Source organism: Cytobacillus sp. T106 (assembly GCF_040492155.1).
Taxonomy (GTDB): Bacteria; Bacillota; Bacilli; order Bacillales; family Cytobacillaceae; genus Bacillus_AB; species Bacillus_AB infantis.
Genome location: NZ_JBEUMK010000003.1, coordinates 1 through 115,343, shown reverse-complemented (window position 1 = coordinate 115,343; position 115,343 = coordinate 1). Strand labels below are relative to the sequence as shown.

115 protein-coding genes, 3 pseudogenes and 2 riboswitches (1 of these 120 running past the window's edge) are annotated in these 115,343 nt (G+C 44.0%); of the genes and pseudogenes, 95 read left to right on the top strand and 23 right to left on the bottom strand.

Annotated elements, in window-relative coordinates; all coding sequences use genetic code 11:
* Positions 1–501: the 5' portion of a restriction endonuclease gene (locus tag ABU165_RS08220; protein ID WP_318060067.1), read on the bottom strand. It extends 708 nt beyond the left edge of the window; only the first 501 of its 1,209 coding nucleotides appear in the window; its start codon is at positions 499–501; its stop codon lies off the left edge, out of view.
* A 242-nt stretch (positions 502–743) separates the two neighbouring features.
* Here ABU165_RS08220 and ABU165_RS08215 point away from each other — a divergent pair, with 242 nt between their 5' ends.
* On the top strand, positions 744–1,178 hold the full coding sequence (locus ABU165_RS08215) for a hypothetical protein (protein WP_318060066.1): 435 nt from the start codon (positions 744–746) through the stop codon (positions 1,176–1,178).
* A 365-nt stretch (positions 1,179–1,543) separates the two neighbouring features.
* On the opposite strand, the gene ABU165_RS08210 is transcribed toward ABU165_RS08215, so the two are convergent.
* On the bottom strand, positions 1,544–2,794 hold the full coding sequence (locus ABU165_RS08210; RefSeq protein WP_101547537.1) for an MFS transporter: 1,251 nt from the start codon (positions 2,792–2,794) through the stop codon (positions 1,544–1,546).
* A 579-nt stretch (positions 2,795–3,373) separates the two neighbouring features.
* Here ABU165_RS08210 and ABU165_RS08205 point away from each other — a divergent pair.
* The 5 genes and pseudogenes from ABU165_RS08205 to ABU165_RS25190 form a co-directional block, all read left to right on the top strand.
* The gene (locus tag ABU165_RS08205; RefSeq protein WP_318060065.1) at positions 3,374–4,252 is read left to right on the top strand and encodes a peptide ABC transporter permease; all 879 of its coding nucleotides are present in this window, start codon (positions 3,374–3,376) and stop codon (positions 4,250–4,252) included.
* Positions 4,245–5,171: a peptide ABC transporter permease gene (locus ABU165_RS08200; protein ID WP_318060064.1), complete on the top strand. Its 927-nt coding sequence runs from the start codon at positions 4,245–4,247 to the stop codon at positions 5,169–5,171. Before ABU165_RS08205 ends, ABU165_RS08200 begins: the two co-directional genes overlap by 8 nt.
* Before the next feature lie 248 nt (positions 5,172–5,419).
* Positions 5,420–5,692 carry a CD3324 family protein gene (locus ABU165_RS08195; RefSeq protein WP_248137994.1) on the top strand — a complete coding sequence of 91 codons (273 nt, stop codon included), beginning with the start codon at positions 5,420–5,422 and terminating at the stop codon, positions 5,690–5,692.
* 203 nt (positions 5,693–5,895) lie between these two features.
* On the top strand, positions 5,896–6,432 hold the full coding sequence (locus ABU165_RS08190; RefSeq protein WP_318060063.1) for a cysteine hydrolase family protein: 537 nt from the start codon (positions 5,896–5,898) through the stop codon (positions 6,430–6,432).
* Positions 6,433–6,695: 263 nt separating this feature from the next.
* A pseudogene (locus ABU165_RS25190) lies at positions 6,696–6,860 on the top strand (GNAT family N-acetyltransferase); the annotation flags it as partial.
* A 53-nt stretch (positions 6,861–6,913) separates the two neighbouring features.
* On the opposite strand, the pseudogene ABU165_RS08185 reads toward ABU165_RS25190, so the two are convergent.
* Together ABU165_RS08185 and ABU165_RS08180 are read right to left on the bottom strand one after the other, a co-directional pair.
* A pseudogene (locus ABU165_RS08185) lies at positions 6,914–7,039 on the bottom strand (IS1595 family transposase); the annotation flags it as partial.
* The gene (locus ABU165_RS08180) at positions 7,035–7,220 is read right to left on the bottom strand and encodes a hypothetical protein (protein ID WP_101547542.1); all 186 of its coding nucleotides are present in this window, start codon (positions 7,218–7,220) and stop codon (positions 7,035–7,037) included. The pseudogene ABU165_RS08185 and the gene ABU165_RS08180, both read right to left, overlap by 5 nt.
* A gap of 473 nt (positions 7,221–7,693) precedes the next feature.
* On the opposite strand from ABU165_RS08180, the gene ABU165_RS08175 reads away from it, so the two are divergent.
* From ABU165_RS08175 to ABU165_RS08155, 5 genes are all read left to right on the top strand, one after another.
* Positions 7,694–8,788: an L-dopachrome tautomerase-related protein gene (locus ABU165_RS08175; RefSeq protein ID WP_318060062.1), complete on the top strand. Its 1,095-nt coding sequence runs from the start codon at positions 7,694–7,696 to the stop codon at positions 8,786–8,788.
* A gap of 419 nt (positions 8,789–9,207) precedes the next feature.
* A complete protein-coding gene (locus tag ABU165_RS08170) occupies positions 9,208–9,459 on the top strand; it encodes an ArsR/SmtB family transcription factor (RefSeq protein ID WP_249276775.1) in 252 nt (83 codons plus the stop codon).
* A gap of 11 nt (positions 9,460–9,470) precedes the next feature.
* The gene (locus ABU165_RS08165) at positions 9,471–10,436 is read left to right on the top strand and encodes a TIGR03571 family LLM class oxidoreductase (protein ID WP_318060061.1); all 966 of its coding nucleotides are present in this window, start codon (positions 9,471–9,473) and stop codon (positions 10,434–10,436) included.
* Positions 10,437–10,473: 37 nt separating this feature from the next.
* Positions 10,474–11,496 carry an LLM class flavin-dependent oxidoreductase gene (locus tag ABU165_RS08160; protein WP_094767380.1) on the top strand — a complete coding sequence of 341 codons (1,023 nt, stop codon included), beginning with the start codon at positions 10,474–10,476 and terminating at the stop codon, positions 11,494–11,496.
* 80 nt (positions 11,497–11,576) lie between these two features.
* Positions 11,577–11,912, top strand: a complete 336-nt coding sequence (locus ABU165_RS08155; RefSeq protein WP_094767376.1) for an IDEAL domain-containing protein — start codon at positions 11,577–11,579, stop codon at positions 11,910–11,912.
* 213 nt (positions 11,913–12,125) lie between these two features.
* On the opposite strand, the gene ABU165_RS08150 is transcribed toward ABU165_RS08155, so the two are convergent.
* Positions 12,126–12,563: an Rrf2 family transcriptional regulator gene (locus ABU165_RS08150; protein ID WP_101547548.1), complete on the bottom strand. Its 438-nt coding sequence runs from the start codon at positions 12,561–12,563 to the stop codon at positions 12,126–12,128.
* A gap of 173 nt (positions 12,564–12,736) precedes the next feature.
* Between ABU165_RS08150 and ABU165_RS08145 the strand changes: the two genes are divergently transcribed.
* The gene (locus tag ABU165_RS08145) at positions 12,737–13,609 is read left to right on the top strand and encodes an SDR family oxidoreductase (protein WP_311224474.1); all 873 of its coding nucleotides are present in this window, start codon (positions 12,737–12,739) and stop codon (positions 13,607–13,609) included.
* Between the two features lie 164 nt (positions 13,610–13,773).
* Here the strand turns inward: ABU165_RS08145 and ABU165_RS08140 are convergent, their stop codons facing one another.
* The 5 genes from ABU165_RS08140 to ABU165_RS08120 are packed head-to-tail and all read right to left on the bottom strand — an operon-like array spanning position 13,774 to position 16,089.
* A complete protein-coding gene (locus ABU165_RS08140; RefSeq protein WP_094767373.1) occupies positions 13,774–14,073 on the bottom strand; it encodes a spore coat protein in 300 nt (99 codons plus the stop codon).
* 18 nt (positions 14,074–14,091) lie between these two features.
* Positions 14,092–14,286 carry a hypothetical protein gene (locus ABU165_RS08135; protein WP_094767372.1) on the bottom strand — a complete coding sequence of 65 codons (195 nt, stop codon included), beginning with the start codon at positions 14,284–14,286 and terminating at the stop codon, positions 14,092–14,094.
* Between the two features lie 17 nt (positions 14,287–14,303).
* A complete protein-coding gene (locus tag ABU165_RS08130; protein ID WP_094767371.1) occupies positions 14,304–15,440 on the bottom strand; it encodes a zinc-dependent alcohol dehydrogenase in 1,137 nt (378 codons plus the stop codon).
* Between the two features lie 18 nt (positions 15,441–15,458).
* Positions 15,459–15,827 (bottom strand): spore coat protein, encoded by a 369-nt coding sequence (locus ABU165_RS08125; RefSeq protein ID WP_094767370.1) that lies wholly within the window; start codon positions 15,825–15,827, stop codon positions 15,459–15,461.
* A 16-nt stretch (positions 15,828–15,843) separates the two neighbouring features.
* Positions 15,844–16,089, bottom strand: coding sequence for a spore gernimation protein GerQ (locus ABU165_RS08120; protein WP_094767369.1), 246 nt, complete (start codon positions 16,087–16,089; stop codon positions 15,844–15,846).
* 1,081 nt (positions 16,090–17,170) lie between these two features.
* On the opposite strand from ABU165_RS08120, the gene ABU165_RS08115 reads away from it, so the two are divergent.
* The gene (locus ABU165_RS08115; protein WP_371931607.1) at positions 17,171–18,151 is read left to right on the top strand and encodes an SDR family oxidoreductase; all 981 of its coding nucleotides are present in this window, start codon (positions 17,171–17,173) and stop codon (positions 18,149–18,151) included.
* Positions 18,152–19,200: 1,049 nt separating this feature from the next.
* On the opposite strand, the gene ABU165_RS08110 is transcribed toward ABU165_RS08115, so the two are convergent.
* Both ABU165_RS08110 and ABU165_RS08105 read right to left on the bottom strand, forming a co-directional pair.
* Positions 19,201–19,359, bottom strand: a complete 159-nt coding sequence (locus tag ABU165_RS08110) for a YjcZ family sporulation protein (protein WP_148950342.1) — start codon at positions 19,357–19,359, stop codon at positions 19,201–19,203.
* A 189-nt stretch (positions 19,360–19,548) separates the two neighbouring features.
* Complete coding sequence (locus ABU165_RS08105) at positions 19,549–20,379, bottom strand: protein-glutamine gamma-glutamyltransferase (RefSeq protein WP_318060060.1); 831 nt, start codon at positions 20,377–20,379, stop codon at positions 19,549–19,551.
* A gap of 424 nt (positions 20,380–20,803) precedes the next feature.
* Here ABU165_RS08105 and ABU165_RS08100 point away from each other — a divergent pair, with 424 nt between their 5' ends.
* The 6 genes from ABU165_RS08100 (at position 20,804) to ABU165_RS08075 (ending at position 27,410) form a co-directional block, all read left to right on the top strand.
* Positions 20,804–22,498, top strand: a complete 1,695-nt coding sequence (locus ABU165_RS08100; RefSeq protein ID WP_318060059.1) for a M3 family oligoendopeptidase — start codon at positions 20,804–20,806, stop codon at positions 22,496–22,498.
* 208 nt (positions 22,499–22,706) lie between these two features.
* Entirely contained in the window at positions 22,707–23,675 is a 969-nt protein-coding gene (locus ABU165_RS08095) for a tRNA dihydrouridine synthase (RefSeq protein WP_318060058.1), read from the top strand.
* Positions 23,676–23,895: 220 nt separating this feature from the next.
* On the top strand, positions 23,896–24,153 hold the full coding sequence (locus ABU165_RS08090) for a hypothetical protein (protein WP_009790976.1): 258 nt from the start codon (positions 23,896–23,898) through the stop codon (positions 24,151–24,153).
* A 311-nt stretch (positions 24,154–24,464) separates the two neighbouring features.
* Positions 24,465–25,439 carry an SIS domain-containing protein gene (locus ABU165_RS08085; protein WP_318060057.1) on the top strand — a complete coding sequence of 325 codons (975 nt, stop codon included), beginning with the start codon at positions 24,465–24,467 and terminating at the stop codon, positions 25,437–25,439.
* A gap of 56 nt (positions 25,440–25,495) precedes the next feature.
* Positions 25,496–26,776: an ABC transporter substrate-binding protein gene (locus tag ABU165_RS08080; protein ID WP_318060056.1), complete on the top strand. Its 1,281-nt coding sequence runs from the start codon at positions 25,496–25,498 to the stop codon at positions 26,774–26,776.
* A gap of 64 nt (positions 26,777–26,840) precedes the next feature.
* Positions 26,841–27,410, top strand: a complete 570-nt coding sequence (locus ABU165_RS08075) for a carbohydrate ABC transporter permease (protein ID WP_318060055.1) — start codon at positions 26,841–26,843, stop codon at positions 27,408–27,410.
* Here ABU165_RS08075 and ABU165_RS08070 read toward each other — a convergent pair.
* A pseudogene (locus ABU165_RS08070) lies at positions 27,357–27,506 on the bottom strand (helix-turn-helix domain-containing protein); the annotation flags it as partial. The gene ABU165_RS08075 and the pseudogene ABU165_RS08070 overlap by 54 nt on opposite strands.
* An 18-nt stretch (positions 27,507–27,524) precedes the next feature.
* Between ABU165_RS08070 and ABU165_RS08065 the strand changes: the two are divergent.
* From ABU165_RS08065 to ABU165_RS07970, 20 genes are all read left to right on the top strand, one after another.
* The gene (locus tag ABU165_RS08065) at positions 27,525–27,821 is read left to right on the top strand and encodes a carbohydrate ABC transporter permease (protein WP_318060179.1); all 297 of its coding nucleotides are present in this window, start codon (positions 27,525–27,527) and stop codon (positions 27,819–27,821) included.
* A 2-nt stretch (positions 27,822–27,823) separates the two neighbouring features.
* The gene (locus ABU165_RS08060) at positions 27,824–28,711 is read left to right on the top strand and encodes a carbohydrate ABC transporter permease (protein WP_353762656.1); all 888 of its coding nucleotides are present in this window, start codon (positions 27,824–27,826) and stop codon (positions 28,709–28,711) included.
* Complete coding sequence (locus ABU165_RS08055) at positions 28,711–29,532, top strand: PfkB family carbohydrate kinase (RefSeq protein ID WP_311224466.1); 822 nt, start codon at positions 28,711–28,713, stop codon at positions 29,530–29,532. Before ABU165_RS08060 ends, ABU165_RS08055 begins: the two co-directional genes overlap by 1 nt.
* 65 nt (positions 29,533–29,597) lie before the next feature.
* Positions 29,598–30,338 carry a GntR family transcriptional regulator gene (locus ABU165_RS08050; protein WP_094767352.1) on the top strand — a complete coding sequence of 247 codons (741 nt, stop codon included), beginning with the start codon at positions 29,598–29,600 and terminating at the stop codon, positions 30,336–30,338.
* Positions 30,339–30,433: 95 nt separating this feature from the next.
* Entirely contained in the window at positions 30,434–30,712 is a 279-nt protein-coding gene (locus ABU165_RS08045) for a hypothetical protein (protein ID WP_148975577.1), read from the top strand.
* 304 nt (positions 30,713–31,016) lie between these two features.
* Complete coding sequence (locus ABU165_RS08040; RefSeq protein WP_318060054.1) at positions 31,017–32,957, top strand: BglG family transcription antiterminator; 1,941 nt, start codon at positions 31,017–31,019, stop codon at positions 32,955–32,957.
* Between the two features lie 240 nt (positions 32,958–33,197).
* Entirely contained in the window at positions 33,198–33,503 is a 306-nt protein-coding gene (locus ABU165_RS08035; RefSeq protein WP_022543755.1) for a PTS sugar transporter subunit IIB, read from the top strand.
* A 14-nt stretch (positions 33,504–33,517) separates the two neighbouring features.
* Positions 33,518–34,867, top strand: a complete 1,350-nt coding sequence (gene celB, locus ABU165_RS08030) for a PTS cellobiose transporter subunit IIC (RefSeq protein WP_318060053.1) — start codon at positions 33,518–33,520, stop codon at positions 34,865–34,867.
* A 12-nt stretch (positions 34,868–34,879) separates the two neighbouring features.
* On the top strand, positions 34,880–35,623 hold the full coding sequence (gene chbG / locus ABU165_RS08025; RefSeq protein WP_318060052.1) for a chitin disaccharide deacetylase: 744 nt from the start codon (positions 34,880–34,882) through the stop codon (positions 35,621–35,623).
* 132 nt (positions 35,624–35,755) lie between these two features.
* Complete coding sequence (locus ABU165_RS08020) at positions 35,756–36,070, top strand: PTS sugar transporter subunit IIB (protein WP_022543756.1); 315 nt, start codon at positions 35,756–35,758, stop codon at positions 36,068–36,070.
* Between the two features lie 83 nt (positions 36,071–36,153).
* Positions 36,154–36,483 (top strand): PTS sugar transporter subunit IIA, encoded by a 330-nt coding sequence (locus tag ABU165_RS08015; RefSeq protein ID WP_009790990.1) that lies wholly within the window; start codon positions 36,154–36,156, stop codon positions 36,481–36,483.
* A complete protein-coding gene (locus ABU165_RS08010; RefSeq protein WP_318060051.1) occupies positions 36,480–37,808 on the top strand; it encodes a 6-phospho-beta-glucosidase in 1,329 nt (442 codons plus the stop codon). Before ABU165_RS08015 ends, ABU165_RS08010 begins: the two co-directional genes overlap by 4 nt.
* A 212-nt stretch (positions 37,809–38,020) precedes the next feature.
* The gene (locus tag ABU165_RS08005; RefSeq protein WP_009790992.1) at positions 38,021–38,938 is read left to right on the top strand and encodes a LysR family transcriptional regulator; all 918 of its coding nucleotides are present in this window, start codon (positions 38,021–38,023) and stop codon (positions 38,936–38,938) included.
* Positions 38,939–39,078: 140 nt separating this feature from the next.
* Positions 39,079–40,182 (top strand): 5-methyltetrahydropteroyltriglutamate--homocysteine S-methyltransferase, encoded by a 1,104-nt coding sequence (locus ABU165_RS08000; protein ID WP_318060050.1) that lies wholly within the window; start codon positions 39,079–39,081, stop codon positions 40,180–40,182.
* A gap of 131 nt (positions 40,183–40,313) precedes the next feature.
* Positions 40,314–40,754, top strand: a complete 441-nt coding sequence (locus ABU165_RS07995; RefSeq protein ID WP_022543758.1) for a cell wall hydrolase — start codon at positions 40,314–40,316, stop codon at positions 40,752–40,754.
* A 299-nt stretch (positions 40,755–41,053) separates the two neighbouring features.
* Entirely contained in the window at positions 41,054–42,643 is a 1,590-nt protein-coding gene (locus tag ABU165_RS07990; protein ID WP_263625680.1) for a malate:quinone oxidoreductase, read from the top strand.
* Positions 42,644–42,743: 100 nt separating this feature from the next.
* Positions 42,744–43,208 carry an NUDIX hydrolase gene (locus ABU165_RS07985; protein ID WP_187445454.1) on the top strand — a complete coding sequence of 155 codons (465 nt, stop codon included), beginning with the start codon at positions 42,744–42,746 and terminating at the stop codon, positions 43,206–43,208.
* A 217-nt stretch (positions 43,209–43,425) separates the two neighbouring features.
* Positions 43,426–44,028, top strand: coding sequence for a VanZ family protein (locus tag ABU165_RS07980; protein WP_224951762.1), 603 nt, complete (start codon positions 43,426–43,428; stop codon positions 44,026–44,028).
* Positions 44,006–44,689 (top strand): response regulator transcription factor, encoded by a 684-nt coding sequence (locus ABU165_RS07975; RefSeq protein ID WP_318060049.1) that lies wholly within the window; start codon positions 44,006–44,008, stop codon positions 44,687–44,689. Before ABU165_RS07980 ends, ABU165_RS07975 begins: the two co-directional genes overlap by 23 nt.
* Positions 44,679–45,809: a sensor histidine kinase gene (locus tag ABU165_RS07970; protein WP_318060048.1), complete on the top strand. Its 1,131-nt coding sequence runs from the start codon at positions 44,679–44,681 to the stop codon at positions 45,807–45,809. The genes ABU165_RS07975 and ABU165_RS07970 overlap by 11 nt, the downstream gene beginning before the upstream one ends.
* Positions 45,810–45,980: 171 nt before the next feature.
* Here ABU165_RS07970 and ABU165_RS07965 read toward each other — a convergent pair whose 3' ends face one another.
* Entirely contained in the window at positions 45,981–46,541 is a 561-nt protein-coding gene (locus ABU165_RS07965) for a CBO0543 family protein (RefSeq protein WP_318060047.1), read from the bottom strand.
* A gap of 231 nt (positions 46,542–46,772) precedes the next feature.
* Here ABU165_RS07965 and ABU165_RS07960 point away from each other — a divergent pair, with 231 nt between their 5' ends.
* The 4 genes from ABU165_RS07960 (at position 46,773) to ABU165_RS07945 (ending at position 50,572) form a co-directional block, all read left to right on the top strand.
* Positions 46,773–47,174 (top strand): Rrf2 family transcriptional regulator, encoded by a 402-nt coding sequence (locus ABU165_RS07960; RefSeq protein WP_009791002.1) that lies wholly within the window; start codon positions 46,773–46,775, stop codon positions 47,172–47,174.
* 34 nt (positions 47,175–47,208) lie between these two features.
* Entirely contained in the window at positions 47,209–48,120 is a 912-nt protein-coding gene (locus ABU165_RS07955; RefSeq protein WP_318060046.1) for an NAD(P)/FAD-dependent oxidoreductase, read from the top strand.
* Positions 48,121–48,143: 23 nt separating this feature from the next.
* The gene (locus ABU165_RS07950; RefSeq protein WP_318060045.1) at positions 48,144–48,719 is read left to right on the top strand and encodes a class I SAM-dependent methyltransferase; all 576 of its coding nucleotides are present in this window, start codon (positions 48,144–48,146) and stop codon (positions 48,717–48,719) included.
* 647 nt (positions 48,720–49,366) lie between these two features.
* Complete coding sequence (locus ABU165_RS07945; protein WP_009791006.1) at positions 49,367–50,572, top strand: YecA family protein; 1,206 nt, start codon at positions 49,367–49,369, stop codon at positions 50,570–50,572.
* An 80-nt stretch (positions 50,573–50,652) separates the two neighbouring features.
* On the opposite strand, the gene ABU165_RS07940 is transcribed toward ABU165_RS07945, so the two are convergent.
* A complete protein-coding gene (locus ABU165_RS07940; protein ID WP_318060044.1) occupies positions 50,653–51,648 on the bottom strand; it encodes a linear amide C-N hydrolase in 996 nt (331 codons plus the stop codon).
* 217 nt (positions 51,649–51,865) lie between these two features.
* On the opposite strand from ABU165_RS07940, the gene ABU165_RS07935 reads away from it, so the two are divergent.
* From ABU165_RS07935 to ABU165_RS07910, 6 genes are all read left to right on the top strand, one after another.
* Positions 51,866–53,212 (top strand): PepSY-associated TM helix domain-containing protein, encoded by a 1,347-nt coding sequence (locus ABU165_RS07935; protein ID WP_318060043.1) that lies wholly within the window; start codon positions 51,866–51,868, stop codon positions 53,210–53,212.
* A gap of 12 nt (positions 53,213–53,224) precedes the next feature.
* Positions 53,225–53,686, top strand: a complete 462-nt coding sequence (locus ABU165_RS07930; RefSeq protein WP_318060042.1) for a FixH family protein — start codon at positions 53,225–53,227, stop codon at positions 53,684–53,686.
* Between the two features lie 121 nt (positions 53,687–53,807).
* Positions 53,808–55,250 (top strand): YcdB/YcdC domain-containing protein, encoded by a 1,443-nt coding sequence (locus ABU165_RS07925; RefSeq protein ID WP_148950325.1) that lies wholly within the window; start codon positions 53,808–53,810, stop codon positions 55,248–55,250.
* Positions 55,251–55,368: 118 nt separating this feature from the next.
* Positions 55,369–55,665, top strand: coding sequence for an SDR family oxidoreductase (locus ABU165_RS07920; protein ID WP_396349970.1), 297 nt, complete (start codon positions 55,369–55,371; stop codon positions 55,663–55,665).
* Between the two features lie 332 nt (positions 55,666–55,997).
* Positions 55,998–56,801, top strand: coding sequence for a zinc-dependent metalloprotease (locus tag ABU165_RS07915; protein WP_022543762.1), 804 nt, complete (start codon positions 55,998–56,000; stop codon positions 56,799–56,801).
* 323 nt (positions 56,802–57,124) lie between these two features.
* The gene (locus ABU165_RS07910) at positions 57,125–58,810 is read left to right on the top strand and encodes a methyl-accepting chemotaxis protein (RefSeq protein WP_318060041.1); all 1,686 of its coding nucleotides are present in this window, start codon (positions 57,125–57,127) and stop codon (positions 58,808–58,810) included.
* A 42-nt stretch (positions 58,811–58,852) separates the two neighbouring features.
* Here ABU165_RS07910 and pdxR read toward each other — a convergent pair whose 3' ends face one another.
* Positions 58,853–60,256, bottom strand: a complete 1,404-nt coding sequence (gene pdxR, locus ABU165_RS07905) for a MocR-like pyridoxine biosynthesis transcription factor PdxR (RefSeq protein WP_396349973.1) — start codon at positions 60,254–60,256, stop codon at positions 58,853–58,855.
* A 107-nt stretch (positions 60,257–60,363) separates the two neighbouring features.
* On the opposite strand from pdxR, the gene ABU165_RS07900 reads away from it, so the two are divergent.
* The 19 genes from ABU165_RS07900 to ABU165_RS07810 all read left to right on the top strand — a co-directional run bounded on the left by ABU165_RS07900 (position 60,364) and on the right by ABU165_RS07810 (position 77,325).
* Positions 60,364–61,077 (top strand): aspartate/glutamate racemase family protein, encoded by a 714-nt coding sequence (locus ABU165_RS07900; protein ID WP_318060039.1) that lies wholly within the window; start codon positions 60,364–60,366, stop codon positions 61,075–61,077.
* Positions 61,078–61,193: 116 nt separating this feature from the next.
* A riboswitch (cobalamin riboswitch) is annotated at positions 61,194–61,378 on the top strand.
* Positions 61,379–61,499: 121 nt separating this feature from the next.
* Positions 61,500–61,692: riboswitch (cobalamin riboswitch) on the top strand.
* A gap of 131 nt (positions 61,693–61,823) precedes the next feature.
* Positions 61,824–62,210 (top strand): (2Fe-2S) ferredoxin domain-containing protein, encoded by a 387-nt coding sequence (locus ABU165_RS07895; RefSeq protein ID WP_318060176.1) that lies wholly within the window; start codon positions 61,824–61,826, stop codon positions 62,208–62,210.
* Positions 62,211–62,251: 41 nt separating this feature from the next.
* Positions 62,252–63,889, top strand: a complete 1,638-nt coding sequence (gene cobJ / locus ABU165_RS07890; protein WP_318060038.1) for a precorrin-3B C(17)-methyltransferase — start codon at positions 62,252–62,254, stop codon at positions 63,887–63,889.
* A gap of 22 nt (positions 63,890–63,911) precedes the next feature.
* A complete protein-coding gene (locus ABU165_RS07885; protein ID WP_318060037.1) occupies positions 63,912–64,841 on the top strand; it encodes a sirohydrochlorin chelatase in 930 nt (309 codons plus the stop codon).
* The gene (gene cobK / locus ABU165_RS07880; RefSeq protein WP_318060036.1) at positions 64,838–65,632 is read left to right on the top strand and encodes a precorrin-6A reductase; all 795 of its coding nucleotides are present in this window, start codon (positions 64,838–64,840) and stop codon (positions 65,630–65,632) included. The genes ABU165_RS07885 and cobK overlap by 4 nt, the downstream gene beginning before the upstream one ends.
* Positions 65,622–66,269, top strand: a complete 648-nt coding sequence (locus tag ABU165_RS07875) for a precorrin-8X methylmutase (RefSeq protein WP_318060035.1) — start codon at positions 65,622–65,624, stop codon at positions 66,267–66,269. The genes cobK and ABU165_RS07875 overlap by 11 nt, the downstream gene beginning before the upstream one ends.
* A gap of 3 nt (positions 66,270–66,272) precedes the next feature.
* On the top strand, positions 66,273–67,376 hold the full coding sequence (locus tag ABU165_RS07870) for a cobalt-precorrin-5B (C(1))-methyltransferase (protein ID WP_318060034.1): 1,104 nt from the start codon (positions 66,273–66,275) through the stop codon (positions 67,374–67,376).
* Positions 67,360–68,568 carry a precorrin-6y C5,15-methyltransferase (decarboxylating) subunit CbiE gene (gene cbiE, locus ABU165_RS07865; RefSeq protein ID WP_318060033.1) on the top strand — a complete coding sequence of 403 codons (1,209 nt, stop codon included), beginning with the start codon at positions 67,360–67,362 and terminating at the stop codon, positions 68,566–68,568. Before ABU165_RS07870 ends, cbiE begins: the two co-directional genes overlap by 17 nt.
* Entirely contained in the window at positions 68,568–69,269 is a 702-nt protein-coding gene (gene cobI / locus ABU165_RS07860; protein ID WP_318060175.1) for a precorrin-2 C(20)-methyltransferase, read from the top strand. The genes cbiE and cobI overlap by 1 nt, the downstream gene beginning before the upstream one ends.
* Positions 69,269–70,042 (top strand): precorrin-4 C(11)-methyltransferase, encoded by a 774-nt coding sequence (gene cobM, locus ABU165_RS07855; RefSeq protein WP_318060032.1) that lies wholly within the window; start codon positions 69,269–69,271, stop codon positions 70,040–70,042. The genes cobI and cobM overlap by 1 nt, the downstream gene beginning before the upstream one ends.
* A complete protein-coding gene (locus ABU165_RS07850; protein ID WP_318060031.1) occupies positions 70,042–71,193 on the top strand; it encodes a cobalt-precorrin 5A hydrolase in 1,152 nt (383 codons plus the stop codon). The genes cobM and ABU165_RS07850 overlap by 1 nt, the downstream gene beginning before the upstream one ends.
* Positions 71,190–72,578, top strand: coding sequence for a cobyrinic acid a,c-diamide synthase CobB (locus ABU165_RS07845; RefSeq protein ID WP_318060030.1), 1,389 nt, complete (start codon positions 71,190–71,192; stop codon positions 72,576–72,578). The genes ABU165_RS07850 and ABU165_RS07845 overlap by 4 nt, the downstream gene beginning before the upstream one ends.
* Before the next feature lie 21 nt (positions 72,579–72,599).
* Positions 72,600–73,241: a precorrin-2 dehydrogenase/sirohydrochlorin ferrochelatase family protein gene (locus ABU165_RS07840; RefSeq protein ID WP_318060029.1), complete on the top strand. Its 642-nt coding sequence runs from the start codon at positions 72,600–72,602 to the stop codon at positions 73,239–73,241.
* Positions 73,234–74,004, top strand: coding sequence for a uroporphyrinogen-III C-methyltransferase (gene cobA, locus ABU165_RS07835; RefSeq protein WP_318060028.1), 771 nt, complete (start codon positions 73,234–73,236; stop codon positions 74,002–74,004). The genes ABU165_RS07840 and cobA overlap by 8 nt, the downstream gene beginning before the upstream one ends.
* An 18-nt stretch (positions 74,005–74,022) precedes the next feature.
* The gene (locus ABU165_RS07830; protein WP_318060027.1) at positions 74,023–74,592 is read left to right on the top strand and encodes a nitroreductase family protein; all 570 of its coding nucleotides are present in this window, start codon (positions 74,023–74,025) and stop codon (positions 74,590–74,592) included.
* Positions 74,593–74,668: 76 nt separating this feature from the next.
* Entirely contained in the window at positions 74,669–75,397 is a 729-nt protein-coding gene (locus tag ABU165_RS07825; RefSeq protein WP_318060174.1) for an energy-coupling factor ABC transporter permease, read from the top strand.
* On the top strand, positions 75,397–75,669 hold the full coding sequence (locus ABU165_RS07820) for an energy-coupling factor ABC transporter substrate-binding protein (protein WP_318060026.1): 273 nt from the start codon (positions 75,397–75,399) through the stop codon (positions 75,667–75,669). The genes ABU165_RS07825 and ABU165_RS07820 overlap by 1 nt, the downstream gene beginning before the upstream one ends.
* Positions 75,670–75,675: 6 nt before the next feature.
* Positions 75,676–76,446, top strand: a complete 771-nt coding sequence (gene cbiQ / locus ABU165_RS07815; RefSeq protein WP_318060025.1) for a cobalt ECF transporter T component CbiQ — start codon at positions 75,676–75,678, stop codon at positions 76,444–76,446.
* Positions 76,447–76,461: 15 nt separating this feature from the next.
* The gene (locus ABU165_RS07810) at positions 76,462–77,325 is read left to right on the top strand and encodes an energy-coupling factor ABC transporter ATP-binding protein (RefSeq protein WP_318060024.1); all 864 of its coding nucleotides are present in this window, start codon (positions 76,462–76,464) and stop codon (positions 77,323–77,325) included.
* 599 nt (positions 77,326–77,924) lie between these two features.
* Here ABU165_RS07810 and ABU165_RS07805 read toward each other — a convergent pair.
* Complete coding sequence (locus ABU165_RS07805) at positions 77,925–79,688, bottom strand: ABC transporter ATP-binding protein (RefSeq protein ID WP_318060023.1); 1,764 nt, start codon at positions 79,686–79,688, stop codon at positions 77,925–77,927.
* A gap of 32 nt (positions 79,689–79,720) precedes the next feature.
* Positions 79,721–80,407: a rhamnogalacturonan acetylesterase gene (locus ABU165_RS07800; protein ID WP_318060022.1), complete on the bottom strand. Its 687-nt coding sequence runs from the start codon at positions 80,405–80,407 to the stop codon at positions 79,721–79,723.
* Between the two features lie 295 nt (positions 80,408–80,702).
* Here ABU165_RS07800 and ABU165_RS07795 point away from each other — a divergent pair, with 295 nt between their 5' ends.
* From ABU165_RS07795 to ABU165_RS07775, 5 genes are all read left to right on the top strand, one after another.
* Entirely contained in the window at positions 80,703–82,925 is a 2,223-nt protein-coding gene (locus ABU165_RS07795; RefSeq protein WP_318060021.1) for a helix-turn-helix domain-containing protein, read from the top strand.
* Between the two features lie 478 nt (positions 82,926–83,403).
* Entirely contained in the window at positions 83,404–84,552 is a 1,149-nt protein-coding gene (locus ABU165_RS07790) for a glycoside hydrolase family 88/105 protein (protein WP_318060020.1), read from the top strand.
* Positions 84,533–85,864 carry a glycoside hydrolase family 28 protein gene (locus ABU165_RS07785; RefSeq protein WP_318060019.1) on the top strand — a complete coding sequence of 444 codons (1,332 nt, stop codon included), beginning with the start codon at positions 84,533–84,535 and terminating at the stop codon, positions 85,862–85,864. The genes ABU165_RS07790 and ABU165_RS07785 overlap by 20 nt, the downstream gene beginning before the upstream one ends.
* Positions 85,861–86,763: a dienelactone hydrolase family protein gene (locus ABU165_RS07780; protein WP_224951783.1), complete on the top strand. Its 903-nt coding sequence runs from the start codon at positions 85,861–85,863 to the stop codon at positions 86,761–86,763. The genes ABU165_RS07785 and ABU165_RS07780 overlap by 4 nt, the downstream gene beginning before the upstream one ends.
* A gap of 303 nt (positions 86,764–87,066) precedes the next feature.
* Positions 87,067–87,834 carry an NAD-dependent epimerase/dehydratase family protein gene (locus tag ABU165_RS07775; RefSeq protein ID WP_318060018.1) on the top strand — a complete coding sequence of 256 codons (768 nt, stop codon included), beginning with the start codon at positions 87,067–87,069 and terminating at the stop codon, positions 87,832–87,834.
* 251 nt (positions 87,835–88,085) lie between these two features.
* Here the strand turns inward: ABU165_RS07775 and ABU165_RS25185 are convergent, their stop codons facing one another.
* Entirely contained in the window at positions 88,086–88,373 is a 288-nt protein-coding gene (locus ABU165_RS25185; RefSeq protein ID WP_396349969.1) for a 2-acyl-glycerophospho-ethanolamine acyltransferase, read from the bottom strand.
* A gap of 322 nt (positions 88,374–88,695) precedes the next feature.
* On the bottom strand, positions 88,696–89,565 hold the full coding sequence (locus tag ABU165_RS07770; protein WP_009791026.1) for a carbohydrate ABC transporter permease: 870 nt from the start codon (positions 89,563–89,565) through the stop codon (positions 88,696–88,698).
* A 448-nt stretch (positions 89,566–90,013) separates the two neighbouring features.
* On the opposite strand from ABU165_RS07770, the gene ABU165_RS07765 reads away from it, so the two are divergent.
* The 5 genes from ABU165_RS07765 (at position 90,014) to ABU165_RS07745 (ending at position 95,489) form a co-directional block, all read left to right on the top strand.
* Complete coding sequence (locus ABU165_RS07765; protein WP_318060173.1) at positions 90,014–90,898, top strand: ABC transporter permease; 885 nt, start codon at positions 90,014–90,016, stop codon at positions 90,896–90,898.
* A gap of 37 nt (positions 90,899–90,935) precedes the next feature.
* Entirely contained in the window at positions 90,936–91,607 is a 672-nt protein-coding gene (locus ABU165_RS07760; protein WP_318060017.1) for a YesL family protein, read from the top strand.
* A 51-nt stretch (positions 91,608–91,658) separates the two neighbouring features.
* A complete protein-coding gene (locus ABU165_RS07755) occupies positions 91,659–93,179 on the top strand; it encodes an extracellular solute-binding protein (RefSeq protein WP_318060016.1) in 1,521 nt (506 codons plus the stop codon).
* A gap of 100 nt (positions 93,180–93,279) precedes the next feature.
* Entirely contained in the window at positions 93,280–94,272 is a 993-nt protein-coding gene (locus tag ABU165_RS07750; protein WP_318060015.1) for a pectinesterase family protein, read from the top strand.
* Between the two features lie 275 nt (positions 94,273–94,547).
* Positions 94,548–95,489: a pectinesterase family protein gene (locus ABU165_RS07745; protein WP_318060014.1), complete on the top strand. Its 942-nt coding sequence runs from the start codon at positions 94,548–94,550 to the stop codon at positions 95,487–95,489.
* Positions 95,490–95,614: 125 nt separating this feature from the next.
* Here the strand turns inward: ABU165_RS07745 and ABU165_RS07740 are convergent, their stop codons facing one another.
* Positions 95,615–96,412 (bottom strand): alpha/beta hydrolase, encoded by a 798-nt coding sequence (locus ABU165_RS07740; RefSeq protein ID WP_318060013.1) that lies wholly within the window; start codon positions 96,410–96,412, stop codon positions 95,615–95,617.
* Positions 96,413–96,715: 303 nt separating this feature from the next.
* Here ABU165_RS07740 and ABU165_RS07735 point away from each other — a divergent pair, with 303 nt between their 5' ends.
* From ABU165_RS07735 to ABU165_RS07675, 13 genes are all read left to right on the top strand, one after another.
* Positions 96,716–97,480 (top strand): Nif3-like dinuclear metal center hexameric protein, encoded by a 765-nt coding sequence (locus ABU165_RS07735; protein ID WP_318060012.1) that lies wholly within the window; start codon positions 96,716–96,718, stop codon positions 97,478–97,480.
* A 108-nt stretch (positions 97,481–97,588) separates the two neighbouring features.
* A complete protein-coding gene (locus tag ABU165_RS07730) occupies positions 97,589–98,539 on the top strand; it encodes an aldo/keto reductase family protein (protein WP_022543771.1) in 951 nt (316 codons plus the stop codon).
* Positions 98,540–98,893: 354 nt separating this feature from the next.
* Positions 98,894–100,330 carry a glucuronate isomerase gene (uxaC, locus tag ABU165_RS07725; RefSeq protein WP_318060011.1) on the top strand — a complete coding sequence of 479 codons (1,437 nt, stop codon included), beginning with the start codon at positions 98,894–98,896 and terminating at the stop codon, positions 100,328–100,330.
* A gap of 93 nt (positions 100,331–100,423) precedes the next feature.
* Positions 100,424–101,419, top strand: a complete 996-nt coding sequence (locus ABU165_RS07720) for a LacI family DNA-binding transcriptional regulator (protein WP_318060010.1) — start codon at positions 100,424–100,426, stop codon at positions 101,417–101,419.
* 72 nt (positions 101,420–101,491) lie between these two features.
* Positions 101,492–102,955 (top strand): tagaturonate reductase, encoded by a 1,464-nt coding sequence (locus tag ABU165_RS07715; RefSeq protein WP_318060009.1) that lies wholly within the window; start codon positions 101,492–101,494, stop codon positions 102,953–102,955.
* Positions 102,952–104,445: a UxaA family hydrolase gene (locus tag ABU165_RS07710; protein WP_318060008.1), complete on the top strand. Its 1,494-nt coding sequence runs from the start codon at positions 102,952–102,954 to the stop codon at positions 104,443–104,445. Before ABU165_RS07715 ends, ABU165_RS07710 begins: the two co-directional genes overlap by 4 nt.
* Before the next feature lie 38 nt (positions 104,446–104,483).
* A complete protein-coding gene (locus ABU165_RS07705; protein ID WP_318060007.1) occupies positions 104,484–105,140 on the top strand; it encodes a bifunctional 4-hydroxy-2-oxoglutarate aldolase/2-dehydro-3-deoxy-phosphogluconate aldolase in 657 nt (218 codons plus the stop codon).
* Positions 105,137–106,150, top strand: a complete 1,014-nt coding sequence (locus ABU165_RS07700; RefSeq protein ID WP_318060006.1) for a sugar kinase — start codon at positions 105,137–105,139, stop codon at positions 106,148–106,150. Before ABU165_RS07705 ends, ABU165_RS07700 begins: the two co-directional genes overlap by 4 nt.
* A gap of 28 nt (positions 106,151–106,178) precedes the next feature.
* Complete coding sequence (kduI, locus tag ABU165_RS07695; RefSeq protein WP_318060005.1) at positions 106,179–107,009, top strand: 5-dehydro-4-deoxy-D-glucuronate isomerase; 831 nt, start codon at positions 106,179–106,181, stop codon at positions 107,007–107,009.
* Between the two features lie 27 nt (positions 107,010–107,036).
* Positions 107,037–107,819, top strand: coding sequence for a 2-dehydro-3-deoxy-D-gluconate 5-dehydrogenase KduD (gene kduD, locus ABU165_RS07690; RefSeq protein ID WP_022543774.1), 783 nt, complete (start codon positions 107,037–107,039; stop codon positions 107,817–107,819).
* A 58-nt stretch (positions 107,820–107,877) separates the two neighbouring features.
* A complete protein-coding gene (locus ABU165_RS07685; protein ID WP_318060004.1) occupies positions 107,878–108,738 on the top strand; it encodes a sugar phosphate isomerase/epimerase family protein in 861 nt (286 codons plus the stop codon).
* Between the two features lie 226 nt (positions 108,739–108,964).
* A complete protein-coding gene (locus ABU165_RS07680; protein ID WP_318060003.1) occupies positions 108,965–109,975 on the top strand; it encodes a VanW family protein in 1,011 nt (336 codons plus the stop codon).
* 341 nt (positions 109,976–110,316) lie between these two features.
* Complete coding sequence (locus ABU165_RS07675) at positions 110,317–110,622, top strand: DUF3219 family protein (protein WP_094767329.1); 306 nt, start codon at positions 110,317–110,319, stop codon at positions 110,620–110,622.
* Between the two features lie 54 nt (positions 110,623–110,676).
* Here ABU165_RS07675 and ABU165_RS07670 read toward each other — a convergent pair whose 3' ends face one another.
* Both ABU165_RS07670 and ABU165_RS07665 read right to left on the bottom strand, forming a co-directional pair.
* Positions 110,677–110,919, bottom strand: coding sequence for a hypothetical protein (locus tag ABU165_RS07670; RefSeq protein WP_094767328.1), 243 nt, complete (start codon positions 110,917–110,919; stop codon positions 110,677–110,679).
* 322 nt (positions 110,920–111,241) lie between these two features.
* On the bottom strand, positions 111,242–111,535 hold the full coding sequence (locus tag ABU165_RS07665; protein WP_371931605.1) for a phage holin family protein: 294 nt from the start codon (positions 111,533–111,535) through the stop codon (positions 111,242–111,244).
* 204 nt (positions 111,536–111,739) lie between these two features.
* On the opposite strand from ABU165_RS07665, the gene ABU165_RS07660 reads away from it, so the two are divergent.
* From ABU165_RS07660 to ABU165_RS07645, 4 genes are all read left to right on the top strand, one after another.
* The gene (locus ABU165_RS07660) at positions 111,740–113,485 is read left to right on the top strand and encodes a carbon starvation CstA family protein (RefSeq protein ID WP_009791052.1); all 1,746 of its coding nucleotides are present in this window, start codon (positions 111,740–111,742) and stop codon (positions 113,483–113,485) included.
* A gap of 55 nt (positions 113,486–113,540) precedes the next feature.
* Positions 113,541–113,804: a cory-CC-star protein gene (locus ABU165_RS07655; protein WP_318060001.1), complete on the top strand. Its 264-nt coding sequence runs from the start codon at positions 113,541–113,543 to the stop codon at positions 113,802–113,804.
* Positions 113,805–113,814: 10 nt separating this feature from the next.
* On the top strand, positions 113,815–114,768 hold the full coding sequence (locus ABU165_RS07650; RefSeq protein ID WP_253616775.1) for an ArsA family ATPase: 954 nt from the start codon (positions 113,815–113,817) through the stop codon (positions 114,766–114,768).
* Positions 114,769–114,864: 96 nt separating this feature from the next.
* The gene (locus ABU165_RS07645; RefSeq protein ID WP_022543779.1) at positions 114,865–115,158 is read left to right on the top strand and encodes a DUF3817 domain-containing protein; all 294 of its coding nucleotides are present in this window, start codon (positions 114,865–114,867) and stop codon (positions 115,156–115,158) included.
* The last annotated feature ends 185 nt before the right edge of the window (positions 115,159–115,343 follow it).

Here is a 115,343-nt window from a genome sequence, read left to right as displayed (position 1 = left end):
TTCAAGGAGTCCAGCAACTTGCAATTCTCGTCTTGCATATCTTGCTCTTATCTTAAACTTTGAATCGCCACTATGTAAGTAAATTTCCTTTTGTTGACCTTGAATAGAGAAAAAGTCGGCTAATGCTTCATTTATCTCGGATACGTGACGAATTTTTCTATCACTAAGGATGTTCAAATAGGGTATTGTAAATTCACTTGGGGTGGGAGGATGGGTGCCTTTATGCTTGAAATGTTTGCTAAGTCTAATGTCGATCTCTTTTTCGCTTAGAGGTTGTGAATATTCTTTAAGAAAATTTATCATATTGTTCTTACGAATCTTTCTATCTCTTAATTTTTTTATATAATGGATGATTTCAACAGATTCATCATCATAAAATATAACTCCACTTTCATCCTTATGATGCGGAATAAAGTCATGAAATAAAGCAATCCAATCTCTTACTGTTGTAGGTGCATACCCACACTTTCCTGCCAACTCTCTTACAGTATATTTCATCATCTATTTTCCTCCATTCATGCAGTATATAATTACTATTATTTTACAGTAAAGTAACCACTTGGTTAATATAAATTTTAATCTTATTAATTTTTCAGCCAAGGGGACAAGCCCCCTTGGCTCATTTTTTAGACGGTGCCAAGGAACCTATCCCTGTGGCTCATGAAAAATTCTCCTTACCCCATGTCCATTTCCTATTCAAATCCATATATAAGAGATAAACAAACATATAGGAGTGATTAGAAATGCATATGCAGATCAAAGGGTGGACTCAGTTTAAAAGTCTGGTTCGGTGGAGTGTTGTGTTTCATCATTTGGAGGGATTGTGTTTATTTTTGCTGCTGAAGAGCGATGCGATGTTGAAGGATGAAGTGCCTTGTGGAGGGACCATACTGAATTTGGAGCAGTATGTCTGTTCTACCCATCTTTTGCGGGAGGACCTATGGTTTTATAACCTGAAGAAGAGGGATTTTTATAGTGATTCGCGGATTCAGCGTCCAATTAAGCGGCTGGAAAAGCTCGGTCTGATTATGGCGGAGCTGTTTTCGCATGGTATTTTGTTTACGGTTTTTGGGGTGGATAAGTCTATTATGGTCGAAAGCTGGCTGAAATGGAAAAGGCAAGTGCTGCCGAGGTACAGCCTAAAACAGACCAGAATCTTTTTTTTCGCCCGAAAGTGAATCGGTCATGAAGGACTCGTGAATCGAACCTGAATACACAATAGAGAAAAGAAATAAAGAAAGAATAGAAAGAATAAAAACAACAACAACAGCATCTCTGAAGAAGTCTTGAGAGCAAAAATCGCTAGTTCTGCTGACCACCTCATGGGTGAAGGCTTTTCTCTGACAACCATGGATGACAGCGATAAAACGTAATCTGTAAGCCGCTATATTCGATTGAGCAGCTGACGGCATTTATGGACCAGCAGAGACGGAACAGAGCGAGATACGTCCCGGTGCAACATTTTCCTTTTACAAATAAATAGTGCTCAATCTTGATGTAATTGATATGTCCTTTACTAATACAATCAAAAAAATAAACCCGCCTACGCTGAAGGCGAGTTCACTTTCTGTATGACAGGCTCAGAACGATCTTGCGATTGCATTTGCTGCAGTCTTAACCTCCACCATCCGATTGAAACCGCAATGATGGAAAATGCGCATGTGATTGTGAGTACAGTGGCTCCATCAAGTTTTAATAAAAGAACACCTCCCAATAAAACACCAATTGGCTGCGCTATAGTGGCTCCTGAAGATAATACCCCCATTGCGCTTCCTAAAATGTTAACTGGTATAGCTTCCTGCAGAGTTGTTTGAAAAATGATCGTTATTGGCGCAGCGAGCAATCCGAATAGGCCGAAAGCTATTAAACTGAATACGATTGAATCTAAGAAATTGCCGCCCATGACGGCTGCTAATGCTGATCCAATGTATAAAAATATAGAGGTATTAAAATTTATCTGTTTGAATTTGTATGTGAAAGCTGCCCCTATTAAGGTGCCAGCGCCAATGGCAGTGAAGCACAATCCTAGAGCAGCTGAGCCATTAATTTTCAAATCAGAAAATAGAGTTGGCAAAAGAACATCCATGATCATAACGAATGACATATTGGTAAATACAGCTGAAGAAATAGCAATGAAAATCCATTTTTGCTCTTTCAGATCTCTGACAGTTGTCTTAAAGGCAGTCATCACACTCTTATTTTGATTAGAAGTGTGAGGTATTTTGACTTTAACTAACAGAACGATATAGCAAAGGACAGAAAAAAATGACAGGATAACAGCCACAATCATGGATAGGGAAAAACCGCCTGTCAGCAGAAGTATCCCGGCCGCGCTGGTTCCCAATAAATTGGACACTTGTGTGACAACAGTTATCACACTATTAACGGACTTTAATTCTCCAGGATTGCATAATATCGGTACCAGAGTTCTTTCTAGGGGAGTGAGAACAGCGGATGAGATCCCTATGAATATGACGACTCCTGCATATATCCAATAATTAGCCCCGGATGGATCAATTTTTAACCATCCCACCACCAGCAAAAGCAAAAGAGAAAAAAGGTGCCAGATGCTTGACCACAGTCCTAAAGGTATCTTGTTCATACGATCAATGGCAATTCCGCTTAAAGTAGTTAATAATATGCCCGGTATGTAACGGAAAGCCATGAGTGATCCGAATACCAAAGGAGAATTCGTTATATTAGTGAAATACCAAGCCAGTGTTAAGAAAACAATGCTCGATTGCAAGGACTGAGTCCCTAAAGCAATTACTATTATGCTTACTCTCTTATTCATACGTCTTTACACCTTGTTTCATATACTCCATTAAGCTCCAACGTTGAGTTGGATAATTCATTGAACTTATATTGCTCTCCCAAATACAATCACCAGCCTAGTTGAAATTCTCCATTATTATGTGGATTTTTTTTCCTACTAACCAATCTTACTTTATATTTACTATTTTTGGTATTGGGAAAATGATTAAGTAGTTCATTCCTCCCGTATGAAGCGTTATAATCTTAATCAACAAGTGATTTACATAACCGAATTTAAACTCACACAAAGTATAAAAAACCCTGTTTATTGGAGTGCAAGGCACGCAGACTCCAGCGGGAAAGCAGCGGCAATGCTGAGACCCCGCAGCGCGCAGCGGGAGGAGGCTCAGCGTCGCCCCGCGGAAAGCGAAGTGCCTGGAACGGAAATGAACAGCCCATATTTAAGCCACTCTTGTGAATTTTCATAAATCTCAGTTGAAAAAGAAGATTATTAGGGTACCCTCAAAGGGTCTTATCTTTCATACTAATAAGAAATTAATCGGCACTGACCGCCGTTAACTCACCTGCAAAATTAAGCAAGCTAAAGGAAGGATAATCCATGTATTATATTAGAAGCATACTAACACAAACTGCAGGATTCCTTGTTCTGTTGCTGGTTGCTGCGCTGCCATTATATTTATATAACTTGGATGGGAAGGTCATTTTTCTTCCTTCAAAGATTCCAGGCGAGGTACTTGCTTTTATAAAAGGTCTATTTACAGGTGAGTCCTACTATTACATGCAAGGGGACCGAAGAAGATTTTTGCTATTTGACCTATTGAGCTTTTTTAGTGTCTCCTATGTCTATGTCTCAGTCTCATTATCTATTGTTATTGTATTATCCTTTATTTTTGGTATATGGCTATGGAAAAAAAGTGAGAAGTGGGTAAACTCCATATTAGGATTTGTGGGATTTATCCCGGATTTCATTTTAGTTTTATTGCTTCAGCTTTTTGTTACCTATATTTATAAACAAACTGGTATGCGCGTTGCAAAGGTTGCTTCGCTATCGCTCGAGGAACCGGCCATTTTACTGCCAGTTTTGACGTTAACGATCCTGCCCCTTTTGTATTTAGTCCGTTCCTTAAACGACCGCACTTTTGAGGTGGCTTCTGAAGATTACATACTAACAGCTGTTTCCAAGGGACTTACGAAAAGGCAGATTTATCTCTACCATGTGACCAGCAATGTACTTCCTTTTTTAAAGGCTGATATCTATAAGATCGTAGGGATCACGACAGCTAATCTATTTATTATCGAGCATCTTTATAATACAAGGGGGTTAACTGAAATCCTATTCGAATATCCGGTGAACTTTGGCTACCAGTATAACCTCGTAGTCATTTCCCTGCTTTCTTTCTTTATCCTTTATATCGCTGTGCTATTTACGATGAAGCTCTTTATTTTCGGAATAGAGAAGGTGTTATTGCGTGGGTAAATGGAATCTAAAATTAAAAGCAGGCATACTGCTGCTCATCTTCTTTTTCTTCATTTCAATAATAGGTCCTTATATTGCCCCTTATGCAGCAGATGAGCTGTCCGATGTTCAGTACGTAACAACAGAATCAGGAAATAAATTAATAGCCCCTCCATATCCTCCATCCGAAAAACACCATTTTGGCACCGATCAATGGGGCTATGACATTTTATCTCTCCTATTATATGGAGCCAGGTATACTTTTTTCACTGTGTTTATCTGTGCTTTTTTGCGATCCCTAATAGGTGGTGCGCTTGGGCTTTATTTTGCTGTCAGCAACAGGTCGTTAGCTATAAGGAAAGAAAGGAAAAAGCTTCCCAATCTATTAAGCGGATTTCCTGTCTTTATATTTGTTTATTTTGTTCTCTTCCGATTGAATTTTGTCCCGGTATGGGGTGAAAATGCCTTAATCCTCCTCACTGGGACCCTTATGGTGATTCTTGGGATTAATGGAGTGTACAATGTCGTATTTGCCAAAACAGCAGAATTAAAAACCAGCCTCTATGTTTTAGCTTCTCAAACGATAGGAGGGAGCCGCTCGCACATTGCTAAAACTCATATTCTCCCTGCATTGAAAGGCCAGTTCATGATTATTTTTGTGAATGAAGTTATACTGGTCCTTCATTTAATTGGGCAACTGGGCATATTCAGTATATTTCTCGGCGGAACATTTGTCAGGATGGATCCAGTTATCTATATCTCAATGACCAAAGAATGGGCCGGTCTCATTGGCCAATTCCGATCCGCTTTCTATTATTCTCCCTGGGTCATCCTATTTCCGCTTGCTGCATACCTCTTACTGCTGTTTTCATTTTACTTAATTCTCCAGGGGTTTGTTCAGAAGGAAAGAGTTAAGCATAGGAAGAGTCCTCTAATATAGCGTGTCTCGGTAAATTTTGTGAAAATCTTAAAAGAAGGGAAATCAGGAAACATGATTCTAAAGTTTCAACTAGCATTTTATGGTAATATACATTAAAGAGAATAAGGAGGGATACCAGTGATAAAAACTGTTTCGAAATTCACTTTCTAAATAGCAAAGGCTGCTCTTAAAATGAGCGATGGTAGATTGCCTTAAATGATTCTTTTTTTGCAGTCTTTGCTGATCTTAATTATAAGGAGAGCAAAGATATGGGATATGTTAAAGCCACACAGGTATTACCCTCTGAGCTTTTACTCGCCATTCAAGAATATGTTGAGGGTGATTACCTCTACATTCCAAGAAAAAAAGGCAATGAAAAATCTTGGGGAGAAAAAAGCGGGACAAAATATACGTTAAGAATTCGGAATAGAGAAATCTATCAAAAATATAAGGAAGGAAAATCTAAACAAGATTTAGCGACAGAATACTTTCTTTCCATTAAAAGCATTGAAAGAATTATTTCCAAAGAATATACGCATTGAATTAAACGAAGGAAGTCTCCTGGCGACTATTTATTCAGTCAAGGAGGGTTCCTTTTTTCGCTTAAAAATAATACAGAACAGTTTATTAGGTACAGTGAGTTATTGGAGTGTTTTAAGATATAAGATATAAGATATAAGATATGAACCACATTACTAGGAAGAGTTTTTATTGCTTAATATTCTAACAATTGAAGGAGAACATTATGACAAAGAAGGCATTATTAGTAATTGACGTACAAAACGGAATTGTAGATATCGGAGATTTTCAACATGAGTTATCACTAATGGAAAAGGTGATAAAGGATTTCAAGGATAATGGAATGCCAGTTATATTTATGAGGCATATGGATGATCTTATAGAAAGTCCGCTATATAAGGATTCACTTGGGTCAAAAGTACATGCTTCCCTAAAAGAGTATGCCGATTATGTAATAGAGAAACAAAGTCCAAGTTCCTTTTTTAACACGAAATTGGCTGATATATTAGAAGAGCTTGGGGTAAATCACCTATTTATAACCGGGTTCAATACTGAGTTCTGCTGTATGTTTACAGCTATTTCTGCTTATGATAGAGGGTTTCATGTAACTTTTATTGAGGATGCAACCGGAACTGTTAACTCCGAAGAGACTTATGAAATGAAAGGTCTTGATATAAAAGATTTTATCGGAACTGTCTTACACTGGTCACAGGCTATTGAAGTATTGGATTATGAAGACTATGTGATGGAATATAAGAAATAGAGCCAAGGGGACAGACCCCATATCCATCAAGCTAACTAGAAAGTGAAGAGGAATGTGCTAATGCTTTGAGGCTAATCTAAAAATCTGCATACCTAAATAAGAATTGTTAATTGATTTTTTAAAAGTACCATGCTTAGGCTGCTGAATCCTTGGCAGCCTTCCCAACAGTCCTTTCATAGGAGACTTTCAATATATGAAACAGTCAGCTTCTTTTTCCAAGGCTCTTTTCGTAAACATTGTTGCTTTTGAAACAGACAAGGAACCAAGAAGCACTCTCTTTTGAGCGATGTGACCTTCAAGGAACTAAAATTAGCAACAGTAATCTAATAAACCTGCAAATAACGGATAGTGACATATCAGGAATGACGATAGATAATATACCAGTAGAAAAACTACTTGAAGTGTATTACCAAGAGTTAAAAAAGTAAATATTCCTTACAGAGAGCAGCCGCATTCATAGGGATGGCTGTTTTTCTATACCTCACAAAAATTTCACCGTAAAACAATTTGAGTTTTGGCAGGCACTGAGTAGCATCTGATTTATCTGCTCTTTGTCCACCATCTTCTTACTTTGCTGAAGGAAACTGAACCAATATATGTAATCATCTATTAATCGTCTGACGGATTTGAACAATCTGCCTCATGCTGTCAAACTCAGAACGCAGCTCATTGATTTCTTTCATTACGGCGTCTTGGACTTCAAAGGACTCAGCAGATAGAAACATCTTGTATTTAAAATATGGCATCAAGCATGGAGCTTTAGCCAATAAAAAAACCGACTCCCCCACAAGACGTTTCTCCTGATGAGCTGAAGGAAATGCAGGAAGAAAACAAAAAATAGGTGATTTACATAACCGAATTTAACTACACACAAAGTATAAAAAACCCTGTTAATTGGAGTGCAAGGCACGCAGACTCCAGCGGGAAAGCAGCGGCAATGCTGAGACCCCGCAGCGCGCAGCGGGAGGAGGCTCAGCGTCGCCCCGCGGAAAGCGAAGTGCCTGGAACGGAAATGAACAGCCCCATATTACCGCCACCCTTGTGAATTTTCATAAATCTCAGTTGAAAAAGAAGATTATCAGGCTGTGCTTAATGTGTCTTATTAAACAAACTAAATGAAATCTATTTGCCCCGAAGCCGGAAATATTTAATTCAATCAAGTAAACCGTCTTACATATAGAAACTTACCAAGAAACATGCACTAGAATAAAATTACATCATATACAGGAAATATCCCGGTTGAATGCTTGAGGAGGATATTATGAAACCTGTATTACCCAGTGAAAAATATTTCGGTAATTTAGAATTGGTGTTTTCATTTTATGGGCCTATGCCTACAGGTGTTACTGTTTCAGAAAATGGCCGTATTTTCGTTTGCTTTCCGAAATGGGGAGACGATGTTGAATTTACGGTGGCTGAAATTGTTGGGGATCAATTGCAGCCTTATCCTAATTTACAAACCAATTTGGTTAACCCCGGGAATGTCACAATGACTTTCATCAGTGTCCAAAGTGTAGTTGCGGATGGTTTGGGCACACTTTGGGTACTGGATACAGGAGCACCTAATTTTTCTGTACCCATTAAAGGCGGGGCAAAATTAGTGGCTGTTGATTTAAAAACCAATACGATTAGAAGGGTATATACCTTTACAGATGATGTTGTCCTGCCAACGACTTATCTGAATGATGTACGATTTGATTTTCGTGTTGGAAAAGCAGGTTATGCCTATATAACGGATTCTTCATCAAGAGGGCCAGGAGCTATTATCGTCGTAGATTTAGCAAATGGAAACGCATTTAGACGGTTAAATGGAGCCCATTCAACTTCGCCTGATCCCTATTTTATACCGAAAGTAGAAGGCCAAATCTTAATGAACCGAAACAAAGACGGTTCAACTTCACCATTTAGATTGGCGTCTGATAGTCTTGCGATTTCTCCCGATGGAAAGATAGTATATTTTGCTCCTCTAAGCAGCCGTCATTTGTTCTCGATCTCAACAGAAGCCCTCAGGGACAGAACGCTGCCGGACACGGATTTACCTTATCATGTGGAATATTTGGGTGAAAAAGGGGCATCTGATGGAATGATTACCGATGCAAAAGGAATCGTTTATGCCGGGGACTATGAAAATAACAGTATCCGTAAGATATTTCCGAATGGAGCAATAGAAACCATCGCACATGATCCAAGAATATTATGGCCGGATACTTTTTCAATTGGCCCTGATGGATACTTATATGTCATTGTAAACCAATTGCATCGGCAGGCCAGATTTCATTATGGAAGAGATTTACGGGAAAAACCTTATAGTTTACTTCGGATGTATATTGGGGAATTATCTGCTCCAGCCTTTTAACCATGAGGGTCTACTTCTTTCACAGGCAGCAGGTCATTTAGATGCTATTCAGCATTATTAGGAATACAGGAACCATATTTTAGACCTGTATCAACTAAGATGGAGTGGCGAAACCGTCGGAAAAACCTGTTATTTGCAGGTTTTTTTGTTGTCTTATTTTAAGATAGGAGATTTTTTCCGTAGCTCCTTCGAAACAAATCTTTTGCTTTGCGCAGAACAGATAGGTAATATATGAATATCGCGAATTGCCGATTTGGCGTGACGCTTTCAGATCTCTATCCAGCTTCCATTGAGATAGTGATAATCAATATAGAAAGAGGCAAATGACATTGAAGCAGGAATTGGAACGCTTAAATGATGAACAAGCCGTTGAAATTTTTAAGGCATTGTCAAACCAGACGAGGGTGAGCATTCTTCAAATGTTAAAAGATCCCGAGAGTCATTTTTCACTGCAAGCCCATATTATTGCTGATGAAGGATTTAAAGGCGGGGTTTGCGTAGGGGATATCAGAAGTAAGGCCGGGATTTCGCAATCCACAACTTCACAGTATTTATCGATTCTGCTGCAAAGCGGACTGGTTGAAATGAAGCGAATTGGACAATGGACATATTATCGCCGTAATGAGGAGACAATTAAAAAGTTCGAAAAATACATTGGTACAAAAATTTAAGGAGAATTGAAGTGAGTTTATTACAGCATCGAGCATTTAACAGATTGTACCAGCAGGATAAAATGACGCTTGGTTTCACGATTCCGACGGCAAGGATGTCGAAATATCCGATTATGGAAAATCAGCTGCCGCTTGCCCGCAAAATTGAAAACCATGGTTTTGCGGCATTGTGGCTTCGGGACGTTACGATTCAGAATTTGAATATTGATGATAATGGGCAAATGTATGATATATGGATTTATTTGACCTATCTTGCGGCCCATACCAGGAATATTGCACTTGGGACGGCGAGTGTGGTCCTCCCGCTGCGCCATCCTGTCCGGGTGGCAAAGGAAGCATCATCTATTGACCGGCTGTTTCCCGAACGCCTGATCATGGGAGTGGCCTCAGGAGACAGGGATAAAGATTTCACAGCCCTAGGAATCTCCAAGCTCGAAAGTGGAAATCTGTTTAAAAAGAATTATGCATTCCTTGAACGGCTGTTAAAGGAGGAGAATCCGACCATTAGCAGTGATTCAGGCATGATCGATGGAACCGATATGAGAATGTTTCCCAAACCTTTTTCAGCGATTCCGACCATGGTGACAGGATTCACAAATCAATCGATTGAATGGATCGCACAAAATGGGGACGGCTGGATCCAATACCCGAGGAACATGCCACAGCAAACTCAATTGATTAAAGATTATCGCGAGTTGTCGGAAATTCACGCCCCTGGAGTGTTTAAGCCCTTCACCCAGACTTTATTCATCGATTTATCGGAAAATCCCGATTCATCTCCTGTTCCGATTTCGTTAGGATTTCGTGCAGGGCGCAAGCACTTATTGGAAATTCTGTATCAATTTCAATCCATTGGTGTCAATCACCTGGCTTTTGTATTGTATTTTTCAAGGCGCCCTCCCGAGGAAGTCATCCAGGAGCTTGGAGAGTTTGTGCTGCCTTACTTTCCGACTCATGAAATTCCAGTAATAGATTAGCTTTTAAAAATATTTGATAAGGAAAGAAGATGAACTTATGTCTAAACATGCAAATAAACTAAACGAAATTCCATTCTCTGTGCTTGATCTTTCGCCGATAACAGCCGGAAGTACTCCTGCTGACTCTTTCCGCCATACATTGGAACTCGCACAGCTAGCTGAGAAACTTGGCTACAACCGTTTTTGGCTGGCAGAACACCATAATATGCCGTTTATAGCCAGCTCCGCCACTTCTGTTGTGATGTCCCATGTGGCAGCCGGTACATCAAAAATCAGGATTGGTTCAGGTGGAATCATGCTTCCGAATCATGCCCCGCTGGTAATTGCTGAGCAGTTTGGCACTCTTGAATCATTATACCCGGGGCGAATTGACCTTGGTCTGGGACGGGCACCTGGTACAGATCAGGGGACCGCTCGCGCATTGAGACGCGACTTGAGAAGCACAGGAGATGACTTTCCTGAGCAATTAGCGGAACTCCGAGGTTACTTTGATCCATCCCTGGCACAAGGGAACCCTATAAAAGCTATTCCTGGTGAAGGTTTGAATATTCCAATCTGGCTGCTGGGTTCAAGCGGCTTCAGTGCGCAGCTGGCCGGAGAACTGGGTTTGCCATTCGCGTTTGCCGCCCATTTTTCGCCGCTTAATACTCTGGGTGCACTGCAGATCTATCGCAAAGCGTTTAAGCCTTCGAATGTTCTCGATAAGCCGTATGCGATAGTGGCATTGAATATCATTACAGCAGAAACCGATAAAGAGGCAAAGCGCCTTTTTACCACCATACAGCAGCAATTTTTGAATCTGATGAGCGGCAGCCTTATCCCGCTTCAACCACCGGTAGATGACATATCCGAAGTTGCCGGCAGCTACCAGTTAAAGGCACTCGAGCAGCAATTAGGCTCATCAATTGTCGGCAGCAGGGAGACGGTAAAGGAAAAGCTGCATACATTTTTGGAAGAGAGCCAGGCAGATGAAATCATGACCATTGCCCAAGTGTACGATCACAAAGCCCGCCTGCGATCATACGAGCTTCTGGCAGAAATCACAAATAGCGAACGGTAAAAAGGAGGACATCAGCAATCAAGCCTAAAAGTTATAGTTACTCGCGGTTTAGCCGAAAAATTTAGAGAGGTGAATAAAGAATGACTGCACATAAAGATCCCATTTTAAAAGCAGGGGATTGGGTAAAGGGAAAGTCAATCGATGGGGAGCTGCTAATGGGTTATATAGAATCTCTAGCTGCCCAGGGTGGGGCTCTGAAAGTAACAGCCGTTACATCTGATAATGATATGGCTGTTGGGAAAACTATTCTAATGCAGAGCAAAGATGTGAAGAAATTGCCGGAAACGAAAGTATCAAACAAAGAGCAAATTCGTTTTCTGATTGATTTGGCGCTTTCTACAGGAGACGAGGAATGGTTTATAGAACTTTCTTCCCAGATAAACTCCATGAGGCAGCTTGTTGATTCCATTAGATAACGCAAAAGAAGAAATGTCGATTCGGCAGGATGAGTGTCTGTAAGTTCCTTGCAAGGCTGGGAAGCGGCAGGCACTTTTTTTCTCCTATCTGCCATTCTCCCTTAACTTAGTGAGGAGTGATTCAGCTGCAGGACCAAATGGACAAAGTGCTTCACTTACTTTCGGCCAAACTTGGGAAAAAATTAAAAGACATTCTATATGAATGCCTTTATATTAACAGTCGATATTTGATTTTTCACCAATATCCTTAACAACATCCTCGAGCAGCACGTTACCCAATACTTTCTCCATTGCTAACTGTGCAGCTGAAAATATCGGCTCAATTGTGTTTTGGATGTGCCTTCCCACCGGACAGTCGGGATTAGGATTTTCATGCATTCCAAACAACTCATTATCTTGTACAACATTAACAGCCTTGTATACGTCAAGGAGTGTAATTTCCGACATTTCCCTGGCAAGCTTGGCTCCTGCGATTCCTGGGTGCACCTCTACCAATCCTGCTTTCTTTAACATCCCCATAAGTTTCCTGATTACAGCAGGGTTCGTGTTAACGCTAGAGGCCAGAAAATCGGAAGAGCTAATCCCGTCCTTATTAAACTCAATCAACGACAATATATGAATTCCTACAGAAAATCTACTGCTGATGGACATAAAGCATCCCTTCCGTTTGTAATTAATTCGATTACAGGTTTATTATACCTTAAAATCATGAAGAATAACAAAGGGCAAACCGTTTATGTTGACTTGACACTCTCTTGTAATTATAATGATTACAGGTAATTGAATTGGTTACAACCGTAAAGTGAAACTAGGAGGACTTTATTATGAAATTATTAGTGACAGGCGCCACAGGAAAACTTGGAACAAAAATTGTGGATTCTTTATTAAAAACTGTTCCAGCTGAGCAAGTGGCTGTCAGTGTCCGTAATCCTGAAAAAGCTGCAGGATTAGAAGCTCGCGGAGTAGACGTCCGTAAGGGTGATTTTGACAGCCCGGAAACATTGGATACAGCTTTTGCCGGCATTGACCGCTTGTTAATCATTTCTGCTGATGGGGACAATGAAACAAGAATCCGCCAGCATGGAAACGCGGTCGCTGCTGCGGAGCGCGCCGGTGTTAAATTTATTGCTTATACAAGTATAGCCAAAGCTTCTGAAAGCACCAATCTAATGGCTCCGCCTCATGTTGCCACTGAAGCAGCCATCAAGAAAACAGGGATCCCTTATTCATTTCTCCGCAATAACTGGTACCTCGAGAATGAAATTCCAACCATCCAGGCTGTTTTGGCTGGGGCACCATGGGTTACATCAGCAGGTAATGGCAGAGTAGGCTGGGCAACGCAGCAGGATTATGCAGAAGCTGCTGCTGCAGTCCTCTCTGGTAGTGGTCACGAAAACACAATCTACGAACTGTCAGGGAAATTATTGACCCAGGAAGAACTTGTATCCGAACTGGGGAATGTCCTGGGGAAAGATGTCAATGTGCAGCAGGTGGATGACACTGCCTATGCGGCTATCATGAAAGATGCAGGTCTCCCTGAGTTCATCATCCCGCTCCTGGTAGGCATTCAGGAAAGCATTCGCAGCGGCTCTCTGGAAGTTGAAAGCAACGATTTCGAAAAGGTTCTGGGACGTCCTGCCACACCTGTCAAAGAGGCATTAACTGAAATGGTCAATGAAATCTCCCAGACAAGATAAACAAAATTAAACCGGCCTTTCTTCGATAGAAATGGCCGGTTTTTATGTTCGTTGATGTTTTAAAAGCAGGAAGGCTTCTTCTATAGATACTCTTATGATGACACCAGGCAAATGGTTTCTAAAATACTTTGCCTGCAGTAGTTTTAAACTGTTCCCTGAATATTTTATAATGTCGGTAAGTTCAATGCAGTATCAATATTAGTTAAATCCAAACTGATCTGTTCGTTTGTATCATAAGCATGATACCATCCTTTTGCTGCCATATAAGTGGATATTTGTTCATGCATATCAAGAGCTTCCACTAAATGGCGGGTGAGTATTTCTTTAATTTCCGGTGTTCCTGACTCCGTAACTGCCATGGCATAATTTCTCACTCCGCTTTTAGCTGAAATGAGCAGATCCATTGCAACCACTTGATCTGATAATGCATTCATGCCAGTTAAATTTTCAATGATTGGATTCATTTTCATCCACCTCCTAATTTACTGCTTAGCATTCGAAAGGATAGAAGCATATTCTTGTAATTGTCTCGTAGATACATCAATGTCCTGCAGCATAATATCTTTTAATTGAGGGTCTGTAACCAACGCTTTCATCGTTTTGGACTTTGTTAGGCAATTGGTCTTAAATGCAGCCATCTCATGAACCTCAAGAACTTCATGCAAGGCGTAGTTCATTTTTTATTCCTCCTCCCTTAAGGTTTCAGCACAACTTTAATACATTCATCCATTTTTGTGTCAAATATCTCATATCCATGTTTTGCTTCGCTGAGAGGAAGGACATGACTTACTACATCACTTGGGTCAATCTTGCCAGTCGATACCAATTCAAACATGTATGGCATATAATGGATGACAGGGGCCTGTCCGGAGCGGATATTGATATTCCGCTGCATAATATCTCCAAAAGGGAAACCATTATATCTGCCGCCGTAAACGCCCGTAACTTGAATGGTCCCGCCTTTACGCACTGCTTGTGAAGCCATGATAAACGCACTTAATGCTCCCCCTTGAAGCTTCATTCCACTCGCAAGGAATTCCATATCAGTCATTTTACCGTCCATACCAACTGCATCAATGACAACATCAGCGCCGCCCTTTGTCATTTCTTTCAAATGCATTCCCGCATTTTCAAATTGTTCAAAATTAACAATTTCAACTTTGTTGGTACGTTTGGCATGCTGCAGACGGTAGTCGACATAATCTACCGCAATGACACGCTTTGCACCTTTTAACCAGCAGAATTTTTGAGCAAAAAGACCAACCGGACCGCATCCTAATACAATAACTGTATCTCCACTTTTTACGCCTGCATTGTCAACGCTCCAAAAACCAGTAGTCATCGCATCGGCAATAACGGATAACTTTTCATCTGGTTCTTCACAAGTCTCAGGAATTTTGAAATGAGTAAAGTTGGCAAACGGCACTCTTAAATACTCTGCTTGTCCGCCTGGATAGCCGCCAGTCGTACCAGAATATCCGAAATATGCACCCATATCGCCATTATCATTAGAATTATCACATTGGCTTTCCAAATGGTTTTTACAATACATACATTCCCCGCAGGCAATGTTAAAAGGAATAATAACACGATCCCCTTTTTTTACTTTCGTTACATTTGGTCCAACCTCTTCAACAATCCCCATCGGTTCATGACCGATAATATAGTCTTCCTGCATGTTTGGAATCATTCCATGAATCAAATGTAAATCAGATCCGCATATTGCTGTACTCGTTACTTTAATTATCATATCATCTGGTTTTTCGATCTTTGGATCTGGAACTTCTTTGACTACAACATTTTTAATGCCCTGATATGTTACTGCCTTCATGTTATACAGCCTCCAGTGTTATTGTTCATCAGGTGTCCGGTCAAACATACCTTTTCTATTGGTTTCAACAGGGAACAGATTCATTTTGCCAATCATCAGTGTATTGTTGGCAGAGAGCTGATCTAGTTTATACTGTTCACTTAGTTCGTGTGGGTGGAACCATTTTTTGCTGACCATCAGGTCTGTAATTTCCTGATGCATGGTAATACCTTGCATTAATTGGTTTCGTAAGAGGGTTCTAACATCAGGTGATGCCGACTCCGTTAATGCGACAGCAATATTACGCACACCTTCTTTAGCACGAAGGAGGAAGTCCATGGCAAATGTGGTATCAGCCAGTTCAGGTACATGTAATGAGTTTATAGGGTCTAAATAGTCATTATTCAATGAAGTTGCCTCCTTTTCAATTTACTATTGGTGTAGGGCGGTTTTGAGGAACAGGAGCTTCAAAAGGTGCACGCTGATAAATCGCCTGTAATTCTCCAAGCGATTGGATAGATTGTTCAACATCTTTTTTCATTAATTCTCTCAAATCCTGATCAAATACCAGACCTTGCATTAGTTTTGATTTCGCCAGGCAAAGGGTTTTAAAGTTAATAACTTCATGCAGATCCAATGACTCATGATCGGCTAATTTTTGAACGTCCATTCTGGTGACCTCCTTATTGACTTGTACAAAGATATAGTTTCAAAATTTACAGCAAATTATCCCGATTTTTTTAGGGTATTTTTTAGTTAAAACTGCAGGAGGAAAAAAGAAGATTTAAGGAGAAATGAAATGTACAGTATTTATTAGAATAAGCAAAAAAGCGAGGGGGGCAATGATGAATTCACTGTATTTATTTGAATATTCCCAGTGATGAATATATTGTATTTTTCTTCAGTTTTATGTAGTGAAGTAAAAAGTCTGTTTTCAGTAAATAGAAAAGAAAAAATAGCTATTAAAAAAAGCCTGTATCCATGAATCTAATTGAAGATACAGGCATTTTCTTTTACTCGAAACTTTATGACGCCCAAATTTGAATATTAGATAATAGAGTAGTTAAAACCATACCTGGGATTAGTATAATAAGGCGGTCTCCAACCAATTTCCGGCATTGGCCAGGAATGGTTGATATAATCCATCCTTACTTTTTGATCTGAATGATTGACCAGCAATAATTTTACTTCAGGACTAAACTCGAAATTCAAATGGCTGCCTCCTTAACATTTTTTCTTACTTTTTACCTTATTCATACTAATTGGATATGGAGCATGTACCACTTTCTTAAAACGGTCATGAACAAACATCTGAGCCGATAGAAAGAGGATTTTACTTTATTGGAAAACAGGCACTTCGTTCAGACGCCCAACATAGGTTAAACATAAAGTTTTAAACCTGGAGGTTTCCTATGAGTCAAGAAAATCAGAATCGCGAAATGCCGCAAGTGGATCAGATGCAAGACATCGAATTCACGGATCAAATGGATATGATGGATCAAATGCCGGAAATGAATCAATCGCAATTGTATCAAACTCAAATGTATCAGATGCAGCAAGCCAATCAGATTCCCCATTATCATATGCCCCAAATGCAGCAAGCCAATCAGATGCCACAGTACCCAATGCCTCAAATGCAGCAAACCAATCAAATGCCCCAATATGTTATGCCGCAAATGGGCCAGCATGCTGGTAATGGGATAGGGCAATATCAATACGGAGATATGATGGGGAAATATCAGCAGAGTAACATGATGGGCCTGAAGGAGCAAAAGAAGCTGCAGGAGATCCAGCAGCTGCAGCAAGCATTTGATGCCAATAAAGTGGAACACCCATACCCGATGTATCCTAATTATGGAAAAATCATTCAATATGAGGAAATACCATTAAATTTACCTGAACAACGCCAGCTTTTCCATCCTGGTGTGGAAGGGTTAATGGTGCCCCGGCCGATCATTGAAAATCCCAATTATAAAGGAAGCGGAAAATTAAAGGGAAAGGTTGCGCTCATTACAGGCGGTGACAGCGGTATTGGGGCTGCGGTAGCGATTGCGTTTGCCAAGGAAGGCGCTGACGTAGCCATTGCTTATTTAAATGAACATGAGGATGCAAACCGCACCAGAATGAGGGTTGAACAACTTGGCCAGCGCTGTTTATTAATGCCTGGCGACTTGCGGGATAAACGGCAATGTGTCGCCATTGTAGAACAAACGGTAAGGACATTCGGCCGCCTGGATATACTCTGTAACCATGTGGGGATCCAGTTCCAGCAGAAGAGCTTGACGGACATTACGGATCAGCAATTCGATGACACCTTTAAGGTAAATATCTATTCTCACTTCTATACAACAAGAGCAGCGCTTCCATATATGAAACCGGGAAGCTCGATCATCCAAACCTCATCTGTTGTGACTTATGTTGGCGAAAAACAAATGATTGATTATACTGCTACAAAAGGCGCCAACGTAGGATTTACCCGTGCACTGGCCAAAAACGTAGTGAAAAAGGGAATCCGAGTTAATGCAGTAGCGCCCGGACGGATCTGGACGCCGCTTATCGCTGCGAGCTTTTCGTCAGACCAAGTGGCGGTATACGGAGCCTTTAATCCTATGCAGCGTGTGGCCCATCCATTTGAATTAGCTCCAACCTATGTATATTTGGCATCCGATGATTCACGCTTTGTCACCGGCCAAGTGCTGCATGTGGACGGCGGAGAATCTACTCATTCATAAAAGAAAGCTAAATTTCCGAAATCTAGTAAAGCGCAGCCGATTTCCAATTATTGTGGGGGAATCGGTTTTTTTATTGGTTAAAGTTCCATGCTTAGTGCCATTTTTTAAAATACAAGATGTTTCAATTTGCTGAGTCCTTTGAATTCCAAGACGCCGTAATGAAAGAAATCAATGAGCTGCGTTTTGAGTTTGACAGCATGAGGCAAATTGTTCAAATCCGTCAGACGATTGATACAACGGATGAGTTTTATTAGAAAGTAAGGGGATTTTTCAATGAAGTGAGGCCAGCCTACAAGGGTCTAATCACAAACTTTTATGAGGCCCTTACAGCTTCTAAATTTCTCTCTCAGTTGGAGGATAAGTGGGGAAACAGATTTTCTTATTGGCGGACAGTCAATTAAAGACGTTTTCTCCTGATGTCCTGTAGGAAATGCAGGAAGAAAACAAAAAATAGGTGCCTGACCCCACATCAACATAACCCATGTTAAACTCACACAAAGTTTAAAAAAACCTGTTAATTGGAGGCAAGGCACGTAGACTCCTGTGGGAAAGCAGCGGCAATGCTGAGACCCCGCAGCGCACAGCGGGAGGAGGCTCAGCGTCGCCCCGCGGAAAGCGAAGTGCCTGGAACGGAAATTAACAGCCCCATATTACCGGCAGAATAGTAAAAAGAAGGATTAAACTTGAGATTGCTCAAATTCAATAAGAATTAAATGTTGAATTACCAGAAGAATTAACTGCCTTATTTAATGAAACAAATGGTGTGTTTGACAACTGGAATTGTCCTTTGGTTTGGCCAGCTTCCCAAATGATTAAGGACAGTCTATTTTATAGAAATTTTAAAGATTATAGAGATATTTATATGCCATTTGATAATCTTTCAGACGCAGGCAATGGCGATTTATTTTGTTATTTTGATAGGAAGAACGATGAACGCCTAATAGAATATGAGTTTAATGTTTTTCTTATATAAAAATAAGGCTTGAGGAGTTCCCCAAGTCCCTAGGTTGATCATTATTTTCACTTATTCTTTGCAATAAGCACTGAAGTTAGCATTTTTTATCGCAGTAAAAGCTTGCCCCCACAATGATAAGTAAAATAAACAGAACTACAATTAAGAAAAAATCGTTCCGGTGACTAGGGCAGCTGTAACTATATGCAGGATATGGAGCTCCATAATCATATGCTGGGGATGTATAGGCAGGCATTGGAGCGGCATTAGGAGCAACGTTTGGAGGAACATTTGCACTAAGAGTCGGCGGAGCGTTTAGATTTGAATACATGTATCATACCTCCCTCGAGTAATGAATTTCTCTATATAGTACTCTCGAAGGTGAGTTTGGAGCCCGTCTATAAAAAAATGGGCGAATGTCCGGGTGATTTGATCTGACCGGCTATTAGATTGAATAATAGAGATAGTGTACATATGAAATGGAGCTTTTGTTATGGTGCACGATTGGACGCTGGGGTTTGTATGCTGCACTGTTCCTTTGCCAGCCTGCCGCTCTTAATAAATACTTGAAAGAAGGCCTGGTCACCAATTTTGTTATATATGCTGATTGCTGACTGTCCGGTTTTCTCGTCTCATTAAGGAGCCGAATCATTTCTTCTGATGTTCTAATATTAAATCCGTGTCCAAACAGCCTGCCATCCTCAAGGAGCACAGCATTAACACCCCTGAAATGTGGTGTTTTTCGATCAAAGTCAGGATTATTTACGTACAGGACGTCTCCAGATATAAAATGATCAGAGTAAAAGGTGATGATGCCCAGGTCTGTATCTGTATGCCAGCTGTAAAGATAAAGATTCTGAAACAGTGAATTAAACCCATTGCTGCCGATACTATTCAATATGGCATGGTAATAGATGATTGGAATTGCTGTCGCGCATTCAAATGCATAGTATGAACCGTTCCGATAAATATCTATAATTGCATCAGCCGGCCGCACATCTGGCCTTAAAAGGAATCCGCCTGCTCTTGTTAATTGCCAGTACCTGGGATTGCAGCGGGCATATTCAAAGCTTGTAAACACAGCCTGACTTTTGTCCATTTCTTTCGCGCTTTGAATAATGTTCTTTCGCACTGTAAGTTCAAAAAGTAATTCATACTCGGAATTATAAGAATACAAAACTGGTGCAGTCTGCATCTGCTGCATGATCGTTTTCTCAACACTTCCAAGCTGCCCATTTTCTTGGTTTTGAAAAGGTACCCCTGATATCTGGATCATACAATCCCCCAATTCCTATTTCGCTTTTCTTTGCGCTCATATCTATCGTATTCTCTTATTTATGAATCATGTTAAAAAGAGCCAAGGGGTCAGGTCCCTTGGCTCAACAAACAAATTCGCTAAGGTAAATGTTGTTCAGCTTAAGGAGTCTGAGAAGAATTAAGAAGATACAGCTGATTATGTTTATACTGGAGAACTTTTGCTCGGTGAAGGTTAGAAGAGGCAAAAAATAATAATGGCAAAAGTACGCATTTCTTCTGAAGATGCTTAAATGCCGCTTCCTTAGCCATTCTTGATGGTTTGGAACAACAGCAGCGAAATTATATTTCGAAAAACGAAATTTTTCTTCAAAACTAAAAGGAATTTGTCTCATTCTGCCGAAATATGTACGTATGATATTTTTACTGCATAAGGAGGATCTTTGATGAATTTTAATGACTACCCATACACAAGACCTAATATGGAAGAGGCAGAAAGAAATTTTAATCAATTATTAGAGAAGTTCCAATCTGCGGAGTCCTTTGAAGTCCAGGACGCCGTAATGAAAGAAATCAATGAGCTGCGTTCTGAGTTTGACAGCATGAGGCAGATTGTGCAGATCCGTCAGACGATTGATACAACAGATGAGTTTTATAAGAAAGAAAAGGATTTTTTCAATGAAGTGGGACCAGCCTACAAGGGTCTAATCACAAATTTTTATGAGGCCCTTACAGCTTCAAAATTCCGCTCTCAGCTGGAGGATAAGTGGGGGAAACAGTTATTCCTATTGGCGGACAGTCAGTTAAAGACGTTTTCTCCTGATGTGCTGAAGGAGATGCAGGAAGAAAACAGGCTGGTTAGTGAGTATGTGGATCTGCTTGCTTCGGCTAAGATTCCGTTTGATGGGGAAGTGAAAAATCTTGCCCAGTTAGTTCCTTACCACCAGTCACCTGACCGCAGCGTGAGGAAGGAATCCAATGAAGCGAAGTACAGCTTCTTCATTGAGCATGCCGATCAGTTGGATGGTTTATACGACAAGCTTGTAAAAGTGCGTACCCGTATTGCCAAGAAGCTGGGTTTTTCTTCTTTTACAGAGTTAGCTTATGCCAGGCTTTCCCGTACTGATTATGATGCTGAAATGGTGGCAAAGTTCCGTGACCAGGTGAAAGAGTATATCGTTCCATTAGCCACCAAACTCAAACAAAGGCAGCAGGAACGTATCGGCGTCGATACATTCAGGTATTACGATGACAGCTTCAGCTTTAAGACAGGAAATCCTGATCCTAAGGGAGATGCGGAGTGGATTGTCGATCAGGCGAAGAAAATGTACGAGGAAATGTCCCCGGAAACGAACGAATTTTACACTTATATGGTGGAAAACAACCTGATGGACCTGTTAAGCAAAGCTGGTAAAGCTGGCGGCGGATACTGCACCTATATCAGCCAGCATAAGTCACCATACATTTTCGCGAACTTTAACGGAACCAAAGGCGATGTTCGTGTATTAAAGCATGAAGTGGGGCATGCTTTCCAGGTATTTGAAAGCCGTGGATTTGAAGTGCCTGAGTACGGGTTCCCTACGCTGGAAGCATGTGAAATCCACTCCATGAGCATGGAATTCTTTGCCTGGCCATGGATGGACCTCTTCTTCGGGGAAGATACGGATAAATACAAGTTCTCTCATTTAAGCGAAGCGGTTCTGTTTATTCCTTATGGTGTAGCAGTCGATGAATTCCAGCATTTTGTGTATGCTAACCCGGAAGCAACTCCAGCCAAGCGAAAGCACGCTTGGAGAGATATCGAGAAGAAGTACCTCCCGCATCGCGATTATGAAGGAAATGATTTCTTGGAAAATGGCGGCTTCTGGCAGCAGCAGGGACATATTTACAAAGTTCCTTTCTATTATATTGATTACACACTGGCCCAAATCTGTGCGCTGCAATTCTGGAAGCGTACGCAGGAAAATACTGAAGAAGCCTGGAAGGATTACCTGCACTTATGCAAGCAGGGCGGAAGCCAGTCATTCACAGGACTTGTCAAAGAAGCGAATTTGATTTCTCCGTTTGAAGATGGGTGTGTGAAATCGGTGATTGGTGAGATTGAGGCTTATTTGGATACGGTTGATGATGAGGCTCTTTAAAAAGTAATAATTTGGGGATTGGCCAATATAAGGGGCCAATCTCCTTTTTTGCTTCAACTTAGCCTAGTTGGAAATATTCAAAATTTACTTTAGTTTGATAAAAACCGTCTACTCGTGCTATAAGTGTATATGGAGCAAAAACTTTTGCCTAAGTTCTGGGATGAAAGTATGATAGAATATCCCATAATGAAAGGATTTGAATATCAACATGACCAACAATTTCTGGCGTGAATTGCCACGGCCATTTTTTATACTTGCACCAATGGAAGATGTGACGGATGTTGTGTTCCGGCATGTCGTGAGCGAAGCCGCTCGGCCTGATGTGTTTTTTACCGAGTTTACGAATACAGAAAGCTATTGCCACCCGGAGGGAAACCAGAGCGTGCGCGGGCGGTTGACTTTTACCGAAGATGAGCAGCCGATGGTTGCCCATATATGGGGAGACAAGCCAGAGTTTTTCCGGCAGACGAGTATCGGTGTGGCGGAGCAGGGTTTCCGCGGCATTGATATCAACATGGGATGTCCGGTCCCGAATGTAGCCCAGAGAGGAAAGGGCAGCGGCCTGATTCTCCGTCCTGAAGTGGCTGCAGAGATTGTGCAGGCAGCAAAAGCGGGCGGCTTGCCTGTCAGTGTGAAGACAAGGCTTGGCTACACAGAGGTGGACGAGTGGCAGGACTGGCTCACACACATACTGGAACAGGATATCGCTAATCTTTCGATCCATCTTCGAACTCGCAAGGAAATGAGTGAAGTAGATGCTCACTGGGAGCTGATCCCGGAAATCAAGAAGCTTCGTGACCGTGTGGCTCCGGATACTCTTTTGACCATCAACGGGGATATTCTTGACCGTCAAGCCGGCCAGCAGCTGGTTGATCAATATGGTGTGGATGGAGTGATGATTGGGCGCGGTATTTTTAAAAATCCATTTGCCTTTGAAAAAGAGCCGAAAGATCATACTCCTAAGGAACTGCTTGATCTCTTGAGATTGCACCTGGATCTTCATGATAAATATTCGAAAGAACTGGAAGCACGTCCGTTCAGGGCTCTTCACCGCTTTTTCAAGATTTATGTGAAAGGTTTCCGGGGTGCTGGTGAATTAAGGAATCAATTGATGAACACAGATACTACGGAAGATGTGCGAACGCTGCTTGATGGGTTTGAGGGGACGATAGAGTAAAAGATTTAAGCATATGAAACAAAGTGACTGGGGAGTACAGGTTCATTTCATCAGCAGCACCTAAACAGGCTGAGACTTCAACTGATGTTGAGGTCTGGTTTTTTTCCGGTGGAGCTCAGCAGTCATCACGTGAAATTTACTGAGATGAATCCAGATGAAAATTTTCGACGGATGAAAAAGAAATGACATCTCTAGAAATGCGCAGAGAAGGGTTTAAAGGATGCAAAAAAATCTCGTCTTGATGCTGGTTTTCCTGGCTTTAATCGGGCTAGGCACAAAAATATATTATTATTTCTTCTGGGAACAGGAAACTGAAGAGGAATATAGGAACAGAATGTTAGAGACACTTGATGAATGTCCCAGCCGTAACGGAAAATCAGGGTATTTTTCCAGAGGCACAAGAGTTGGGAAATATGATGGCGATTCAATTGAATGTGAAGAAGCATATGAATTCATGGATAAGCTATTAGAAGAATAGCTATAGAACCTCATGACATGGTGTCTGCCGCTTCCCGTTTTGTCGACTAAGACAAAAGGGAAGAGGCAGGCATCTTTTTTTCAATCAATGACAGAATCAATAAAAATCCTACAATATAATATAAAGCTTGTCGGAATTTGCATATTAAAATATACAGAAAATTTCAAATATACCGTTGACGTATAACATCATATGACGTACTATAATTATCAATATGATGTTATAGGACATCATAAAAAACCGGAGGTGCTAGTATGACACAATCAGTTTCTAAATCGCCAATCAAAAACAATAGTAAGGAGGGGGGAGTAATGAAACAGGAACATACTAATCAAATCCAATTAGCCATTGAAGCCATTGAGAACAAAAATATTCAGAATGTATTTTTCATAGCCTGCGGCGGATCGATGGCGTCTCTATCTTTTGGAGATTATTTCATTACAAAAGATACGGGGAAACCGAGCTTTGTTTATACTTCTAATGAATTTGTCCATTTAAATCCTAAAGCACTAAATGAAAACAGCCTGGTTATCCTGCGCTCACATTCAGGGACTACGCCAGAAACAGTTAAAGCAGCTACATATGCCCGGGGTAAAGGCGCACTGACTGTCGCCATCTCTATGGAAGTTGAATCTCCGCTCTGCAAAGAAGCAGAATATGTCCTTCACTACAATTACAAAGATGGATCAGATGCCATTGACGGTGAAATCGGTATTTATTACACATTTATTTTCAAGCTGTTAAAGACATTTACTGGTGACGAAAAGTATGATAGAGGAATTGAACAGTTAAGCAATCTGGGAGATTTGATCGAGAAGAACCAGCAGCTGTTTAAAGAAGCCGCTTTTGAATTCGGCAAACGCAATAAGAGGGAGAAGACCATCTATACGATGGCAAGCGGGGCTTATATCCACCATGCCTATTCCTTCACCAGCTGCCTGCTGATGGAAATGCTGTGGATTCATTCAAATGCTATTCATTCCGGAGAGTATTTCCATGGCCCATTTGAAATTACAGACTTTGATGTTCCATTCCTTCTGATCGCGGGTGAAGGCCCAAGCAGGCCACTGGATGAGCGGGCACTGGATTTCGTAACTAAGTACAGTGAGAAAGTAGAAGTAGTAGATGCTTCTAAATTTGATTACAGCGGAGTCGATGAGGATTTGAAGGAGTACTTTGGCCCGGCCTTAACAGGTCCCGTCATGAGGCTTTATGCTGATGGCCTGGCAGAACATACAGGACATCCTCTTTCAGTAAGAAGATACATGTGGAAAATGGAGTATTAATTCTATTGGAATTGGTGTAAAATCTTTAAAAATAACTATATCAATGAGGCGATCATATGAAAAAAATGTTCAGCATTCTTTTAGTCGGCATTATCGCGGCCGGTATTATGGCAGGATGTAACTCATCTGTTGACTCAGGCTCAAAATCGAATGGCGATGATGTAGTTATTGATTTCTTCCACCGCTGGCCAAATGAACCAAGAAAATCATTCTATGATCAAAAAATCAAAGAGTTTGAGGAATCACATCCTGGTATCACTATTAATGTAGATTCTGTCTTGAATGATTCTTATAAAGAAAAGATACGGGTTTTAGTATCAAATGATGGCCTTCCGGATATTTTCTCTTCCTGGTCAGACTCTTTCGCTGAAAATCTGGTAAGTTCCGGCCGGATTAAGGAACTTAATGACATCATGAATGAAGACACAGAGTGGAGCGGCAGTATTCTTGAGTCCCAATATGCCGGATTTACTTTTGATGACAGCACATACGGCATTCCTTTTACAGTAGATGGAAAAGCCTTCTTCTACAATAAGGAGATCTTTGAGGAAAATAATATTAAGGTTCCAAAAACATACGATGAACTGGTGGATGTATTAGAGCAATTAAAGTCTGCGGGTTATGAAACGCCTGTTGTCGAAGGGCTGACGAATGCCTGGGCTATCTCACACTACTTGGGTACCATTTTTGATAGAGTAGTAGATCCTGAAGTGCGGGAGGCAGACTATAATCTGGAAAGTGATACACCATACACAGATGAAGGATATATCCGCGGTTTAGAAATATTCCAGGAGCTGACTGGTTTTATGGGAGATGTATCTACCGCTATTGACCATGAAGCTGCCAGAAATATGTTTGCTGCTGGAGAAGTGCCAATTTTGTATATGCAATTTGCTGAAGTAGGATTGGTTCAGGACATTGGCGATGTAGACATTGGATTTTTCAACTTTCCGGAAGTTACGGGTGGGGCAGGACGAGCTGATTCGCTGACTGGTGCGCCAGAAGGCTGGATGCTTAGCAAGGATGCTCCTAAAGAAGCGGTTGAATTTTTGAAATTCCTGACTTCCGAGGAAACGGCTCAGGAATTTACGAAAACAGATGGCCAGCTGAATGCTGTAAAGAATGGCGTGACTGAGGAAAACACAAGTCCTACCAGCTATGAAGCCTATCAAATAGTGCTGGATGCAGCATCGACAGCACCATGGTTTGACAATGCCGTTGATATTACGATTGCCGACATCTTTATGCGCGGAGGCCAGGAGCTGGCTACGAAACAAAAAACGCCGGAAGATATTATGAAAGAGGTTCAAAAAGAAGCAGCGAAAAAGAGCGAGTAACAGAGGATGGCCCTGACATTCGGGTGTCAGGGCTTTCTAATTATCGGGAAAGTGGGTAATAAGTATGAAATTAAGAAAAATGTCTTTGACGCCAATTCTCTTTCTTTTGCCAACTGTACTATTCCTGGGCATTTTCATCTACATACCACTCATTCAGAACTTTTATAACAGCTTCTTTGATTTCAACGTATTTTCAGATTCAAAATCCTTTGTGGGCATGAGTCATATAAAGCAATTATTTGAAGATGAAGTAGTCGGAATCGCATTATGGAACAATGTGAAATATGGAGTTATTTCAGTGATTTTTCAAATATTCTTTGCCTTAATCCTGGCAAGTATTCTTGAAGATAAGTTGTTTCGCAGAGTCGCTCCAGCCCTCAGAATCATCTACTTTATCCCTGTGATGATCTCCATTTCTGTTATCGCCCTGCTGTTTGGTTTTGTATATAATCCGCAAATTGGATTGTTAAATAGCTTCCTCGAGTTAATTGGACTCGGCGATCTTGGAAAACCATGGCTTGGCAATTCGACAACGGCTATCTATAGCGTTATTGCCATGTCCCAATGGCAGAGTATCGGTTTAATTACAATGCTGTTCATTGTAGCCATTCAAAAGATCCCTCATGAGCTTTGAAATCTTCTCATGAGCATGGATCACAGTTGTATGGTCGCGCCCGCCAAATTCCTCGCCAATTTTAGGCAGGGAAAAATCAGTCAGCTCCCTGGAGGCCGGAAGGCTTTTTCGATCATGGAAAACGGAATACGCCAGTTTTTTCACATTACTCTTCCCCAGGTTAAGGAAACGATGTTTGTCAATCTGCTGATTACCGTTACTGGCTCCATCCTGGTCTTTAATGAGCCCTATATCCTGACTAATGGGGGGCCAGGGAACAGCTCGATGACATTGGCGGTTCATATGTATCAGAATGGATTCTTCAAAGACAATATGGGCTATGCTTCTTCAATCGCCACAACCATGTTTCTGCTGTCGGCAATCTTTGCTTTAATTCAGATTAAAGTGTCTAAAACAGGAAAGGAAGATTGATGATGAAAATAGAAAATCTTCAAACCCAAGAGTTAACTTTCCCGGCCGTAAAAAAAAGGCAGCTGACTCGTAAAACGCGGCTTTCCAGAAATTTAGTTTTCCTGGGATTACTCATTTTCGCCATCATGATCCTCTACCCGCTTTTTTGGATGGTGATCTCTTCATTTAAAAGCTATAAGGAGATTTATTCAAATGTTTGGGCGCTTCCAAGCGAATGGCACTTTGAAAATTATGCATTAGCATGGGAAAAAGGGATTCAAAATTACTTTTTGAACAGTGCTTATGTTACTGGCTTTTCCATTCTGCTTACAGTTATGACAGGTACAATGGCAGCCTTTGTTCTGGCCAGATACCGCAGCCGCTGGATAGATGCAGCTCTTCTATTCATCATTGGCGGTTTAATGATGAATCCACAGGTGGCTCTCATTCCTTTATTTGAGATTTTATCCCTGTTTAATCTAATCGATACAAGATGGGCTTTAATCCTGACGTATGTCGCTTATCGATTGCCCCTTACCATTATACTGATCCGCGCTTTCTTCATTACCATACCTCATGAGCTGTCAGAATCTGCCTTGATCGATGGCTGCAGTGAGGTTGGAATCTATTGGAGGATATACTTGCCGCTGTCCATTCCGATTGTGATAACTTCTGTTATTATTAACGCCTTTTATGCTTGGAACGAGTTCTTATTTGCAACAGTATTTATTAATTCTAGCGAACTGAAGACGATTCCATCAGGGCTGATGGTCTTCCGTGATGCATTGCGAACGGATTGGGGTGTCCTGTTATCAGGCATGGTCATAGCATCAGTCCCAATGGTTTTATTATTGATTGCTCTCCAAAAATATTTAGTACGAGGCCTTGCAGAAGGCTCGGTGAAAGGATAATGACGATGAAATTAATGGCTGTGGGTGACAATGTTGTAGACTGCTATTTGGACCGGAACGAATATTTTCCTGGCGGCAATTGTGTGAATGTCGCTGTAAATGCCAAGCGGAACGGTGCTAGCCGTGTCGGCTATATTGGGATATTTGCAACAGATGAACCTGCCCGGCATATAAAGCATGCACTTCAGCAGGAGGGGGTCGACTTTCAGTTTTCCAGGGATGCTATTGGCATCACAGGCCAGCCCAAAGTCGCGCTGACGGAGGACAATGACCGGGTGTTTGTGGGAGGGCCTAAAGACACTGTCCAGCACCGGTTCAAAATTCAGCTGATTCCGGAGGAAATTGATTATATCAAGCAATTTGATGTTTGCCATGTGAGCTGCTATTCGTCGATGGAAAGCGAACTGGCAAAGATCGCTAAAGAGATTAAAGTTTCGTATGATTTTTCAAACCGGAAAGACCTGGAATATATATCATCAATAGCTCCATCTATCACTTATGCCTTTTTCTCAGCTGCAGAATTATCTGAAGCAGAACTAAATGGATTTATTGCAGAACTTGCCCCTTTCGGTTTTGAGATTATAGGTCTGACGCGGGGAGGAGAGCCGGCTGTATTCGTCCATCAAGAGAATATTTATAAGCAGAAACTGAGGAAAATTAATGTTGTTGATACAATGGGGGCAGGAGACAGCTTGATTGCAGGCTTTCTGACTGAATATGCCACGAGCGGCGATGTAGAAAAGGCTCTTGAAAAAGGAACCCTTTCTGCTGAAAAGACATGCCAGGAATATGGGGGATTTGGGTATCCCGCAAACATGTGATTCTTTTTATTTACGGGCGGATTCATGTATAATTATTGTAAAATTGAGATATTGAGGCGTTGACAATGGAAAAAGACAATCTAAATCGAGATCAGCTTTATTTATACGAAGAGATCATGACCGGACTCATGCACTATATTAAAAGCCATGGACTAAAAGAGGGAGATCGAATCCCCACAGAGAAAGAATTGGGAGATTTATTCAAAGCCAGCCGCATATCTATCAGACGCGCCATCAAGGAATTAGTTGACGAAGGTACTCTTACAATTGTCAGAGGCAAGGGCACTTTTGTAAGTGCCCCAAGAAAAGAAATTCATTTATTGGACCTGCAGGGTTTTACAGAAGGATTAACAACCGAAAATGACACGATAACGAAAGATATCATTTCCATCCAGAAAATCAAAAGCAATCCGGATTTAGACAAGATTTTTAACAGCCGGTATAAGGAGTATATTGAACTTGTGCGAAAAGTCTACCGCAATGACCAGGCGCTAAGCGTAGATTACGCCTATTTGCCTGTTGATCTTTATCCAGGCATCGAAGAAAAAATAACGCCAGAAAGTTCTACTTTTGCTATTATTCATGATGAGTATGCTGTTAAGTTTAAAAGAGTCCGCAAAAACCTGGAATTTGTCTATCCAGACGAAGAATTGCAAACACACTTAAAAGTGAATAATTTCAATTTACTTGTCCTGGTGGATAAAGTGATTTATGGTGAACAGGATCTGCCTGTCCACTATTCAAAGTACTATCTGATTGCTGAACGTGTACAGTTGAGGTTAGAGCATATTATTAATCCTGAATGATCTATAACTATACTTCCGGACTGAAAACCCCTTAGAAACGAACGTTACTGGAAGTTATGGGTAAAAGTACTTCTTCAGGGGGGCGGATGAGATAAGTGGAGTTTGAAATAGCAAATTACAATATCACAAGATCATCTGGTTTTAAGGGATTTGAAATCAATTTTGAAGTGGATGGCAAGGATTTTGTTTTCCTGCTTGGCAATGATAGCCATCCTTTCCCAGTAGGAGTAAAACATCAATTTAGACTAAAAGGCAATTGCCCACTTTGCGGGAAAGTTATTTTTCCATCACCAATTGGGCAGCAGCCGTGTACATATTTTGCTTATAATAAGCAACAGGATTTATTGGTGTATTTTGCGCCATTTTTGCCATAATATTAAAATTGTTTTGATTGATTGCACTTATAGGGAGACTGCTCTGAGCAGCTCCCTATTTATTTTGCCGGGTGATGGGTTAATGGTCTATTTACCCCAATTTTTTTTGTGAAAGTGCCCAAATTAAACTTTTTTCTATTAAAATGGTATTAACTTAACATATTTCTGATAATTTAGATAACTAAGCATTTTTAATGACAAGTATTTGGATCCTGGAAAATAACTTCCAGATGTTTACTTATAACAATAGTTCTAAAGAATTACAAAATAGATAAAAAATACTGTTGGTGGGGGGAAGATTAGAATGCTGAATACCCGAATGAGCAGTATTCTAAAAGCTTTAATAGAAACAGATGATGTAATCACAAGCGAGTACTTGGCAAATATCATACAGGTTACTTCCCGTACAATCAGGAATTCCATAAAAGAGTTAAATATGCTGCTTGCTGAAAATGGCGCTGAAATTAAATCGGTTCGCGGAACTGGATATAAATTGACTGTTGGGGAAGATGCCAAATTTCAAAATTTGCTGGCTCAAGTTGCAGGAGAAGATTCATTAAAAAGCGGGCATATACCGAACCTTCCGGAAGATCGTGTCCAGTTTCTGATCAAGCGCCTTCTTTTTGCTGATAAATATGTGAAACTGGATGACCTGGCTGAAGAATTATTCATTAGCAAATCTTCCATTCAAAATGATTTAAGAGAGGCTAAAAGGATTTTACAGCAGTATGCTATTACAGTTGAGAAGCGGCCGAATTATGGTCTCAAGTTAAAGGGAGATGAAGTTAAACTTCGCTTTTGCATGTCCCAGTATATTTACAATCGGGAAAAAACGGTCCTTGACCTATTTGAAAGCCGCATGTCCATTCTTCCAAAAGAAGAAGTCCAGCTGATCCGAAAAATTATTCTTGATCAAGTCAGGGTAAGCGGTATATCACTTTCCGACATGGGCCTGAATAATTTGATCACTCATATTGCCATTGCCTGCTGCAGAATACGATGTGAAAAATATGTAATGATATTCCCGAAAGACATGCATGAAATCATAAACCAAAAGGAGTATATAGTAGCTTCTGAAATAGTCCAGGAAATAAATAAACATCTTTTCGTAGAGTTTCCAGAGTCGGAAATTGCCTATATAGCCATTCATTTAATGGGGATCAGAATGATTGCTCATTTTCATTTGAATGAAACAGAAATACGCAGTCTTGTTGATGAGGAAGTCTTTAATCTGGCAAAAAAAATCCTGAGTATGATTGAACAAAAGCTAAAGCTGGGCATTAAAAATGATAAAGAATTGTTTGTTAGCATGTGTTTGCATCTTAAGCCCGCATTAAATCGGTTCCGATTCGGCATGAATATCCGGAACCCGATGCTCGATGCGATAAAAGCTAACTATCCGGTAGCCTTTCAGGCAGGCGTCCTGGCTGGAATTTGTATCAAAGAAGAATATGGATACCAAATTGGTGAAAGCGAGGTCGCCTATCTGGCTCTTCACTTTGGTGCGGCGATGGAGAGAGTCAAAGCAAACCATTCAGTCAAACGCTGTCTGATTGTCTGTGCTTCAGGAGTCGGCAGTGCCCGGCTTTTATACCACAAGCTGGAGTCCCAATTTGGTTCCAGGCTGGAGCTGGCAGGAACAACAGAATATTATAAAATAAATGAAATCCCGCTGGATACGATCGATTTTATTGTCAGTACAGTTCCCATTGCCTCTGAGCTTCCAGTCCCGGTCATTCAGGTGAACACCATACTTGGGGGAACAGATTTATTAAAGATTGAAAGAGTACTGGATGATTATACCGGACAGTCTTTCGCTTATACAAGAAAAGAGCTGGTTTTCCTGCAGAAGGAATTTGAAACAAAGGAAGAAGTTTTAAAGTTTCTGGCACGTGAATTAACAGATCTAGGTTTGACTGATGAACACTTCTTGCCTGCTGTTTTGGAAAGGGAGGAAGTTTCTCCAACTTGCTTTGGAAACCTGGTTGCCATACCTCATCCGATTATGCCGCGAACGGATGAAACATTCTGGGCTATATGCACACTTCAGAAACCTGTCGACTGGGATGATAAGCGGGTTCAATTTGTTTGTTTGCTATGTGTAAGAAAAAACAGTAAAGAAGACTTGGTCAATATGTACAAGCTCCTGATAGAAGTGGTAGAGGACAGCACTCTGGTACATCATTTATTGAAATGTAAAACCTATAAAGAGTTTATCTCTGTTTTTCTAAGCAAAAAAAAATAAATGCAGTTCCACCATGCCAGTCAACTTGGCATGGTGTTTTTAAGTTTGTAAACAAACGAAATGACGAAGAAGATAAGGTTTAAAAAATTTACTTCAGCTGAAGGAAAAATAAAAGAGTCAGAATTGTCTAATAAAAAATTTCCGTTGCTCAACGGAAAAAGTGTATGTGTTAATGGAAGCGTTTTCAATTTAGTATTAAGTTACGAGCAAGGAGATTCCACTTAAAAGAGGGGTGATAAAGTGAACATATTGCTGTGCTGTTCAGCCGGGATGTCTACAAGTCTGTTAGTTACAAAGATGGAGAAAAGTGCAAGAGAACAAGATAAAGAATATACCATTTGGGCTGTTTCAAGTGATGCGGTGCACCACCATATTGACAGGGCGGATGTGCTGCTTCTAGGCCCTCAAGTGCGTTTTATGCTTCCTCAATTGAAGAAGCTGGGTGAAGAAAAAAAGATCCCGGTTGACGTAATTAATATCGTTCACTATGGCACATGCAATGGGACTGAAGTATTAAGCTTTGCAGAAAAATTAGTAAATAAATAGGGGGAGTGAGTTTAATGAGCAAAATGAATGATTTCCTTGAAAATAAGGTGATGCCTGTTGCAGGCAGGGTAGCGGGCCAGCGCCATCTTCAGGCACTCCGTGATGGAATTATCCTGACGATGCCGCTGATTATTGTCGGTTCATTATTCCTGATTCTTGGTTTCTTGCCTATTCCCGGCTATGACGACTTCATGGCAAATACATTCGGTGATCAATGGCTGACAAAGCTGATGTATCCAGTGGGTGCGACCTTCGATATTATGGCCTTGATTGCCGCCTTTGGCATAGCTTACCGCCTTGCTGAAAAATATGGAGTGGATGCGCTGTCTGCAGGTGCAATTTCTGTTGCGGCATTTCTTTTGGCAACTCCGTACCAGGTCTCCTTTATACCAGACGGAGCATCAGAAGCAGTACTTGTAGGAGGAGCGATCCCGGCCGCTTTAATGGGAAGCAAGGGACTTTTTGTAGCGATGCTTATTGCCATGCTCTCAACGGAAATATACCGATTTATCATCCAAAAAAATATCATTATAAAAATGCCTGATGGCGTACCGCCTGCTGTCAGCAAATCATTCGTTGCACTCATTCCAGGTTTTATTGTTATCACGGTCATTTGGGTTCTTCGCCTGCTGGTAGAGCAGACGGATTTTCAGAGCTTGCATAATATCATTGGCGAAGTGCTTGGAAAACCACTTGGCATTCTGGGCGGAAGTTTGATTGGCAGCCTGGTTGCAGTATTTCTTGTACAGCTGTTATGGTCCTGTGGATTACATGGAGCTTCCATTGTTGGAGGAGTAATGGGGCCAATTTGGCTCTCAGCAATGGATGCCAACCGCCTTGCGTTCCAGGGGGGCGAAACTTTGCCGAATATATTCACACAGCAATTTTTCGATATCTTTGTATATATAGGAGGAAGCGGCGCAACGTTAGCATTGGTGCTTGCGATGATTTTGAGGGCACGAAGCAAGCAAATGAAGCAATTAGGCCGTTTAGCTATCGGGCCGGGACTATTCAATATTAACGAACCTGTCGTATTTGGAATGCCAATTGTGATGAACCCTATTTTGATCGTTCCGTTTGTACTTACACCGCTTGTAATGGTCTTAACCACCTATATTGGCATGAGTACAGGGCTGGTCGCAAAACCTGCAGGAATTGCGGTTCCATGGACAATGCCTCCGATTATCGGGGGATATTTGGCAGCAGGAGGAAAAATGTCAGGTGCTGTCCTGCAATTAATAAACTTTGCCTTAGCTTTTACCATCTATTATCCTTTCTTCCGCATCTGGGATAAACAAAAGCTCGTTGAAGAAGGCGGTTTTCAGCCTCCAGTCGATGCCAATAAAAAAGTTGCAAGCATGTAAGGAGCTGAAGTAATGACTAAGTTAATCATCAATGCCGATGATTTCGGCTATTCAAAAGGAGTTAATCTGGGAATCATTGAAGCCTTTCAAAATGGTGTGGTTACCTCAACCACATTAATGGCAAATATGCCTGGAGCAGAACATGCTGCCGGACTGGCGAAGAATAACCCTGGCCTTGGAGTGGGAATCCATTTCGTGTTGACCTGCGGAAGGCCGGTAAGCAATGAAGCGGCCTCGCTTGTAAATAGCCAAGGAGAATTTAACAGGATATCGGCAATAGAGGAGGATGGAATTCCAGAGGAAATTGAACTTGAATTAAGAAGCCAATTTGAAAAGTTCATTTCTTTTGGCATAATACCGACTCATATCGACAGCCATCATCATGTGCATTCACTTCCCAATGTTTATCCCGCTGTAGAAAAAATAGCCTGGGAAAATCAATTGCCTATTAGAAAAGTAAGTTCAGATCCAAACCCATTGCAGCCTGTCCAATATTTTAATCATGAATTTTATGGAGATCAGCTGACGACAGAGTATTTGCTCGAACTGCTTGATAAAGCACGTCCTTATGAAACTGCAGAGTTAATGACACATCCTGCTTTTGTTGATGAACAGGTCTATGCTGGCAGTTCATATGCTTTGCAGCGTGTCAGAGAACTAACCATATTAACCGACCCTGCTGTTCAAACGGCCATTACTGACAAGGGCATAGACCTTATAACCTTTAGGGAGGTTTCTATTAAGTCCGTGGTTTGAAAGGGATGAACAGGTTCCTGGACTGGCATGGTCCGGAACCTGTTTAGATGAATTTCAGTGATAAAAAAAGAATTAATGAATTTTATGGAGGACATTTTTTGCAAGATAAACAAATCAGGGAGGAATAAGAGGATGAATATTTTGCTATGCTGCGCAGCTGGAATGTCTACAAGCTTATTGGTGACTAAAATGGAAACAGCAGCTAAAAGCCAGGGCATTGAGGCAAAGATTTGGGCGGAAGGGGCAGATGCAGTTAAACGGCATATTGATAATGCAGATGTATTGCTCCTTGGTCCTCAGGTGCGTTACTTGATGCCTCAAATGAAAAAGCTATGCGAGGAAAAAAATATACCAGTAGATTCTATCAATCCTGTTCATTATGGAATGTGCAATGGACCGGAAGTTTTAAAGGCTGCTATTGATCTGATTAACGGTCAAAAGGGATAGCTTCATAGGTTCCCTTCTTGCACATGAAATAGGTAGAACGTGTCTTTTATAAATAAATCATAGAAGGAAGGGATGTTTTCTTTATGGCTGGCATCGAAGAGACAATCTTTCAAATCATCCTTCACGGCGGCAATGGGAAAAGCTCTGCCATGGAAGCAATTGCTGCTGCCAAGAGCGGGGACATACCAGGGGCAAGAAAGAAAATAGAGGAAGCTGCTAATGAACTGAATAGCGCGCATCTTATCCAAACGTCTCTGATCCAAAGGGAAGTGAGAGGAGAAAGTACAGAGATTACTTTGTTAATGGTGCATGCTCAGGACCATCTTATGAATGCGATTACGATAAAAGACATGGCAGGCGAATTTGTAGACTTGTATGAGCACGTAAATCTATCCGGAGGTGTGAATGCATGAAAAAAGGAATAAAAATAGCTACCATTGGCGGGGGATCAAGTTATACTCCTGAATTAGTCGAAGGCTTTATTAAGAGGTTTCATGAGCTGCCGGTAAGTGAACTTTGGCTGGTTGATGTGGAAGCCGGGAAAGAAAAGCTTGAGATAGTAGGGAATCTCGCTAAACGGATGGTTCAGAAGGCAGGGCTTCCCATTGAAGTGCATCTGACTCTTGACCGTAAGGAAGCATTGAAGAATGCCGATTTTGTCACAACGCAATTTCGGGTAGGTTTATTGGATGCACGTGCAAAGGATGAAAGAATTCCTTTAAAATATGGAGTGCTGGGACAAGAAACAAACGGTCCTGGTGGATTATTCAAAGGCTTGCGGACTATACCGGTTATTTTGGATATTTGCAGAGATATGGAGGAATTGTGTCCTGATGCCTGGCTGATTAACTTTACAAATCCTGCTGGAATGGTAACGGAAGCGGTGCTCCGCTATTCTCATATCAAAAAGGTAGTCGGCCTCTGCAATGTACCTATAGGAATGGAAATGGGAATCGCTAAACTGCTTGATGTGGAACATTCCCGTATCCGTATCGATTTTGCCGGATTGAATCACATGGTATATGGCCTTGATGTATACCTGGATGGGGAGAGTGTAAAAGGAAAAGTAATAGACCTTCTCACTGATCCGCAGAATAGCAGCTTTGTAAAGAATGTTCAGGGAATTGGATGGGAACCATCTTTTCTCAAAGCCTTAAACGTTCTTCCATGCCCGTACCATTTGTATTATTATAAAACGAGAGAAATGGTTGAAAAGGACTTGAAAAATTCAGAAATGGAAGGTACTCGCGCAGAAGTGGTTCAAAAACTCGAAAATGAGCTTTTTGAGCTTTATAAGAATCCCAACCTGGACATTAAGCCGCCGCAGCTTGAGAAACGCGGAGGCGCATACTATTCTGATGCAGCTGTCCGTTTGATTTCATCTATGTACAATGATAAACGCGATATCCAGCCTGTGAATACTGTGAATAACGGAGCGATAGCGAGCATTCCGGATGATTCAGCAGTCGAGGTAAGCTGTATTATTACAAAGGACGGCCCTAGACCTATTGTCATGGGTGACCTCCCTGTGCCGGTCCGCGGATTGGTCCAGCAGATCAAATCTTTTGAACGAGTCGCTGCAGAAGCTGCTGTCACAGGAGATTATGATAAAGCTGTCCTGGCACTGACAATCAATCCTTTAGTTGCATCTGACAAGCTGGCAAAGCAAATTGTCGACGAAATGCTTGAAGCCCACAAAGAACATTTGCCGCAGTTTTTTAATAAGGTAGAGGCATAGGATACATAAGAATCTGGCTGCTGGGGCTGGATTCTTTCTTTTTGCTTCAACACCTGGATCAGAAGTGTGTAAGCGCCAGAAGGATTTAATGGATTATTGCTGTAGATTGCCTTATAATCTTCTCAAAACCAGATAGAAATAATGGAGAATTGTGCACCACATATACTATTTAGCAGCTTTAAAGCAAAAAACTCTTCGTAAAGGAAGTAGCCATGACACTACAACAGCTAAAATACGTAATCGAAGTAGCCAGAAGCCGCTCGATCAACAAAGCGGCACAAAGGCTGTTTATCAGCCAGCCCAGCCTTTCGAATGCACTGAAAGAGCTGGAGGAGGAAGTGGGAATCACGATTTTTTCGCGGTCCAATAAGGGGATTATCATCACTCCTGAAGGATCAGAGTTTCTTGGCTATGCCAGGCAGGTGGTTGAGCAGGCGGAGCTTCTTGAAAACCGTTATACGAATGCACGGTCCCCGCAGCAGCACTTTTCTGTTTCTGCCCAGCACTATGCCTTTGCGGTCAGTGCGTTTGTCCGCCTGTTAAAAGAATATGATCCGGAGGAATATGAATTCAGCCTGCGGGAAACGAAGACCTATGAAATCATTGATGATGTGAAGAACCTGCGCAGTGAGATCGGGATTTTGTATGTGAATGAATTCAATAAAAATGTCATTTATAAGTTTCTGAGGGAAGGAAGTCTGGAGTTTCATGAGCTGTTTGAGGCAGATCCCCATATATTTATCAGCTCCACAAATCCGCTTGCGGAAAGGGATTATGTCACTTTATCTGATTTGGATCCGTATCCATATCTCTCTTATGAGCAGGGAGACTATAATTCCTTCTATTTTTCCGAGGAGATTCTCAGCACCCTTTCCAGGCCGAAGAATATCCGGGTGACGGATCGGGCCACTCTGTTTAATCTGCTGATCGGGCTGGACGGCTATACCATTTCAACAGGTGTTATCAGCCATAAATTAAACAGCAAGGATATCATAGCCATTCCCTTAAAGGTGGATGAGAAGATTAATGTGGGTTATATCACGCATAAAAATGTGACCAACAGCCCGCTTGCGAATATCTATATTCAATATTTAAAAGAAAGCATAAAAGAAGAGCTTGGCGGGTTATAGCTTTAAGCTATAACAAGGCATAGTAACATTGTGTTACGTTATAAGAAAATCCCTGTGCTACACTTACTTTAATGAAAACAAGCCAAGTTCCAGGGCAGCATTTTTATAAGCCTTGGATATATGGGGAGAGGGAGTTCATTATGACTAAGACACTTGTTAAAGCACCATTCAGAGCAGATCATGTAGGAAGCTTATTGCGCCCGGAGAGAATCCATAAGAGCAGGAAGGAGTTCCAGGAAGGCACGATTACAGCCCAGGAGCTGCATGCTATTGAGACAGAAGAAATCAAGAAGATTGTAAACAAGCAAATTGAGGTCGGCCTTCAGGCTGTCACCGATGGGGAATTCCGCCGCCGGTTCTGGCATACCGATTTCCTTGAACATTTGAATGGGGTGGAGGGCTACGTGCCGGATCATGGCTTTGCCTTCAAAGGGGAAGAAACGGAAAGATATGATGTGAGGGTCACAGGAAAAATTACGTTTAACCAAGATCATCCGCATATTAAAGACTTTATCGAATTTAAAGAAATTGTCGGTGACCGTGCGGTTGCAAAGCAGACCATCCCAAGCCCTAACCAATTATTTAACGCAGGCATCCGCAACCTTGATATCTATCCGGACGTTGAAGATTATGCGAATGATATCATCCAGACTTACAAGGATAGCATCAAAGCCTTCTATGATGCAGGCTGCCGCTACCTTCAATTTGATGATGTGTACATCGCCGGCCTGAATGCACCGGAAATTCCATTCAATGACAGCGGCTATTCACGTGAGGAATTAATCAGCCTGGCATTAAGAGTTGTGAACGGTGTGCTGGAGGATAAGCCGGAGGATCTGACTGTAACCACTCACCTTTGCCGCGGGAATTACCGCTCTAAATGGGCATTCGAAGGCAGCTATGCCAAGATTGCGCCTGTATTGTTTGCAAAAGAGAAGGTGAACGGATTTTTCCTGGAATACGATGATGACCGTTCCGGCGATTTCGGTCCTCTGGAGTTCGTTCCAAATGGCGGACCGTTGGTGGTGCTTGGTGTATTCACGTCCAAGCATGGCACTTTGGAAGACAAGGAGAACATTAAAGCACGTGTAGAAGAAGCAACCAAATATCTGCCGCTTGAGCAATTATGCATCAGCCCTCAATGCGGATTCGCTTCTACCCATCACGGCAATATCCTGACAGAGGAAGAGCAGTGGGCTAAGCTGAAGTATATTGTAGATATTTCTAAGGAAATTTGGGGATAAAATATTTAGCGAACAGCTTATGGATGCTGTTCGCTTTTTTTCGTACCGATTATAAAAAGGACATCCCCATTCCACAATCACTAACATTCAAACAGGCCTCCCCATCATATACTGTCATGGAGGTGAGATATATGCCACGAGTGAATTACCGAAGTGCCGACGTGGATCTGATGGCCAGGATGATGCGGGCAGAGGCTGAAGGGGAAGGCAAGCAGGGGATGCTGTATGTGGGAAATGTGATTGTGAACCGTCTTTTAGCCAATTGTTTGGATTTTAAGGATTTGAGATCTGTTCGGGATGTCATCTTTCAGGTGCAGGGCGGAAATTATTCTTTTGAAGCCGTTCAAAAGGGCAATGTGTTTTATCAAAGGGCAAGGGAAGCGGAGAGAAGATTAGCCAAGCAGAACCTTGATTATTGGAGACAGCATCCGGGGAAGTATGCTCTCTGGTATTTTAATCCGTATGCCCCTTGTCCTCCCACTTGGTATGATCAGCCTTTTGCCGGCCAGTTCAAGAATCATTGTTATTATGAACCGAAGGCAGGGACTTGTGAGGCTGTTTATTCCGGGTAAGCTTACTCTCTTTGAGTAGGCTTTTTTATTTTCACGGCAGCAGAAAGGGTGAAGATTAATATGCCAGTTTTTGAAAAAAATGCTGAGCCCTGAAATGCCAGACTTGTTAACGCTTACTTTTTATTTTAATATAGGAATATAATATATATAAATTTCCAATCCTGATATAATGATAAAAGTACAGAATTTTTGATTTTTCCAGTATAAAGTGAACCTTTGCACTTTTTTCCAAACGAAAAATAATATATAATTATCAGATAATAGTAGATAAATTACCCAATAAATCATTATAATAGAATATGAAAGGGTTTTATTTGAAACGGAAAAGTGAATTTCTAGGTGAAATAGCGCACAATCTTTTTTCACATATAGGAGGCAAAGAACGTATTATGAGCAGCGTACAGAAAGCAACAGACGTAATCTTAATTGGTGCCGGGATCATGAGCGCAACATTGGGTTCTTTTCTGAAGGAGCTTGCTCCTGAGTGGGAGATCAAGGTTTTTGAGAAGCTTGCGGGTGCAGGGGAAGAAAGCTCGAATGAGTGGAATAATGCGGGTACAGGCCATGCTGCCTTGTGCGAGCTGAATTATACGCCAGAGAAGCCGGATGGCTCTATCGATATAAAGAAAGCGATTAATATTAACGAACAATTCCAGCTGTCGCGCCAGTTTTGGTCTTATTTAGTCAAAAAGGACCTTATCCACAATCCTCAGGAATTCATCATGCCTATACCGCATATGAGCCTTGTGGAAGGTGAGAAAAATGTAGAATTCCTGCAAAAACGATTTAAAGCGCTTTCAGGTGTCCCGCTGTTTCAGGGCATGGAATTCTCAAGTGATCCAAGGAAATTGAAGGAATGGATTCCTCTTATCATGGAGGACCGGAAATCAACCGAACCGATCGCCGCCACGAAAATTGATTCCGGTACTGATGTGAACTTCGGTGCTTTGACAAGGATGCTGTTCGACTATTTAAAAAAGCAAAATGTAAAAATGAATTACAAGCATACGGTAAAGGATATCAAGCGCAACAGCCAGGGCTTGTGGGACGTGAAGGTAAAGAATCTTGAGAGCGGTGCTGTGGAACACCATACTGCCAAGTTCGTGTTCATCGGTGGCGGGGGCGGCAGTCTGCCGCTGCTGCAGAAAACCGGGATTCCTGAGTCGAAGCGTATTGGCGGCTTCCCTGTCAGCGGACTTTTCCTTGTCTGCAATAACCCGGAGGTCATTGCCAGGCACCATGCCAAGGTATACGGGAAAGCAAAGGTCGGAGCGCCGCCAATGTCGGTTCCGCATCTTGATACAAGGTATATTGATAACAAGAAGTCCCTGCTGTTCGGGCCTTTTGCCGGATTCTCGCCTAAGTTCCTGAAAACTGGTTCCAATTTCGATCTAATTGGTTCTGTTAAACCGAATAATGTCTTTACCATGCTGGCAGCAGGAATGAAGGAATTCCCTTTGACGAAGTATTTGATCGAGCAGGTACTGCTGTCGCATGAAAAGCGGATCCAGGAACTGCGCGAGTTCATCCCGAATGCCAAGAGCGGTGATTGGGATACAGTAGTTGCCGGCCAGCGTGTTCAGGTCATCAAGGACACAGAAGCAGGCGGCAAAGGAACGCTGCAATTTGGTACAGAGGTTGTAAGTGCCTCTGATGGCTCGGTTGCTGCCTTGCTCGGCGCATCTCCAGGTGCATCAACTGCCGTACAGGTCATGCTTGAAGTGCTAGAGAAATGCTTCCCTGAGCATATGCAGAAATGGCAGCCGAAAATCAAAGAAATGATTCCGTCATTCGGTGTGTCGCTGGCCAGCAATCCAGCACTTTTCCATGAGATCCAGACTTCAACAGCCGAGACACTTGGCTTAAGGAAAAAAGAACTGGTTTCCTAGAAAATTATTATGTCAACTTCAAAATCAACTAGAACCTTTAATCATGATAAGATTAGAGGTTCTTTTTTCTATTTAAATGAGAAGGAAAGTGGGAAGGGAAATGGATTATATAAAAACAATGCGAAAATGGATTGGACACGAAACGCTGTTCACTGTCGGCTGCGGCATGATCATTGAGAACGAGGGAAAAATCCTCCTTCAGCACCGTACAGACGAAGATAATTGGTGCATACCCGGCGGAGTGATGGAGCTGGGCGAAACATTTGAGAAGACAGCTAAAAGAGAAACCTTTGAAGAAACAGGACTTGAGGTTCAGGAGCTTGAGCTGTTCGGGATTTACTCAGGGGAAAAATGCTTTGTTGAATATCCCAATAAAGACAGGGTATTCAGTGTCCAGATTATATTCAAAACCAGCTCTTTCAGCGGGACCTTAAAGCAAACGGGAGACGAAAGCAGGGAGCATCGGTATTTTGAGAAGAACGGCCTGCCAGGCAATTTAAATCCAAGGCAGAAAGAGTTTATTCAAGATTGGGCGGAGGGGAAGAAGACGCCTGTACTGGATTAAAATGAAAGAGTAATCTGTATACAGGCATCCAACTGAAGGAGTATCTGATTTTTAAAAACCCTGCAAAATTGCGGGGCTTTTCTATATGTGCAAGCAATCCGCAGACAGACCCATTAAATCCTGAATAATTTAGTCATCCTTAATTCTTTCTTTAAAATTTCTTTAACATTTCCTCCTATACTGAGTTTTGTTAAGAGAATGATTAGGAGGAAAGATAATGGAAAAATCGATTATGTTCGCTATTGAATCATGGTATGTGCTTGGCCCGCTCTATTTAATGGGGCTTCTGGTCCTGGCGGTCTGGGGAAAGCGTAAAGAAAGGAAGGTGACCATAGCTCAATACGTTGTTTTATTGTCATTTGGAATATACTTGCTTTGCGTGATCCATCTTGTGTTTTTCCCGATAGAGGTGAATATAGGAAAGTATGCGAATCAGACAAAGTGGTATCAGACTGTGAACTTTATACCTGTGCTGACAATTGATATAACGACTTTTATGCTGAATGTACTTATGCTTGTGCCATTCGGGATGTACCTTCCGTTCCTGAACAGGAGAATGGTTTCCTTAAAAGACGCTGCAAAGTTTGGCTTTGCATTGAGTCTTGCTTTTGAATTGGTTCAGCTGCTGATCAGGGTTACGCTTGGAAGCGGCAGAAGCACGGATGTAAATGATCTGCTGGCAAATACAGCAGGAGCAATAGTTGGATTTTTCATAGTGAAAAGCTTGTTCAAGATAAATTTTATTGGCGGTCTGCTGAAGCAGTTTCAGCTGCATGAAAAGAAGGGAGAGTCAGTCATTGACGAGAATATTGATTGTTGATGATGATCAGCATATTACTGAGCTGATTGAGGTGCACTTAAAGAATGAAGGGTATGAGGTCAGTAAAGCTGGCAATGGGGTTGAGGCATTGAACAGCTTCGGCAAAAGCCAGCCGGATTTGATCATTCTGGATATTATGATGCCTGAGATGGACGGGCTGTCTTTTTGCACGCAGGTGAGGAAGAGCAGCCAGGTGCCTATTCTGATGGTGAGTGCAAAGGTAGAGGATATGGACAAAATCGTGGGTCTGATGACTGGTGCCGATGACTATATGAGTAAGCCATTTAATCCGCTTGAGCTCACAGCAAGAGTGAAGGCTCTTCTCAGGAGAGCAAACTACTCCCAGCCAGAAAAGGGCAATGCTGTTCTGCAAATCGGCCCGCTTGCAATCGATAAACAAAAGCATCATGTGCTGGCGGAAGGAAATAGCATAAAACTGACTTCCATTGAGTTTGAGATCCTTTATCTGCTGGCAAGAAACCAGGGCCGTGTTTTTTCTTCTGAAGAAATATTTGAAAGTGTATGGAATGAACCAGGTGAAGGGTCCAATAAGACAGTTATGGTCCATATAAGCAATCTGCGCGAAAAGCTTGAAGCAGCTTTACCAGGCGAAAAAATCATTCACACGGTATGGGGAGTGGGGTATAAAATTGAAAGATAATCTTAAGCATATCCTCAGGTTCATTCCAAAATGGAAGATTGCGATCTATATCATCCTCTCTTTCTTCCTTGCACTGGCTGTTGCCGCCCTCCTATTGCCGGCTGTCTGGTATATCGAGGACAATTCGAGATTTGCTGAAAGCCTGCTGTTCCTTTTATCTTACGGAAGGTCATTGGTGCTTCTCGTTTTTTATGCAATCCTCATGATAGGGTTCCTGCTGCTTTTTTACCTGTACGAAAGAAAAAGGTACCTCAGCTATTATGTGAAAAAGCTGACAGAAGAGGTGCAGCAGCTGGCTTTTGAAAAGGGCTCAGCTGTATTATCCGGCAATGGCGAATTCAGCAGGCTGGCTGAAGGGATTCAGGAGATCTTCACTAAGTCGGAGCAGGCTATTGTAGAAGTAAGAAAAGCAGAACAGCTGAAAAATGAGCTGGTGACAAATGTGGCCCATGATCTGCGCTCTCCGCTCACTTCAATCATCGGCTATTTAAATTTAATCAATGAAGACCGGTATCAGGATGAGGTGGAGCTGCGCCATTATATTCAAGTCATCACTGATAAGACAGCAGGTTTGCATTCCTTGATAGAAGACATTTTCGAATACACATACATGCAGAACCAGCAGGCACTCTCTGAAAAGCATCCGATCGATTTGGAGGAATTGATGAATCAGCTTGCGGTTCAATCCCGTGTGCAGCTGGAGGGCGCCGGGATGGAGTGGAGGCAGTTCCTTGAAGGAGATGAAACCCCTATTGTACTAGGGGATGGAGGGAAGCTGATCCGGGTCTTTGAGAACCTGATCCAAAACGCTGTCCGGTATGGCAGAGAAGGAAAGTATCTGGATATCATCCTTGGAGGCACAGGCCATAATGTCGAGATACAGGTTGCCAATTATGGGCCTGCCATCCCGGGGGCTGACCTGCCTCATATTTTTGAGAGGTTTTTCCGGGTAGAAAAATCCAGATCGCATTTTACTGGAGGGTCCGGGCTCGGTTTGGCTATAGCAAAGAGTATCATTGAACTGCATGGAGGAACAATTAAAGCAAAGAGCAGTCCGGGAAGGACAGCTTTTATCATCAGACTGCCAAGAGGATATAGTGATGAACGGCAAAGAACCTAATTAATTTCGGCTCCCGGCCAGTATAAAGTAGTTGGTAGGGAGAAAAATTTGAAGGGCCATATTACTTGACAGACCAAATCGCTTATGATTTGGTCTTCCTGTATTTTGAGGACTTAAAATATTCTTATAGTAAGGGATAAGAAGTGATAAGAAACAGTTTTAGCTAATAACTCATTCTTTTATCTTCTCAAAGCTATCCAGTTTTATAATGCTGTGTGCGGCATAATAAAGAAAAAGAAAAATAAAAAAGTCATACAAAGTTGACCAATTTTTGGGGTTATAGAAGTTAATGGCATTGAAAAGATTCATCCCTCCAAATGCAGCAAGCGCAGAAAAAATTACACCTTTTAAAAACGAGTTCATATTTGGCTTAATCTGCAATGTAAACATAATACCTACAGGTGCTAAAGAAAAGTGATAGGGTAAAAATAAAAAGGGAGCTAATGGGATGATGACCATCGGATAAGACCAAAGCCCAGTTGATAAAGCAGCGAGGTCGATTGTAAGTGACAAAATGACCGTCAATAATCCGCCTAAAAGCAGACGTCCACTGCTTTCCCTTTTTCTTAGTAAAAACCAAAGTATCCATGGGATTATAAAGAGTCCGATACCAACCCACCATTGCCAAGTAAATAGTAAATCCTCCAGCAAAATCTCCGCAAAAAGGGAATTGGTATCAGTAAATTGATTGTAAGCTTTTTCTGACTGGGTCAGTCCTTCCTTGAATGACATATATCTTTCACCTCAAAATGTTAGTTCTAATATTTTTCAACACTTTATGTAATTTATGTATGGTTAGCACGCAGGTTAGTAAAGAATGCGCCCGGCAACTATAGATATGACCAGGTTAAATTTTAGGATTTTTAAAAACAACTCGTTGACTTCCTTTACCTCAAGTGATAAACTCGACTTAATTACAGACATTAAGAGTCTTTAATATCTTTTTTGTTCAAGGAGGTTATTATGAAATATTCAAACGCGACAAACTATGCTCTTCATACGATGGTCCATCTAATGCTGGAGCCTGGGGAGGGCACAGTGGGAGTACAGGAATTAGCAGAAATGCAGCACCTCTCCCCGACGTACCTTTCTAAGGTTTTAACCAAACTTGCGAAAGCGGGCTTGATCGAATCAACTCCTGGTGCAAAGGGAGGCTATAAAATTTCCAGAAAAAAACATGAAATATCCTTTTTGGATGTCATCCACGCGATTGAAGGGGAGACTAGCTTATTCGATTGCTCCATTCACCATGAAGGCTGCTTGATTGAGAACGTCATGAGACAGGCAGAGGAAAATATGAAAAGTGAACTGGCATCAAAGCTTCTAATAGATATCGCTAAAGAGGCAGAATCACAACGGAAATAAGAAAATATCTAAATTCATTGAGGGAGTGAACAAAATGGTATTAGACTGCGCGGTGATTGGCGGAGGCCCGGCTGGGTTGAATGCTGCTTTAGTGCTCGGAAGATCAAGACGTAAAACGATCCTGTTTGATGACAACAAACCGAGAAATGCGGTAACTTCTAAGTCCCATGGGTTTATCACAAGGGATGGTATACATCCGCAGGAATTCAAAAAGATTGCTCAAGGAGAATTAAGCAAGTACCCGAACGTGAGGCTTGAACGGCAGCGGGTGCATCGTATAAATAAAGAAAACAATTTGTTTCAAATAGAGACAGAAAACGCGGAAGTACATAGTGCCAAAAAAATTATAATCGCCACAGGCTTCAAGGAAATTCTTCCGGATATTCCAAAGGCGAAAGAGTTCTATGGCAAGAGCCTGTTCGGCTGTCCTTACTGTAATGGCTGGGAATTAAGAGATCGGCCGCTGGCGGTGATCGCTGAAGAGCAGCAGGCGGCGTTTCATATGGCGAAGGTGGTGTCTAACTGGACGAATGATTTAATTATTTTTACGAACGGCAGGAAAGTCCTTTCGCTCGAAGAAAAAGCATTGCTCAAAAATAATGGCATCGGTATTAACGAAAAGAAGATTTCCTCACTCATTGGAAAAGAGGGGCTGCTGGAAAAAATCCAGCTTGATGATGGAACCTCAGTGCTTCGTGAAGGAGGGTTTATTGCCTCGGAATGGAAACAAGCTGCTTCTTTTGATTCACTCGGCTACACACTGAATGAGCAGGGAGGGATTACAACTGACAGTTGGCAGCGCACGAACACAGAAGGGCTGTATGCGTGCGGGGATACGCGAATTGCCGGTGCTTCCCAGTTAATCATTGCGGCAGCGGAAGGCAGTATGGCTGCCATAGCTGTGAATGCAGCTCTTATAGAAGAGAAATATAGCCAGGATAAATAGAAGTCATAAATAGGAGGATTTAAATGAACCATCATTCTCATGGCAAGCACGATAAAGGAAAAGTATCATATTTGGAAAGCCCCGAGCGAAGAAAGGTATTATCTCCCGAACAATTACTGAACATGATTCCTTTAAAGGAAAATGATAGCATGCTGGATTTTGGCGCTGGGACCGGTTATTTTTCCATCCCTGCAGCGAAAAGGATCAATGGCAGCGTATATGCGCTGGATATCGATGCGGCTATGCTGGAAATCATAAAAGAGAAAGCATTGGAGGAACAGGTGACAAATATTGTCCCAGTGCTGGGGAGTATGGAGGCCCTTCCTTTAACAGACAGTTCTATTGATATCATTATGGCTTCTCTGGTCCTGCATGAAATTCAGCCACTCGCACCGCTATTACAGCAAATGAAAAATGTCCTGAAAAAAGAAGGTTATCTAATTTGTCTGGAACTTGAACCAAAGAAAAGTTCTGGGAAAGCGCCGAGAATTTCCATGGAAGGGATGGAGCGTGAAATGAAAGAAGCAGGATTTACAGTAACTGAGAAATCCTTTCCAGCATCATCTTTATACATGCTAATTGCGCAGGCAACGGAATAAGCAGATATTTTTTTATCTAATTAAGGATATTAAGTGTCTTTAAAGTATTTAATTTAAAAAGTTACGTGGTCTTTCCTTAAATAGAGGAGAGACCCTTTTTCTTATGTCACAAACACGGCAAGTCAGTATGTCATATACATCAAACCTGGGAGCGAAATTATGGAAGACCGACCCAAAACAGCAAGCCTTAAAATAAGCGGAGATTTTCCGGTTAGGCTGCTGAATATGGCACGGGAGGGTATAAATAAGCGGAAAATTTTCGGTGAAGCGGACGAAGTTGCCCTTTTTCCTGTTTTTGGAGTCGATAGCCGGAATTTCTCCGTCTATTTTGGCTATATTTATAGTTTTATTGAAATTAGAGGGAATTTCTCCGCTTATTTTTCAGCCTGCCACTGATTCCCTCATTCAGGTGCGGAAAGGACTGGTACTACATACTGACTATAGGAGACGTTAATTTTTGACAGCATAATCCTTTAAATCCCTTCAAATCAAGGAATATCCTTATTGACGGACTATTTTCTATTTTGATTTATTTTATCCAGGCAGGCTCTTGTGTGTATAATAGTAGATTGGAAATGTACATGTATTCATGAATGAAAAATCGATGATTGATTGTGAATGAATAAGAGAGAAAGGAGTACATATACATGAGCGGAAATGCAGTACTTGAAAAACAGAAAAATAATATCCTGGACGGATTGAAAGATTTGAAGAAAAGCCAGGAAGTGAAGCAGTTCAAAAAGCACTGGAGTGAATTGAGTGTTCCTTTTACACTGAATGAAGGGCTGAGTCGTTTCACGAAAGGTGAACTTGATACAATAAGAAAAAATCTGGCCATTAAAAATGCGAGCAGCCTGAAAAAGGCGGAGCTGATCATCCTGCTACAGGAGAAAATTGCTGAAAATCTTGAAAGCATTCCTCTTAACTGGGACAGTGAAAGATTCCAGCTGCTGCTGGATATTGCCGAAAGCGGCGGACTGATGCCTGCACCACATATAGAGGCGCAGCAGATCGAATACTTCCGCGGAACCGGGATTATTTACAGCGGTATTATTGAAGGGGAGCCAGTTCTCGCTGTACCAAACGAACTGATTGATAAAGTAAAAGAACTAAAGAACAGTATACATATCAGATCTGCCGTCAATAAAAACACAGAATGGATCAGGCTTACAGGCGGGCTTCTGTATTATTATGGAACCCTGTCAATTGTTCAGCTGGCTGAATTTCTGGAAAAATATCTAAAACATCCAGTACACCTAAGGGAATATCTTAATGTAATCCGTGATGCCAACTCATTCCGTACGGAGCTGCAGATTAATGGGGATGGCTATTCTAATCGCAGGGTATTTGATGCTAAACGAGTGATCCAGGAGCATCAGGCAAGGAAGAGCCTATCATACTATCCTTTTACCAAACAGCAGCTGCTGGCGGCTGGTGAGCCTGGTTTTGTGGAAAGAAATAAAAGCTATATGCAGCTCGTCCAATTCCTGTCGCAGCATTTTGAAATTTCTAAAGAAGATGCAGACCAGGTCGCCGAAGAGTGTATTTTTGCAACAAGGGTAGGCGATACACCTGAAGATCTGATGAAATACTTAACAAGCATGTTTAAGTTCGACAGTGTTGAGAAACTGCAGGCACTGATGGACATAGTGGTGGAACTGATGAACAGCACAAGGGAATGGTTCCTCAAAGGCTATACCTCCCTGGAGCTTAGCAGCATGGAGAAAAAGCAGTTAAAGCCGCTGCCGGCTGCCGATAAAGACACTAATGCCGACGCAAAAGTGCGCAGAAATGACCCCTGTCCTTGCGGAAGCGGGAAAAAGTACAAAAAATGCTGCGGCAGATCAATATAACTCTATCAACATAAATGAAGAGGCTGCCCTGGACTGATTTTTTCACAGCAGGGGCTGCCTCTTTTTTTCATAACGAAAAATCAGCAGAGCTTCCCTGAAAGGTCCTGATGCCAGTCGGGCTGGCGGATATCAATCTGTTTTAGCTCTTGTAAATTCAGGTCCAGCTCGTTTAAATGGATAGCATATAGATTACTGTTGAAATCTGTGTAAAAATAATAGCTTCTGTTCGTATGGTCTCGTATCACACTCCATTGGGTCCAGCTGTAGATGCCGGGATATTCTCTCAGGTAAACAGCCCCTGCTGGTACTGATAAAGTCTGTAAGATTTGCCTGGCTTCTCCAATACTCTGCTGGGTATTCCTTGGATAAAACCTCGTTTTGCTGAAGAATTCTGCCCGGACAAAACGGGATTGCGGGGTAGGGTCACCCGGGATTCCAAGCTGGCCGCTCCCGCCCAGTTCGACGCCGCAGAGAGAATTCTGCTTATCCGTCAGACTCAGTTGCTCATACAAACTTAAATTGGCAAGATGCCACTCATACGGAGGGTCATTCGTCAAAACGCCCAGACTTGTTGTATAGGTTTTCATCTTTCCATCAATAAATTCGACAACTAAATGGCTGCCTGAAGCGTCACTGATGATATAGTGAAGGTTTCTTGATACATCAGGGACTGCTCTTGTGATGCTTAGCTGTGAGAGTCCGTTTTCAGCTTCCTCTACTGTTCTGAAGCTGCTTAGTACATAGGAAACCAGATTGTTATTATAAAGCAGCGGTTTGCCAGGGTCCGGATCTGGATATTCACTGCAAAATAGCGATAAACCTGAAGCTGAAAGGCCAGCCTCATTTATTCCATCATAAAATATGCGTATCCGGCCATCGGCAGGCTGATAGCTCACCCCGACAAAAGCAAGCTCGTTTTCCCATTTTATTTCTTCAGGCCTTTCTATTGCAGGAAAAGATTGGCCTCTGGGGACAAAGGTTACCTTTGTGGGATACCGTTCAGCCCAATCCCAGGTCCTGCCTGAAATCAGAGAGCAATTTTTTCCTGACCGTGGAAATGATATATTCGTGCACATGCTATCTCTCCTAAATCAATGTCTTATGAATATGTTATTCGCTCTTTTAAAAACTGCTTGTACCAATTCAGCAGGCGAAAGGCGGAAATGTTCACATTTCATTGGCCAATTTAATTCTTTCACTGCAAAAACTTCATTCATCCCTCACATTTGCCCTTTATAGTATTTTTCGAGCAGCAGATTAAGAGATTTTCAAGATGAAAGGAATACAGCTTCTATGGAGAAAAAAATGAAACCGGAGGGCTCCCTCTATAAAACGGTTTGGCGATGGCATTTTTATGCCGGCATTATTTTTGCACCGTTCCTGATCATTCTGGCAGTGACAGGATCGGTCTACCTGTTCAAGCCGCAGATTGAACAGGTGATCTACAAGGAATATTATGAAGTCCAGCCGCAGGGGGATCGCATTCTTCCTTCAGAACAGCTTGAAGAAGTTAAGAGGCTGTATCCTGATGCTTTTATATCGAAATACCGGCCAGGGGAGGGAGACGCCCGTTCTACTGAAGTAAGCATCATGAATGGGGAAGAGTCACTTACCGTATTTATTGATCCTTATACAGGAAAGTCATTGGGAACATTGAACAATGAGGACCGGATCATGGATAAAATTGAGGAAATCCATGGAGAATTGATGACAGGAACCCTTGGCGACCGGGTTGTCGAATTGGCTGCCTGCTGGGCGGTTGTCCTGATTGTTACGGGCCTATATTTATGGTTTCCGAGGAAAACAAAAGGGCTGGCAGGCGTGCTGCTTCTCCGTTTGAATAAGGGAAAAAGAGTTTTCAGAAGAGATCTGCACGCTGTGCCTGCATTTTGGGTGACAGCAGGAATGCTTTTCTTAATCATGACCGGCCTGCCCTGGTCAGGCTTCTGGGGAGTGAACTTCCAGAACTGGGCCACGAACACAGGGGAAGGATACCCGCCTTCCGTCTGGACCGGGAGTGCTCCTGAATCGGAAATATTGACAAAAGACATTGCAGAAGTACCTTGGGCCGCCGAGAACCTCGAGGTGCCAAAATCGGAAGTGGAAGGCTTAATCCCGCTTTCTATTAATGATGCAGTCACGATTGCCCAGTATGAAGGCATGGATCCGGGCTATACAATCATTTTCCCTTCAACGAAGGAAGGCGTTTTTACACTTTCTGCTTTTCCGGCAAAGGCCCAGGATGAAGCCACCATCCATCTGGATCAGTATTCGGGTGCGGTGCTTGCCGATTACCGTTATGACAATTATGGCTTTATCGGGAAGCTGGTTGCCTGGGGAATCACCCTTCATAAAGGAACCCAGTTTGGACTGATCAATCAATTGATAAGCCTGTTCATTTGTCTGGGCATCATTCTTGTCGCCGCAAGCGGGCTGTATCTCTGGCTGAAGCGGAAGCCGAAAAAAGGGATGGGCGCCCCTGCAGGTCCTTCAGCATTAAAAATGAAGATGTTCCTGCTTATATTGATTGCACTGGGGATCATTTTTCCGCTTGTCGGCCTGTCGCTCATTGCGGTCTGGCTTGTGGACTGGCTCATCATCAGGCGGATTCCAGCTGTCAAAAAATTTATGAATGCATAAGGGAGTCTTATTGTGAAAAGAGTTTTATATTTAATCGTAATGGGAGTGCTGCTTGGCGGCTGCTCCCTTGATGATAATGCAGAGGAATTATATAAAATAGAGCAGCCGCTTCAGGCAGAAATCATGCTCCCTGACTCATTTGCTGCAGGTGAAGATGTGCCAATCCGGGCAGTGCTTACACAGAACGGAGAAAAAGTGGCAGGTGCAGATTATGTCCATTTTGAAATCTGGAAGCGGGACGGCAGCGTTCATTATCCAATGGAAGAAGCCGCTGATGAAGGTGAAGGTGTTTATCAGCTTACCAAAAAGTTTGATCAGGATGGCGTCTATATAATTAAAGTGCATGCCAGCAGCGCCGGCTCGCTCATCATGCCGCAAAAGCAATTTGTTGTCGGGGAGCTTACCGAAGCCGGGCTGGAGGAGCTGATGAGAGAAGGGGAGGCGCCTTCCGGCAGTCATGAGGGACATCATTAAGGTGTAAAATAGCAGGATCCATTGACAAATCCAATGGGTCTTTTTCCTATTCTGCCACATTTTTGAAGGTTATTAGATGGTATGATATTTGAAGATAAATAGCGTGAAAGGTGGGTTAAGGGTGAGTGAAGTATGGGAAAAACTGCTGACATTTGTTCCGCCGGGCATAATCAATAGGTTGGCGGAAAATGAGGAACAGATTTATGATCTTCTGGATTCAGCTACTTCAGAAATAATTGGGAGCTATTCACTGGGTGAAAACGGCAAGCTTATCCATTTTGAAATAGAGGGGGAACCTCGTGCAGGGAATCTTTCCAAAGAAGAGATTGCAGATATTGCAGAAGGGTTCATTGGAGCCATTTATCAGGATCAGAAGGAGTTTGAGCTTTCTGCAGTCCTCGATCTGGGAAATCCTTATTGGGCTGTTTATGAAAAAAGAGATGAAAAGTACGGGTTATTTTTACATAGTACAGGATTTACTGTTTCCGTTTCGACTGCCGGCCAGGTGATGCGTTTTCACTGCAGCGGGGAGGAGTATGAAGTCAAGTACTCAGAAGAAGCAGTTTCCGAGAAAGAGGCATTGGAGAAATATCTCCAGGGAGTAACTTTTGAGCTTTGTATTGCGCATTTTGACAAAGAGATTTTCAAGAATGGGGATCATCTATACCATCTTGCCTATGAGATTATTGAGCCGTTCACGGAGCTCCCGATTGATGGATCTGATTATAATCCCATCTGGGCGGAGCCTGCTGCTGATATGGCGATCTCTAGTGTTGAGCACAGTAATGAAACCATTTATGGTTTGTTCGGGATTAACCAGGATTACAAGCTCATGGAAACAAGGGAGAATGAAGGCAAGAAGGTCGAGGTTTGGACTAAGGAAGATGCCGGGTCGTATTCTTTTGAAATGGAAGAGGCAGATCACCATGTTCTGAAGCTATCCTTTGAACAAATGTCTGGTATGCTTCTGAGTGCTGTAAGCGGGGAGCTGCATGCCGGCGGCGGGGAAGAGATCGGGCAGGAAGCTGCCAGGAAAAAGGCAGTTGAGCTTATGTTCAAGCTGTATCCTGATGCCCATGAAAGATTCCGGCTGGAGGTTAACATAGACGAGGAAGAGGATCAGCCGGAGAACCTTGAAGAAGAGAGAGAAGAAACAGACCTGGATGGCCGGGATAAGGATTTTATTGAACAGGAGCCTGCCTACACCTTTTATTTTCACCTGTATTACAAGGGAATTAGGGCGGGGCAGCATGCGACGGTAATTGAAGTCGGGAAGTTTTCCGGGAAAGTCACTCATTTTCATCTTGATAGTCTGCCTGATGAGCTATATAGGCATTTGCCGGCCGAACCTGCCATCAGCCTTCAGGAAGCAAAAGATATATACCGAGAATTTGTCAAGATGGAAAAGATGTTCACGAGGGATTATGATGAAACCGGGAAATCTGTCTATTCCCTCTCTTACACGCCTTCATTCCCAGAAACAGTGGGCCATATCCGTTCAATAGATGCTGTTACAGGGAAAGCAATGTATGTGGATGTCGGTGATGCATTGTTTCTGGATTAAGGGAAGGTTTTCATTTCTCCGCCATCAAAAAACAAACCTGTTAAAGCCATATCAGGTCTCTTGGAGAAAAAGTCAGGCGTCATCATCAATGTAGCCTCAGCAGGCGGCCTGTGGGAAATTGCAGCCTATACTGCATGCAGTCATTGGCATCACAAAAAATACAGGCATTATGTATGCGAATGAAGGCATCCGCTGCAATGCGGTTGCACCGGGCAGCGTTGAAACCAATATCAGCAGCTCCATGACCAATGTCAGTCCGTTCGGAATGAGCCGGATTTATCCCGGATTGGCTGTCAATCCGCGTGTAGGCAAGCCTGATGAAATGGCTCAAATTGCTCTGTTCCTGACATGGGAAGATTCCAGCTTTGTGAATAGGACTGTCAATACTGGTGATGCCGGGTGGACGGCATTTTAAGGAAGAGGTCTTTGGAGGAAGAATTTCTTCCTTCCGGAGGCCAATTTTTATTTCAGTGAAAAAGTCCTCCTTCTTATTCTCAAGTAATTTATCTTTGACCAAAAAAGCCTCAAAAAAAGGAGTTTTCCCAACTTTTTAATGACACCTTTCATAAAATTAGTAAAATCCTAATATTTTTTGTTTCTCTTTTTTTAGAAACCGATTCTTTCCACTATAAAACTGCAGGTATTCTTTCCATTGTCCTATCATTGATTTCCCAATTCAATAATGAGAGGAAACTGGAAGAAATAGAAGAATATCTCCTTTGTATTAAAATTCAAGGAGGTATATCTATGAAAAAACAGTTGAAGGTCTTATCATTATCATTGCTCAGCACCCTTGTAATCAGCTCTAGTGCTTATGCCGGTTCCGGGGAGCACCATCATGAGCATCCGACAGACGCCTTACAATACATGGGCGATTCCTTGCCGAAAGCAGCGGATTTCAAGGATCTTGAAGATGAAGCCGTTGTTGAAAGAGATACTTCAGTCAGCATCCTCAATGAAAAGGGGACTGTGACTGGTATTATGAAGTCTAACAAAAATACACAGAACGGAAAGGCCTCGCCTCAGGATACGGGAGCCAGGAAAGTGACGGTCCTTGCGGTGGCAGATGAAGAATACCGGAGCGCCTATAGCGATTGGCAGACCCGGATCCAAAATATTATAGAAACCGCGGATAATGCTTTTAATAGGGACCACGGCGTTGATTTTGTTGTCCAGGCGGTCGCAAGCTGGAGCTCGCAGGGATCAAACAGCTCGCAGATCCTCAGCGACCTTCAAAGGGACTGGGATGGAAGAGGCTATGATTTCGTTGCCGGTTTTACTAGAGATGCTGCATTTGATGCGGGTGGAATTGCCTATGTGTACCAGGCTGCTCCATCTGGCAGCGCGATCAGTGTGAACCTGGACCAAGGGACAGCCAATACTGCCAAAGCGGCACAGCATGAATTCTCCCATAATTTTGGCCTCGGGCATGATGCACAGGGAAGCGGGATACGCTGCATCATGAACTACGACTATTCTTATTCCGTCGACTACTGGCACTCCCAGCATAATTCACAGATTGCAGCGAATAAATATTGGTACGGGAATTAGCAGACTTGCTCCTCCAATTATGGGGGAGCTTTTTGTCAGTTCGGAGACTAAAAATTGGCAGGCTGCATAAAAGGCAGCAGATATTGAATTGTTTCATTAGCAGGCTTGTCTATTGAATACTGGTTATAAGTTTTTGAAATGGCCTTTGGTTATTGCTATCATTATTTTAAGATAGTTTTATAGATGTGTTTTATACTGATTGTATTTTTTCTTTCCAAATATATCCTTGTTTTTATTTGGCTGTTCAACCTAAAAAACCTTGTTCCAATGACGATATTAAGGTTAAGAAATTATCCTTAATATAATGTATTTGGAGGAAACTAGTGAAAATTAAAACGCGGTTAATCACAACTATTTCAATCCTGGTAGGATCAATTATCCTGCTTGGCAGTTTTTCAATCTATGTAATTAACGCACAGGTAAAAAGAACTGACCTGCTTCAGGATAAAATGGATTTTCAAAAAGATATCATAAAAATCCAATACCGCCTCGCCGGGATTTCAAACGATGAAAGAGCTTTGATTATGACGGGCGATAAGCAGTATGCAGTGAGTATGAATGAGAAGGCTGAGGATGTCCAGTCCCTGATCAGGCAGGCAGAGGGCAAAGCGCTTGAAAAAAAGAATCTTGAGCAGGTCGAGAAAATGGAGTCCAGCTTCAACCTGTTTTGGGATATCAATCAAAAAGTCATTGGGCTTTATGAGACTGATCCGGAGGCAGCCAGGGACCTTCATTTCGGAGAAGAACGCATGCTCAGAAAGGATGTGCTCGACCCGGCTGTGAATGAACTTGTTTCTGTGCTGAATAAAGAACTTGAACAGATTAATAAAATTAAAGAAGAAAATTCTGAGGGAAGTAAGGATATCCTTATCTTCCTGGCAGTTGCAGCATCGGTGGCAGGCGGCATTTTAAGCTTCATGCTGCTCCGGTCCATACTCATTCCATTAGGGGCACTCAACAGGCAATTAAATAATATTGCATCAGGAGATGCCGACTTAACACAAACGGTGGATGTAAAGGGCAAGAATGAATTCGGCCAGCTTGCCCACTCTTTTAATGCTTTTGTAGGTTCGCTTAGAGGGATGATTTCCCACATAGGCTCGTCCTCTGAACAAGTGGCTGCTGCATCTGAAGAGCTCTCTGCAAGTGCGGAGCAGTCAAAAGCGGCGTCAGGGCATATAGCAGAAACAATGCAGACTATATCCACTCATAACCATAGACAAACGGAAATGACTGCCAGCAGCCTGAAATCTGTAGCAGATTCCCTTGGCGGCCTGAAAACTGTAGCTGCCAATACAGATAAAGCAGCAGAGGTTTCATCAGAAGTAAGGGAGCAGGCGGAGGATGGGGCTTCTTCCGTCAAAGAAATGCTATCGCAAATGAACTCCATCAGCCAGTCAGTCGATCGGGCTGGGGAAGGGGTAACTTCACTGGTTTCTAGCGCCGGGGAGATACAAAAGATTTCCTCGCTGATTGCTGATATCTCGGGGCAGACAAACCTTTTAGCCCTTAATGCAGCGATTGAAGCGGCAAGGGCTGGCGAGCAAGGAAAAGGTTTTGCGGTCGTTGCCGAAGAAGTCAGAAAGCTGGCAGATGAGACCAATGCTTCGGCCGAGCAGATCCATAAGCTGGTGGCAACGATCCAAGCCGAGTCAAGCGGGACGGTTCGGGATATCCGTCTGGTAAAAGAAAATGTCTCTGCAGGCATCAGCCTCTCGGAAGAAACAGTCTCTAATTTTAATAGGATTCTTGCGCAGATTGAGCAGGTAACCTCTCAAATTCAAGAGGCAGCTGCAGCCACCAGGTATTTGACGGACGAGTTTGAAGGAGTCCACGATACCATTGTAGGAATAGCGGCAGGCTCCCAAGAGACGCTAGAAAGCTCTGAAAACGCAGCAGCTGCAAGCCAGCAGCAGCTTGCTTCTTCAGAAGACGTATCAAATGCAACACAATCCCTTGCCCGATTGGCAGAGGAATTGCAGGAAATGATTTCACGATTTAAATCATAATAAAAGGGGGGAGCAGACTTTATCGTTTGCTCTCCTCTTTTTTCACTTTTCCGGGAAGCTACTGATTGCTTTTTTCAGCCTCGCAATCCCTTCTTCTATCCTATCAGGCGTCAAGCTCCCATACCCCAGCACAATCTTATTCTTATGGTTTCCTTTGAGGATGCTGTACTGCTCTACCGGATACACACGAACAGAATGACTGAAGATCCATTCCAGCAGTTCCCCTTCAAAAACAGTGGAAGGGAATTCAGCAACCAGATGCATTCCAGCAGCATGCCCCCAGATACGGCAGTCAGGAAAGTGTTCTTTCAAGCTGTCCACCAAAGCCTGCCGCCGCTGCCTGTAGATTCTTTTCATCTTTCTTATATGCTTGTCAAAGTGGCCGTCTTTTAAAAAACGCGCAAGGATCAGTTGCTCTATACCTGAGTGATGGCGGTCGGAATACCATTTAAGCCTCTTGAAATCCGCCAGTAAATCAGCGGGCAGGACAGCGTAGCCAATCCTGAGGCCAGGCGAAAGAATTTTGCTGAAAGTCCCTACATAAATGACCCTCTCAGGATCCAACCCCTGAATGCTATGGACCTGAGAACCTTCATAAGTGAACTCGCTGTCATAATCGTCTTCTACTATATAAGTGTTGTGTCTGCGCGCATACTCGATGAGCTGGATCCTTCTTTGAATGGTCAACGTACTGCCCAGCGGAAATTGATGTGAAGGAAGGGTGAAAATAAAGCCTGGTGGCGTATCCATAGGAAGATGTTCAGGCTTAAGTCCTTTTTCATCCGCAGGAATAGGCACCAAGTCTGCTCCATGATAGCTGAAAATATTCCTCATTTCATCGGTAACAGGATCTTCAACAGCTATCGATTGCTTATTTTTGACCAGCAGTTCGGTTATAAGCGAGAGCGCCTGCGTGGCACCGCTTGTAATGACAATATTGTCTGCCGTGCAATTCACGCCGCGTGTATGATACAGGTATCTGGACAATTCTTCCCTAAGCTCCTGCAGGCCTGAAGAATCAAGATAGCCAAATTCCTGTTCATCAGCATCAATGCATACATCCTTTGCCAGCTTGCCCCACACTTTTCTGGGGAAATGATCCATGGCCGGTGTAGAAGCTTTCAAGTCTATCATATTCTCTAAGTCATCGTTCACTTTCTCCTTTTCTTTCCGCCGATGGGCCATTTCTGGCCGGAGAAAGGCTGCGCCAGCAGCTATATATGTCCCTGACTTTGGCCGAACCTCCAAATATCCTTCTGATGCCAGCTGGTCATAGACTTCCAGTGTAATATTTCGGGAGACCTGCAAAGAGGCTGAAAGCTCGCGTGTTGACGGAACCTTTTCGCCTTCCTGCAATTCCCCATTTAAAATATATGATCTCAGCTTCTCATAAATTTGCTGAGTCAACGACTTTGGGCCTTCCCGAACAATTTGAAACCACATAATCTTCTCTCCAATCTGTCAACTGGTACTATAAAAGTCATCTAATTGTGGCTCTATTTTCATCCAGTATATCATGATATCTTTACAGTACCATAAGGAGGATGATCGAAATGAAAACAATTGGATTAATCGGGGGAATGAGCTGGGAATCGACAAGCGTGTATTATTCATATATCAACCGCCTTGTCCAGGAAAAACTGGGCGGGATCCATTCAGCCCGCTGCCTGCTTTACTCTTTTGATTTTGAAGAAATTGCTGCCCTGCAAAGAAGCGGGAACTGGGAAAAGGCAACTGAAAAAATGATTGAAGCAGCAAGGTTCCTTGAAACGGGAGGAGCAGACTGCATCGTTATTTGCACCAATACTATGCATCTGATGGCAGAAGATCTTCAAAAAGCCTGCAGGATTCCCGTCATACATATTGTAGAATGCGTGGTTGAGGAGATTAAAAAGCAAGGCATAGAGGCAGTTGGCCTGCTCGGCACCAAATTCACAATGGAGCAGACTTTTTATAAAAAAATCCTTGAGGAACATGGCATTGAGGTTCTCGTTCCAGAGGAAGGTGACCGGGAACGGGTTCATGAGGTGATTTTTGAGGAATTATGCAGGGGTGAATTTAAGGGGGAGTCAAAAACTGCTTATCTCGATATCATTCACCGCCTGGAAAAGAAAGGCGCCCAGGGAATCATCCTCGGATGTACGGAAATTCCCCTGTTGATCAGTCAGGAAGACTGCCGGCTGCCTTTATTCGACACAACTTTTATACATGCATCAAAGGCAGTGAAATTCGCACTGGGAAGTCAATATAATCCTTCGAATTCCTGATAATAGAACTGCTGATAAAGGCATTTTTGCTGAAAAATATCATAATATGTCATATCACAATTGGTAAAACAATACAATACTTGAATTATTAGAATTTTAGAGTAAATTAAGAGAGAATCTAATAGCCATTTAAAAGTGCCCATTTTGACAAATGGGATAATAGGGAATCCGGTTAGAATCCGGAGCAGCCCCCGCTACTGTATATGCTGATGAAATTGCCATCATCCACTGGGAAACCGGGAAGGAGGCAAGAGTAAAGTGACGTATAAGCCAGAAGACCTGCTTTTAAATTTCGTTTCTTATTCTTCGGAGGGAAGGCTGGGAATGATTTTTCTTTCTTTTTTGCATGCCAAAAAATGAACAGGAAATCATCTCGCGCCTTAATTCCGGAATATTGGGATTAAGGTTTTTTTATATGCTGAAATGAATACAAAAACATAGGTGCATGACAGCTGTGACAGGCTGTCGTGCTTAAAAGGGAAGCCGGTGCAATTCCGGCACGGTCCCGCCACTGTGAAAGGGGAATCCAGCTGCAGCAGCCACTGATGAATGTCGGGAAGGCGCAGCCGGGTGACGATCCTGAGTCAGGAGACCTGCCTTGTTTTTTCTTTCTTTAGCTCCTACGGGTCATAGGTGCTGGAAGACATGATGCATAGGCAATCCTTTTTTGCCTATGCCTGCTTCTGGCACTCTGCCCAATGGGGTTGGAGTGCCTTTTATTTTTTCAAAAAGAAGGAGAGATCATGATGACAACCTGGAATCTGACACGGACGAAAAGCCATGTATTGATCTGCAATGGCTCAAGCTGCATGAGAAAAGGCGGCGAAGAGGTGACAGAGGCCATCCGTGATGAAATCAGCCGGCTGGATCTGGATGCTGAGGTGCATACCACCAGGACAAGATGCAACGGGCGCTGCAAGGATGCATGTGTGGTAGTCGTGTACCCTGAAGGAACTTGGTATAAGGCGGCAACTGAGGAGATTGGCCGGAAAATCATCCGGAATGAGCAAGCCCCTGTCTATGAGCTGAGGGAGTCTATTCTTTATGAATATGAGGAAAGCACTTTCGTTAAGGTGAGCGAAGACTCAATTAAAGGGATTGAGAAGCCTGCAAAAGAGCTGAAGGAAGTCTGACCGCTATGGGACAGCCATTTTGCCAAAAGGAGAGGATAGCTGTGAAAGGTAAGCTGCTGATTGTCGGCTTCGGCCCTGGGAATGCGGAACATATCACAAAAAGGGCGAAGGACGCCATTCAGGAAAGTGACTATATCATTGGCTACAAAACGTATGTAGAGCTGATCCGTGATCTGATCACAGACCAGGAAATCATCAGTACAGGGATGTCGGAAGAGGTATCCAGGGCACAGGCAGCAGTCAGGTATGCTGAAGAAGGGAAGAAGGTTGCCGTCATTTCAAGCGGGGATGCAGGGGTCTATGGAATGGCAGGGCTTGTCTATGAAGTGCTGATTGAGAAAGGCTGGAGGGAATCAGACGGTGTCGCCGTGGAAGTGATCCCCGGGATATCGGCCATCAATTCATGCGCTTCCCTGATCGGAGCTCCGGTCATGCATGATGCCTGCACCATCAGCCTAAGTGACCATCTTACTCCGTGGAGCATCATTGAAAGGCGGATTGAAGCGGCAGGCATGGGAGATTTTGTCGTTGCTTTGTATAATCCGAAAAGCGGCAGGCGGACGAGGCAAATTGAAGAGGCACAGAGGATTTTGGCTAAATACCGTTCGCCTGAAACACCTGTCGCCCTGATAAAAAGCGCTTACCGAGACAGTCAAAACGTTGTTATCACCAATCTCAAGGATATGCTTGAATTTGATATCGGCATGCTGACGACCGTGATGATCGGGAATTCATCAACCTTTATTTACGATGGCAAAATGATCACCCCAAGGGGCTATCAGCGAAAATACACTTTGGATGCTGCAGAGCAAAGGCTCCGTCCGCACGAACGGCTGAGGCCGGAAAATGAGCCATGGGCCCTTCACGAGGGGAAAGCGGAGCAGCCTTCCGTTCAAAAGGCTGGTAAGCATAGTGCTTCACCTGCCGAGCTGGCCATGGAAGCACTGGAAAGAGCGTCTGGAAAGTCATACAGAAAACAGGAAGCCCTCAGTCCGTCGCCGTCTATGCTCCATGTTCCGGAGAAAGCCGCAGATACTTTTGAGCTGGCTGTAAGTCCGGGAATCGCCAACAAAAAGTTTACCCCAAAACAAATGATAACACTGGCTGAAGTGGCAGGCGAAGAGGGGACGATGGAATATACACCTCATCACCAGATATTGCTGCGGATCCCGACAAACAATCCTGAGTCCGTCACTATGAAGCTCGAAAAGGCAGGATTCCTTCTGGCTCCGGTTGGAGATGTCTTTCAATTGAAGGCCTGCGACTTCTGTGAAGGGGAAAAAGGCGCTTCCATACCATATGCCGAGGAGATTCAGGCGAAGCTTGGCGGGATCCAGCTCCCGAAAGAGCTGAAGCTTGGATTCAATGGCTGCGGTATGGCCTGCTATGGAGCAGTGAATGATGATATCGGCCTTGTATTCCGAAAAGGCAAATTCGACTTGTTCCTTGGTGCCAAGACAGTTGGCCGGACCGCTCATCCCGGGCAGGCAGCTGCGGAGGGTATACCGCCCGATCAAATCGTCGGCGTGATTGAAAGCATTGTCCGGGAGTACAGGGAAAACGGTCACCCGAATGAGCGCTTTTACAAGTATTTCAAGAGGGCCAGACAAGTTCAGGGCTTTAAGCATAAAGATATCGCTCCGGTTATCGAATTGGAGCCAGCCCCTTGCGGCGAATAACTATACAGGAGGAGAGAAGTTCATGAGAGCAGTATTGCTGGTAGGCCATGGAAGCAGAGATCCCGAAGGAAATGTCCAGGTAAGGGAATTTATCAGGGAGCTTGAGCCCAGGCTCGATTCCTCGCTTTTGGTAGAAACATGTTTCCTTGAATTTGAAATGCCGACAATCAGCCAGGGAATACAAGCTTGTGTAAGAAAAGGAGCCAAGCATATTGTCGTTATCCCGATCATGCTCCTTCCGGCAGGACATTCCAAGATTCATATTCCTGCGGCGATCGATGAAGCAAAAGAGCATTATCCCGGCGTACAGTTTACATACGGCAGACCCATCGGCATTCACGAGGAAACTTTTGAAATCAGCAAGACCCGGCTTGAAGAAGCCGGTGAAAACTGGCGGGAGAGTGAAGAAGGGACAGCTGTCATCCTTCTTGGCAGAGGGGGAAGCGATCCGGACGCAAATAGCGAGCTTTTCAAAATTGGCCGCCTTCTCTGGGAAAAGACCTCCTTTAAGCTGGTTGAACCGGCATTTATGGGTGTTTCAGACCCTCTCATTCAGGAGGGGGTAGAAAGATGCATAAAGCTTGGAGCAAAAAGAATCATCATTCTGCCGTACTTCCTGTTTACCGGTATTCTGATCAAAAGGCTTGAAAACATGATGGAAGGCTTTACAGCTGCCCACCCGGAAATTGAATTCAAGCTTGCCGGCTATTTTGGATTTCATGAAAGGCTGCATACCATTATAAAAGACCGGATTGATGAGGCCCTTCTAGGGGATGTGAAAATGAACTGTGATACATGCCAGTATCGCCTCGCGGCAATGGAGCATATCGATCACCACCACCATCATGACTATGATCACCATCACCATCATGAGCACGGCGATCACCATCATGACCATGCCCACACCCATGCCGGAGAAGAGCATCAGGAAAAAGAGGTTCAAAAGATATGATCCTCTGCCTTGCCGGCACCAGTGATGCAAGAGAACTGGCAGTGGAAATGAAAAAAGCAGGCTACGATGTCATTACTTCTGTCGTGACTGATAACGCTGCGCTGGAGTTGGAAAAGAAGGGGCTGGAAGTACGTGTCGGCAGGCTGTCAAGGGAGGAATTCTCCGACTACATAAACTTACAGAATATCAAAGTGATCGTCGACGCGAGCCACCCTTTTGCTGAGGAGGCGAGCCGGAACAGCATCCAGGCAGCCGCAGATGCAGAAATTCCTTATATTCGCTATGAAAGGGCTTCCCAGTCTTTTGAGGATGAGAGGATTACCTTCGTTTCCAGTTATGAGGAAGCAGCAGTGGCTGCGGAAGGAAAGAAGGGTGTCATCATGCTGACGACCGGAAGCAAAACACTGCAGATTTTCACGGACAAGCTTCTTGGAGACCCGGATATCCGGCTGGTAGCCCGCATGCTCCCCCGTAAAGACAATATGGAGAAATGTGCTGAGCTTGGTTTTCCGCAAAAAGATATCGTTGCGATGCAGGGACCTTTCACAAAAGAATTTGATAAAGCCCTGTACAGGCAGTTTGGTGTAACGGTCATGATAACGAAGGAAAGCGGGAGGGCCGGGTCAGTAAGTGAAAAATTGGAGGCAGCAAAGGAGCTCGGAATCGATGTGATTGTGATCAGGCGCCCCGAAATCAGCTATGGAATTAAGTACTCCATTTTTTCAGATGTACTGGACCATCTGGGCCGGCTGGCGCCAAACATAAAAAGGAGGCAGGAAAGTGGACTTTAAGATAGACTTTAAGCCGGTGACTGTTCAGCCGGAAATGATTGAAGTGAAGAGCTTTGAAATGATTGATGAAGAAATTGGCGCACATCCCTATACAGAGGAGCAGTATCCGGTCGTCCGCAGGGTCATCCATGCATCCGCAGATTTCCAGCTGGGGAAAAGCATGCTGTTCCATCCGGATGCTGTCACAGCAGGGATCAAAGCCATCCGGAGCGGCCGGCCGGTGGTTGCTGACGTCCAGATGGTCCAGGTTGGTGTGAGCAAACAGCGTATCGAAAAGTACGGAGGCAGTGTGAAAGTATATATTTCCGATCCTGATGTAATGGCGGAGGCAAAGCGCCTGAATACGACAAGGGCAATTGTATCCATGCGGAAAGCGGTCAAGGAGGCGGAAGGAGGCATTTTTGCGATCGGAAATGCCCCGACAGCCCTGCTGGAACTGATCCGGCTTATTAAAGAAGGCGAGGCCAAGCCGGGCCTGATCATCGGTCTCCCGGTCGGTTTTGTTTCCGCGCCGGAGTCCAAAGAAGAACTGGCCAAGCTTGATGTTCCTTTTATCACCAATGTCGGCAGGAAAGGCGGAAGCACAATAACGGTTGCAGCATTGAATGCCATCTCCCTGCTGGCAGAACAGGTTTAAAGCATGGAAGCGGCCGAAGAGAAAAAGCTTAGGCGGGGGTATACGACAGGCGCCTGTGCAGCGGCTGCCACAAAGGCTGCCCTGACTGCCCTCATTACAAAGGAAGAGCAGCCGGAAGCAACGATTCTTTTACCGGTCGGCGAGTTCGCGACTTTTTCCATGGAGGAATGCCTGTTTGCGGAGGAATCTGTACTGGCTGGTACGGTAAAGGATGGGGGAGATGATCCGGATGCCACCCATGGGGCGCTCATCCAATCACAGGTGTCCTGGCATCCCGGGCAAGGGATCATTCTGGACGGCGGACTTGGGGTTGGGCGTGTGACCAAACCAGGCCTGCCGGTGCCAGTCGGGGAAGCGGCCATCAATCCGGTGCCACGGAAGATGATCCTGGAAGCGGCAAAAGAAGTGCTTGGCCGCTTCGGGGTCCAAAGAGGCATCAAGATCATCATCTCGGTCCCCATGGGGGAGGAGCTGGCAAAGAAAACACTGAACGGCCGCCTGGGAATCATCGGTGGCATATCGATATTGGGGACGAGAGGGACGGTCATCCCTTTCTCCACCTCTGCCTACAAAGCCAGCATCGTCTCGGCCATCAATGTGGCGAAGGTGAGCGGCTGTGATCATGTGGTGATCACTACCGGCGGCAGAAGTGAAAAATATGCGATGCAGCAGTATCCGTTTCTCCCGGAGGAAGCCTTCATTGAAATGGGGGACTTTGTCGGATTTACCCTAAAGCAGTGTAAGCGGGCAGGAATGAAAAAGGTGTCGATGGTTGGCATGATGGGCAAGTTTTCAAAGGTCGCCCAGGGAGTCATGATGGTCCACTCGAAAAGCGCCCCCGTGGACTTTGAATTCCTGGCAGAATTGGCAAGAGCTGCAGGGGCACCTTCTGAATTGGCGGAGAAAGTCATAGAGGCCAATACAGCTTCCCAGGTTGGGGAGATGATGATGGAAGAGGGGCTCAGCGGTTTTTTTGAACAAATGTGCCGCAGCTGCTGCCTGTCGGGATTAGAGGAAATAAAGGGCGGAATGACAATTGAAACAAGCATTTACACGATGAAAGGAAGCTTGTTGGGAAAGGCGGCAATAGATGGAGAATCCTATTAAAGTGATTGGAATCGGCGAGGATGGCAGAAACACCATTCTGCCGCTTTATGAACAATGGATCTATGAAAGTGAGCTGCTGGTAGGCGGAGAAAGGCAGCTGTCCTGCTTTTCTGACTACCAGGGTGAAACGATAACTATCAAAGGAGGGTTGCGGGAACTGGCCTCAGCCCTGGAAGAGGAAAAGCGGAACACAGTCATTCTGGCTTCAGGCGATCCCCTCTTTTATGGGATCGGCGGATATCTGTCTTCTAAGGTTAAACTGGAAATCTATCCTTTCTTCAGCTCTGTTCAGCTTGCTTTTGCAAGAATGAAAGAGAGCTGGCAGGATGCTTATTTTGCAAGCGTGCACGGCCGCAGCATGAAGGGGCTGATCCAGCGGATGGACGGATGCGGAAAAGTTGCATTGCTGACAGACAAGGAGAATAGCCCTTCAAAGATCGCCCGTTATTTGCTTTCATATGGAGCGGAAGAATACCGGGCGTTTGTTGCTGAAAATCTGGGCAGTGCCGGCGAAAGGACAGGCTGGTATTCACTGGAGGAAATGGCCGCCGCCGATTTTTCATCCCTTAATGTAGTAATACTTAAGAAAACCGGATCTTCACCGGAATGGCCGATCGGCATCCCAGATGAAGAATTCCTCCAGCGCAGGCCGGATAAAGGACTCATTACCAAAAAAGAAATCCGGACATTGAGCTTAAGCGAACTGAAGCTGAAAAAGAACAGTGTGGTTTGGGACATCGGCACCTGCACGGGGTCTATTGCGATTGAAGCAGCTAAAATTGCCCGCGAAGGCGCCGTTTTTGCAATTGAAAAGAATGAGCAAGATCTGGAAAACTGCCATCAGAATATGAAGAGATTCAGGACCGATTTCACGGCTGTCTGCGGGAAAGCGCCTGAAGGGCTGGAGGGTTTCCCTGATCCGGATGCTGTATTCATAGGCGGCACAGCTGGAGGCATGGAGGAAATACTCGATGTATGCTGCAGCCGCTTAAGGCCGGCTGGGCGGATTGTGCTGAACGCTGCCACGATAGAATCACTGGCAGGGGCTGTAAAAGCATTCAAAGATAGAGGGTATGATGCTTCCGTCACCTTGGCGCAGATTTCAAGAAGCAAACCGATACTGCAATTGACACGATTCGAAGCGCTGAACCCGGTGTATATCATCTCAGCGAAGCGGAAGGAGGAAGCATGATGCATGGGACATTATACGGTCTCGGAGTCGGGCCTGGGGATCCTGAGCTGATCACGGTCAAGGCATTCCGTGTTTTGAAGGAATCGCCTGTAATCGCTTATCCGAGAAAGCGGAAGGGAAGCAAGAGCTACGCCCATCAGATTGTCGACGTGTACATAAATGCAAATGAAAAAGAAATGCTCGGCCTTGTTTTTCCAATGACAAAGGATCCGGAGATACTGGAAAAAGAATGGAGCGCCACAGTGGAAATGGTATGGCAGAGGCTGGCCGAAGGCAAAGATGTCGCCTTTGTCACAGAAGGGGATCCTTTATTATACAGCACCTTCATCCATATGATGAAGCTGATGAAAGAGAAGCATCCCGAAATCATGATTAAAACCGTGCCAGGCATCTCTTCCATCAACGGGGCCGCTTCAAGGCTGGGCATTCCCCTTGCAGAGGGAGATGACCATGTAGCCATCATCCCTGCCCGCGACGATTATGAGGTGATGAAAAAGGCTCTGCTGGAGAACGACTGTGTCATTTTTATCAAAGTGGCCAAGGTGATGGATGTCATGCTTAAGCTTCTGAGGGAGCTGAATCTTCTGGATAAGGCCTCAGTCGTGACGAAGGTTACATCCGGCGAAGAAATCATATGGAAGATTGATGAATTGGAGCATGCGGAACTTGAATATTTAACACTGATGGTGGTGAGGAAATAATGAAGCTTTACATTATCGGAGCGGGCCCGGGAGCAGCCGACCTGATCACTGTAAGGGGATTGAAGCTCCTGCAGAAGGCGGACTCCGTATTTTATGCAGATTCACTCGTAAGCGAGGACCTGATTTCCCAGGCGAAGGAAGACGCGGAAGTGATAAAGACCGCAGGGATGCATCTGGAGGAGATGGTTGGTGCAATGGCAGAGCGCCTTTTGACAGGAAAAAAGGTGGTTCGCGTGCATACTGGCGATCCTGCTGTATACGGGGCCATTCTTGAACAGATGGCATTGCTGAAGGAAAGGGGCATTGAAACGGAAATCGTCCCTGGAGTGAGCTCGGTTTTTGCTGCAGCAGCTGCTGCCGGAGCGGAGCTCACCATACCAGATTTGACGCAGACCGTGATTCTGACAAGGGCAGAGGGCCGGACGCCGGTCCCTGATGCGGAGAAATTGCGGGAATTGGCGCGGCATCACTGTACGGTTGCACTTTTTCTCAGCGCCACTCTGACGAAGAAAGTGGTAAAAGAATTCACCGCAGGAGGATGGCAGGATGATACCCCGGTTGCTGTCATCTATAAGGCAAGCTGGCCTGATCAAAAAATTGTGCGCACCACCCTGGAGAGACTGGACGAAGATATGAAGAAGAATGGGATCAGGAAGCAGGCCATGATTCTTGCGGGCTGGGCATTGGATGAGAAAATCCATGAAAAGGATTACCGTTCAAAGCTGTACGATAAGGAATTCACCCATGGGTTCAGGAAAGGAGTTCCGCATTGATGCTCCAGCTTGAAGAAGGGAAAAGGATAGAGGTTGAAACAAATCATGATTATGCCATCGTTGCCATTACCAAGCACGGGACAGATCTTGCCAGAAAGCTCCAGGATGCATTTCAGCAGGCGGACCTGTTTTATATGGCCAAATTTGAAAAAGGGGATGAAGAGGAAAGGGGGGCCTTTCTTTTTACAGGAAGTGTCCGGCTACTCCTGCCGGACCTTTTCCGCACCTACAAAGGCATCATCCTGATTATTTCCCTCGGTGCAGTCGTCAGGATGATCGCTCCGATTCTGAAGGATAAGAAAACAGATCCGGGGGTTGTAGTGATTGACGATAAAGGGCAACATGTGATCAGCGTTCTTTCCGGCCATCTTGGAGGAGCAAATGAGCTTACAAGGGAGGTGGCCGAGATGCTTGGCGCCCAGCCTGTCATCACTACCGCCTCTGATGTCCAGAAAACAATTGCAGTCGACCTGTTTGGAAAACGATTCGGCTGGATCTGGGATTCTGCGGAAAAATTGACCCCTGTAAGTGCCTCTGTAGTTAATGAAGAGAGTGTCGCCATCATCCAGGAGTCCGGTGAAACAGGCTGGTGGCTATACGGGCAGCCCCTTCCAGGACACATAAAGACCTATTCCAGCATCGTGGAAGCCTTGTCAGAAAAGCCTGACGCGGCGCTGGTTGTCACCCACCGCCTGCTTCAGCCATCAGAAAAGGGGATCCTGCAGAATGGCGTATTGTATCGTCCCAAGGTCATTGTGCTTGGGATTGGATGCAACAGGGGGACTTCACAGAAAGAAATCGAGTCGGTCATCAAGGAAACCTTGCAGGATTTGCAGTTTTCCATCAAAAGTGTGAAGGCTATCTGCTCGATTGATATTAAGAAGGATGAAGAAGGGCTCATCAGTGCAGCCGAAAGTCTCGGCTGTGAGTTCCGGGTCTATTCCCCGGCAGAGCTTAATAGCGTCACACTGAAGGAACCATCCGAAACGGTTTTTAAATATACAGGTGCTTATGGCGTCAGTGAACCGGCTGCCATGCTGTACAGCGGTGCTGAAGAACTTGAGGTGGTGAAAAGGAAGTCCGGGAATGTGACCATTTCTGTGGCCCTCATCCCAATTCAAAGCAGGGAAAAGGAGCAGGAGTCCGTATGAACAAAAGAGTGATTATTGCCGGCACAGGCAGCGGAGTGGGCAAAACGACCTTAACTATCGGTCTCATGCGCGCTTTTCGGGATAGGGGCAAGACCGTCCAGGGATTTAAATGCGGTCCCGATTATATCGATACTTCCTATCATACAGCTGTAACCGGCCGTGCCTCCCGTAATTTGGACAGCTGGATGCTGCCGGCAGAGCGGGTGAGGGAAACGTATGTCCGCGGGAGCGGGAATGCCGACATCTCGATTATTGAAGGTGTCATGGGCTTCTTTGATGGAAAGGATCCGCTCAGCAATGAAGGAAGTACAGCTGATATCGGCCTCCTTACCGGCAGTCCGGTTATCCTGGTTGTCAATTGTGCAAGCATGGCAAGAAGTGCTGCTGCCATAGTCAAAGGCTTCCAGACGTTTGCTGAAGGGACGCAGATCAAAGGCGTCATTGCAAACCGGGTCGGAAGTGAAGGGCATTACAAACTCGTAAAGGCAGCCATCGAACAAGAATGCGGCATTCCGGTTGTAGGGTACCTGGAACGGGAGGAAGGGATCGAAATGCCCGAAAGGCATCTTGGACTTGTTCCTTCTATTGAAAGAGGAGAGCTTGAGGCCTTTTTTGAAAGGCTTGGCCAAATGGCTGCAAAAACGATTGACCTTGATAAAATATTTGAATTGGCAGAGGCTGCTCCTCTGGATCAGGAATTAGAACCGTCCTTTGGGAAAAACGAGGACCCGTCAGTGAGGATAGCCGTTGCTAAAGATGCTGCTTTTAATTTCTATTATCCGGAAAACCTGGAGCTGCTGGAGGATTACGGCGCAGAGATTATCTATTTTTCACCATTGGAAGGCGAGTGTCTGCCTGAGGGCGTCGATGGCCTCTATTTGGGAGGCGGATTTCCTGAAGAATTTGCCGGGAAGCTTAGCAGAGGGATCAGGGTAAAGCAGTCGATTAAGAATGCCATTGAAGTGGGACTGCCCACTTTAGCGGAGTGCGGCGGCTTTATGTACCTGACTGATTCCATTGTGACAGCGGACGGACAGGAATATGAAATGGCCGGCGTCATTTCCGGGCAGGCGAGGATGCAAAAGAAGCGGGCAGCCCTCGGCTATCGCGAAGTGACCGGAGAACCGGGGAATTTTCTGCTTCCGGATGGATTACAGGCAAGGGGGCATGAGTTCCATTACTCTGCCTCAGAATTAAACGGCCCCCAGTCTCCAGCCTATACTGCCAATGGTATGAGGGGAGTAAAGAAAGAGGGATTCATGAAGGATTCTCTTGTTGCCGGCTATGTGCATTTTCACTTTGGATCTTGTCCTCAAATGGCGGAAAATTGGGTGAAAAAGTGCAGGGAGAAAAAAGAATCCAATTTTAGACAACAGCCTATTTGAGCAGAAAGGAAGTCGACATTCATGGCTTATTTCCCTGTTTCCCTTGAGTTGGCGGGCAGGCAGGCAGCAGTAATCGGCGGAGGCCGGGTAGCGGAGCGGCGGGTCAAAAGATTGATTAACGCCGGTGCCGTCACTACTGTCATTAGTCCCGTGGCAACAGACTATATCAAACGCTGCCATGAAGAACGGAAACTGACATGGAAGAAAAAAAAGTTCCATCCGGAGGATCTGGAAGGTGCTTTTATCGTGATGGCTGCCACGGACGACTGCGGCATAAATCAAAAGGTATTAGAAGCATGCGCCCCTGATCAGCTGGTGAATCTTGCGGATGATCCGCTGAACAGCCTGATCACCATCCCTTCGACACTGGAGAGAGGAAAGCTCTCCATTTCCGTCCACACTTCAGCTGCCAGTCCGGGGCTGTCAAAAAAGATAGTCAGGGAGCTGGAGCAGCGCTACGACAGCAGTTATGAAGAGTATGTGGAATTTCTGTTTCAAGCCCGGGGCAGGGTCAGACAGGAAGTCGGGAACACGGAGAAAAGGGCGGATATTCTATTTCGTCTACTGGGGGATGAATTTCTGGACTGGACCCGGAACAGGCAATTTGAGAAGAGAGAACAAAAATTGAATGACCTAATAGAAAGGAGCTTCTGTCATGAATAAAGGAACAGTATACCTTGTCGGTGCAGGGCCTGGAGACATTGGCCTCATGACGATATACGGTCTTGAATGCATAAAAAAAGCAGATGTAATTGCCTATGACCGATTGATCAACAAAGAACTGCTTAACCATGCCAAGGCTGATGCAGAGCTTATTTATGTCGGGAAGCTGCCTGGCAGGCATGCGCTCATCCAGGATGAAATCCACACTCTCCTCGTCGAAAAGGCGCTTGCCGGAAAAAACGTGACCCGATTGAAGGGCGGCGATCCCTGTGTGTTTGGCAGGGCAGGTGAGGAAGCAGCGGTACTGGCTGAGCATGGTATCCCTTTCGAAATCGTTCCCGGCGTCACTGCCGGTATCGCAGCGCCTGCCTATGCAGGAATCCCGGTCACACATCGGGAACATGCTGCATCCTTTACCATTGTTACAGGACATGGAAGAAAAGAAAAGGGCATGGACTCTATCAATTGGAAAGCCCTTGCTGAAGGAAGCGACACAATCGCTTTTTATATGGGCGTTGGAAATCTGCCTGCCATCTGCCGGGAACTGATTGTACATGGCAGAAGCAGCAGCACTCCTGCAGCGGTGATTGAATGGGGTACAACAAGCCGCCAGCGGACCGTCACTGGCAGCCTTGAAACGATAGAGGGAGAAGCGGCAAAATCCGGCATCTCCCATCCAGCCATCATCCTAGTTGGAGAGGTCGTCAGATTAAGAGAGAAAATACAATGGTACAAGGAACAGCAGGAAGCAATCCTATTATAAAATCGGGGAGGAGAAAACATGAGTGTGCTGGAATTGCTCGAAAACAGGAGGGCACTGCGAAACTATCAGCCGGCTCCGGTTGAGCGGGAAAAGATAGAAAAACTGCTTTATGCTGCTACATTGGCGCCAAATGATAAGAATCGGGAGCCGTGGAGCTTTTATGTGATCCAGGGGAAAGCCAAACAAGGCTATGAACAGCTGGCCTATGATTATCTGCTAGAACGCTTTCCAGCAAAGCCGAAATTGGTGGAGGCATCGATGAAGGTGGTCCAGGCTACCCCGGCCATGATTGTGGTTGCGTCGGATATAGCAGAAAACGATGATGAAGCGACGGTGGATAATGAATATGCCGCCTGCTGCGCCATCCATTCGATGTGGCTGGCAGCAGAGGAATTGGGACTTGGTTTTGTCTGGAGGACAAGAGGTGTGGGCCTTGTCCGCGACAGGCGCTTATATGAATTCATCGGCTCCCCGGCAAATAAAAAAATTGTCGGGACAGTGTTCTTTGGTTATCCTGACCCGGAAGAACAGGAAAAGCTTAAGCCGAAATCGAGGATCGATTTTAAAGAAAAAACAAAATGGCTATAGGGGCAGCCCGCAGGCCAATCAAAAGATCTGACAGGAGAGAATAACGATGAAGAAACCCATTCTGCTGACCGGGACGATGATCCTGGCCTTTGCCGGCTTTTTCTGGCTCAACTCATTCCGCCCCGCCTATGCCATGCATATTATGGAAGGCTTCCTTCCGGTCGGCTGGGCAGTTTTCTGGTGGGCGGCAGTCATACCCTTTATGATTGCGGGCTTCCGTTCCATCAAAAAAACTTTGGCTGAAAAGCCGGAGCTCAAAATACTGCTCGGTTTATCAGGTGCATTTGCCTTCGTACTATCAGCCTTAAAAATACCGTCGGTTACAGGAAGCACATCACATCCGACCGGCGTGGGACTGGGAGCCATTCTTTTCAAGCCTGCTGCCATGAGTGTAGTCGGTTCGATCGTTCTGCTTTTTCAGGCCTTGCTTCTGGCTCATGGCGGATTGACAACCCTGGGAGCCAATGCCTTCTCCATGGCAGTGGTCGGCCCTTTTGCCGCCTATGCCGTTTTCAGGGGCGGACTGAAGCTTGGGCTGTCTTTTTCAATATCTGTATTTCTGGCTGCGATGCTGGGGGACCTTGGAACCTATCTAACGACGAGCATCCAGCTGGCGCTTGCCTTCCCGGCTGAAGCCGGCGGCTTTTTGGCATCATTCACAAAGTTTTCCGGAATATTTGCTGTTACACAGATTCCGCTGGCCATCAGTGAAGGGCTATTGACTGTCATTGTCATCAATCTGATTCAAAAATATAATCTGCCGGAATTCAAGCAGCTCTCCATCATGAAGGAGGCAAAGTACTGATGAAAAATCTTGTTCTCTTTATTATGGTTATTCTAATTGCAGCCATCCCGTTGATTTTCATTCAGGATGCAGAATTTGGCGGAGCCGACGGCCAGGCGGAGGAGGCTGTAAAAGAAGTGGCTCCTGACTACACTCCATGGATTGGAAACCTCTGGGAAGCGCCGAGCGGTGAGATTGAGAGTCTGCTGTTTTCGGTCCAGACTGCTATTGGTGCAATCATAATAGGCTATGCCATCGGCTTCGGCAGGGCCAGGAAAAAATATACCAAATAGACCGATATGCTGAAAATAGATGAATACGCATATAGCAGCAGGCTGAAGCACATCCACCCGGCAGAAAAGGCCGTGCTTTCTGCGGGATGCCTGTTATTCTCTGTCATTACCCAAAATATGTGGATTGCACTTTGCGTAAGCTTTCTAATGTGTCTTCTCACTGTTTGGGCAGCGGGAATCCCATTGACTTACTATGTAAAGCTTCTGCTTCTCCCAGCCATGTTCCTCGCTACAGGAACGCTGCCTATCTTCCTTTCCATCATTCCTGCTGATGCAAAAAGCGCAGGTATCTGGCATGCCAATATCGGCTCTTGGAAGCTGTATATTGACGAGAGCGGGCTAGAGCAGGCTTGCCATCTTGCAGCAGGAGCAGCTGCAAGCGTCCTCTGCCTGTATTTCCTTATATTGACCACCCCGGTGCAGCAAATTATGTGGCTGCTCCAGAAGCTGAAACTTCCAGGCATTGTGCTAGACCTGACAGGCTTTACATACCGTTTCATTTTCGTGCTGCTGGAAAAGAGCAGGGAAATTCACCTCGCCCAAACCAGCAGGCTTGGCTACCAGAATCGAAGAACCTGGCTGGCCTCAATGGCCAAGCTTGCAGCAGGGCTTTTTATTAAATCAATCATGACTGCCAGGGAGCTCGAAACCGCTATTGAGAGCCGTGGGGGAAGCGAGGGGCTGTATAGGATGGATATCAGGCAAGAGACAAGGGCAGGCAATTGGATCGCCATCCTCATCATACAGTCTATGCTGCTAATTTTAACCTTGATGTAAAAGGAGGTCACGCCTATGAAAGAGCCATTCCTTTATCTGGACCATGTATCCTACAAATACGGCGACGGTACTCCCGCCCTCAGCGAGATTACGATTTCTATAGAACACGGCAGGAAAATTGCACTGCTGGGGAATAACGGGGCAGGAAAATCAACGCTGCTTTGCCTTTTGAATGGAATAATCAAGCCTTCAAAGGGCTGCCTTTATTATAAAGGAAGGAAATTGTCCCACACCCGCAAAGAAATACGGCAGCTGCGCCAAAAGGTTGGCATCGTCTTTCAGAATTCTGATTCCCAGCTGTTCTCTTCCAGTGTATATGAAGACATTGCTTTTGGGCCAAGGAATCTGGGTCTGGATCCGCAGGAAATGGACCGGCGGGTGCAGCTGGCGATGGAACTGACAGAAACGGAGGAGCTGAAGGAAAAGCCGCCGCACTTATTAAGCATCGGGCAGAAAAAAAGGGTAGCCATTGCAGGTGTTGCAGCTATGCATCCAGAGCTATTGGTGCTTGATGAGCCCTTTGCCGGACTTGACCCGTACTATCAAAGAAAGATAGGTATGCTGCTTGAAAAATTCAGTGAACAATCTAAAACTATTCTGCTCTCAACCCATGACGTCGATTTTGCCTATGAATGGGCGGACGAAATTATCCTTTTGCACAACGGCCGCCTTCTGTTCCAGGGTACGCCTAAAGAGGTATTCAGGAAACGGGATTCAATAGAGAAATGTCACCTGCAGATGCCCTGGATCTTGGAAATTTTTGATAGATTGCAGCAAACGGATAAAGAATCCTATAAGCACATTCCCGGCTCAAAAGAGGAACTATTCGATATGATGAAAGCCACCGGAAAGGGCAGGAAGGCTGAGATTCTTTTTTAGGAGAGCAGAAAGATAGATTTATTCCATATATAAGCCGGTTGACTGCTAAAAGTAGAAGCATAGAACGGACCTTAAATTTTTATTCATGGATAGATAGGATAGATAGAGACCAATCAATGCATGATGGCTTACTAGAGAAGTCGCTCATGTATAGAAAAAGCCGTATCGATCCATGAAGGCCATCAAAAGAAGCTGCTCATGTATAGAAAAAGGACGAATTGATACATGAAGGCCATCAAAAGAAGCTGCTGATGTATAGAAAAAGGACGAATTGATACATGAAGGCCATCAAAAGAAGCTGCTTATGTATAGAAAGAGGCCCAATCAATACATGATGGCTATCAAGAGGAGCCACTTATGTATAGAAAATGGCCCAATCGATGCATGACTGCCATCAAAGGAAGCCGCCCTTGTATAGGAAAAGGCCCGACCGATGCATGAAGGCCATCAAAAGAAGCCACTCATGTATAGAAAAAGGCCCATTCGATGCAAGACGGCCATCAATAAAACTACTCATGTATAGAAAGAGAACTATTGATGCAAGACTATCACCAAAAAGCATCTATGAATGAAAAGCGTCATTCCCAAAAAAATAATTTTTACATCTGCAGCTGCTTCAACTCATAAAAGCTCCCTTGCTGATGCATCAGCTCCTCATAGGTGCCAAATTCTATACATCGGCCATCCTGGATGACGGCGATTTTGTCAGCGTTTCGGATGGTAGAGAATCGGTGAGCCACGATAAAAGTAGTGCGGCCCCTGGTCAAGGTGTCCAATGCCTCCTGGATTTTTTTCTCGGAATGGCTGTCAAGGGCAGAGGTTGCTTCATCCAGAATGATGACCTCAGGATTCCGGATCAGTGCTCTGGCGATGGAGATCCTTTGCCGCTGTCCGCCCGAGAGCTTATCCCCATGCTCGCCTATCCGGGTGTCCAGGCCGTCCGGGAGTTTTTTTACTACCTCCCACAGATTTGCTGCTTTCAGTACTTTTTTCAGCTCATCTTCTGATACTGACAGCTTGCCGTAGGTGACATTTTGCCGGATGGTTCCTGAAAAAAGAATCGTTGATTGCGGGACAACCGCTAGATGGTTGCGGAACGATCTTAGATCAATCTCTGCCATATCATGTCCGTCCAGGAGGATTTTTCCTTCACTCGGCTGAATAAAGCCGATCAGCAGATTGAGAATCGTTGATTTGCCTGAGCCGGATTCACCGACAAAGGCAATGGTTTCACCTTGTTTGACTTCAATTGTGATGTCCTGCAAGGTATTTTCATAGGCGCTGGGGTATCTGTAGCTGACATGCTGGATGGAAAAGCTGCCGTGCACCTTTTTTAGCTTCGGTTTGTTTTCATAGTTTTCCACCTCTCCTGCAGTCAATATTTCGCCAATGGAGTTAACGGACTCAAGCCCCTTGGCAATCGTCGGGATCAAGGTAATCATGCCGGAAACAGAGTTCACCACTGTTGTAAAATAGGTCTGGTACATAACGACCTCACCTGGTGTGATAGAGCCGCGATAGGCTAGGATGCCGGTGAAAACCAGGCAGATAATCTGGAAGATCTGGAAGCTTGCCCAGCTGACTGAGCCGAATAAGGATTGGATGATATCCAGGTGGAAGCCTTTTAACAGTATCTGCTGAAAGCGGTGGTTGAGGCGTTTAACCTCCTGCTTCTCCAGGGCATGCGCCCTTGCAATTGGCACCAGCTCAATCATTTCAATGACCCGGGCAGAGGTTTCTTCCATTTCCTGCCTGAATTCAGAATTCGAGTTTTTTATTTTTTTCCGGAAAACAACAATGATAAGTGCGGAAATCGGAACGGTAAGGATAAAAAACAGGAAGACAACAGGGCTGTTGTAGAGCGTGATGGCCAATGCCACTATCAGGTTAATAAAGATATTCAGCAGGCTTACGAAAACCTGGGAAGACAGTGTTTGGACCGCTTCAACGTCACGCATGATTTTCGACTGCAGCCGGCCTGACTGCATTTCCTTCTGGTAGGGGATGGAGAGCTCCTGCAGTTTTTTAATGAGCGACGCCCGCAGGCCGGATTCAACGCTGCGGATCGCATAGCTGTGCAGCTTTGTATGGTAATAGTTTGAAAGGATATTCTGCAGCACAAGGGCGATCATCACGATGGCATTAATATAGATAGTGCGGATGCCGTTTCCCCCGTGATTGGTGGCTGCATTAATGACATTGGCAATGGCAATGGGCATGACCCATGCAGGGATATGCTTGATCGTGAATAGGACGGCAGAATAAAACAGCTTTAAAGCATGGCCTTTATAAAGACCCAGCAGTACTTTAAGGGAATTCTGCTGATTTTGTTTATAAATATTTTGTATAAAAGAGTCCTCCAAAGCATTCCTCTCCTTGATGCCCATGTTAGCTGCTATTTCAGCAGGTTTTTTAAAGGCAGATCGCTTTCTTTGATCTTTTCAGCAATTAAATGCGCTACTGCCTCGGCGCCTTTTTCATTGAAATGGGTGTTATCTGCAAGTCCATCCGGATAATTCGGTGATTCACCTGGAGCCAGATGCAGGAAGTAAGAGGCTGATTCTCTATGTTCCATGCTATTAAAAAAATCACGTGTGGCTTTGTGGGTGTCCAGGAGCGGCACCTGATTTTTTTCGGCAAACTGCTTCATGGCTTCAGGAAAATCCCCGACTGAATTCTCATCAATGTTACCGCCGCCGTCGTACTTTCTCCTGGTGACAGGAGTGAACAGCACAGGATGAGCTTGATTCCTTCTGGCAGTCTCTACATACTCCATAAGGTTTTCCTGAAAGTCGCCATAGGGACGGGTTCCGCGTTCAGGATCCTCTGTTTTCTGATCGTTATGCCCAAACTGGATGATCAGGTAATCGCCTGGAGAGATGCTGCTTTCAATTGAAGCCAGATGTCCCTGATTGATAAACGATTTTGTGCTTCTGCCATTGATGGCCCGGTTATCCAGGACAGCATTACTTTTGAGGTAATGTTTAAAGGGTTCACCCCAGCCGGTTTCCGGGCGCTTCTCAGGCAATTTGACAGCGGCAGTAGAGTCGCCGGCGATAAAGATGGTGGTTTTTTGATTCATAATCATGCACTCTCTTTCCGGGGAATTTATCAATCTGTCAATTTGTTAACGTTAACATTTTAATGTTAGATTAAAAAAGCCACTATATTAATAGATCATATTATGCTATCATCTATTTAATGGCGGACAAGTTCGAAATTTCTGTATATTTATGTTAACGCTCACATTATATAAAACCGGCTATCAGAAAGTCAAACAAATTGAAGCAGGCATCTAATCATTTCGTTTGATTCATTTATAGATTGTTGATAACGCTTTCATTTATGATATGGCGGAAAACAAGGAGTTGAACATTTTGAGGAATGGCAGAGTGTTTTACAAGCTGTTTATCCCATTCTTTTTATTGGGGATAGGTCTAGTGGCAGGCTTCAGCCTTTTTATCTATAACTCGACTTACAATTCAGTTGAGGAAAGCTTTCTAAAGGATAAGGAAAGCTACACCAAACAAATTCTGCATAATGTTGAGCAGAAGGTCAGGACCATTGAATATGGCTATACCGCCTACAGCTCTACAGCAAGCTTTAAGGAAGTTTTCACAAGACCGCTTTCAGGCAGGGATTTTGAGGTATACCAGGATATCATCAAAGAAATGAGCTATATAGAGATGATGGGAATAGAGGGCAGCAAATACAGTCTCATCAGCCTGGCGGAAAAATGGGGAATCGTTAATGAATCTTTAAAGAAGCTGACTCCTGAAGAATATTATGCGTATAAGGACCAATACATAAATGATAATGACCGCAATCTCTTCTGGAAGCCGACGGATGAAGGCATAGAAATGGTCATGACACTCCCATTCTATCAGCGCGAGAAATTTGCCCTTGGAATTGCCAATATCCCGAGGAGGAGCATTGATCAAATCGTCGGGGAAAAAGATAACAGGGTTGAAATTTATAACAGTCAGGATAAGCTCTTATATTCCAGTGTGAATGAGGGAAGCAGCCTGACAGAAACAAGCTTTAATGAGGTGAAAGCTGCCGCCGAAGCAGGGGGGGAGAAAGCAGAAGTCTATAAAGCTGAAAATGGAAAAAAATATGTTTTCCTTGAGGCTGATTATAACCATTGGCTGTATCTTGTGGAAATCAACGAAAACGAAATCGGAAGCATCATTCACAATACAAGGCAGGGGCTGATTCTTGCTTCTGTCATTTTAATTCTTCTTGTTGGCGGCATATCCTACCTTTTGGCAGATTCTTATTCCAGGCCAATCAAAAAAATCCAGGATAGATTGTCACAGGGCGGGACCAGCCTTAAGCAAAATGGGCTTTCCTTCCTTGCTGCCTCTGTCGACCGGATCGTCGATCAGAATGAATTGCTCACTGAAAGCTTATCTAAACAAAAGCCGGAGCTTGAAACATTGTTTGTTCTGAGTCTGTACAGGAAGCGAATTGCTGAAAAGGATATCCAGCACAGGCTTGAGCAGTTTGACTATCATTTTGGAGCAGACAAGGTCTTTTATACCGGTCTTATCCAGATTGACCAAATGGACGGCGGGCAGAATGCCGATAAAGATATCTTCCTGCTGGCAATCAATCATATTGTGCGCGAGGTCGTCCCGAAGGAGGAAAGGCTGATTCCGATTGTTCTCAATGATGAGATGCAAGCAACGATCTTTGCCTGCGACAAAGAACAGGAAGCTCAACGCCAGATCATGATGTATTACGAGGAAATCCAGGAAAAAGTAAAGGAAACGCTCAATCTAGTTGTAAGTGTTGGCGTCAGCCCGGTGTATTATTCACTGATAGACAGCAAAAAAGCAGTAGATCTGGCAAAAGAGTCGCTTCATTACCGTGTAAATGTCGGGCCAGAAAGCATCATATTTTACCACGACATTTCCTCAATGCTGAATGATGCTTCGATTTCCAAATTTCCGATTGAGTTGCACAATGAATTGATGAGTGCAATCCGCTCCGGCAGGGAGGAAGAGGTTCGGAACCTGACAGGTTTGCTTGTCGATGAAATCTTCAGGCTGAACAAAAACCCGATCAGTCTGGGTGTCACTCTGGTCAGGGTTATCAATGATCTTGTCCAATTAGGACAGCTGCTTGGGGCAGAGTCGAATATATTCGAAAATATTAAGAAGCTCTACCAGACAGCCATGAATGCCTATTATCCGGAAAAAATCAAAGACATGCTATTCCAGCAGCTGATTCAGCCGGTCATCATCAGTACACAGAGCAACACTGAGCAGGGCTTCAAAAACATATCCGATAAAATTGTCTATATTATCCAAAGTGAATTTGACCAGGAGATTTCCCTTGAAATCATTGCTGACAGGCTTCATTACAATCCGAATTATTTAAGCAATGTGTTTAAGAAGGAATATGGGGAGAATTTTGTGGATTATTTAATGAATTACCGGCTTCAGATGGCGCAGATGTGGCTGAAGGAAACAGATATGACAGTTAAAGAGATAGCCGAAAAGCTGCAATACCGGAACTCGCAGAATTTTATCCGTTTTTTCAAAAAGAAATTGGGTAAGACTCCCGGGGATTACCGGAAGGAGTACCGCCGATAATAGAACAGCGCAAAAGCTTCTTTCTTTTGAAGAAGCTTTTGTTATGCTGCCCTTCTTACTGGAGCTTACCTTTTACCCCAATAAAAAATTTCTGCACTACGCAATTCGCTAAAAGAAATCTGTCTGCCATCATGTAAGGCTTCACCTTATAAAACAGCTTATAGATAAATAGTTTCCTGCTTTAAAAGTATCATTATTACGCAAATACTTCTTGAATCCTTGATGTATTAACCTTTATAAGCGTAATCATAAAATGATTATATACGTAATTTTCCTGCTTTTAGTATTCTTAAAGTACCGTTAAGCCAGAAGGTCACACTCTATCGAAAACGCTGCCAAGCATGAATAATAGGCGCAAGGTAATCAAAGAAGGATATAAGCAAGTACAGCGCAGCCGGAAAACAGGGATGGAGGCTAAGCAGAACCTCTATTTCTATTTCAACTTCAAACCACAGTTAGAAACCGGAGGGATTTTAAAATGCAGGATAGAAATTGGTCTGTGAGGACAGCCGATTCCATTATGGAAAGAACTCCCTTATTGTTCGAGGACAAGAGCTATAATGGCAAATGGGCATATGATTATGGTGTGGTTCTAAAAGGATTCCATCTCGTATGGAAGAGTACCGGAGACCGGAAGTATTTTCAGTTTATAAAAGAAAATATGGATCACTTCATCAATGAAGACGGCTCCATCAACCGGTATGAGATGGAAGATTACAATATTGACCATATCAACAACGGGAAGCTGCTATTTGTTTTATATCGTGAAACAGGAGATGAGAAGTACAAAAAAGCAGCCGGCCTTCTCCGCAGGCAGCTGGAAACACACCCGCGCACCTCAGAAGGCGCTTTTTGGCATAAAAAGATCTATCCCTATCAAATATGGCTTGATGGTTTATATATGGGTGCGCCTTTTTATGCGGAATACCAGAGGGCATTTATGGATGGAGAAGGACTTGAAGATATCATCAGCCAATTCAAGATAAGCCTCAACCATTTATTAGATGAAAAAACCGGACTGCTTTATCACGCGTGGGATGAGAAAAAGGAGCAGCCTTGGGCAGATAAAGAAACGGGTCTGTCGGCCAATTTCTGGGGCCGTTCCATGGGCTGGTATCTCCTTGCGCTCACTGATGTGCTGGAGGCCATTCCAGAAGGCACTGCAGACAGGGGCTTTCTTGTCAAAACGCTTGAAAAAACGCTTGAAGCGCTGGTCAGCTATCAGGATGAAGAAAGCGGTGTGTGGCATCAGGTCGTCGATAAGCCAAATGAAAAAGGAAACTATCTCGAAGCATCCTGCAGCAGCATGATTGTCTGTGCAATGGCCCGGGGAATCCGGCTGGGGGTCCTCCATAGGGAAAGATGGGAATCGCAGCTGCAAAAATCCCATCAAGGTCTGCTGGATGAATTTGTTCTTTTGACAAAAGAAGGCTGGGTGAATTTGAACAAAAACTGCCAGGTGGCAGGGCTCGGCGGACCAGAAAAGAGGGACGGGACATATGCCTATTATATTAGTGAGCCGGTTACCTGCAACGACCAGAAAGGGCTTGGGGCATTTTTGCAGGCAGCGGCTGAGTTTGAATATCTGATGAACAGGAGCGTTGATCATGGCAGTCTATCATATTAGCAAATATATAAACGGGAAAGCCGGACTTGCAACCCAAGGCATCCAAAAGGCAATTGATGAAGCCTATCAGAATGGCGGAGGCAAGGTGGTGATTCCAGCCGGCGAGTTCCTTACTGGCGCAATATTCCTTAAAGATAATATTGAACTTCATCTGGAGAATGGCGCCCTTTTAAAGTTTTCCGACAAGCAGGAGGATTATCCGGTAGTAACATCGCGCTGGGAGGGTGTCAAGCGTGAGGTATACGCATCGTGCCTGTTTGCAGAAGGAGCCAGAAATATTGCTGTAACAGGATTTGGCACGATTGACGGTAATGGAATGGAGTGGTGGGATGTTTTCAGGAACCGCAGGGAGGAACTGAAATATCCGCGTCCGAAGCTGATCAGTTTTGACAATTGTGAGCACATCACCCTTCGTGATGTCCGCCTGATCAATTCTCCAAGCTGGACAGTCAATCCGATCCGGTGCCAGGATGTGACAGTCGATAACATTAGCATTCTCAATCCTGCCGACTCACCTAACACGGACGGAATCGATCCTGAATCGTGCAGGAATGTAAGGATCAGCAATTGCCATATTGATGTCGGGGATGACTGCATTGCCATAAAGTCGGGCACAGAGGATACCGAAGAAAGAGTATCCTGCGAGAATATCACGATTACCAATTGTACGATGGTCCATGGCCATGGAGCTGTCGTGTTCGGCAGTGAAATGAGCGGAGATATCCGCAATGTGACAATCAGCAACTGTGTCTTCCAGGATACAGACAGGGGAATCCGCTTTAAATCAAGGCGCGGCCGCGGCGGAGTTGTAGAGGATGTCCGTGTCGACAATATTGTGATGGAGGGGGTCATCTGCCCATTCATTATCAATCTCTACTATTTCTGCGGACCGCGCGGGAAAGATCAATATGTTTGGGACAAAAATCCATATCCCGTTACTGCTGAAACCCCTATGTTCCGCCGCCTCCATTTTGCCAATATTACAGCGAGGAATGTGCACGCGTCAGCCGGATACATTTACGGCCTGGCAGAACAATATGCAACCGATATTACTTTCAGCCAGATTGATATTTCACTTGCGAAAAATGCCGTACCCGGCAAGCCTGCCATGATGGCCGGGATTGAGGATATGGCGAACCGCGGCTTTTACGTCGGCTTTGCGAAGGATGTCCTGTTCAGCCGGGTGACGATTGAAAATCATGAAGGGCCAGCCTTCCATATAGAACACAGCGAGGATGTTGAAGTCATCTCCTGCAAATCAAGGAACACAAAGGAAGGTGAAGAGCTGGTCAGGGAAGTGGCGGCAAAATGACAGCTGCAGATAAACGCCGGAAGCTTCTGAGCCTGCTGGGTGACCGCTCTGTTCCAGAAAATCATGAGCACCAGGTGCTGATGATTGAGAAAAGGCAGGGTTATGTACTGGAGACATTGATGCTGAGCCTGAATGGCCTGGAAACAGTGCCGGCCTATTTTGCAAAGCCTCTTAATGCCTCTGCCCCTTTGCCTGCCGTCATTTACTGCCATTCTCATGGCGGGAATTTTGAGAACGGTAAAGACGAGCTGCTGACAGGCAGCCCTTACCTGGTTGAACACTCTTTTATTGAAGAGATCACGGGGCTGGGATTTGCCGTCTGTGCCATAGATATGTGGGGATTCAATGAAAGAAGAGGAAAGCAGGAAAGCGAATTGGTCAAGGAGATGCTGCTGAAGGGCCAAACATTGTGGGGGATGAGGGTCTTTGACAGCATGTCCCTGATTGATTATCTTCAGGGCCGCCCGGATGTGGATGGAGAACGCCTTGCCGCCATCGGGATGTCGATGGGCGGACTGATGAGCTGGTGGCTCTCTGCACTGGACGAAAGGATCAAAGTTTCAGTTGACATTGCAGCACAGGTGCATATCGAAACACTGATGGAAAAACGCGGACTTGATCATCATGGCTTCTATTATTATGTTCCGGGTCTGCTGAAGCATTTTTCAACTTTAGCAGTCCAGGAGTTGATTTTACCGAGATCGCGCCTTAGCGTAATCGGCAAAGACGACCGCCTGTGTCCAGCGGAAGGAGCTGTATTTTTGAACAGCAGCCTTAAGGATTCTTATGAAAAGCGGCAGGTTCCCGGGAATTGGGAAGGACGGATTTTGACAGGTGGACATCAGGAAACGAAGGAAATGAGAGAATTATGGAAAGCTTTTTTAATAGATCATCTGTGAACATAAAAAAACGATTTCAATAGAATGACATACACTTCGGACTTGGTGCAATCGATCTTTGCCAGCCTGAGTATGAAGGGCTTATAAAGAAAGGCTATCGGAATAAACTATTCCGGCCTTTTTTTTTGGCCAGTAACATCCGGAGCATACTGTCTGTTTCTCTATTTTACAAATCTTTTAGTACAGCATCCGCCTCTCTGCCCGCTCATAAGCTAGCAAAGATTTCCTGCAAATAGGAATAACGAATGTATGGAAGGGTAATTTAAATAAAAATTACAGCGTTTACATGAGCAGGAGGAGAAAATGATGAGAAAGAAAATCACCCTTGTTGGCGGTTCGGGTACGATTGGCACGGTCTTATATAACGGTCTTAGCCCCAAATACGATATCGTCATTCTTGATAAAAAAAAACCTGAACAGACAGCAGAGTTTATTCAAACAGATGCAGCCGATTATGAGGACCTTGTGGAAAACATTCCAAAGGATACGGATGTGCTTGTTAATCTGCTGACAATCAAGACAGACAATGATCTGGAGAATCTAAAGGAATTCCACATGATGACCAGCATCCATTTTATCGCTTCATTTTATATCCTCCATGCTGCCGATTCTCTCGGAATTCCCAAAGTCGTATTTGCAAGCAGCAATCATGCAGCTGATTATTATGAAAAGGATGGCTATTCTTCTTTGGGCAGAGAGATCACACCGCAGGATTTTCCTATATCCATAGGGTTGTACGGTGTTTTAAAATATGCATCTGAAGGCATCGGGCGAATCATGGCCCGGAACGAAAACAATCGCCTTTCAGTGATCAATTTAAGGATCGGAAGCGTTCTTCCAGATGAAAAGGAAGCCGTAAAGGAAGATGACAGGCTGCATAGAACTCTTTTATCACATGAAGATGCTGTACAGCTGTTTGATCTCGCCATCCAGTCGACTGTTAAAAATGGCACCTATTACGGTGTGTCAGATAATGCGGACAAACCCTGGTCTACAGAAACAGCCTGGAAAGAGCTTGGGTTTGTTTCAAAGAAAAATGCACAGCAGGTATTGAAAGAGAATCGTGAATAAACCCAGGAGGCTGGCCCCGGAAGAGCGCCAGCCTATTAATATGGCACTTGAAATTGAAATGGCCTATGTTTGGCTGGAGGAATCTGAATGTATGAACCAGATTAATATTAAAGCAAAAAAAAAGCAGCTGAAACTGTAACGGGTTCCGTTACGAGGTGCAAAAAGAGATAAAGCGTCAAAAAAACAATACAATAACAGGTTATTTAAACAGTAAAACGGCAGCCATTACGCTGCCGTTTTCTTTATTTCGTCTAAGGTGCGGTTCGAAGAAATTCATCTGTAAATTCCATAATTAAAGCGTAAATAAAAAGGCTTATTGGTAACAGATTTACAATCAAAGCAAAAATTCTTTTAGCTAATTTTTCTCTGCTAAACATTGAAATAATGCTAAAAGGGATGCCAATCAAGGAAATGAGAAATACGAGTAATCCAATCACTTTTGGTATCGGTGTGTATATGGATATAGGAATAACAATAATTGTAACTATTGCTATTATGAATGAGATTTTGGTGAATATCTTTAGATTTTTCCTTTCCAAATTAATGCACCTCTCATTTTATTTAACAGGGTATTTGCTAAAATAATCATCTCATATAGATTATATCTTTTAAAGTGAAAACCTTCTCTGTTAAACCCAATCGTTGTGCCGGAGTACCAACTTCAGATTTAAATCCCGTTGTTTTAAACGGGATGCAAAAGTAAAAATAAGAGAGCAAAATCTTTGCGATTTCACTCTCTAAATGTACTGCTAATTATAATGGTAGCACCCTAGAACGGAACCCGTTACTGTAACAGCTGCTTTTTTTGTATTTATACTTCTTATTTCATTGGAAATTGCAGGAAACCCTATGGAAAGGTTTTTAAGCCTTAACAGAACCAACCATAGCTCCTTTAACGAAGTATTTTTGCAGGAATGGATAAACGATAAGCATTGGAACAGTTGCAACCGTTATAACAGCCATCTTAACGGTTTGAGCAGGAGGTACAACATCTACTGCGGAAGAGTCTGCCTGCATGCCGCTTGATACGATAACAATTTGGCGAAGCAATACTTGAACCGGCCACTTATTGGAATCAGTCAGATAAAGGATGGCGTTTGTATACTGATTCCAATATGCAACCGCATAAAACAAAGAAATGGTAGCGATCGAGGGAAGCGATAATGGAAGCATGATTTTAAAGAAAATCATCAAGTCATTGCATCCATCCACTTTTGCTGATTCTTCCAGGCTATCAGGAATGGCTGAAAAAAAGTTTCTCATGATAATAAGGTTAAATGCATTAATGGCGATCGGCAAAATTAAGGACCAGTACGAGTCGATCAAGCCAAGGCTCTTTACTACTAGATAGGTAGGAATCATGCCGCCGCTAAATAACATTGTAAATACTACAAGAAAATTAATTGCACTTCTTCCTGTTAGATACCTTCGTGACAATGAATAGGCCATAAAAGCTGTTAAAACCATACTGACAAATGTTCCGACTAATGTTACGAGAATTGAGACAGTCATACTTTTAAAAATCGTTGGTGTCGAAAAGATATACTCATATGCACTCAGTGAAAATGTAGTAGGGAACAGGATGAAGTCTTTAGCCACCATCTCTTCTGTAGTTGCGAACGAGCTGGCAATTACGTTAATAAAGGGAATTAGGCAGGCTAAGGCGATGAGCAGCAGGATCGCATGGTTAACAAAGTCAAATATGCGATTCCCAAAAGATTTGTCGTGCATTTGAGAATCCCTCCATATTGAAGTTAATTTTTTCTTGAGTTAACTATATCAGCATAAAAAATGGTACGTCCATAATCATTTTTCATCCAACTGTTATATGGAAAGGATCGGACATTCATTGAGCTTTCTTATCACTCTACAAGAAATCTTAGCTACATACTCATTTACAAAAATGGATAATCATTTTATATGATTGATGACGGAAAGCGCTTTCATACCAGCGTTTTCAACTCCATCTAACTGAATGATTGTAGACGTTATTCCTGTTTTTTTATACCTTTGAATTGTACTCTGAAACACAAAAGCCATAAAAACTTAATAAAAAATCTTTAAGAAGGAGGAATTTCTGGTGAGAGAGTCCGTTACTGTTGCAGAGGATCAGCAAAGTGTTTTACCGGGTCTCAATAAGAAAGCAGTCAAAAAGTCCAGGAAAAAAACTTTCGCTGGCATGATGCGAAATAAGTGGCTGTATTTAATGATGATTCCCGGTATCTTATACTTTATTATTTTCAAATACCTTCCCATGGGAGGAATCATAATCGCCTTCCAGGACTATCAGCCATTTTTAGGAATAGCCAATAGTCCATGGGTTGGCTTGAAACACTTTGAGCGGTTATTTACTGAACCTACATTCTTTATGCTGCTTGGGAATACGCTTTTGCTATTTGCATTAAATTTATTCATTTTCTTTCCGATTCCCATATTCTTGGCACTTATGTTAAATGAGGTGAAAAATAAATATTTCAAAAGCGGTGTTCAAACGATTATTTATATACCGCACTTTATGAGCTGGGTTATCATAGTGTCCATTTGTTATGTATTTTTAGCGCAGGACGGCGGAGCAATCAATGCATTAATTGCTGGCATGGGCGGAGAGAAAATACCTTTTCTGACAGATGGCACATGGTCAAGGATCATTTATATCCTTCAAATTATATGGAAAGAAATGGGCTGGTCCACCATCATTTACTTAGCAGCTGTAACGGCAGTGGACCCAGGGTTATATGAAGCAGCCAAAATGGATGGTGCGAGCCGGCTTCGTCAAATTTGGCACATTACATTACCGGCAATCCGGCCAATTATTATTATTATGCTGATTCTAAAAATTGGCCAAACTTTGGACTTAGGGTTTGAACATGTTTACCTGCTATTAAACTCAATCAACAGAGAAGCAATGGAAATATTCGATACCTATGTATATACAGCAGGTATGAAGAACGGACAGTTAAGCTTCAGTACCGCCGTAGGATTATTTAAAGGTATTGTTGGCCTGATTCTCGTCGTTGGAGCGAACCGGTTAGCTAAAAAATTCGGTGAAGAAGGTCTATATTAGAATCAAAATATATTAACAGGGGGGTCCCGATGAGCTTATGAGCAGGATTGGAGAACGTTTTAACAACTTTTGCATCAATCTACTCAAGCTGGTTTATATCCAGCTGTTATGGTTCTTATTCACCTTTCTGGGATTCATAGTATTGGGGATTGGACCTTCTTCTTACGCAATGTTTACCGTACTGAGGCAATGGATTAGAGGAAACAAGGATTTTCCCATTCTTAAGGCATTCTATCATGCGTACAGGACAGGTTTTAAAGAAGCTTCAGTGATCGGCCTTCTTTATACAGCAGGAGGAATGGTCCTTTACGTTGACCTGCTATATGTAGAGTCTCAAGTATTAAGAGGTTTGCTGATTGTGATCGGTGTACTTTACTTAATCTCATTAAGCTACATTTTTCCTATATTAGTTCACTATGATTGGAAAAGTGTCACGCTTAAGCTGAAGTGTTCCTTGCTGTTCGGCATATCGTATTTGCAGTATACATTGATGTTATTTGCTGCACTCGCTGCGGTCTATTTTATTCTTTTAATGTTCATTCCAATAACGGTGGTTCTCTTCGGAGTCAGTATAGGAGCTTACATCACAATGTGGACGGCCAATCAGGTGTTTAGAAGAATAGAATGGCAGGCAGATGGGATAAATGATCCCATTGAAGGAGGTGGTGAGGCTAACACGCCTTCTCTAAGCAAGAATTTTAGCCAGTAGATTAACTTTTGTTTTTCTCTATAAATTTTTATTATCTAGGAGGATGTAAACATGGCGAAATCCAAAAAGTTTGGAAAAGTCTTAGCAGCCGGCACTTTATTGGCCTCATCACTAATTCTGGGTGCTTGCAGCAAGGAAGATGAAGCAAGCAGTACAAAAGCAGCTGTTGATGCGGACGGAAAAGCGAATATCAGCTGGAGCCCTATCCTGTATGTAGCAACAGCTCCAAACGATGTGATAGAGAAGAAAATTGAAGAAGCGACAAATACCAATCTTACATTTAATTGGATTCCAGATGCTACTAAAGATGAGCGGCTGATTGCATCCATTGCTTCCGGCGAATTGGATGATATCATTTCTTTGCCATCTACTCTTGTAACAAATTCATCAGTCAGACAGGCGTTGAAATCAGGAGTATTTTGGGAAGTAAGCAAATACCTGGATGATTATCCGAATTTGAAGAAAATCTCTGAGGATCGCCGCACAGCAGCTTCTATCGAAGGGAATCTATACGGTGTTCCATTTCAAAAGGATTTCGCCCGCGGCGGTGTGCTAATCCGAAAAGACTGGCTCGATAATCTTGGCATGAAGGTTCCAGAGAACCTGGATGAGTTGTTTGAAGTGGCGAAAGCGTTTACTGAGGATGATCCGGATGGAAATGGCAAAAAGGATACATTTGGCTGGAGTGACCGGAATGAGCTGAGATACGGCAGCTTTAAAACACTTGCTTCTTACTTTGGTGTACCAAACGGCTGGGCAGTAGACGACAATGGAAAATTCACACCAGAGCATGAAACAGAGGAATATATGGAAACGATGAAATATTCAAGAGAACTATACAAAAATGGTTATCTTGATCAAGACTTTGCCGTAACCTCAAAAGATGATCAGCTGCAGAAATTTGCTCAAGGCAAAGCAGGTATTTATGCAGGCCTAATAAGTATTACACAATTAAAGAATCTGGCTGAAGGAATCAATAATAATGTGGCAATTGTTCCGCAGAATAAGATTGCCGGCCCGGACGGTGAATACCGTATTTGGTCTGAAGGAAACGGTGTTAACGGATTGCTGGCGTTCCCTAAATCAGCTGTTAAAACAGAAGAGGAATTAAAAGCAGTTCTCCAATTCGTTAACGATTTAATAAATGAAGACGTTTTCATGCTGATGACCGGCGGTATAAAGGAAACCCACTATACCATTGATGATAATAATTCCTATACCATTTTGGATAATGAATTGTGGCAAAAAGAGGTTCAAGGCTTCTCAGGCTCCAGGCCAAGTGAAATTACTTATAAACTAAATGACGCTGATCCTGATAAGCAACTGGTAAATGAAATGATATCAGAAAATGACGAATTTGCAGTCATGGACCCATCTGTTCCGCTTGAGTCACCAACTGCCAGTGAAAGGGGTACAGAGCTTCAAAAGCTGATCATTGATGCTACGATAAAATATATCATGGGTGAAATAGATGATAAAGGATTTAAGGCTGAGGTTAAAAGATGGAAAGAATCAGGCGGAGACCAAATGAAGAAAGAATACGAAGAAGCCTATGAAAAATCAAACAAGTGATAACAAGCTTTAATATGCGGTCCTTCCTTTTATCCTGAAGGAAGGACTGTTCCTGTTTTTTGTTTAACGCCTTTTCTAAAAAACTTATAGGGTGATACAAATGATTGTTGCACAAGACGGAACAGGTCAATTTTTAACGATTCAAGAAGCTATAGACAGTATTCCGGAAGGTAACAGCAGCCGGATAAATATTTATATAAAGGATGGCGTGTACAAGGAAAAGCTCGATATCAATAAGCCGTCAGTATCCCTGATCGGAACACACCGTGATCTGGTGAAAATCACTTTTAATGATTATGCGGATAAATTATTAGATAGCGGCAAAAAAATGGGTACATTCGGGTCTTATTCCTGCATTGTTACCGGTGATAGGTTTTTGGCTGAAAATATCACTTTTGAAAATAACGCAGGCAAAGGCAGTGAGGTTGGACAGGCGGTGGCCATGTATGTGGATGCCGATCAGACTGAGTTTCACAATTGTGCTTTGTTAGCCAGGCAGGATACTGTGTTTACTGCTCCTCTTCCGCCAAAGCCGATTGAAGGCAGTTCGTTCGGAGGGCCGCGTGATGGATTGGAAAAACGGCATTGCCGCAGCTATTTCAAGCACTGCTGTATAGAGGGCGATATGGATTTCATTTTTGGTTCGGCAACTTCTGTTTTTGAAGATTGCGAAATTCATAGTTTAGATTTAAACCGAACAGATGTAAATGGCTATATCACAGCTGCATCCACCCCTTTTGACCAGGAATATGGCTATGTTTTTATCAATTGCACCTTATTAAGTAAGGCAGCAGCCCGTACCGTCTACTTAGGCAGGCCTTGGCGTGATTATGCCAGGACAGTATTTATCAATACATGGATGGGTGAGCATATTAAAGCTGAAGGCTGGCATAATTGGGATAAACCCCATGCGGAGAACACAGCGTTTTATGCTGAATATAACAGCAGCGGCCCGGGCGGCTGTATGGACAAACGGGTAAGCTGGGCAAAATTTCTAACAGATGAGCAAGTTAAAGAGTATAAGCTTGAGAACATTTTTGGATCTTTGAAAGGCTGGCCAAAATTGGGTCTGCCTTACAGCACTACGGGTTAAAGAAGTCTAATTAAAATGATTAAGGACACTTACAAAGCACTAGAAAAGAAATGAATATATTAGGCTGTATCAGCGGGATCAGTTATTTCGTGTTTTTTCTTATTTTCATAAGTAAATCTCAAAATTACTAAGTAAAAGACCAGAACTGAAGCTATCATAAAGAATTTCGCTTTGCAAAGTATTAATTTGGGTATCCAACGGCCTAAAGTTTACTTCCTGAAAATTGGCGTTAAATATGCGGAATGGGAGCGTTTAGGAAAGGGAGTGGTAAGATAATGACTTTTAAAGAAAGTGTAACTAAACCATTAAAAATGACTGTAGCCAAAGACGGGAAAGGTGCTTATCAGACCGTTCAAGAAGCGATTGATGCTATACCGGCTGATAATAAAAATAAAGTGGAAATCTTTATTAAGAACGGAGTATATAAGGAACGAATCGTAGTTCCGGCAAATAAACCATTTGTGACGCTAATTGGAGAAAGTGTCGAGAACACAATCCTCACTTATGATAACCATGCAAAAATAATGTCCCCCGATGGCGGTATCATTGGAACACGCAATAGCGCAAGTGTATTCCTTTATGCGGGGGATTTTACAGCCAGAAACCTTACCTTTGAAAACTCATTCAATCCAAAACGCTTGGAAGAAGAGACACAGGCGGTAGCTGTTTATGCCAACGGTGAGAGAATGGAATTTTACCAGGTGCGGTTTCTGGGAAATCAAGATACACTTTACCTAAAAGAGGGGTCTCAGTATTTTAGCCGGTGTTATATTGAAGGTGATATTGATTTTATTTTTGGAGGGGCAAGAGCAGTTTTCAAAGAATGTGAGATCTTTTCTTTGAATAGAGGGTCTTCTGCAGAAAACGGATATATATCAGCTGCAAGTACCCATATAAATGAGCCATATGGATTCCTGTTTTTAAACAATCGATTTACAAGCTCAGCGGCCAAAGGAACGGTCTATCTTGGAAGGCCCTGGCACCCTGGCGGGGATCCGGAGGCCATAGCAAGCGTCATATTCAAAAATAATTATTTGGGTGCCCACATTCATCCGGATGGCTGGACTGACATGTCAGGCTTCAGTGCCAAAGATGCAAGATTCTATGAATATATGAATGAAGGACCTGGCTCAAATCCCGATAGGCCTCAGCTTACAGATGAAGAAGCTGAAGCAGCCAACATCGAGACTGTGTTAAAAGGGTGGAATCCGGAATAGAGAAAAGGGTGCAGTCTGAAAATGACTGCCCCCTTTTTAATAGAATGTTTAAACACAAATGCTGTGCATTGAAAAGGAGAATTAGAAAGCTGACCAGAAACCGGTCTTCACTCTGTTGAATTAAATTATTGGCAGAATGCACGCTGAGCGAGCCATACAGCACAAAGCTCAGTCCATTTGCCTGCAGCAGGGTTATCGCTGGCAAGTCCTAGGCCATGCCGTCCATGCGGAAAAACATGTAACTCATATGGCACTTTTAATTTGCTCAATAATGAGACATATAATAGGCTGTTTTCAACAGGAACAGCTGCATCATCAGACGTATGCCATATAAAGGTTGGCGGCGGCAAAGTTTTAGCACCTTCACGTTCGCAGGATAATAAAGCCCTGATCTCCTCATTGGGATCGTCTCCCAGAAGATTAGTCATCGATCCTTCATGATAATGCTCTAATAATGATATGACCGGATAGCTTAAAATAGCTAAATCCGGATGGCAGTTCTCTAAGTCAATGTTATCCTCTTCTTTTGTTGTACGCAGATGTGACAAAGTCGAGGCGCAGGCTGCTAAATGTCCGCCAGCCGAAAACCCCAGAACTCCTATCTTTTGCTTATCGATATTCCACTTTTCAGAGTGGTGCCTGACAAAGCGTATAGCCCGCTGCACATCTGCTAAAGGAACTGGATGCCTGTAGGGAGCTACTCGGTAATGCAGTACAAATGCTGAAATGCCAAGAGAGTTTAGCCATTTTGCAACCGGTTCTCCCTCATGATCAGCTCTATGGTGATACCCCCCTCCAGGACATACAATCACTGAACTTCTGCCTGTATTATTACTTGCAGGATAGAAAGCAAGAACAGGCTTGCGATCCTCATCTCCAGACTCCAGAAAAGGAATCTTTCCTGTCCACAATGAATAAATCAAAAGGTATTCCTCCTAAATTAATCGTTTGTAAAAGAACAGTTACATACACTTGCCGCAATTAAATTATATAGTAATTATAAATGTAGAAGAATAATCATTATTTAGTATTGTGGTTTTTATTCTGCTTTTTCCTTTTATTGTGGTGAATGCTCCTATTTATAAGCTCCATTCTAAGACGCATAGATATAAGACTGTCAGTTAGGCAGTAAGGTGTAATTGAAGCCCAGGGTAATGGGATACTTGAAATTTCTAATAATACAGTAAAGGTTTGTGTTAAAATGTGAAAAAACGAGGTGGATAAAATTGGATATCGACCAGTTTACTTTGACTATAAAAGAATTATTCGGCAAAGAGCTTTTAAAAAATTTTGCAGACGATTATGGCTTCACGAACAGCACAGATAAGGAAATCAGAACCGTTGGCTATGCTACGAATCTATCATTGGAAACCATCGAACATGCCGTCCGGAGTCAGGTTGATTTAATTATCACCCATCATGACGCCTGGGATTTCATTTACGGGCTTAATGAAGAATGCAGGAACAAATTGCAAAAGCATGAGATCAGCAACTTCTGGATTCATGGTCCCCTGGATTATATCCGTTTTGGGACATGTACCTCATTAATGGAGAAAATCGGCATTGACGAGATCATCCAATATTCTATTTTTGATAATGGCGGCATTCCGGGCATCGGTGAATTCAAGGAGCCTTTAGGTTTTGAGGAATTGGCATTTAAGCTCAGCCGCCTATTGAATGAACCGGTGAGACGCTGGAGAAATAACGGCAAAGAAGTCAAGAGGGTGGGGATCATGACAGGAGCCGGCCATTCTACCGATTACCTGAAGCTTGCTCTTGATGGCGGGTGCGATACTTATATTACTGGCGAAGCTTCTTTATATACCATTCAATACGCACAATTTTCCGGAATGAATCTCCTTGTAGGCAGCCATACCTTCACAGAAATTTTGGGGGTAGAGACTCTTGCGGGGAAAGTGAAGGAGAGGCATCCGGAAATCAAAGTTATGAAGCTGGAAGAATCACATTTTGAGCTCAATCCTATAAGATGAAAGATCTTCTGAGCATCTAAAAAGAAAATTTTCTTTAAGGGTGATAGACTAAAATACATAGAGTTTTCAAAAAACTCTATCAATACATAAATAAAGGAGCTAATGATCATGGAATACCGGCGTCTTGGAAATACCGGCCTTAAGGTCAGCGAGATCAGCCTCGGCAGCTGGCTCACCTATGGAGGGTATGTAGAGGAGCAGAAGGCATCATCTTCTATAGATAAAGCATATGAGCTCGGCATCAATTTTTTTGATACGGCGAATGTGTATATGCGCGGAGAGGCAGAAAAGGTCGTTGGAAAAACACTTGCCAAATATGACAGGAGTTCCTATGTTCTTGCAACGAAGGTTTTTGGCAAGATGGGGGACGGGCCCAATGATTCAGGGCTTTCGCGCAAGCATATCATGGAGCAGGCGGATGCAAGCCTGAAGCGGCTCGGGCTTGATTATATCGACATTTATTATTGCCACCGATTTCACCCGGAAACCCCTCTTGAAGAAACCCTGCGAGCTCTTGATGATCTGATCAGGCAAGGAAAGATCTTGTATGCAGGTGTAAGCGAATGGACGGCAGAGCAGATGACCGAAGCTGTTCATCTTGCAGATAAAAGGCTTTGGGACCGGATTGTTGTAAACCAGCCGAATTACAGCATGCTGCATCGGAACATTGAAAAAGAAATCATACCTGTCAGCGAAAAGCATGGAATCGGCCAGGTTGTGTTCTCACCGCTTGCCCAAGGCGTGCTGACAGGCAAATATAAAAAAGGGGAAGCACCTCCAGAAGGAAGCCGTGCCTCTCAAAAGGACCTGGGCACTCTTTACGGTGTCCTGAACGATCGTAATCTTGAAAAAGCAGAGAGCCTGGAAAAGATTGCGCAGCAAGAGGATCTTACCTTATCCCAGCTCGCCCTTGCCTGGATCCTCAGACAGCCAAACGTAGCAAGCGCCCTTGTCGGGGCAAGCCGCCCTGAGCAGCTTGAGGAAAATGTAAAGGCATCAGGCGTAAAGCTGAAAGAAGACAGCCTCCAGCAGATTGAAGAAATTCTTACTGCAGAATAAGGCAATTAATATAGCTGTTGTTCTGCTATTTAAATTTATGGGGGGTTCCGGGGATAAATATTACCGGGGCTCTTTATTTTTTTTTGCTGTGTTAGTGTACCTTGTTGATTTTGGGCTACAACAATGTTTAACAAAGCCTTTTTTAAAAAGAGTGCGTTGCTTTTCAGGCAACAATCTAAACAAATAGTTTAAATGACTGTTTACCAGTACAAAGTATCTTTTTAATTAAGGAAAGGAGCTGGCAGAATAAAAAAATGTTAACGTTAACAAAAGTCGTTTACAGAACTTTCTAAATTTGTTAGACTGAATTTATAGAAAATTGTTAACGTTAACAAATAACGGAGGGTGATTCATATGGAAAAGTTTATGGGCGAGAATTTTCTCCTGAAAAATGAAACGGCTGCATTTTTGTATCATGAGGAAGCAAAGGATTTGCCGATCATCGATTACCATTGTCACATCAGCCCAAAGGAAATTTATGAAAATAAAAAGTTCAAAAATATTACAGAAGCCTGGCTGTATGGGGACCATTATAAATGGAGAGTAATGCGAGCGAATGGGATCAATGAAAAGTACATAACCGGTGATGCAGACGATTATGATAAATTCCTTGCCTGGGCAAGGACAGTGCCGATGACTGTCGGAAATCCATTATATAACTGGACCCATCTGGAGCTGCAGCGCTTTTTTGGCATCTATGACATCTTAAATGAAAAGTCTGCACCAGACATTTGGCATAAGGTCAATAAGCAGCTCGCAACAGATGATTTCAGAGTACGGGAGATCATCAGGAAATCAAATGTCCGGGTCATCTGCACGACCGACGATCCGGCCGATTCGCTTGAATATCACAAGCTTCTTTCAAAGGAGGAGGACTTTCCGGTACTGGTCGTACCAGGATTCAGGCCTGATAAAGGTCTGGAAATCAACCGCCATGGCTACAAAGAATGGATTGAACGGCTTGAGGCAGCGAGCGGGATTACGGTTGACAGCTATGCAAGCCTTCTTGAAGCATTGGATTCAAGAGTCCATTTCTTCCACTCCCTCGGCGGCCGGGTTTCCGACCATGCGCTTGATCAGGTTGTATATGAAGAAGCAGCATTTGAAGAGGTTTCACAAATTTTTGCTAAAAAGCTTTCAGGTGGCACTGTATCCGAGAAAGAGGAAAAGCAGTATAAAACCTATACGCTTATTCATCTGGGCAAGCTTTATGCCAGCCTGGGATGGGCTATGCAATACCATATGAATGCCCACCGCAATAATAATACGAAGATGTTCCAGACCCTTGGCCCTGATACTGGCTACGACTCTATTAATGATGACAAGATTGCAAAGCCGCTCGTCAGTCTGCTTGATTCTTTAGATCAGGCAGGAGGGCTGCCAAAAACGATCCTGTATTCTCTGAATCCGGGTGACAACCATATTCTTGCCAGCATCATCAACAGCTTCCAGGACGGCAGCATACCGGGGAAAATTCAATTTGGGACTGCCTGGTGGTTCAATGATACGAGGGATGGGATGCTCGATCAGATGAAAGCCTTGGCAAATATGGGGCTCTTCAGCAGGTTCATCGGAATGCTTACCGATTCAAGAAGCTTCCTTTCATACACCAGGCATGAATATTTCCGCAGGGTTGTCTGCAGTCTGATCGGTGAATGGGTCGAAAATGGTGAAATTCCAAATGACAAGGAACTGCTCAGCCGGATTATCAAAGGGATCTCCTATTATAATGCGGAAGAATATTTTCAATTCCAGGAGGCTGAAAAACAGCACGCAGCTGCTGTTAAATAAGCCGTGATCATGTCCCGGCTTGGAGCCGGCGGGCAGGGCAGGTTATAATAAAAGGATAAATAGCATTGATTGGTTAAAAAGGAAGGTTTATATATGGTAACAATTAAAGATATTGCAAGAATAGCCAATGTATCGCATACAACGGTATCGCGTGCATTAAACAACAGTCCTATGATCAAAGAGCCGACAAAGAGGAAAATTCTCGAAATTGCTGCCCAGCTTAACTATTCGCCGAATGTAAACGCCAAGAGCCTGGTTATGCAGAAATCGCATACAATCGGTCTGTTTCTGACAAGCTTTATAACTGGGACTTCGGCCAGCTTTCTTGCGGATACAATCAAGGGAGTTAACGGAGCTATTTCACAGGATTATAATCTGTTCATTCGAGGGATCGATGATTATCAGGATTTTACAAGCATCAACAGGCAGCGGTTTGATGGAATCATTCTTATGAGCCAAAGTGTCCGCGATAATCCTTTTATCTACCATGTGCTGCAAAAGGAGATCCCCCTTATTGTACTGAACAGGGATATAGAAGAAGAAAGTGTATATAATATATGCTCTAATGATGCAGAAGGCTCCAAACAGGCAGTGGAATACCTTATTGAAAACGGCCATAGGGATATTGCAATTATTGAAGGAACTTCAAGTTTCAAATCCTCCCAAATGCGCAAGGACGGCTATTTGCAGGCATTGATAGATCACGGGATATCCGTAAAAAGCAGTTATGCAGTGAAAGGCAATTATGATATGGAAAGCGGCTTTCTGGCCATGGAGCAGCTTTTATCCCTTAAGGACCCGCCGACTGCCGTTTTCTGCTCTAATGATGATATGGCGATTGGTGCCATGAACTGTGCATTTGAAAAAGGTCTGAAAGTGCCTGATGATCTATCTGTTATCGGCTTTGATGATATCGGTTATTCACAATACACGACTCCACCGCTATCCACCGTGAAAAGGCCTGTAGAGCAAATCAGCCTGCTGGGTGCGAAAAAAATGCTCTCTCTTGTTCAAGGAGGGCTTGAGGCGGAAAAAATATTTGTTAACACTGAGCTCATCATTAGAAGCTCTGTGAAAAGGATTAGCTAGCACAGCCCGAAGCCAGCGGGCTCCTGGTAAAAATGTTAACGTGTGCATGATTGAATATAAGGGAGGAAGGATATGGAGCGCCTAAGCAGTAAAACACATGCCAAAAGGATATTCCCTGAAAGAATCCTTCAATTTGGCGAAGGGAACTTTTTAAGGGGTTTCGCAGACTGGCAGATTCAAATTTTAAATGAGAAAAAAGGGTTCAATGGAAGTTGCGTTATCGTACAGCCCCGAGGGTCCAGTAAAATTGAACGGCTTAACCGGCAGGATGGGCTGTACACCCTTTATCTTGAAGGGCTGAAGGAAGGGATCCCTGTAAAGGAACATATGGTGATCGATTCAATCAGCAGGGGAATCAATCTTCAAACAGATTATGAGGAATTTATCAGGCTTGCCGGACAGAAGGAGCTCAGATTCATCATCAGCAATGCAACCGAGGCTGGAATGGTCTTTGATCCCGATGACAGGCTGGAGGACCGTCCGCAGAAGGGGTTTACCGGAAAGCTGGCAGGTTTTTTATACCATCGTTACCTGGCCTTTAAGGGCGATGAAAAATATGGTTGCATCATCCTTCCGTGTGAACTGGTGGAAGATAATGGCGCAAAATTGAAGGAAATCATGCTCCAATATGCAGATTCATGGAATCTCGGGGCTGATTTTAAGAATTGGATTGAAAAGTCCAATGTATTCTGCTCGACATTGGTCGACCGGATTGTCCCGGGTTTCCCAAAGGATACACTGGAAGAGAAAACAAAAGAACTGGGTTATGAGGACGAACTTCTTGTTACAGGGGAGCATTATCATCTCTGGGCAATAGAGGGGCCGTCCTGGCTGAAGGATGAGCTGCCTGCTGAAGGGACTGGTCTGAATCTTGTCATCACGGAGGACATCACTTCATTTCGTACAAGGAAAGTAAGGATATTAAACGGTGCTCATACGGCAATGACGCCCCTGGCACTCCTATCCGGGGTTGAAACAGTTGAAGAATCTGTCACACATCCAGAGGTGGGGCTTTTTATAAAAAAGCTGATAGAAGAGGAAATCCTTCCGGCACTTGATGGGGACAGAAAAGAGCTGGAGCAGTATGCAGAAGAGGTAATGAACCGTTTTGCCAACCCTTATATCAAGCATTACCTAAAGAGCATTTCATTGAACTCAGTGTCGAAATTTTCTGCCAGAAATCTGCCGGCCCTGCTAGATTATATAGAACAAGAAGGAAAACTGCCTGCAAAAATCGTCTTTTCCTTATGCTGCCTATTGTATCTATACAAGGAAATGGATGTGGAGGACAGCAGTACGGTACTCGAAATCCTTCAATCGGAATGGCGAAGCTTTGAGAAAAAGCAGATTGGAATAGAGCAGCTGTCCGCTAACCTTTTGAAAGAACAGAAGCTTTGGGGCAGGGATCTCACCGAGGTTGCAGGCCTTAAGGAAGCAGTGGCTGAATATCTCAGGGAAATAGAAGAAACAGGCATTGAGAAAGCGCTTCAGCGCATAATCGACGGCACTGTCTTAGCTAGGGGGGAACTAGAATGAGAGATTTTCTAAAAATCAATCCGGCAGACAATATTATTCTCGCACTGAAAGACCTGAAAGCAGGCGCCGAATTAACAGTGGATGGCCAATCCATCTTATTGCGCGAGGATATCCGCCGAGGGCATAAAATTGCAGCAGCCGGAATCAATGAGAATGAAAATATCGTAAAGTACGGCTATCCAATCGGGCATGCAACAGCAGCGATCGGCCAGGGAGAGCTGGTCCATACCCATAATACGAAAACAAATCTTTCAGGCCAGGAGGAATACAGCTACTCCCCGGCTTTTGCAGACAGTCCTTTCCGTAATGAGCAAAGAACCTTTAAGGGCTATCGGCGCAAGAACGGCAAAGCCGGAATCCGCAATGAATTGTGGATTGTCCCGACGGTCGGCTGTGTGAATGGAATTGCTGAAAAAATCATCAGCCGCTTTGAAAAGCATGCCGGTGACCAAAATCCATTTGACCAGGCCCTGGTTCTAAAGCACAGCTATGGCTGCTCCCAGCTGGGGGATGATCATGAAAATACGAAGCAAATCCTTCTTGATGCGGTCCATCACCCCAATGCAGGCGGCGTGCTCGTTTTAGGGCTTGGCTGTGAGAACAATGAGATGGAGGAATTCAGGAAAGCTCTGGGAACAGTAGATGAAAGCCGGGTTAAATTCCTCGTATCCCAGGAAGTTTCAGATGAGATTGAAGCGGGATTTCAGCTTGTGAAAGAAATCTATGAAGCAGCCAAGGATGATAAAAGAGAGGATATTCCGCTCTCTGAATTGAACATCGGCCTGAAGTGCGGGGGATCAGACGGGTTCTCGGGCATAACCGCCAACCCTCTGCTCGGCCGCTTATCTGATTATCTGATCGCCCAGGGCGGGACGACCGTATTGACTGAAGTGCCGGAAATGTTCGGTGCAGAAACCATCCTTATGGAAAGGGCGGAAAACGAAGAGGTTTTTGAAAAGGTTGTCAGCCTGATCAATGATTTTAAAGGCTATTTCCTTGAACATAAACAGCCGGTTTATGAGAATCCATCACCAGGCAATAAAGCGGGAGGCATCACCACTCTTGAGGATAAGTCTCTTGGCTGCACCCAGAAAGCCGGAACATCCAAGGTGGTTGATGTCCTGCCATACGGCGGTACTCTCCGTAAAAAAGGGCTGAACATTCTCAGCGCGCCAGGGAATGATCTGATTGCTTCCACTGCACTGGCCGCAGCAGGCTGCCATATTGTCCTGTTCACCACAGGCAGGGGAACCCCGTTCGGAACCTTTGTGCCGACGATGAAAATCTCGACCAATACCCAGCTTTATGAAACAAAGCCCCATTGGATCGATTTCAATGCAGGTACACTCCTTGAAGAAGAAATTTCCGCTGATGAAGTACTGCAGCAGTTCACGGACTATATCATCAGTGTGGCAAGCGGGGAATTGGTCAATAACGAGAAAAACGATTTCAGGGAAATTTCAATTTTTAAGAGCGGAGTCACTTTATAGGCGGGAAATGCAAAACAATTTCTGCCGGGGAGGCAATTATGAAGAAGCTGAACATATTGAATCGATTGATTGAATCCGGAGTGGTGGCGGTTGTCAGGGCCGACTCAAGTGAAGAGGCCGTGAAAATTTCAGAAGCCTGTGTAAAGGGAGGAATTGCCGGGATTGAAATCACCTTTACCATTGATGGAGCTGAAGCTGTCTTAAAGGAATTGTCAGGATATTTTGCAGATGACTCGAGTGCAGTTCTGGGGGCCGGAACTGTCCTGGATGCGGCGACAGCGAGGATTGCCATTCTCGCCGGCGCTGAATTCATCGTCAGCCCGGCCTTTGACAGAGAGACTGCTAAGCTGTGCAACCTTTATCAGGTGCCCTATATGCCCGGCTGCATGACGATTACAGAAATGAAGGCAGCGCTGGAATACGGGGCAGATATTATCAAGCTATTTCCTGGCAATGCCTTTGGACCTGACTTCATTAAATCGGTCAAGGCGCCGCTTCCGCAGGCTAATATCATGCCGACAGGTGGAGTCAGCCTGGAAAATGCCGGGGAATGGATCAGAAACGGCTGTGTGGCAGTTGGGGTTGGCGGGAACCTGGCGGCGCCTGCCAAAACAGGAAACTATGAAAAAATTACCGAAATGTCTGCAGAATATATAAAAATTGTCAAAGAAGCAAGGAAAGAGGAACTGCAATGAAGAAGATTGTTACGTTGGGAGAAATTATGCTGCGATTTTCGACAGAAGAGGGCGTAAGGCTTTCCCAGGCAGCAGGCCTTACTGTCCACTATGGCGGTGCAGAAGCTAATGTCGCTGTATCCTTGGCCAACTTTGGCTATGAATCTTTTTTTGCAGGCAAGGTGCCTGACAACCCTTTAGGACAAGGGGCAGAAAGGCATTTAAAAGCAAATGGCGTCCGGACAGATTTCCTTTTAAAAGGCGGAGACCGCCTCGGCACCTACTATTTGGAATCAGGGACAGGGGAACGAAGCGCCGAGGTCACATACGACCGCAAGCATTCGAGCTTCTCGGAACTGGTGCCTGAAGAAGTAGACTTGGACGGCATGCTGCGCGATGCTTCACTTTTTCATGTAAGCGGAATCACACTGGCCCTTTCTCCTGAGCTCAGGGAGCTTGCACTCCTCGCTTTCAAGAAAGCTAAGGAATATGGGGCGCTGACAAGCCTTGACTTCAATTACCGCGGAAAGCTCTGGAGCCAGTCAGAAGCCGGGGAAGCCTTAAAGAAACTGCTTCCATATGCAGATATCTGTTCATGCGGGGAATTGGACAGCATCCATCTCTTGGGGATGGAGCCTGCAGATAGCTCTCTTTCACAAACGGAAAGGCTGCAAAACTATTATCGTAAACTGGCTGCTTCATATCCCGGCATCCGGTATATCTGCTCTACGTTCCGGAAAATCAAATCAGCCACAAGCAACACGCTTCAGGGGAATCTGTACACTGGAAGCCGGCTTTTTCAGTCTAAGGTCCACCATATAGAGCCTATCGTGGACAGGGTTGGCGGAGGGGATGCCTTTATGGCCGGGATTCTTGCTGGTGTGCTGGAGGGGTGGGATCCTCAAATGACGGCAGATTTTGCGACAGCGGCTTCAGCTCTTAAACACACAGTCCATGGAGACAGCAATTCATTTACAAAGGAAGAAGTGTTAGCTTTGGCGGGAAGTGAACCAGGAAAAATACTCCGCTGAAAATAATGATTGAAAAGGAGAATGCACAATGGAAACACGCTATGCGATTCATCCCGAGGACATGAAGAAGTATACGACAGATGATTTAAGAAGAGAGTTCCTGGTGGAAACACTGTTTGAATCAGGGCAGGTCCACTTGACATATACACATAATGACCGGATGATCTTTGGCGGTGTTACACCTGCTGAGAATGAACTGACAATCAAGCTGGACAAGGATTTGGGCGTCGATTATTTCCTGGAGCGGCGTGAGCTCGGCATCATCAATATTGGCGGGGACGGCACGGTTATCCTTGATGGCACAGAATATGATATGCAGGCCAGGGACGGATTATATGTTGGAAAAGGGACGAGGGAAGTACTTTTCCGTTCCAAAAATGCCGCACAGCCAGCCAAATTCTATATCAACTCCACACCTGCCCATCACCAGTATCCGACGATCAAAATTGATATCAATGAAATCAAGCCGCTGGAAATGGGTGAGCCGGGCACCTTGAATGAGCGGAAAATCTATCAGTATGTCCATCCAAATGTCTGTGAGAGCTGCCAGCTGCAGATGGGCTTAACGATGCTGTCTGCGGGAAGCGTCTGGAATACGATGCCGTGCCATACCCATGAGCGGAGAATGGAGGTATATCTCTATTTCGATATGGAGGAAGATACCCGTGTGTTCCACTTCATGGGAAGGCCTTATGAAACAAGGCATCTTGTTATGAAGAACGAACAGGCTGCCATCTCCCCGAGCTGGTCCATCCATACCGGCACGGCAACAAGCAATTATACCTTCATCTGGGGAATGTGCGGAGAGAATATCACTTATACCGATATGGACCATGTCAAAATGGAAGAATTGCGATAAGAGACTGATAGAAACGGAGGATTTCGTATGACAGAGGCACTAAGTTCTTTTTCAATGGATATGTTCAGCCTTGCCGGCAAGACTGCAATCGTAACAGGCGGAAACAAAGGCCTTGGCCAGGCATATGCGGCAGCGCTTGCCAAGGCAGGGGCCGACCTGTTTGTCATTTCCAGAAGCGGCGATTGGCAGGAAACTGAAAAATTAATAGAAGAAACAGGGCAGAAGGCGGTATTCTTCCAGGCAGACCTTAGCAATCGAACAAAGATTAAAGAAGCAGTAGACGCCTGTCTGAATGAATACGGAAAAATTGATATCCTTGTCAATAATGCAGGTACGATCCGCCGTGCCCCGCTTCTTGAGTATAAAGAAGAAGACTGGGATGCTGTATTGGAAGTTAATTTGAATTCACTTTATCTGCTCAGCCAGGAGGCAGCAAAAGTAATGGCTGAACAGAAATCCGGGAAAATCATTAATATTGCGAGCATGCTGTCTTTCCAGGGAGGAAAATTCGTCCCTTCCTATACGGCAAGCAAGCATGCAGTGGCAGGTCTGACAAAGGCGTTTGCAAATGAGCTGGCAGAATCCAATATCCAGGTAAACGCGATTGCACCTGGCTATATTGCGACAGATAATACAGCTGCAATCAGGTCTGATGAAAAGAGGAATGCAGAAATTCTTTCACGGATTCCTGCAGGGAAATGGGGGCAGGCTGCCGACCTGATGGGGGCCGTTGTGTTCCTGGCAAGTGACGCTTCCAGCTATATGAACGGACATCTTTTAGCGGTGGATGGAGGCTGGCTCGTACGATAAGAGAATATATGAAAGAAGCCGTACAAGAGTGCGGCTTTCTTATTAGGAGGAGACTAAGATGAACCTTGGAATCAGAGCCCACGATATTGAAAAAGATTCATTGGAAGAGCTGGCAGAAGAAATTGGCCGCAAGGGGTTTTCATGTATTCAGCTTGCTCTGGGAAAATCACTTCCTGCTCTTTATCCATCACCGGGAACCCTTTCGCCGGGTCTTGCCCGTTACATCGCAAAGACATTCGGAGATGCCGGCGTCCAAATTGCCGTACTTGGCTGTTATGTTAATCTCATTCACCCAGACCTGTCAGAGAGGCGAAAAGGACTGGAGAAATTTAAAGAGCATATCCGGTATGCAAGGGATTTTGGCTGCAGCATCGTCGGTACCGAGACTGGAAGTGTTCTTCCTGAAATGGGCTATAGTGAAAGAAATTTTGAGGAAAAGCCCTTTTTGGACGCAGTGGAAAGTGTTGCCGAGCTCGCCCTTGAAGCTGAAAGATTCGGTGTAATTGTCGGTGTAGAAGCAGGGGTGAATCATCCAGTCCACTCAGCTGATAGGCTCAAACGCCTCTTGGACCTTGTAGATTCAAATAATGTCCAGGTCATATTTGATCCCGCTAACCTCATTACGGTTGAAAACTATCAAAGGCAGGATGAGCTGTTAGCAGAAGCTATTGAACTTCTTGGGGAAAAAATCGCCATTTTCCATGCAAAAGACTTCGTTGTCGAAGAGGACCAGGTGAAGATCGTCCCGGCAGGACAGGGCCTGTTAAACTATAGCCTGATCTCAAAGCTCCTTAAAGATCGAAAGCCGTATATCCAGGTTCTCATGGAAGGAACAAAAGAACCGGATATTGAAGGATGTGCTGACTATTTAAGAATGAAATTCAGCAGCAGAAGCATTGGAAAAGGACTCTTAAGGTAAAAATGGTCACTTCCTCCAGGGAGTGTTTTTCGTTCAGCCAAACTGCTTCCTTTCATTCCCAACTCCCCTAATTCTTTATAAAGAATCCATTTTATTGTAAAATAGTAGATAGTTCCTAGATTTACCGGGAATACCTTCAATATTGAAGAATAAGATGATAAGCGGAAGCTGTATTTAGGATAGAAGTTTGTGGTTTTTGGAAATAAAAAACAGGGTTGGGGGACTCATGACAAAAAGCAGAAGATGGATGGCAGCTTTGTTGATTGGCAGTTTGGCAGTTTTGGGCGGGTGTGCGGACCAGGCATCAAAGGAGGAGAACTTAAAGGAAAAAGTGAATGAACTCGAAAGCCAGCTTCAGAAGGAGAAAGAAAAGCAGGAACAGGAAAAACTGGCTGAAGAAGCAAAAGAACCGGTAGTGGTCCAGGTGATAGATCCGAACACGAAAGCAATCATTAAGACGTTTAAACCCGAGGAAATGGGCTATGAAGATGATCTGGAAAAGTATAAGCAGCAAATCAGCCAATGGGCGAAGGGCCTGGCAAGAGGGACAGATGCAAGTCCCGGCTATGACAAAAGGATGTTCCCTGACCGGATCGATGCGAACGGTGGGATTGTAAAAGGGAATCCAAGGACGATCCTCGAGGAAGCGGAGCTGACCGCAAAGGTGATTGAGGCTTCTGCTGAGGGGGGGAATGTTGAACTGCCGCTCATCGTTTCCGAAAGCGGCTATAAGCCGGAGGACGCGGCCCATTTAAGTGAAGTGGTGGTTGCCTCTTATACAACCAAGTTTAATAGTTCTGTAGCAGGAAGGACTAAGAATATCGAGTTGTCTGCCCAGGCAATTCAAAATGTGATTGTGGGCGTCGACGATTATTTCTCCTTTAACACAACAGTAGGGCCAAGCGATGAGGCACATGGCTATCAGCCGGCTCAGGAGGCTATCAATGGAAAGCTGGTCATGGGCATAGGCGGCGGAATCTGCCAGACTTCGTCAACCCTCTTCAATGCAGTCGATCAGGTGGGGGTAGACTATGTAGAGAAGCACCATCATTCTGTTACGGTCGGTTATGTGCCCGTCGGCAGGGATGCCACTGTTTCCTACGGCGGCAAGGATTTCCGATTTCAGAATAAAGCCGGGGCCCCGTTCCTGCTGAAAACTGTCTTGGCAAACGGACAGCTGACCGTTGAGGTCCGGACCTCCAAGCAGTATGCAGATGTCATTAAGAAGAGAACTTGATTATTTCTATAAATTGGATGTTATCTCTTCCAAAAATCGGGTAATTATATAGTAACAATTCACCGAAGAGAGGGATTCATCCATGAAAATCATTGAAAAACTCTGGGACAATATGATAAAAAGCGACTGGACTTACCTGATAGATGAAGAAGAACATATGAATACGCCAGAAGAAGACGAATGAGAAAGAGCTTCCCCTTTGGAGCTCTTTTTTTTTAGGAAATCAAGTTGTTTGAATTCCTGTAAATAAAGGTGTACGATTCATTTAACCAAGAATTCTTACATAAAATAAACCAATCTTGTCCGTTTCAAGATGAATAAGAAAAAGGAGGAATTCGTTCATGGCCAAGCAGGTAATCCTGAATGGGAACCGGATTGATGTATACAACTATAAAGAGGAAACACTGGCTGAAAAAGGGGAGCAGGCCATTCATCTCTCTTTTGACTTCAAAGTGAGCCATCAGGAATATCATGATATCACTACCCTGTTATATGATCTGTATTTTGATGTATCGGTGCCTGAGGATGCATTGGAGTTTCGGGGAATGATCGATAAATATTATACCTCTTTAACGAATCTGTACGAGGAAGATGCTGTCGGGGAATTCCATCTGGAGCTGAAGGAAACAGACGGGGAAGAGGACTGAAAACAAAAAGCGGGAATCAGAGCGCTGCAGCCTGTTTCCCTTCTTCTTGCCTGATTATTGCGGAGTATTGTCCTGGTCGTATTTTAAATGCAATAGGATTTCATCTTCAAGAAGGGATAATGCCATCCTTACAGCCTTCAGCCGGCTTTTTGAGAACTCCTGGACGGTAATTTGCCGGATCTGTTCCCTGGCCATGGCAACATACCCTTCCTCTCCATCTTTCGTGTTCCCTGCAGGGTAAATGGATATTTCTATCTGCCTGTCCGGGTTATTGATGAATAAACCTCTCCATTCCATAGCATCACCTCTTATGTCTCTACGGTGCTCTTCCATTTTTACCCCCATTTCTCTAATTATAAGCCGTTTTGCTGAATAACAACCGAAAATTAATGAAAACGTTGAGATGATTTGTCCACACTTTTTCCGAAGGATTGAAATATATTGTTAGGGAAGATCTCCTCCGTATATTTCAGTATCTGCTGCTGCAGGTGCTGAGCTGCCGTCTTTATAGACGGGCACCATGAAAGCTGAATGCTTTTATGGTGTTTTTTTTTGAAATCAAAAGAGCAGCATATCTCCGGTATTCACTGATCATATCTAAAAAACAGCAAGCCTCCCCTTAGTCTTTATGCTTGTCTTTTTTCCTGTTTGCAGGTTTGCCGAGAAATGACTGCTTGTACATTTGATGTCCAAGCACAGCGACCCCTGCAGCAATAACGCCGTTCAGGATCCCGTTGATGGAAAAGCCAAAGGCAAACGCCCCAAAGCCGACTGACAGCAGCAAAAGAATCCAGATGATGGTCCAGTCAGGAACCCAGGGTGTGTGCTTCAAAGCCAATCCAATGACCCATAGCGCCGGCACAAGCATGATATATTTCTGGTTCAGAAATTGAAGCAAGTCCAAAATAGCCACCTCCTTCATGGTATGCGAATGCCGGTAAGATATGCTGCTAATGGTACATCCTATGTCTGCTGTGATTTTTTGCCTGTTTTATTGCCGTATGCCGGAAGCATCAATAATGAGTGAATCTATAAAAATATTCGGAATATATTGACTATAAGAAGGCGCTTTCATTATGATGTAATTAATACCAGGTGATAAAAGGAGGTTATAGAATTGAATTCGATTTGGCTGGCTGTTATCGGCATGCTTGTTTTTGCGGCAGGCTACAGGTATTACTCAAAATGGGTGGCAGAAAAGATTTACAGACTTGATCCCAACTATGTCACTCCTGCTCATCAATACCAGGATGGGGTTGACTTTGTGCCCACCAATAAATTTGTCCTGTGGGGCCATCATTTTACATCAGTTGCAGGGGCTGCCCCGATTGTGGGACCAGCAATTGCAGTATATTGGGGGTGGCTGCCTGCCTTTTTGTGGGTCATTCTCGGGACTGTTTTTGCAGCAGGAATCCACGATTTCGGCACACTCGTACTCTCTGTCCGGAATAAAGGGCAGTCAATTGGAACCATCACAAGCAAATTGATAGGCAAAAGAGCAAAAATGATGTTCTTATTCATTATCTTAATTTTAGTCCTCATGGTGAATGCTGTATTTGCCTGGGTTATTTCAAACCTGTTCATCCAGTTTCCTGCGAGCGTCCTGCCGGTGTTCATCGAAATACCCCTCGCCATCTGGATCGGGTATGCCGTATACAAGCGGAAAAAAGAAATGCTTATTCCCTCCATCATTGCCCTGGTTGTCATGTACGGAACCGCCGTACTTGCGAGCATGGTGCCTGCCCTGCAGATCGATTTGCCGAAATACTTTGGCGGAGCGGAAGCTGAGGTCCTTTTTGGCCTTGACGGCGTTGCCATGTCATTTTTTATCTGGATCGTCATTTTAATGGTGTATTGCTATATCGCTTCGATTCTCCCGGTATGGAAGCTGCTGCAGCCTCGGGACTATATCAACTCCCATCAGCTTGTCGTCGGCCTTGTCATCATGTATGCGGGACTTGTATTCCTGCAGCCGAAGGTGACAGCACCTGCTGTTAATGCGAGCGCTGCGGACCCTTCCTGGCTGCCGCTATTATTCATCACGATTGCCTGCGGTGCGATTTCAGGCTTTCACGGGCTAGTTTCCTCCGGTACTTCTTCCAAGCAGCTTGATAAAGAAACTGATGCCAGGTTTGTCGGCTACCTTGGGGCAGTAGGGGAAGGGGCACTTGCCTTAATCTCCATCATCGCTGTCATTACCTTATTCGCCTCACAGGGTGACTTCACGGCTGCTTACAGCAGCTTTGCCGCTGCAAGCTCAGGAGGGCTCGGGTCATTCATCAATGGAGCGGCCCAGCTGGCAACCGGCGTCTGGATACCTGCTGATATTGCAAAGACGATTGTTTCTGTCATTGTCGTCAGTTTTGCTGCGACAACGCTTGATACATCAGTCCGGCTGATGCGCTATATCATTGCGGAAATAGGCGAAGAATACAATTTCAAGCCGCTCACAAAAGCCCATGTCGCCACATCGGCAGCTGTTGTTGCAAGTGCAGCGCTGGTGCTGCTTCCTAAGGGTCCGAATGGCTTTGGTTCTGGCGGGTATCTGCTATGGCCGCTCTTCGGAACAAGCAATCAGCTTCTGGCAGGAGTCAGCCTTTTGCTGATCAGCATCTGGCTGAAGCGCCAGGGCAGGAATTTCCTCGTTACTTTCATACCGATGGTTTTTGTATTCATTATGACTCTGTGGGCAATGATCAAGCAGGTTGTATTTGACTGGTCAGGATTAGGTACAGCAGACGCCAATATGCTTCTGTTTATTTTGGGAGGGCTGATACTTGTGTTTGTTTTCTGGATCATCCTGGAAGCATTTGCAGCTTTCAGAAGGGATGCCCCGCCAGCAGACACAACCCATCATTTCTAAAGCCTGGCCGGCATTGCCGGCCATTGCTTTTTCTGACTGAGAGGAGGCGAAAGTGATGGACTTGCTGTCACAGCTGAAAAAGGCTGCTGCTTTTTATGATGAGGTGCTAAGGCTCCCGCATCGGGCCGAAATTGTGAGGGGGCTCAGGGATGAAGAGGATTTATTCATTCTTTTATGCTTCTCGGAAATGGCAGGGCTGCCCAATCCAGCTTTTTATTACACGCTGGAGCTTTATCCGCATATCATCGAGAAATTCCATGAGTGGCATCTCCGGATGGGGATGGAAAAGTCCCCGCTTGACGGAATCCGCTGCTGCTGAAAAGGAGGCTATGAAACTGATACTGGATAAAAAGGTTTATTTTGTCGGAGGAAAAGGGGGAGTAGGGAAAAGCACCTGTTCTGCGGCGCTTGCCCTGCTGCTTTCAGAAAAAGGAAAAAAGGTTCTGCTCGTTTCAACGGATCCTGCCCATAATGCTGGGGACCTGTTCCATCTTAAGCCGGGTCAGGGTATCATGAATGTCAGCCGGAACCTCGATATTCTTGAAATTAATTCTGAGAGTGAAGCTAAAAGATATATTGAAGAGGTAAAAGGCAATCTCAAAGGCTTGGTCAAAGCGTCTATGGCTGAAGAGGTATACCGCCAGATCGATTTGGCCGCATCTTCTCCAGGCGCCGATGAAGCGGCCGTATTCGACCGGATCACTTCCCTGCTGCTTGATGAAATGGCCGCCTACGATACCATTGTGTTTGATACTGCCCCGACAGGACATACAATCCGGCTGCTGACACTTCCTGAGCTGATGAGTGCCTGGATAGATGGGCTGCTTCAAAGAAGAAAGAAAAATAACGATAACTTCGCCCAATGGATGAATGACGGGGAACCAGTTGAGGATCCCATATACGAAAAGCTTCTCAGCCGCAAAAATAAGTTTGCCAAAGTGCGGGAAATCCTCTTGGACAGCCAGTCTGCAGCCTGCCTGTTCGTCCTGAATGCCGAGCGTCTCCCGATCCTCGAAACAGAAAAAGCGGTTAGGGTCCTGGCTGGCCATGGACTTCATACGGAGGCAGTCATAGTCAATAAAGTGATACCGGAAGAAGCAGACGGCCATTTCATGAAGATGAGAAGAGAAAATGAAAATCAGCATCTTAATGAGATCACAAAGGTGTTCTCTGCTATGAAGAATATCCATATTCCCCTGTTTCATCATGATATATCAGAGCCTGCTCATCTAGGCGTGTTTGCCAGGCATTTAAGCTCCGAACTGGTGAAAAGCATAGAATAACAGGAGTGGTTCAAGAGCCACTGGATTTTTTGTAAGCAAGCCTATATGATAGCAATGAAAGGGCTTTGACCTTGATTGGAAAGGGGAGGATTGACCATGAACACACCGATAGGACGCTTTCGCATCATGGGGTTTCTTGAGGGAGGCTCGCTGCTGGTCCTGCTGTTTATCGCGATGCCTTTGAAGTATTTTGCCGGATTTCCGGAAGCGGTTACTGTAGTAGGTTCCCTGCATGGATTTTTGTTTGTTACATACCTGTTCATCATCGCCTATGTGACCTTTAAGGTCCGCTGGTCCTTTATATGGGTCGCAAGTGCATTGGCCGTAGCTTTTATCCCATTCGGCAATTTCGTTTTGGATTCAAGGCTGAGAAAATCGAGATTTGCTTAAAAAGCCGGTTACCCGGCTTTTTTTTGTTTATAGGCAAGGTAAAAAATAATTTTGTCTGTGAATCAAAAATATTTAGGGCATGAGGTAACGCTATCTAATTCTAGAAGCCCTGCTGATTGGAGTGGAAGGCACGTAGACTCCTGCGGGATTGCAGCGGCAGAGCTGAGACCCCGCAGGAGGTACGA

What these genes read in the sequence shown, in the direction of transcription:
- ABU165_RS08215 (WP_318060066.1), top strand. Translation starts at nt 744, where the DNA reads ATGCATATGCAGATCAAAGGGTGGACTCAGTTTAAAAGTCTGGTTCGG.
- ABU165_RS08210 (WP_101547537.1), bottom strand. Translation starts at nt 2,794, where the DNA reads ATGAATAAGAGAGTAAGCATAATAGTAATTGCTTTAGGGACTCAGTCC.
- ABU165_RS08205 (WP_318060065.1), top strand. Translation starts at nt 3,374, where the DNA reads ATGTATTATATTAGAAGCATACTAACACAAACTGCAGGATTCCTTGTT.
- ABU165_RS08195 (WP_248137994.1), top strand. Translation starts at nt 5,420, where the DNA reads ATGGGATATGTTAAAGCCACACAGGTATTACCCTCTGAGCTTTTACTC.
- ABU165_RS08190 (WP_318060063.1), top strand. Translation starts at nt 5,896, where the DNA reads ATGACAAAGAAGGCATTATTAGTAATTGACGTACAAAACGGAATTGTA.
- ABU165_RS08175 (WP_318060062.1), top strand. Translation starts at nt 7,694, where the DNA reads ATGAAACCTGTATTACCCAGTGAAAAATATTTCGGTAATTTAGAATTG.
- ABU165_RS08170 (WP_249276775.1), top strand. Translation starts at nt 9,208, where the DNA reads ATGTTAAAAGATCCCGAGAGTCATTTTTCACTGCAAGCCCATATTATT.
- ABU165_RS08160 (WP_094767380.1), top strand. Translation starts at nt 10,474, where the DNA reads ATGTCTAAACATGCAAATAAACTAAACGAAATTCCATTCTCTGTGCTT.
- ABU165_RS08155 (WP_094767376.1), top strand. Translation starts at nt 11,577, where the DNA reads ATGACTGCACATAAAGATCCCATTTTAAAAGCAGGGGATTGGGTAAAG.
- ABU165_RS08150 (WP_101547548.1), bottom strand. Translation starts at nt 12,563, where the DNA reads ATGTCCATCAGCAGTAGATTTTCTGTAGGAATTCATATATTGTCGTTG.
- ABU165_RS08145 (WP_311224474.1), top strand. Translation starts at nt 12,737, where the DNA reads ATGAAATTATTAGTGACAGGCGCCACAGGAAAACTTGGAACAAAAATT.
- ABU165_RS08140 (WP_094767373.1), bottom strand. Translation starts at nt 14,073, where the DNA reads ATGAATCCAATCATTGAAAATTTAACTGGCATGAATGCATTATCAGAT.
- ABU165_RS08135 (WP_094767372.1), bottom strand. Translation starts at nt 14,286, where the DNA reads ATGAACTACGCCTTGCATGAAGTTCTTGAGGTTCATGAGATGGCTGCA.
- ABU165_RS08130 (WP_094767371.1), bottom strand. Translation starts at nt 15,440, where the DNA reads ATGAAGGCAGTAACATATCAGGGCATTAAAAATGTTGTAGTCAAAGAA.
- ABU165_RS08120 (WP_094767369.1), bottom strand. Translation starts at nt 16,089, where the DNA reads ATGGACGTTCAAAAATTAGCCGATCATGAGTCATTGGATCTGCATGAA.
- ABU165_RS08115 (WP_371931607.1), top strand. Translation starts at nt 17,171, where the DNA reads ATGATGGGCCTGAAGGAGCAAAAGAAGCTGCAGGAGATCCAGCAGCTG.
- ABU165_RS08110 (WP_148950342.1), bottom strand. Translation starts at nt 19,359, where the DNA reads ATGCCTGCCTATACATCCCCAGCATATGATTATGGAGCTCCATATCCT.
- ABU165_RS08105 (WP_318060060.1), bottom strand. Translation starts at nt 20,379, where the DNA reads ATGATCCAGATATCAGGGGTACCTTTTCAAAACCAAGAAAATGGGCAG.
- ABU165_RS08100 (WP_318060059.1), top strand. Translation starts at nt 20,804, where the DNA reads ATGAATTTTAATGACTACCCATACACAAGACCTAATATGGAAGAGGCA.
- ABU165_RS08095 (WP_318060058.1), top strand. Translation starts at nt 22,707, where the DNA reads ATGACCAACAATTTCTGGCGTGAATTGCCACGGCCATTTTTTATACTT.
- ABU165_RS08090 (WP_009790976.1), top strand. Translation starts at nt 23,896, where the DNA reads ATGCAAAAAAATCTCGTCTTGATGCTGGTTTTCCTGGCTTTAATCGGG.
- ABU165_RS08085 (WP_318060057.1), top strand. Translation starts at nt 24,465, where the DNA reads ATGAAACAGGAACATACTAATCAAATCCAATTAGCCATTGAAGCCATT.
- ABU165_RS08080 (WP_318060056.1), top strand. Translation starts at nt 25,496, where the DNA reads ATGAAAAAAATGTTCAGCATTCTTTTAGTCGGCATTATCGCGGCCGGT.
- ABU165_RS08075 (WP_318060055.1), top strand. Translation starts at nt 26,841, where the DNA reads ATGAAATTAAGAAAAATGTCTTTGACGCCAATTCTCTTTCTTTTGCCA.
- ABU165_RS08065 (WP_318060179.1), top strand. Translation starts at nt 27,525, where the DNA reads ATGGAAAACGGAATACGCCAGTTTTTTCACATTACTCTTCCCCAGGTT.
- ABU165_RS08060 (WP_353762656.1), top strand. Translation starts at nt 27,824, where the DNA reads ATGAAAATAGAAAATCTTCAAACCCAAGAGTTAACTTTCCCGGCCGTA.
- ABU165_RS08055 (WP_311224466.1), top strand. Translation starts at nt 28,711, where the DNA reads ATGACGATGAAATTAATGGCTGTGGGTGACAATGTTGTAGACTGCTAT.
- ABU165_RS08050 (WP_094767352.1), top strand. Translation starts at nt 29,598, where the DNA reads ATGGAAAAAGACAATCTAAATCGAGATCAGCTTTATTTATACGAAGAG.
- ABU165_RS08040 (WP_318060054.1), top strand. Translation starts at nt 31,017, where the DNA reads ATGCTGAATACCCGAATGAGCAGTATTCTAAAAGCTTTAATAGAAACA.
- celB (WP_318060053.1), top strand. Translation starts at nt 33,518, where the DNA reads ATGAGCAAAATGAATGATTTCCTTGAAAATAAGGTGATGCCTGTTGCA.
- chbG (WP_318060052.1), top strand. Translation starts at nt 34,880, where the DNA reads ATGACTAAGTTAATCATCAATGCCGATGATTTCGGCTATTCAAAAGGA.
- ABU165_RS08020 (WP_022543756.1), top strand. Translation starts at nt 35,756, where the DNA reads ATGAATATTTTGCTATGCTGCGCAGCTGGAATGTCTACAAGCTTATTG.
- ABU165_RS08015 (WP_009790990.1), top strand. Translation starts at nt 36,154, where the DNA reads ATGGCTGGCATCGAAGAGACAATCTTTCAAATCATCCTTCACGGCGGC.
- ABU165_RS08010 (WP_318060051.1), top strand. Translation starts at nt 36,480, where the DNA reads ATGAAAAAAGGAATAAAAATAGCTACCATTGGCGGGGGATCAAGTTAT.
- ABU165_RS08005 (WP_009790992.1), top strand. Translation starts at nt 38,021, where the DNA reads ATGACACTACAACAGCTAAAATACGTAATCGAAGTAGCCAGAAGCCGC.
- ABU165_RS08000 (WP_318060050.1), top strand. Translation starts at nt 39,079, where the DNA reads ATGACTAAGACACTTGTTAAAGCACCATTCAGAGCAGATCATGTAGGA.
- ABU165_RS07995 (WP_022543758.1), top strand. Translation starts at nt 40,314, where the DNA reads ATGCCACGAGTGAATTACCGAAGTGCCGACGTGGATCTGATGGCCAGG.
- ABU165_RS07990 (WP_263625680.1), top strand. Translation starts at nt 41,054, where the DNA reads ATGAAAGGGTTTTATTTGAAACGGAAAAGTGAATTTCTAGGTGAAATA.
- ABU165_RS07985 (WP_187445454.1), top strand. Translation starts at nt 42,744, where the DNA reads ATGGATTATATAAAAACAATGCGAAAATGGATTGGACACGAAACGCTG.
- ABU165_RS07980 (WP_224951762.1), top strand. Translation starts at nt 43,426, where the DNA reads ATGGAAAAATCGATTATGTTCGCTATTGAATCATGGTATGTGCTTGGC.
- ABU165_RS07965 (WP_318060047.1), bottom strand. Translation starts at nt 46,541, where the DNA reads ATGTCATTCAAGGAAGGACTGACCCAGTCAGAAAAAGCTTACAATCAA.
- ABU165_RS07960 (WP_009791002.1), top strand. Translation starts at nt 46,773, where the DNA reads ATGAAATATTCAAACGCGACAAACTATGCTCTTCATACGATGGTCCAT.
- ABU165_RS07955 (WP_318060046.1), top strand. Translation starts at nt 47,209, where the DNA reads ATGGTATTAGACTGCGCGGTGATTGGCGGAGGCCCGGCTGGGTTGAAT.
- ABU165_RS07950 (WP_318060045.1), top strand. Translation starts at nt 48,144, where the DNA reads ATGAACCATCATTCTCATGGCAAGCACGATAAAGGAAAAGTATCATAT.
- ABU165_RS07945 (WP_009791006.1), top strand. Translation starts at nt 49,367, where the DNA reads ATGAGCGGAAATGCAGTACTTGAAAAACAGAAAAATAATATCCTGGAC.
- ABU165_RS07940 (WP_318060044.1), bottom strand. Translation starts at nt 51,648, where the DNA reads ATGTGCACGAATATATCATTTCCACGGTCAGGAAAAAATTGCTCTCTG.
- ABU165_RS07935 (WP_318060043.1), top strand. Translation starts at nt 51,866, where the DNA reads ATGGAGAAAAAAATGAAACCGGAGGGCTCCCTCTATAAAACGGTTTGG.
- ABU165_RS07915 (WP_022543762.1), top strand. Translation starts at nt 55,998, where the DNA reads ATGAAAAAACAGTTGAAGGTCTTATCATTATCATTGCTCAGCACCCTT.
- ABU165_RS07900 (WP_318060039.1), top strand. Translation starts at nt 60,364, where the DNA reads ATGAAAACAATTGGATTAATCGGGGGAATGAGCTGGGAATCGACAAGC.
- ABU165_RS07895 (WP_318060176.1), top strand. Translation starts at nt 61,824, where the DNA reads ATGACAACCTGGAATCTGACACGGACGAAAAGCCATGTATTGATCTGC.
- ABU165_RS07885 (WP_318060037.1), top strand. Translation starts at nt 63,912, where the DNA reads ATGAGAGCAGTATTGCTGGTAGGCCATGGAAGCAGAGATCCCGAAGGA.
- cobK (WP_318060036.1), top strand. Translation starts at nt 64,838, where the DNA reads ATGATCCTCTGCCTTGCCGGCACCAGTGATGCAAGAGAACTGGCAGTG.
- ABU165_RS07870 (WP_318060034.1), top strand. Translation starts at nt 66,273, where the DNA reads ATGGAAGCGGCCGAAGAGAAAAAGCTTAGGCGGGGGTATACGACAGGC.
- cbiE (WP_318060033.1), top strand. Translation starts at nt 67,360, where the DNA reads ATGGAGAATCCTATTAAAGTGATTGGAATCGGCGAGGATGGCAGAAAC.
- cobI (WP_318060175.1), top strand. Translation starts at nt 68,568, where the DNA reads ATGCATGGGACATTATACGGTCTCGGAGTCGGGCCTGGGGATCCTGAG.
- cobM (WP_318060032.1), top strand. Translation starts at nt 69,269, where the DNA reads ATGAAGCTTTACATTATCGGAGCGGGCCCGGGAGCAGCCGACCTGATC.
- ABU165_RS07850 (WP_318060031.1), top strand. Translation starts at nt 70,042, where the DNA reads ATGCTCCAGCTTGAAGAAGGGAAAAGGATAGAGGTTGAAACAAATCAT.
- ABU165_RS07845 (WP_318060030.1), top strand. Translation starts at nt 71,190, where the DNA reads ATGAACAAAAGAGTGATTATTGCCGGCACAGGCAGCGGAGTGGGCAAA.
- ABU165_RS07840 (WP_318060029.1), top strand. Translation starts at nt 72,600, where the DNA reads ATGGCTTATTTCCCTGTTTCCCTTGAGTTGGCGGGCAGGCAGGCAGCA.
- cobA (WP_318060028.1), top strand. Translation starts at nt 73,234, where the DNA reads ATGAATAAAGGAACAGTATACCTTGTCGGTGCAGGGCCTGGAGACATT.
- ABU165_RS07830 (WP_318060027.1), top strand. Translation starts at nt 74,023, where the DNA reads ATGAGTGTGCTGGAATTGCTCGAAAACAGGAGGGCACTGCGAAACTAT.
- ABU165_RS07825 (WP_318060174.1), top strand. Translation starts at nt 74,669, where the DNA reads ATGATCCTGGCCTTTGCCGGCTTTTTCTGGCTCAACTCATTCCGCCCC.
- ABU165_RS07820 (WP_318060026.1), top strand. Translation starts at nt 75,397, where the DNA reads ATGAAAAATCTTGTTCTCTTTATTATGGTTATTCTAATTGCAGCCATC.
- cbiQ (WP_318060025.1), top strand. Translation starts at nt 75,676, where the DNA reads ATGCTGAAAATAGATGAATACGCATATAGCAGCAGGCTGAAGCACATC.
- ABU165_RS07810 (WP_318060024.1), top strand. Translation starts at nt 76,462, where the DNA reads ATGAAAGAGCCATTCCTTTATCTGGACCATGTATCCTACAAATACGGC.
- ABU165_RS07800 (WP_318060022.1), bottom strand. Translation starts at nt 80,407, where the DNA reads ATGAATCAAAAAACCACCATCTTTATCGCCGGCGACTCTACTGCCGCT.
- ABU165_RS07790 (WP_318060020.1), top strand. Translation starts at nt 83,404, where the DNA reads ATGCAGGATAGAAATTGGTCTGTGAGGACAGCCGATTCCATTATGGAA.
- ABU165_RS07785 (WP_318060019.1), top strand. Translation starts at nt 84,533, where the DNA reads ATGGCAGTCTATCATATTAGCAAATATATAAACGGGAAAGCCGGACTT.
- ABU165_RS07780 (WP_224951783.1), top strand. Translation starts at nt 85,861, where the DNA reads ATGACAGCTGCAGATAAACGCCGGAAGCTTCTGAGCCTGCTGGGTGAC.
- ABU165_RS07775 (WP_318060018.1), top strand. Translation starts at nt 87,067, where the DNA reads ATGATGAGAAAGAAAATCACCCTTGTTGGCGGTTCGGGTACGATTGGC.
- ABU165_RS07770 (WP_009791026.1), bottom strand. Translation starts at nt 89,565, where the DNA reads ATGCACGACAAATCTTTTGGGAATCGCATATTTGACTTTGTTAACCAT.
- ABU165_RS07765 (WP_318060173.1), top strand. Translation starts at nt 90,014, where the DNA reads ATGATGCGAAATAAGTGGCTGTATTTAATGATGATTCCCGGTATCTTA.
- ABU165_RS07760 (WP_318060017.1), top strand. Translation starts at nt 90,936, where the DNA reads ATGAGCAGGATTGGAGAACGTTTTAACAACTTTTGCATCAATCTACTC.
- ABU165_RS07755 (WP_318060016.1), top strand. Translation starts at nt 91,659, where the DNA reads ATGGCGAAATCCAAAAAGTTTGGAAAAGTCTTAGCAGCCGGCACTTTA.
- ABU165_RS07750 (WP_318060015.1), top strand. Translation starts at nt 93,280, where the DNA reads ATGATTGTTGCACAAGACGGAACAGGTCAATTTTTAACGATTCAAGAA.
- ABU165_RS07745 (WP_318060014.1), top strand. Translation starts at nt 94,548, where the DNA reads ATGACTTTTAAAGAAAGTGTAACTAAACCATTAAAAATGACTGTAGCC.
- ABU165_RS07730 (WP_022543771.1), top strand. Translation starts at nt 97,589, where the DNA reads ATGGAATACCGGCGTCTTGGAAATACCGGCCTTAAGGTCAGCGAGATC.
- uxaC (WP_318060011.1), top strand. Translation starts at nt 98,894, where the DNA reads ATGGAAAAGTTTATGGGCGAGAATTTTCTCCTGAAAAATGAAACGGCT.
- ABU165_RS07720 (WP_318060010.1), top strand. Translation starts at nt 100,424, where the DNA reads ATGGTAACAATTAAAGATATTGCAAGAATAGCCAATGTATCGCATACA.
- ABU165_RS07715 (WP_318060009.1), top strand. Translation starts at nt 101,492, where the DNA reads ATGGAGCGCCTAAGCAGTAAAACACATGCCAAAAGGATATTCCCTGAA.
- ABU165_RS07710 (WP_318060008.1), top strand. Translation starts at nt 102,952, where the DNA reads ATGAGAGATTTTCTAAAAATCAATCCGGCAGACAATATTATTCTCGCA.
- ABU165_RS07705 (WP_318060007.1), top strand. Translation starts at nt 104,484, where the DNA reads ATGAAGAAGCTGAACATATTGAATCGATTGATTGAATCCGGAGTGGTG.
- ABU165_RS07700 (WP_318060006.1), top strand. Translation starts at nt 105,137, where the DNA reads ATGAAGAAGATTGTTACGTTGGGAGAAATTATGCTGCGATTTTCGACA.
- kduI (WP_318060005.1), top strand. Translation starts at nt 106,179, where the DNA reads ATGGAAACACGCTATGCGATTCATCCCGAGGACATGAAGAAGTATACG.
- kduD (WP_022543774.1), top strand. Translation starts at nt 107,037, where the DNA reads ATGACAGAGGCACTAAGTTCTTTTTCAATGGATATGTTCAGCCTTGCC.
- ABU165_RS07685 (WP_318060004.1), top strand. Translation starts at nt 107,878, where the DNA reads ATGAACCTTGGAATCAGAGCCCACGATATTGAAAAAGATTCATTGGAA.
- ABU165_RS07680 (WP_318060003.1), top strand. Translation starts at nt 108,965, where the DNA reads ATGACAAAAAGCAGAAGATGGATGGCAGCTTTGTTGATTGGCAGTTTG.
- ABU165_RS07675 (WP_094767329.1), top strand. Translation starts at nt 110,317, where the DNA reads ATGGCCAAGCAGGTAATCCTGAATGGGAACCGGATTGATGTATACAAC.
- ABU165_RS07670 (WP_094767328.1), bottom strand. Translation starts at nt 110,919, where the DNA reads ATGGAATGGAGAGGTTTATTCATCAATAACCCGGACAGGCAGATAGAA.
- ABU165_RS07655 (WP_318060001.1), top strand. Translation starts at nt 113,541, where the DNA reads ATGGACTTGCTGTCACAGCTGAAAAAGGCTGCTGCTTTTTATGATGAG.
- ABU165_RS07650 (WP_253616775.1), top strand. Translation starts at nt 113,815, where the DNA reads ATGAAACTGATACTGGATAAAAAGGTTTATTTTGTCGGAGGAAAAGGG.
- ABU165_RS07645 (WP_022543779.1), top strand. Translation starts at nt 114,865, where the DNA reads ATGAACACACCGATAGGACGCTTTCGCATCATGGGGTTTCTTGAGGGA.